The sequence below is a fragment of the Arthrobacter sp. V1I9 genome, assembly GCF_030817075.1.
GTDB lineage: Bacteria > Actinomycetota > Actinomycetes > Actinomycetales > Micrococcaceae > Arthrobacter.
In genome coordinates this window covers 3146264-3259391 of record NZ_JAUSYU010000001.1, presented here as the reverse complement: position 1 = coordinate 3259391, position 113128 = coordinate 3146264, and the positions used below count along the sequence as shown (strand labels likewise).

93 protein-coding genes, 1 tRNA gene, 1 other RNA gene and 5 pseudogenes (2 of these 100 cut by a window edge) are annotated in these 113128 nt (G+C 66.0%); 42 read left to right on the top strand and 58 right to left on the bottom strand.

Going from position 1 to position 113128, the window contains the following annotated elements:
• Positions 1 to 148: the end of a CoA-binding protein gene (locus tag QFZ70_RS15145; RefSeq protein ID WP_307096772.1), read on the top strand. The gene continues 278 nt to the left of window position 1, outside the view; only the last 148 of its 426 coding nucleotides appear in the window; its start codon lies beyond the left edge, outside the window; its stop codon occupies positions 146 to 148.
• Positions 149 to 160: 12 nt separating this feature from the next.
• On the opposite strand, the gene QFZ70_RS15140 is transcribed toward QFZ70_RS15145, so the two are convergent.
• Positions 161 to 1189 (bottom strand): isopenicillin N synthase family oxygenase, encoded by a 1029-nt coding sequence (locus QFZ70_RS15140; RefSeq protein ID WP_307096770.1) that lies wholly within the window; start codon positions 1187 to 1189, stop codon positions 161 to 163.
• A 45-nt stretch (positions 1190 to 1234) separates the two neighbouring features.
• On the opposite strand from QFZ70_RS15140, the gene QFZ70_RS15135 reads away from it, so the two are divergent.
• The 5 genes from QFZ70_RS15135 to QFZ70_RS15115 all read left to right on the top strand — a co-directional run bounded on the left by QFZ70_RS15135 (position 1235) and on the right by QFZ70_RS15115 (position 3941).
• The gene (locus QFZ70_RS15135; RefSeq protein ID WP_307096769.1) at positions 1235 to 1651 is read left to right on the top strand and encodes an MmcQ/YjbR family DNA-binding protein; all 417 of its coding nucleotides are present in this window, start codon (positions 1235 to 1237) and stop codon (positions 1649 to 1651) included.
• 11 nt (positions 1652 to 1662) lie between these two features.
• Positions 1663 to 2202 (top strand): DUF1990 family protein, encoded by a 540-nt coding sequence (locus tag QFZ70_RS15130; RefSeq protein ID WP_307096768.1) that lies wholly within the window; start codon positions 1663 to 1665, stop codon positions 2200 to 2202.
• Complete coding sequence (locus tag QFZ70_RS15125; protein ID WP_307096765.1) at positions 2199 to 2516, top strand: putative quinol monooxygenase; 318 nt, start codon at positions 2199 to 2201, stop codon at positions 2514 to 2516. The genes QFZ70_RS15130 and QFZ70_RS15125 overlap by 4 nt, the downstream gene beginning before the upstream one ends.
• 74 nt (positions 2517 to 2590) lie before the next feature.
• Positions 2591 to 2884: a DUF503 domain-containing protein gene (locus QFZ70_RS15120; RefSeq protein WP_307096763.1), complete on the top strand. Its 294-nt coding sequence runs from the start codon at positions 2591 to 2593 to the stop codon at positions 2882 to 2884.
• 118 nt (positions 2885 to 3002) lie between these two features.
• Positions 3003 to 3941: a hypothetical protein gene (locus QFZ70_RS15115; RefSeq protein WP_307096762.1), complete on the top strand. Its 939-nt coding sequence runs from the start codon at positions 3003 to 3005 to the stop codon at positions 3939 to 3941.
• Positions 3942 to 4075: 134 nt separating this feature from the next.
• On the opposite strand, the gene purL is transcribed toward QFZ70_RS15115, so the two are convergent.
• Genes purL through purS form a run of 3 tightly spaced genes read right to left on the bottom strand, consistent with a single transcriptional unit; the run spans position 4076 to position 7420 of the window.
• Complete coding sequence (gene purL, locus QFZ70_RS15110; RefSeq protein WP_307096760.1) at positions 4076 to 6385, bottom strand: phosphoribosylformylglycinamidine synthase subunit PurL; 2310 nt, start codon at positions 6383 to 6385, stop codon at positions 4076 to 4078.
• On the bottom strand, positions 6382 to 7167 hold the full coding sequence (purQ, locus tag QFZ70_RS15105; protein WP_307096758.1) for a phosphoribosylformylglycinamidine synthase subunit PurQ: 786 nt from the start codon (positions 7165 to 7167) through the stop codon (positions 6382 to 6384). Before purQ ends, purL begins: the two co-directional genes overlap by 4 nt.
• Position 7168: 1 nt before the next feature.
• Positions 7169 to 7420 carry a phosphoribosylformylglycinamidine synthase subunit PurS gene (gene purS, locus QFZ70_RS15100; protein ID WP_307096757.1) on the bottom strand — a complete coding sequence of 84 codons (252 nt, stop codon included), beginning with the start codon at positions 7418 to 7420 and terminating at the stop codon, positions 7169 to 7171.
• A 269-nt stretch (positions 7421 to 7689) separates the two neighbouring features.
• On the opposite strand from purS, the gene QFZ70_RS15095 reads away from it, so the two are divergent.
• Together QFZ70_RS15095 and QFZ70_RS15090 are read left to right on the top strand one after the other, a co-directional pair.
• Complete coding sequence (locus tag QFZ70_RS15095) at positions 7690 to 7872, top strand: hypothetical protein (RefSeq protein WP_307096755.1); 183 nt, start codon at positions 7690 to 7692, stop codon at positions 7870 to 7872.
• Positions 7873 to 8220: 348 nt separating this feature from the next.
• Positions 8221 to 11259, top strand: a complete 3039-nt coding sequence (locus QFZ70_RS15090) for a S8 family serine peptidase (RefSeq protein WP_373461684.1) — start codon at positions 8221 to 8223, stop codon at positions 11257 to 11259.
• A 91-nt stretch (positions 11260 to 11350) separates the two neighbouring features.
• Here the strand turns inward: QFZ70_RS15090 and QFZ70_RS15085 are convergent, their stop codons facing one another.
• Genes QFZ70_RS15085 through QFZ70_RS15070 form a run of 4 tightly spaced genes read right to left on the bottom strand, consistent with a single transcriptional unit; the run spans position 11351 to position 13829 of the window.
• Positions 11351 to 11698, bottom strand: a complete 348-nt coding sequence (locus tag QFZ70_RS15085; protein ID WP_307096751.1) for a serine protease inhibitor — start codon at positions 11696 to 11698, stop codon at positions 11351 to 11353.
• Positions 11695 to 12636 carry a 3-methyladenine DNA glycosylase gene (locus tag QFZ70_RS15080; protein WP_307096749.1) on the bottom strand — a complete coding sequence of 314 codons (942 nt, stop codon included), beginning with the start codon at positions 12634 to 12636 and terminating at the stop codon, positions 11695 to 11697. The genes QFZ70_RS15085 and QFZ70_RS15080 overlap by 4 nt, the downstream gene beginning before the upstream one ends.
• A complete protein-coding gene (locus QFZ70_RS15075; protein WP_307096748.1) occupies positions 12605 to 13291 on the bottom strand; it encodes an SSI family serine proteinase inhibitor in 687 nt (228 codons plus the stop codon). The genes QFZ70_RS15080 and QFZ70_RS15075 overlap by 32 nt, the downstream gene beginning before the upstream one ends.
• A 34-nt stretch (positions 13292 to 13325) precedes the next feature.
• A complete protein-coding gene (locus tag QFZ70_RS15070) occupies positions 13326 to 13829 on the bottom strand; it encodes a MarR family winged helix-turn-helix transcriptional regulator (RefSeq protein ID WP_307096746.1) in 504 nt (167 codons plus the stop codon).
• 79 nt (positions 13830 to 13908) lie between these two features.
• Here QFZ70_RS15070 and QFZ70_RS15065 point away from each other — a divergent pair, with 79 nt between their 5' ends.
• Together QFZ70_RS15065 and QFZ70_RS15060 are read left to right on the top strand one after the other, a co-directional pair.
• Positions 13909 to 14151: a hypothetical protein gene (locus QFZ70_RS15065; protein WP_307096744.1), complete on the top strand. Its 243-nt coding sequence runs from the start codon at positions 13909 to 13911 to the stop codon at positions 14149 to 14151.
• A gap of 148 nt (positions 14152 to 14299) precedes the next feature.
• Positions 14300 to 14488 (top strand): hypothetical protein, encoded by a 189-nt coding sequence (locus tag QFZ70_RS15060; RefSeq protein WP_373461598.1) that lies wholly within the window; start codon positions 14300 to 14302, stop codon positions 14486 to 14488.
• A 116-nt stretch (positions 14489 to 14604) separates the two neighbouring features.
• Here QFZ70_RS15060 and QFZ70_RS15055 read toward each other — a convergent pair whose 3' ends face one another.
• Positions 14605 to 15963 carry an aspartate kinase gene (locus tag QFZ70_RS15055; protein ID WP_307096742.1) on the bottom strand — a complete coding sequence of 453 codons (1359 nt, stop codon included), beginning with the start codon at positions 15961 to 15963 and terminating at the stop codon, positions 14605 to 14607.
• Between the two features lie 243 nt (positions 15964 to 16206).
• Here QFZ70_RS15055 and QFZ70_RS15050 point away from each other — a divergent pair, with 243 nt between their 5' ends.
• Positions 16207 to 17172, top strand: coding sequence for an ABC transporter ATP-binding protein (locus QFZ70_RS15050; RefSeq protein ID WP_307096741.1), 966 nt, complete (start codon positions 16207 to 16209; stop codon positions 17170 to 17172).
• Positions 17169 to 18302: an ABC transporter permease gene (locus tag QFZ70_RS15045; RefSeq protein WP_307096740.1), complete on the top strand. Its 1134-nt coding sequence runs from the start codon at positions 17169 to 17171 to the stop codon at positions 18300 to 18302. The genes QFZ70_RS15050 and QFZ70_RS15045 overlap by 4 nt, the downstream gene beginning before the upstream one ends.
• A 41-nt stretch (positions 18303 to 18343) precedes the next feature.
• Here QFZ70_RS15045 and QFZ70_RS15040 read toward each other — a convergent pair whose 3' ends face one another.
• From QFZ70_RS15040 to QFZ70_RS15020, 5 genes are all read right to left on the bottom strand, one after another.
• On the bottom strand, positions 18344 to 18739 hold the full coding sequence (locus tag QFZ70_RS15040; RefSeq protein ID WP_307097896.1) for a GNAT family N-acetyltransferase: 396 nt from the start codon (positions 18737 to 18739) through the stop codon (positions 18344 to 18346).
• Between the two features lie 9 nt (positions 18740 to 18748).
• Positions 18749 to 19348 (bottom strand): recombination mediator RecR, encoded by a 600-nt coding sequence (gene recR, locus QFZ70_RS15035; protein WP_256249526.1) that lies wholly within the window; start codon positions 19346 to 19348, stop codon positions 18749 to 18751.
• Positions 19349 to 19385: 37 nt separating this feature from the next.
• Entirely contained in the window at positions 19386 to 22865 is a 3480-nt protein-coding gene (locus QFZ70_RS15030; protein WP_307096739.1) for a DNA polymerase III subunit gamma and tau, read from the bottom strand.
• 51 nt (positions 22866 to 22916) lie between these two features.
• An RNA gene (gene ffs, locus QFZ70_RS15025) (signal recognition particle sRNA small type) lies at positions 22917 to 23013 on the bottom strand.
• Positions 23014 to 23031: 18 nt separating this feature from the next.
• Positions 23032 to 23382 carry a hypothetical protein gene (locus QFZ70_RS15020; protein ID WP_307096737.1) on the bottom strand — a complete coding sequence of 117 codons (351 nt, stop codon included), beginning with the start codon at positions 23380 to 23382 and terminating at the stop codon, positions 23032 to 23034.
• Between the two features lie 325 nt (positions 23383 to 23707).
• On the opposite strand from QFZ70_RS15020, the gene QFZ70_RS15015 reads away from it, so the two are divergent.
• Positions 23708 to 23792: transfer RNA gene (locus tag QFZ70_RS15015), tRNA-Ser, on the top strand.
• 46 nt (positions 23793 to 23838) lie between these two features.
• Here the strand turns inward: QFZ70_RS15015 and QFZ70_RS15010 are convergent.
• On the bottom strand, positions 23839 to 24780 hold the full coding sequence (locus QFZ70_RS15010; protein WP_307096735.1) for an oxygenase MpaB family protein: 942 nt from the start codon (positions 24778 to 24780) through the stop codon (positions 23839 to 23841).
• A gap of 258 nt (positions 24781 to 25038) precedes the next feature.
• Between QFZ70_RS15010 and QFZ70_RS15005 the strand changes: the two genes are divergently transcribed.
• Both QFZ70_RS15005 and QFZ70_RS15000 read left to right on the top strand, forming a co-directional pair.
• A complete protein-coding gene (locus QFZ70_RS15005) occupies positions 25039 to 26445 on the top strand; it encodes a M23 family metallopeptidase (protein WP_307096733.1) in 1407 nt (468 codons plus the stop codon).
• A 241-nt stretch (positions 26446 to 26686) separates the two neighbouring features.
• Positions 26687 to 27616: a phosphodiesterase gene (locus QFZ70_RS15000; protein ID WP_307096731.1), complete on the top strand. Its 930-nt coding sequence runs from the start codon at positions 26687 to 26689 to the stop codon at positions 27614 to 27616.
• A 10-nt stretch (positions 27617 to 27626) separates the two neighbouring features.
• Here the strand turns inward: QFZ70_RS15000 and QFZ70_RS14995 are convergent, their stop codons facing one another.
• Together QFZ70_RS14995 and QFZ70_RS14990 are read right to left on the bottom strand one after the other, a co-directional pair.
• A complete protein-coding gene (locus tag QFZ70_RS14995) occupies positions 27627 to 29264 on the bottom strand; it encodes a stealth family protein (protein ID WP_307096729.1) in 1638 nt (545 codons plus the stop codon).
• Positions 29265 to 29324: 60 nt separating this feature from the next.
• The gene (locus QFZ70_RS14990; protein WP_307096728.1) at positions 29325 to 30254 is read right to left on the bottom strand and encodes a hypothetical protein; all 930 of its coding nucleotides are present in this window, start codon (positions 30252 to 30254) and stop codon (positions 29325 to 29327) included.
• Positions 30255 to 30401: 147 nt separating this feature from the next.
• On the opposite strand from QFZ70_RS14990, the gene QFZ70_RS14985 reads away from it, so the two are divergent.
• Positions 30402 to 30701 (top strand): type II toxin-antitoxin system VapB family antitoxin, encoded by a 300-nt coding sequence (locus tag QFZ70_RS14985; protein WP_170850843.1) that lies wholly within the window; start codon positions 30402 to 30404, stop codon positions 30699 to 30701.
• On the top strand, positions 30694 to 31368 hold the full coding sequence (locus QFZ70_RS14980; protein WP_307096727.1) for a LytR C-terminal domain-containing protein: 675 nt from the start codon (positions 30694 to 30696) through the stop codon (positions 31366 to 31368). Before QFZ70_RS14985 ends, QFZ70_RS14980 begins: the two co-directional genes overlap by 8 nt.
• 73 nt (positions 31369 to 31441) lie before the next feature.
• On the opposite strand, the gene QFZ70_RS14975 is transcribed toward QFZ70_RS14980, so the two are convergent.
• Complete coding sequence (locus QFZ70_RS14975; RefSeq protein ID WP_307096725.1) at positions 31442 to 32092, bottom strand: TetR/AcrR family transcriptional regulator; 651 nt, start codon at positions 32090 to 32092, stop codon at positions 31442 to 31444.
• A gap of 49 nt (positions 32093 to 32141) precedes the next feature.
• Positions 32142 to 32840: a DsbA family oxidoreductase gene (locus QFZ70_RS14970; protein WP_307096724.1), complete on the bottom strand. Its 699-nt coding sequence runs from the start codon at positions 32838 to 32840 to the stop codon at positions 32142 to 32144.
• A 224-nt stretch (positions 32841 to 33064) separates the two neighbouring features.
• Between QFZ70_RS14970 and QFZ70_RS14965 the strand changes: the two genes are divergently transcribed.
• Together QFZ70_RS14965 and QFZ70_RS14960 are read left to right on the top strand one after the other, a co-directional pair.
• Complete coding sequence (locus tag QFZ70_RS14965) at positions 33065 to 34126, top strand: glycosyltransferase family 4 protein (protein ID WP_307096722.1); 1062 nt, start codon at positions 33065 to 33067, stop codon at positions 34124 to 34126.
• Between the two features lie 61 nt (positions 34127 to 34187).
• Positions 34188 to 36347 (top strand): glycogen debranching N-terminal domain-containing protein, encoded by a 2160-nt coding sequence (locus QFZ70_RS14960; protein ID WP_307096721.1) that lies wholly within the window; start codon positions 34188 to 34190, stop codon positions 36345 to 36347.
• Here the strand turns inward: QFZ70_RS14960 and QFZ70_RS14955 are convergent.
• Genes QFZ70_RS14955 through QFZ70_RS14935 form a run of 5 tightly spaced genes read right to left on the bottom strand, consistent with a single transcriptional unit; the run spans position 36344 to position 40994 of the window.
• Positions 36344 to 36877 (bottom strand): GNAT family N-acetyltransferase, encoded by a 534-nt coding sequence (locus QFZ70_RS14955; protein WP_307096719.1) that lies wholly within the window; start codon positions 36875 to 36877, stop codon positions 36344 to 36346. The genes QFZ70_RS14960 and QFZ70_RS14955 overlap by 4 nt on opposite strands.
• 17 nt (positions 36878 to 36894) lie before the next feature.
• Entirely contained in the window at positions 36895 to 37890 is a 996-nt protein-coding gene (locus QFZ70_RS14950; protein ID WP_307096717.1) for a sugar phosphate isomerase/epimerase, read from the bottom strand.
• 1 nt (position 37891) lies between these two features.
• Entirely contained in the window at positions 37892 to 39034 is a 1143-nt protein-coding gene (locus tag QFZ70_RS14945) for a Gfo/Idh/MocA family protein (protein ID WP_307097895.1), read from the bottom strand.
• Between the two features lie 38 nt (positions 39035 to 39072).
• Positions 39073 to 40236: a Gfo/Idh/MocA family protein gene (locus tag QFZ70_RS14940; protein ID WP_307096716.1), complete on the bottom strand. Its 1164-nt coding sequence runs from the start codon at positions 40234 to 40236 to the stop codon at positions 39073 to 39075.
• A complete protein-coding gene (locus QFZ70_RS14935) occupies positions 40233 to 40994 on the bottom strand; it encodes a sugar phosphate isomerase/epimerase (RefSeq protein ID WP_307096715.1) in 762 nt (253 codons plus the stop codon). The genes QFZ70_RS14940 and QFZ70_RS14935 overlap by 4 nt, the downstream gene beginning before the upstream one ends.
• Before the next feature lie 155 nt (positions 40995 to 41149).
• Between QFZ70_RS14935 and QFZ70_RS14930 the strand changes: the two genes are divergently transcribed.
• The gene (locus QFZ70_RS14930) at positions 41150 to 42361 is read left to right on the top strand and encodes an ROK family transcriptional regulator (protein WP_307096714.1); all 1212 of its coding nucleotides are present in this window, start codon (positions 41150 to 41152) and stop codon (positions 42359 to 42361) included.
• A 64-nt stretch (positions 42362 to 42425) separates the two neighbouring features.
• On the opposite strand, the gene QFZ70_RS14925 is transcribed toward QFZ70_RS14930, so the two are convergent.
• A complete protein-coding gene (locus QFZ70_RS14925; protein ID WP_307096713.1) occupies positions 42426 to 43385 on the bottom strand; it encodes a D-2-hydroxyacid dehydrogenase family protein in 960 nt (319 codons plus the stop codon).
• Positions 43386 to 43525: 140 nt separating this feature from the next.
• On the opposite strand from QFZ70_RS14925, the gene QFZ70_RS14920 reads away from it, so the two are divergent.
• Positions 43526 to 44722, top strand: a complete 1197-nt coding sequence (locus tag QFZ70_RS14920) for a CynX/NimT family MFS transporter (protein WP_307096710.1) — start codon at positions 43526 to 43528, stop codon at positions 44720 to 44722.
• A 251-nt stretch (positions 44723 to 44973) separates the two neighbouring features.
• Here the strand turns inward: QFZ70_RS14920 and aceB are convergent, their stop codons facing one another.
• The gene (gene aceB / locus QFZ70_RS14915) at positions 44974 to 46626 is read right to left on the bottom strand and encodes a malate synthase A (RefSeq protein ID WP_307096709.1); all 1653 of its coding nucleotides are present in this window, start codon (positions 46624 to 46626) and stop codon (positions 44974 to 44976) included.
• A gap of 226 nt (positions 46627 to 46852) precedes the next feature.
• Positions 46853 to 48182 (bottom strand): annotated as a pseudogene (gene aceA / locus QFZ70_RS14910) (isocitrate lyase).
• A gap of 155 nt (positions 48183 to 48337) precedes the next feature.
• On the opposite strand from aceA, the gene QFZ70_RS14905 reads away from it, so the two are divergent.
• Positions 48338 to 49852 carry a helix-turn-helix transcriptional regulator gene (locus QFZ70_RS14905; RefSeq protein ID WP_307096708.1) on the top strand — a complete coding sequence of 505 codons (1515 nt, stop codon included), beginning with the start codon at positions 48338 to 48340 and terminating at the stop codon, positions 49850 to 49852.
• A gap of 194 nt (positions 49853 to 50046) precedes the next feature.
• Here QFZ70_RS14905 and QFZ70_RS14900 read toward each other — a convergent pair whose 3' ends face one another.
• The 3 genes and pseudogenes from QFZ70_RS14900 to QFZ70_RS14890 form a co-directional block, all read right to left on the bottom strand.
• Complete coding sequence (locus QFZ70_RS14900) at positions 50047 to 51063, bottom strand: TAXI family TRAP transporter solute-binding subunit (protein WP_307096707.1); 1017 nt, start codon at positions 51061 to 51063, stop codon at positions 50047 to 50049.
• Positions 51056 to 52505, bottom strand: a pseudogene (locus QFZ70_RS14895) (ATP-binding protein). Before QFZ70_RS14895 ends, QFZ70_RS14900 begins: the two are co-directional and overlap by 8 nt.
• Positions 52502 to 53170: a response regulator transcription factor gene (locus QFZ70_RS14890; protein WP_307096705.1), complete on the bottom strand. Its 669-nt coding sequence runs from the start codon at positions 53168 to 53170 to the stop codon at positions 52502 to 52504. The pseudogene QFZ70_RS14895 and the gene QFZ70_RS14890 overlap by 4 nt, the downstream one beginning before the upstream one ends.
• Before the next feature lie 300 nt (positions 53171 to 53470).
• Between QFZ70_RS14890 and QFZ70_RS14885 the strand changes: the two genes are divergently transcribed.
• Positions 53471 to 54865, top strand: a complete 1395-nt coding sequence (locus QFZ70_RS14885) for an MFS transporter (RefSeq protein ID WP_307096703.1) — start codon at positions 53471 to 53473, stop codon at positions 54863 to 54865.
• Between the two features lie 248 nt (positions 54866 to 55113).
• Positions 55114 to 56334 carry a serpin family protein gene (locus QFZ70_RS14880; RefSeq protein WP_307097894.1) on the top strand — a complete coding sequence of 407 codons (1221 nt, stop codon included), beginning with the start codon at positions 55114 to 55116 and terminating at the stop codon, positions 56332 to 56334.
• Positions 56335 to 56347: 13 nt separating this feature from the next.
• On the opposite strand, the gene QFZ70_RS14875 is transcribed toward QFZ70_RS14880, so the two are convergent.
• Positions 56348 to 57205, bottom strand: a complete 858-nt coding sequence (locus QFZ70_RS14875) for a hydroxymethylpyrimidine/phosphomethylpyrimidine kinase (protein ID WP_307096702.1) — start codon at positions 57203 to 57205, stop codon at positions 56348 to 56350.
• A 145-nt stretch (positions 57206 to 57350) separates the two neighbouring features.
• On the opposite strand from QFZ70_RS14875, the gene QFZ70_RS14870 reads away from it, so the two are divergent.
• Positions 57351 to 58085, top strand: a complete 735-nt coding sequence (locus tag QFZ70_RS14870; protein ID WP_307096701.1) for a queuosine precursor transporter — start codon at positions 57351 to 57353, stop codon at positions 58083 to 58085.
• A 104-nt stretch (positions 58086 to 58189) separates the two neighbouring features.
• Here QFZ70_RS14870 and QFZ70_RS14865 read toward each other — a convergent pair whose 3' ends face one another.
• From QFZ70_RS14865 to QFZ70_RS14840, 6 genes and pseudogenes are all read right to left on the bottom strand, one after another.
• Positions 58190 to 59128 (bottom strand): type IV toxin-antitoxin system AbiEi family antitoxin domain-containing protein, encoded by a 939-nt coding sequence (locus QFZ70_RS14865; RefSeq protein ID WP_307096699.1) that lies wholly within the window; start codon positions 59126 to 59128, stop codon positions 58190 to 58192.
• 193 nt (positions 59129 to 59321) lie between these two features.
• Positions 59322 to 60611: a tRNA guanosine(34) transglycosylase Tgt gene (tgt, locus tag QFZ70_RS14860; protein WP_307097893.1), complete on the bottom strand. Its 1290-nt coding sequence runs from the start codon at positions 60609 to 60611 to the stop codon at positions 59322 to 59324.
• Between the two features lie 104 nt (positions 60612 to 60715).
• Positions 60716 to 61442 (bottom strand): annotated as a pseudogene (locus QFZ70_RS14855) (SRPBCC domain-containing protein).
• Positions 61443 to 61490: 48 nt separating this feature from the next.
• Positions 61491 to 62489, bottom strand: a complete 999-nt coding sequence (locus QFZ70_RS14850) for a DUF6707 family protein (protein ID WP_307096698.1) — start codon at positions 62487 to 62489, stop codon at positions 61491 to 61493.
• 87 nt (positions 62490 to 62576) lie between these two features.
• Positions 62577 to 63116, bottom strand: coding sequence for an NUDIX hydrolase family protein (locus QFZ70_RS14845; RefSeq protein ID WP_307096696.1), 540 nt, complete (start codon positions 63114 to 63116; stop codon positions 62577 to 62579).
• 9 nt (positions 63117 to 63125) lie between these two features.
• Entirely contained in the window at positions 63126 to 63860 is a 735-nt protein-coding gene (locus QFZ70_RS14840) for a VOC family protein (protein WP_307096694.1), read from the bottom strand.
• A 104-nt stretch (positions 63861 to 63964) separates the two neighbouring features.
• Here QFZ70_RS14840 and QFZ70_RS14835 point away from each other — a divergent pair, with 104 nt between their 5' ends.
• Complete coding sequence (locus tag QFZ70_RS14835) at positions 63965 to 64570, top strand: YdeI family protein (RefSeq protein WP_307096692.1); 606 nt, start codon at positions 63965 to 63967, stop codon at positions 64568 to 64570.
• Here QFZ70_RS14835 and QFZ70_RS14830 read toward each other — a convergent pair.
• On the bottom strand, positions 64562 to 65797 hold the full coding sequence (locus QFZ70_RS14830) for a glycoside hydrolase family 76 protein (RefSeq protein WP_307096691.1): 1236 nt from the start codon (positions 65795 to 65797) through the stop codon (positions 64562 to 64564). The genes QFZ70_RS14835 and QFZ70_RS14830 overlap by 9 nt on opposite strands.
• A gap of 128 nt (positions 65798 to 65925) precedes the next feature.
• On the opposite strand from QFZ70_RS14830, the gene QFZ70_RS14825 reads away from it, so the two are divergent.
• Positions 65926 to 66828: an SDR family NAD(P)-dependent oxidoreductase gene (locus QFZ70_RS14825; RefSeq protein ID WP_307096690.1), complete on the top strand. Its 903-nt coding sequence runs from the start codon at positions 65926 to 65928 to the stop codon at positions 66826 to 66828.
• Positions 66825 to 68048: an acyl-CoA dehydrogenase family protein gene (locus tag QFZ70_RS14820; protein WP_307096688.1), complete on the top strand. Its 1224-nt coding sequence runs from the start codon at positions 66825 to 66827 to the stop codon at positions 68046 to 68048. Before QFZ70_RS14825 ends, QFZ70_RS14820 begins: the two co-directional genes overlap by 4 nt.
• Here the strand turns inward: QFZ70_RS14820 and QFZ70_RS14815 are convergent.
• Complete coding sequence (locus QFZ70_RS14815; RefSeq protein ID WP_307096687.1) at positions 68045 to 68872, bottom strand: DUF1684 domain-containing protein; 828 nt, start codon at positions 68870 to 68872, stop codon at positions 68045 to 68047. The two genes, QFZ70_RS14820 and QFZ70_RS14815, sit on opposite strands and share 4 nt — an antisense overlap.
• Positions 68873 to 68964: 92 nt before the next feature.
• On the opposite strand from QFZ70_RS14815, the gene QFZ70_RS14810 reads away from it, so the two are divergent.
• The 3 genes from QFZ70_RS14810 (at position 68965) to QFZ70_RS14800 (ending at position 72899) form a co-directional block, all read left to right on the top strand.
• Positions 68965 to 69510, top strand: coding sequence for a hypothetical protein (locus QFZ70_RS14810; protein WP_307096686.1), 546 nt, complete (start codon positions 68965 to 68967; stop codon positions 69508 to 69510).
• Positions 69511 to 69623: 113 nt separating this feature from the next.
• On the top strand, positions 69624 to 72446 hold the full coding sequence (gene ppc, locus QFZ70_RS14805; protein ID WP_307096684.1) for a phosphoenolpyruvate carboxylase: 2823 nt from the start codon (positions 69624 to 69626) through the stop codon (positions 72444 to 72446).
• A 147-nt stretch (positions 72447 to 72593) separates the two neighbouring features.
• Positions 72594 to 72899, top strand: a complete 306-nt coding sequence (locus QFZ70_RS14800; RefSeq protein WP_307096683.1) for a hypothetical protein — start codon at positions 72594 to 72596, stop codon at positions 72897 to 72899.
• A 297-nt stretch (positions 72900 to 73196) separates the two neighbouring features.
• Here QFZ70_RS14800 and QFZ70_RS14795 read toward each other — a convergent pair whose 3' ends face one another.
• Positions 73197 to 73328, bottom strand: a complete 132-nt coding sequence (locus QFZ70_RS14795; protein WP_307096682.1) for a hypothetical protein — start codon at positions 73326 to 73328, stop codon at positions 73197 to 73199.
• Between the two features lie 36 nt (positions 73329 to 73364).
• On the opposite strand from QFZ70_RS14795, the gene QFZ70_RS14790 reads away from it, so the two are divergent.
• Positions 73365 to 75185 carry a S8 family peptidase gene (locus QFZ70_RS14790; protein WP_307096680.1) on the top strand — a complete coding sequence of 607 codons (1821 nt, stop codon included), beginning with the start codon at positions 73365 to 73367 and terminating at the stop codon, positions 75183 to 75185.
• Positions 75186 to 75282: 97 nt separating this feature from the next.
• Here the strand turns inward: QFZ70_RS14790 and QFZ70_RS14785 are convergent, their stop codons facing one another.
• The 3 genes from QFZ70_RS14785 to QFZ70_RS14775 all read right to left on the bottom strand — a co-directional run bounded on the left by QFZ70_RS14785 (position 75283) and on the right by QFZ70_RS14775 (position 77043).
• Entirely contained in the window at positions 75283 to 75903 is a 621-nt protein-coding gene (locus QFZ70_RS14785) for a DedA family protein (protein WP_307096678.1), read from the bottom strand.
• A gap of 33 nt (positions 75904 to 75936) precedes the next feature.
• Positions 75937 to 76407, bottom strand: a complete 471-nt coding sequence (locus QFZ70_RS14780) for a bacterial transcriptional activator domain-containing protein (protein ID WP_307096676.1) — start codon at positions 76405 to 76407, stop codon at positions 75937 to 75939.
• Positions 76408 to 76839: 432 nt separating this feature from the next.
• Entirely contained in the window at positions 76840 to 77043 is a 204-nt protein-coding gene (locus tag QFZ70_RS14775) for a hypothetical protein (protein ID WP_307096675.1), read from the bottom strand.
• A 224-nt stretch (positions 77044 to 77267) separates the two neighbouring features.
• On the opposite strand from QFZ70_RS14775, the gene QFZ70_RS14770 reads away from it, so the two are divergent.
• The 3 genes from QFZ70_RS14770 to QFZ70_RS14760 all read left to right on the top strand — a co-directional run bounded on the left by QFZ70_RS14770 (position 77268) and on the right by QFZ70_RS14760 (position 79636).
• Positions 77268 to 77471: a hypothetical protein gene (locus QFZ70_RS14770; protein ID WP_307096673.1), complete on the top strand. Its 204-nt coding sequence runs from the start codon at positions 77268 to 77270 to the stop codon at positions 77469 to 77471.
• A 61-nt stretch (positions 77472 to 77532) separates the two neighbouring features.
• The gene (locus tag QFZ70_RS14765) at positions 77533 to 77733 is read left to right on the top strand and encodes a hypothetical protein (RefSeq protein ID WP_307096671.1); all 201 of its coding nucleotides are present in this window, start codon (positions 77533 to 77535) and stop codon (positions 77731 to 77733) included.
• 79 nt (positions 77734 to 77812) lie between these two features.
• Complete coding sequence (locus QFZ70_RS14760) at positions 77813 to 79636, top strand: hypothetical protein (protein WP_307096669.1); 1824 nt, start codon at positions 77813 to 77815, stop codon at positions 79634 to 79636.
• A 578-nt stretch (positions 79637 to 80214) separates the two neighbouring features.
• Here the strand turns inward: QFZ70_RS14760 and QFZ70_RS14755 are convergent.
• Both QFZ70_RS14755 and QFZ70_RS14750 read right to left on the bottom strand, forming a co-directional pair.
• A complete protein-coding gene (locus QFZ70_RS14755; RefSeq protein WP_307097892.1) occupies positions 80215 to 81189 on the bottom strand; it encodes an RluA family pseudouridine synthase in 975 nt (324 codons plus the stop codon).
• Positions 81190 to 81213: 24 nt separating this feature from the next.
• The gene (locus QFZ70_RS14750) at positions 81214 to 81777 is read right to left on the bottom strand and encodes a TetR/AcrR family transcriptional regulator (RefSeq protein WP_307096667.1); all 564 of its coding nucleotides are present in this window, start codon (positions 81775 to 81777) and stop codon (positions 81214 to 81216) included.
• 78 nt (positions 81778 to 81855) lie between these two features.
• On the opposite strand from QFZ70_RS14750, the pseudogene QFZ70_RS19010 reads away from it, so the two are divergent.
• Positions 81856 to 81906 (top strand): annotated as a pseudogene (locus tag QFZ70_RS19010) (DUF4188 domain-containing protein); the annotation flags it as partial.
• Between the two features lie 141 nt (positions 81907 to 82047).
• Here the strand turns inward: QFZ70_RS19010 and QFZ70_RS14740 are convergent.
• Positions 82048 to 83583, bottom strand: coding sequence for a PLP-dependent aminotransferase family protein (locus QFZ70_RS14740; protein WP_307096666.1), 1536 nt, complete (start codon positions 83581 to 83583; stop codon positions 82048 to 82050).
• Positions 83584 to 83644: 61 nt separating this feature from the next.
• On the opposite strand from QFZ70_RS14740, the gene QFZ70_RS14735 reads away from it, so the two are divergent.
• Entirely contained in the window at positions 83645 to 84298 is a 654-nt protein-coding gene (locus QFZ70_RS14735) for a YitT family protein (protein WP_307096665.1), read from the top strand.
• A gap of 24 nt (positions 84299 to 84322) precedes the next feature.
• On the opposite strand, the gene QFZ70_RS14730 is transcribed toward QFZ70_RS14735, so the two are convergent.
• From QFZ70_RS14730 to QFZ70_RS14720, 3 genes are read right to left on the bottom strand one after another with little or no spacing between them, the layout of a single operon-like run.
• Positions 84323 to 85153 (bottom strand): Fpg/Nei family DNA glycosylase, encoded by an 831-nt coding sequence (locus tag QFZ70_RS14730; protein ID WP_307096664.1) that lies wholly within the window; start codon positions 85151 to 85153, stop codon positions 84323 to 84325.
• Entirely contained in the window at positions 85146 to 90263 is a 5118-nt protein-coding gene (locus tag QFZ70_RS14725; RefSeq protein WP_307096663.1) for a DEAD/DEAH box helicase, read from the bottom strand. The genes QFZ70_RS14730 and QFZ70_RS14725 overlap by 8 nt, the downstream gene beginning before the upstream one ends.
• A gap of 56 nt (positions 90264 to 90319) precedes the next feature.
• Entirely contained in the window at positions 90320 to 91846 is a 1527-nt protein-coding gene (locus QFZ70_RS14720; protein WP_307096662.1) for an FAD-dependent oxidoreductase, read from the bottom strand.
• Between the two features lie 190 nt (positions 91847 to 92036).
• On the opposite strand from QFZ70_RS14720, the gene QFZ70_RS14715 reads away from it, so the two are divergent.
• Complete coding sequence (locus tag QFZ70_RS14715) at positions 92037 to 92498, top strand: DUF4383 domain-containing protein (RefSeq protein ID WP_307096661.1); 462 nt, start codon at positions 92037 to 92039, stop codon at positions 92496 to 92498.
• Between the two features lie 151 nt (positions 92499 to 92649).
• On the opposite strand, the gene QFZ70_RS14710 is transcribed toward QFZ70_RS14715, so the two are convergent.
• From QFZ70_RS14710 to QFZ70_RS14695, 4 genes are all read right to left on the bottom strand, one after another.
• Complete coding sequence (locus QFZ70_RS14710; RefSeq protein WP_307096660.1) at positions 92650 to 93318, bottom strand: DUF4232 domain-containing protein; 669 nt, start codon at positions 93316 to 93318, stop codon at positions 92650 to 92652.
• 104 nt (positions 93319 to 93422) lie between these two features.
• Complete coding sequence (locus QFZ70_RS14705; protein ID WP_307096659.1) at positions 93423 to 94175, bottom strand: YcnI family protein; 753 nt, start codon at positions 94173 to 94175, stop codon at positions 93423 to 93425.
• A gap of 95 nt (positions 94176 to 94270) precedes the next feature.
• A complete protein-coding gene (locus QFZ70_RS14700) occupies positions 94271 to 94897 on the bottom strand; it encodes a hypothetical protein (RefSeq protein ID WP_307096656.1) in 627 nt (208 codons plus the stop codon).
• A gap of 131 nt (positions 94898 to 95028) precedes the next feature.
• Entirely contained in the window at positions 95029 to 96102 is a 1074-nt protein-coding gene (locus QFZ70_RS14695; RefSeq protein WP_307096655.1) for a nitronate monooxygenase family protein, read from the bottom strand.
• A 115-nt stretch (positions 96103 to 96217) separates the two neighbouring features.
• On the opposite strand from QFZ70_RS14695, the gene QFZ70_RS14690 reads away from it, so the two are divergent.
• Positions 96218 to 96562 carry a hypothetical protein gene (locus QFZ70_RS14690; RefSeq protein WP_307096654.1) on the top strand — a complete coding sequence of 115 codons (345 nt, stop codon included), beginning with the start codon at positions 96218 to 96220 and terminating at the stop codon, positions 96560 to 96562.
• 166 nt (positions 96563 to 96728) lie between these two features.
• Here QFZ70_RS14690 and QFZ70_RS14685 read toward each other — a convergent pair.
• Positions 96729 to 97007 (bottom strand): annotated as a pseudogene (locus QFZ70_RS14685) (substrate-binding domain-containing protein); the annotation flags it as partial.
• A gap of 122 nt (positions 97008 to 97129) precedes the next feature.
• Between QFZ70_RS14685 and QFZ70_RS14680 the strand changes: the two are divergent.
• Positions 97130 to 97258: a hypothetical protein gene (locus QFZ70_RS14680; RefSeq protein ID WP_307096652.1), complete on the top strand. Its 129-nt coding sequence runs from the start codon at positions 97130 to 97132 to the stop codon at positions 97256 to 97258.
• A 21-nt stretch (positions 97259 to 97279) separates the two neighbouring features.
• On the opposite strand, the gene QFZ70_RS14675 is transcribed toward QFZ70_RS14680, so the two are convergent.
• From QFZ70_RS14675 to QFZ70_RS14660, 4 genes are all read right to left on the bottom strand, one after another.
• Complete coding sequence (locus QFZ70_RS14675) at positions 97280 to 99265, bottom strand: serine/threonine-protein kinase (RefSeq protein ID WP_307096651.1); 1986 nt, start codon at positions 99263 to 99265, stop codon at positions 97280 to 97282.
• Positions 99266 to 99350: 85 nt separating this feature from the next.
• Positions 99351 to 103670 (bottom strand): FtsK/SpoIIIE domain-containing protein, encoded by a 4320-nt coding sequence (locus QFZ70_RS14670; RefSeq protein ID WP_307096649.1) that lies wholly within the window; start codon positions 103668 to 103670, stop codon positions 99351 to 99353.
• Between the two features lie 61 nt (positions 103671 to 103731).
• A complete protein-coding gene (locus QFZ70_RS14665; RefSeq protein WP_307096647.1) occupies positions 103732 to 105075 on the bottom strand; it encodes an ABC transporter substrate-binding protein in 1344 nt (447 codons plus the stop codon).
• Positions 105072 to 107888, bottom strand: coding sequence for a hypothetical protein (locus tag QFZ70_RS14660; RefSeq protein WP_307096645.1), 2817 nt, complete (start codon positions 107886 to 107888; stop codon positions 105072 to 105074). The genes QFZ70_RS14665 and QFZ70_RS14660 overlap by 4 nt, the downstream gene beginning before the upstream one ends.
• Positions 107889 to 108160: 272 nt before the next feature.
• On the opposite strand from QFZ70_RS14660, the gene QFZ70_RS14655 reads away from it, so the two are divergent.
• On the top strand, positions 108161 to 108442 hold the full coding sequence (locus QFZ70_RS14655) for a hypothetical protein (RefSeq protein WP_003803594.1): 282 nt from the start codon (positions 108161 to 108163) through the stop codon (positions 108440 to 108442).
• Between the two features lie 251 nt (positions 108443 to 108693).
• Positions 108694 to 113128 carry the 5' portion of a DUF6531 domain-containing protein gene (locus QFZ70_RS14650; RefSeq protein WP_307096644.1) on the top strand. The gene runs 1187 nt beyond the window's last position, so the window shows 4435 of its 5622 coding nt (coding positions 1-4435); it begins with the start codon at positions 108694 to 108696; the stop codon falls past the right edge of the window.

Below are 113128 nucleotides of genomic sequence, written 5' to 3'. Positions count from 1 at the left end.
GGATCAGGCGATCGCCGTCGGGGCGAAAGCGGTGTGGCTCCAGCTGGGGGTCATCGACGAGGCTGCGGCCGAGCGGGCCAAGGCCGCCGGGCTGGACGTCGTGATGGACACCTGCCCCGCCCAGCAGGCCTGGAAATACAACCTCTGACTGGCCCGCGCTTCAGCGCTGCAGCAGCTCCGGATAGTGCCGCTCCGTGACGTCGGGGTGTGCGCGCATCCTGCCCTTGAGCATATTCATCCCGAACGAGGCCAACAGCGGGTTGGCGGGGTCGTCGGAAATTCCCCGTGCTTCAGCCTTCAGCTCGGGCGGCAGGGGGACGGGATCGATCACGGCATCAAGCCGGGGAGACCAGAAAAACGGGACGGAGTACCTGTCCACACCAGGGGGCGGCGCCTGCACCCGGTGGATGGTGGCCACCAGATAGCCTTCGGTGGCTACCTCCAGCATCTCGCCCAGGTTCACCACCAGGGCTCCCGGGATTGGCTCCACAGGCGCCCACCCGGTGGCCCCGGGCGGCAGGACCTCAAGCCCGCCTACATCGTCCTGCAGCAGGAGCGTAACGAAACCGTAGTCCGCATGCGAGCCCACACCCTGGTCACCTGCGGCCTCCACTACTCCGCCAACGTAGTGGACCAGCTTGCCCATCCAGGCCGGAGAACCCTGGAACGGCTCATCGAAATAGTTCTCCGGCAGCTTCAACGAGACGGCGATGGCGCGGAGCAGCTCCATGCCAACAGCGGACATCAGTTCCGCCCATTCCATGGCCGCCGGTTTGAGCTCCGGGAAGGAGTCCCCGGGCCAGAGGTTGGGGCCCTGGAGCAGCCAGTATGGCTTGTCCGCCGGATAGTCCGTGACCGGTTCCCGCTCGGGGGAATAGTCGATCTGCTCGCGGGCATCCGCCCGCCCCTGGGTCACCTCAGTACCCATCCTGGTGTAGCCGCGGAAATGGGGTGAAAGCCGGTTGTCCAGCTTCATTCTCTCGTTTAGCGGCAGGGCAAAAAACCGCCTGATAAGGTCCAGCAGGCGTTCAGGCTGGCCGGGCGCGGCGCCGTAGCCGGTGATCTGGAAGAAGCCCACATTGTGGGTGGCGTACCGAAGCTGCTCAATAAAGTGCGGGCTGAATGAACCGTCGTCCTGCCGTGCCCTGCCCAGGTCCAGAACAGGTATGGCCCCCTGATCGCGTGACATCCTCGCAGACTAGCACCGCAAGAGCAGGCTTTGTAGGCTTCCTGCATGGACCCTGCTGCACTGAGGAAAATCTGCCTCTCGTTTCCCGGCGCGTACGAGGATTACCCGTTCGGGCCGGAGACGGCCGTATACAAGGTCCGGGCAGATGTTGCCGGCGGTGCGCGGCATGAGGCCAAGCTCTTTGCCTTGTCCTCGATGGACTCCCAGGACTTTTACGTGAACCTCAAGTGTGAGCCCACCCTGGCTGCCCAGCTGCGCACGGTACACCCCGAAATTACCGGAGCGTGGCATATGAACAAGACGCATTGGAACGGCGTCCGCCTGGATGGCGGGCTGCCGGATGACATGGTCCGGGACATGGTGGAGGACTCCTACGACCTGGTGGTGGCAGGCCTCAGCCGGAAGCAGCAGGAGCAGCTTGGCTGGGCCCGCCTGGCAGGGGCAAGGGGAGAAAATCTGTGAGGACCAGGCGCATGGCAGATGGTGATTTGAACTACCCCGGCATCGGGGGCACGGAGCACGGTGCGGCGCCGGCGGGCTACGCGACTGTGCTGGAGGAGGTTCACCTCGGCAGCGGCATGAGCGCTTACCAGCAGGTGGCCGCCGGCATCCTTTCATGGGAGCTGCAGCGGCGTGCAGGCCTTCGGGTCCGCACTGATTCGCCGCGCGTGGTGCCCGGGGCGAGGGTGGTGAGCGGCTTCTGCGTCGGGCCCTTCCGGCTGGACGCGCCCTGCCAGGTGGTGTGGGCCCGCGAACCCCTGCCGGCGGGCATGCCTCAATCGGCCGGATTCGGGTACGGAGCGTTGCCCGGGCATCCGGCCCGGGGCGAAGAATCCTTCGAGGTGGAGATCAACGGAGGTGCCGAAGTTCTCCTTCGAATCCGGGCATTCAGCAAACCGGGCAGCTGGTTTTACGCCGCCGGCGGAGTGGTCACGCGGGCAGCGCAGCGCCACGTCACTTCCCGGTACATTGAAGGGGCACGCCAACTCGCCGCGGAAGGAAAATCCCCGTGATCTTTATCGTCGTTAAGTTCAAGGTCAAGCCCGAATGGTCGGAGCGCTGGCCTGCCTTGGTGGCCGACTTCACCCAGGCCACCCGGCAGGAGCCGGGCAACCTGTGGTTTGACTGGTCCCGCAGCCTGGAGGACCCGAACGAGTACGTCCTGGTGGAAGCGTTCAAGGACGACGCCGCAGGCGACCACGTCAACAGCGCACACTTTAAGCAGGCCATGGCGGACATGCCCCAGGCCCTCGCTGAGACTCCCCGGATCATCAGCCGCCAGCTCGACGGCGAGGGCTGGGACCAAATGGGCGAGCTCACCATCTAGCTCCATCGACTGCTCCGTGGAGGTCCTTTTGAGCCTCAGAACGGCAGTTACGGAGCAATGGATACGATAGGCGCATGTGGATCGGCTGGATCGAATTCGACATCCTCCTGGGCGACGTCCAAAGCCTTAAGGAGAAACGCTCCGTCATCAGGCCCCTGCTCGCTGACATCAAGCGCCGCTACGACGTCTCCGTCGCTGAGGTAGGGGACCACGACCAGTACCGGCGCTCACAGGTCGGCGCCGGCCTCGTGGCAGCGGACCGGGCGCACCTCGTGGAGGTGCTCGACGCCGTCGAACGCTTTGTGGCCGGACGGCCCGAAATCGAGCTCCTCAGCGCGAGGCAGCGGGACCACCACAGCGAGGACTAATTCCATCGATTGCTCCACAACGGCCCTTTTGACCTCCCAAAACGGCGGTTATGGAGCACTCGATGAGGGGTGTGGATAACTTCTGCGGCACCTGACGCAATTCTGTTCTGATGGTGCGATGAAGACAGCACGCCCCCTTCCGGAGGATCTCCAGGGCCGCCCGTTCACTGTTGCTGCAGCGGAACGCGCGGGAGTATCACCAAAACGATTGCGGCACCGGTCCCTGACCCGCCTCGGCAAGAGTATCCGGGTGCAGGGCCCGACGGCGATGCTTCCGTTGACCGTCAGGGTGCAGCCTTTCATCGAGGTTAACGAGCGATGCGCCGCATCACACCTCACCGCTGCTGAGCTCCTATCGCTCCCGCGGGTGCGAAAGCAAACAGCCGACATGCACCACATCATCCGCCCGGAAGGTGAAGCGCACCTGAACAGACCCCACGTGGTTGTGCACCGTATGAAACTCTACGAAGACGAGGTGACCACAAAGGACGGGGTCCCTGTGACCACTCCGGAGCGCACATGGCTTGATATGGCGGAATTGCTCTCTGTTGATGACCTTGTCGCCATGGGGGACAGTTGTGTCCGCGTTCCGCGCGCTGCTCTTGAAGGCAGGGGCATGCCTCTCTGCAGCCTTGCCGATCTTCAGCTAATGATCGACCGGCACAAGGGAAAACGTGGTTTGCGCAGGGCCAAGGAAGCCATCAAGCTCATCCGGGTGGGAAGCGATTCGCCACAGGAGACGCTCCTCCGGCTCGCTATCGTTCGCGCCGGGCTGCCAGAACCGGAGCTGAACGTGCCGATCATCACCGAGGACGGCACCAGGCATCACGAGCCGGACCTGTCCTATCGGAAGTATCGGATCGGGATCGAGTACGAGGGTGAACACCACGGCGAGGAGGGGCAAATTGTCCGGGACATCGCGCGATCGGAACGTTACTTAGCCTTGGGATGGACCGAAGTCCGGATCTCCAAGCGACACATGGTCAACGACGCGAAGCCGGCCGCGGCCAAAGTCCAGGTTGCGCTGGTCCAGGCCGGCTGGCGGCTGCGGCGATGAGCATCGATTGCTCCCCACCGGCTCCCGGCCTTCGCAAGCTCAGGCCGGGCCCCTCGCCGGTGTGGGCTCCGTAACTGCCGTTGTGTTGCGTCGAAAGGGCAGTTACGGAGCAATCGGTGGGTTTGCTCCGGTCCTTAGCCGAAGTACTTCGGCAGCGTCGCCTCGTGGGCTTCACGGAGGGCGTCCAGGGACAGGCCCGCCACACCGTTGATCTCCAGGGTGCCGCTGGCGGCGTCCACCACACCAATACGGGTGTGGGCGAAGCCGCGGGCGGTGCACATGTCCGTGAAGCGGACTTCCTCCGAGCGGGGGACGCCCACCACGGCACGGCCCTGGGACTCGGAGAAGAGTGCCGTGAACAGGTCCACGCCGTCCCGGTCCAGGATGTCCTGCAGGGCGATCCGGGCACCCACGCCGTAGCGCAGCGAGGACTCCACCAGGGCAGCCGCGAGGCCGCCCTCGGAAAGGTCGTGTGCGGAGTCGATCATGCCGTCGCGCGAGGCGTTGATCAGGATCTCGCCCAGTGCGCGCTCGGCGTCGAGGTCGACCTTGGGCGGCTGCCCGCCCAGGTGGCCGCGCATGTTGGCCCATTCGGAACCGTCCAGCTCTGCGGCGGTGGTGCCCAGCAGGTAGATGGCCTGCCCGTCCTCGCGCCAGCCCGACGGCGTGCGGCGGGCGACGTCGTCGAGCTTGCCCAGCACCGCCACCACGGGGGAGGGGTGGATCGGCGTGGTGCCGGTCTGGTTGTACAGGGAGACGTTGCCGCCGGTGACCGGAATGCCCAGCACCATGCAGGCGTCGGACAGGCCGCGGATGGCTTCGGCAAGCTGCCACATAACGTCCGGGTCCTCTGGGGAGCCGAAGTTCAGGCAGTCGCTGACGGCCATGGGGACGGCGCCGGAGGTGGCAACGTTCCGGTAGGCCTCGGCCAGCGCCAGCTGCGCACCGTGGTATGGATCGAGGTAGGTGTAGCGGCCGTTGGCGTCGGTAGCCAGGGCCACGCCCAAGCCGCTTTCCTCGTCAACGCGGACCACGCCGGCGTCATCGGGGAACGCCATGGAGGTGTTGCCGCCTACGTAGCGGTCGTACTGGTTGGTGATCCAGGACTTGGAGCACATGTTCGGTGATGCCACCAGTTCGGTGACGGCCTTGGCCAGTTCGGCCGGAGCGGAGGGGCGGCCTGCGTCCTGCACGGAGCCCGTGAAGGAGTCTGCTTGCACGGCGTCCTGCCACTCGGGACGGGCGAACGGGCGGTCGTAGACCGGGCCGTCGTGCGCCACGGTGCGGGGATCGACGTCGACAATCACCTCGCCTTCCCACGTGATGATAAGGCGGCCGCTGTCCGTCACCTCGCCCAGCCAGGCGTACTCGACTGCCCACTTGTCCATGACCGCCTCGAACGCTTCCACGTTCCCGGGCGTGACCACAGCCATCATGCGTTCCTGCGACTCGGACATCAGGATTTCGCCCGGGGTCAGCGTGGGGTCGCGCAGCAGCACGGAAGTCAGCTCAACCGCCATGCCGCCGTCGCCGTTGGATGCCAGTTCCGAGGTGGCGCAGGAGATGCCTGCGGCGCCCAGGTCCTGGATGCCTTCAACCAGTGAGCCCTTGAACAGTTCCAGGCAGCACTCGATCAGGACCTTCTCGGCGAACGGGTCGCCCACCTGGACGGCTGGACGCTTCGAAGGCTTGGTGTCGTCGAAGGACTCGGAAGCCAGCACCGAGGCGCCGCCGATGCCGTCACCGCCGGTGCGGGCACCGAACAGGACCACCTTGTTGCCCTTGCCGGAGGCGTTGGCCAGGCGGATGTCCTCGTGGCGCATGACGCCAACAGCGAGGGCGTTCACCAGCGGGTTGCCCTGGTACACGGCGTCGAACACCATTTCGCCGCCGATGTTCGGCAGGCCCAGGGAGTTGCCGTAGCCGCCGATGCCGGCAACGGCACCGTGCATCACGCGTGCGGTGTCCGGGTGGTCGATGGCGCCGAAGCGCAGCGGATCCATCACGGCCACCGGGCGGGCTCCCATGGAGATGATGTCGCGGACAATGCCGCCGATGCCGGTCGCGGCGCCCTGGTACGGCTCAACGAACGACGGCGAGTTGTGCGACTCGATCTTGAAGGTCACGGCCCAGCCGTCCCCCAGGTTGGTGACGCCGGCATTCTCGCCGATGCCCACCAGCATGTCCTTCTTCATCTCCGGCGTCACTTTTTCGCCGAACTGGCGCAGGTGGTTCTTGGAGGACTTGTAGGAGCAGTGCTCGCTCCACATCACGGAGTACATGGCGAGCTCGGCGCCGGTGGGGCGGCGGCCCAGGACCTTGACGATCTCGTCGAACTCGTTGCGCTTCAGGCCCAGTTCGGCCCAGGGCAGCTCGGTGTCCGGTGTCTTCGCGGCGTTTTCAACAGTGTCGATGTTGAACTTCTTGGTGGTGTCGATGCTCACTTGTCGCCTCCCACAATCTTGGTCAAAACGGAGGTGAAGAAACCCAGCCCGTCGGTGTCGGACCCGCCGACGCCGTCAAGCGATTCCGGGCCGAATCCGGCCTCCACGGCGTGTTCGGGGTGAGGCATGAGGCCTACAACGTTGCCGGCAGCGTTGGAGATGCCTGCGATGTCGCGGCGGGAGCCGTTGGGGTTGAACCCTACATAGCGGAACACCACGCGGCCCTCAGCCTCGAGCGCGTCCAGGGTCTTGTCGTCCGCGAGGTACTGGCCGTCCTGGTTCTTCAGCGGCACAGTGATTTCCTGGCCTGCCTGGTAGTCCAGGGTCCATGCAGTATTGCTGTTCTCGACGCGCAGGACCTGGTCGCGGCACATGAACTTCAGGTGGTCGTTCTTGATCATCGAACCGGGCAGCAGGTGCGACTCCGTGAGGATCTGGAAGCCGTTGCAGATGCCCAGCACGGGAAGCCTGGCCTCGCTGTTGGCGGCGTCGATGATCCTGGACATCAGCGGTGCGAAACGCGCGATGGCGCCGGCACGCAGGTAGTCGCCGTAGGAGAAACCGCCGGGAATCACGACGGCGTCCACGTCACCGAGCTCGGTGTCGGCATGCCAGAGCTCGACGGCGGTGCCGCCGGCCAGGCGGACGGCGCGGGAAGCGTCACGGTCATCGAGGGTCCCGGGAAAGGTGACCACGCCGATCCGTGCACCGGCGAGGCGGCGAGCACCTGGAGCGTCTGCGGCGACGGCGTTGGCCTCGCCGATCAGGGGAATTTCAGTCATCCTAGGCCTCGACGACCTCGACGTTGACGACGTCCTCGATCACGGGGTTGGACAGGAGGGTCTCTGCGGCATCGCGGGCCTGGGTCAGGATCTCCTCGGTCACCTCGCCGTCGACCGTCAGTTCAAAACGCTTGCCCTGGCGGACAGAGCTAAAGCTGGTGAAGCCCAGCCGGGGGAGGGCGCCGACGATAGCCTTCCCCTGCGGGTCCAGAATTTCGGGCTTGGGCATAACGTCAACAACGATCCGGGGCATCCGGTAACTCCTGTGCGTGAGCTTGGGTAAGGGCGCAGCGGAGAAGTGCCGTCTCACGCCGTACCGAAGGTGTTGGGACACACTTTGTTGAACCTTGTGGACGGGCGCTCCGCGAGCTTGCTAGTCCATTCTACCGGCCGGAGCGCCCCTCCCTGTATTCGGCGGATTCCGGCCACATGATGCACACACGGTCCCGGGCTTCAAAGGTGGCCGCAGGGAGTTGCGACGGGGTTCTGGAGTTGAGCCGTTGGTATCACTAGGATTGCTGAATGGCTGAGAAATCAAGATCCGTGCTGTTGCCCATGGTTGCCGCCGCAGTGTTCGCGGGGCTGGGGCGCATGGTGCTCCAGAAGATCAAAGCCGACCGGTTTGCCCGGGACAACCGGGTTGCGGGACCACTGGATGAAAAGACCAGGCAGTGGATCAGCGACGTGGTGCGCACCCCACGGTAGCAGCGCACGCGCGCACCCAATCCCAGCGTGCCAGGGCGCCCTGCGGGGCGCCCTTTTCCATGCCATCCTGCCCTGAGCGGGGCAGCGTGTGACTGGCAAATAATTCACGAATGTGCTCTATGTCATATTCAGCTATCAGTCTGTACTCTATGAATCGGCTGGTCTCACGGAATGACAAAACCTGTCATTCCGCGGTCCCAAGCCTATAGTTTCTGGCCCCCCATCTGGCTGGGCCGGTACATCGTGAAAGGGTTGCGCGTGAAATCAACTGGAAAGAGCCCTCTGCGGGCCGCGGGATTCCGGAAGGCCGCGGCGCTGGCCGTTGGTTTACCTCTTCTCCTCACCTCGATGGTCATGAGCCCCGCTACCGCGGCGCCGGCCGGACAAGGCCTGGCAATAGCTGCCAAAAAGGCCGCCTCTGCTGACTTCAAGGACGGCCGTTACATCGTTGTCCTGGCAGGCGCGGCGGCCGCGGGTTACGAAGGAGAAACCCCGGGCCTTGGCGCAACCAAGCCGCAGAACGGCCGGAAGCTCGATGCCGGAAGCCCCAATTACAAGGCCTACGACGCGCATCTCCGGAAGCGGCAAAGCGAGGTCGCCGCCAGCCAGGGCGTCACCCCCCGAAAACAGTTCACCGCTGCCCTCAACGGCTTCAGTGCCGAGCTGACAGCGGCGCAGGCGATGGAGCTGTCCAGGGACGACCGTGTCCTGGTGGTCGCGCCGGACACGGAGAACGCCCCGGACTACACCACCACTGACTTCCTCAAGCTGACCGGCCCCGACGGTGTCTGGGCGAAGCAATTCGGCGGCGAAGCCAACGCGGGCAAAGGGGTCGTGGTGGGGGTCATCGATTCCGGTTACGCCCCGGACAACCCGTTCCTGCAGGGCGGGCCTGTCCAGCCGCTGCGCGGTCCCGCGCAGGTCGGCGTGCCGTACCGGACCGCCGAGGGCCGCATCGCCATGCTCAAGGCCGACGGCACCACCTTCGTGGGCGAATGCCAAAAAGGGCAAGGGACGGGCGCCGCATTCGACGGCTCCCTGTGCAACTCGAAAGTCATTGGCGCCAGGTACTTTGCCGATTCCTTCCTGCAGTCCGTAGCCCCCGGAAACCGGGCGCCCCAAGAGCTCATCTCACCGGTCGACGTCGGAAGCCATGGCACGCACACCGCCACCACCGCGGCGGGCAACGCGAACGTTGAGCAGACGATCGACGGCTCCGGTTTCGGCAAGAGCTCCGGCGTTGCTCCCGCCGCAAAGGTCTCCGTCTATAAGGTCTGCTGGGAGGACACCAACCCGGATACCGGGGGCTGCTACTCTTCCGCTTCGGTGGACGCCGTGGAAGCCGCGATCAAGGACGGCGTGGATGTCCTGAACTACTCGATTTCGGGCAACAACAACAGCACCACCGATCCCGTGGCGCTGGCCTTCCTCAATGCTGCGGCGGCTGGTGTCTTTGTTTCTGCTTCCGCCGGCAACTCCGGCCCTGCCGTCTCCACGGTCAACCACGCCTCGCCGTGGCTGACCACGGTCGCTGCCTCCACCTTCCCGAGCGATTTGCTCGGCACCGTGAAGGTTTCCGATGGTTCCCTGTACCGCGGAGCTTCGATCATGAAGTCTGAAGTGGTTAACAAGCCGGTCGTTGTCGCCGCTGCTGCGGCAGCGGCGGGCGCTGCCAACCCGAACCTCTGCGGCCCGGGTTCCCTCGATGCGGCGAAGGTGGCAGGCAAGGTAGTGGTCTGCGACCGCGGCGTTGTGGACAGGACGGCCAAGAGCCAGGAAGTCCAGGACAAGGGCGGCGTCGGAATGATCCTGGTGAACCTTACCAACAGCTCCGAAGACGCGGACAACCACGTGCTCCCCACGGTCCACGTCAACGCCCCGAAGAGCCTGGAGCTGAAGTCCAAGCTGGAAGTCAATTCCGCTTTGACCGTCAGCCTGGTCAAGGGGGACCTCACCGGCGAGCCGCCGGCTCCGGCGCCGCAGGTCGCCGGTTTCTCCTCCCGGGGTCCAAGCCTTGCTTCCGGCGGCGACCTGCTGAAGCCTGACATCGCTGCACCGGGCGTGAATGTCCTCGCAGGTGTTTCCACCATCGGCAACAAAGGCGAGCAGTTCGGGTTCATGTCCGGGACATCGATGGCCGCACCGCACATCACCGGTTTCGGTGCGCTGGTGCTTAGCAAGCAGCCCAAGTGGACCCCTGCCATGGTCAAGTCGGCCATGATGACCACCGCCTACCTGCTGGTGCACGCTGATGGTTCAGCCAACACGGACCCCTTCCAGGGCGGCGCAGGCCACATTGACTCAACCCGCGTCCTGGATCCGGGCCTGGTCTACAACTCAGGCATCAAGGACTGGTTGGGCTTCCTCAACGGCCAGGGCGTTGACACGGGAGCTCCGCAGGCCGGCAGCATTGCTGCACGCGACCTGAACCTGCCGTCCATCGCACTGGGCAGCCTGGTGGGCGAAGTGCAGGTCAAGCGCCGGCTCACTGCCCTGGTACCCGGGATGTACCGTCCGGAAGTCAACATGCCGGGTTTCAACGTCCAGGTGGAGCCCAACGCGCTGAATTTCGCCAAGGCTGGCCAGACCCGAGAGGTCACCCTGACCATCCGGAACGAGAGCGCTCCGGTGGGCAAGTTCAGCACCGGCACCCTGACCTGGAAGGGCCCGCGCACTGTGAGCTCTCCCATCGCCATCCGGCCTGTTGATGCGCAGATCGCTCCGTCGTTCTCGTTCAGTTCGGCCACGGGCAGCGGCAGCGGAGTCATGGAGTTGGTGTCCGGCTCGGATAACCCCATCAAGGTAGGGGTGGAAGGCCTGGCGCCCTTGAGCCAGACAGCCATCACCAAAACTCCCGGTGAGTATGCACCGGCAAACGATGCGCACAACGCCCTGCTCCGCGTGACGGTGCCCACGGGCGCCTCATTCGCCCGGCTGGGTGTCCAGGCGCAATCGAACGACGTCGACTGGGACATGGTGGTTTACGCACCGAATGCTTCGGGTAGCCTGACGGCAACGCAGGTGGCCACAGCTTCCGCCAGTGAGTTCCTGGATCTGGAGGCGCCGCGGGCGGGCACGTACTACATTGTGGCCAACCTCTACTCCACGCCCGATAATGGGGCAGCCAGCGCGTCCGTGCAGGCGGTCACATTTGCAGGGGATGCAGGCAACCTCAAGGTGGAACCGAACCCGATTGTGGCTCCGAACGGCACCGCCACCTCGGCCACGCTGTCCTGGAGCGGCCTGTCCGAAGGTGCCTACCTTTCGCGCCTCAGCCTGGGCGAGAACGGCATCAGGACCTGGGTCAATGTCCAGGTGGGTGCCGCCTCTACTGCTCCTTCGGGGGCTCCGCAGGTGGCTCTCGCGGACGCAGTTCCCGCGGGCTAGCAGCCTCGCGTTCAGACAAACAGGATCCCCGGGCGGTTGAACCGCCCGGGGATCCTGTTTAACCCGGCTGCCTCGCCGGCAGGCGGTTGCGCTAAATGGCGCCGGAGGCTCCAGCAGCATTGCCCAGCAAAGGGGCCATGGTTTTCCAGCGCGAGATTTCACAGCCGTCTGTCCTCGTGAAGACCGCCTCAACTGCCCGCCCGTGGAAAGTTCCAGTCACCACGGCGACCTGTGGGCCGCCGTATTGCTGTGTGCACAGCTTCGGGGGCCCGGGCTTCGGGAAGAAGATGTCCTCGCCGTACCATTCCACCGCGGCCAGTGCCGCGGCGGGGTCCGGCAGTGTGCTTTCCGCCGAGGGGCCGTTGGCGTCAGCGACCAGGCGGAATTCGTGCTCGCCGGCCTCGGGGCTTTCCCGCAGCCTGATGGTCAGATCGATCATGCGGACACGCTCCCGGGCAGGGCGGCCAGTTCCTTGGCCAGCTTTTCACGGAGCCGGGCTGCCTCGGCTGCAAAGGACCGCTGCTGTTCAACGTAGGCGGCCTTGCCCTGGGGGGTTTCGATGCGGATGGCCGGGTAGCCCCACTCGGCCAGATCGTAGGGCGAGGCCTGCATATCCATGGTCCGGATCCGCCAGGACAGTTCAAAGCAATCCATGACCAGTTCGCTGGGCAGGGCAGGCAGGAGCTTGTACGCCCACTTATACAGATCCATGTTGGCGTGGAGGCAGCCCGGCTGTTCAAGGTGCCGCTGGGTGTCCCGGCTCGGCGCCAGTTCATTGAGGGGAATGGCATCCGGTGTGTAGAACCGGAAGGCGTCGAAGTGGCTGCAGCGTATCCGGTTGTCCTCCACCACCTTGTCCGTGCCTGCTGACCCGAGGCGCAGCTGCAGGTACTCGTGGCGCAGGTTGAACCGGTCCTGGTGGTAGACCATGGCCCACTCATGGAGGCCGAAGCAGCCAAACTGCGCAGGGCGGGCAGCAGTCCCGCGCAGGATGATCCCGGCGAAGGCGACGGCGTCCTTGCGGTCAGTGAGAAAGGCGTCCCGGTCCATCGTTACCGCCGTGCTGCCTGAAGGCAGCCCGAGGAAGGCAAGTTCGTCGTCGTCGAGCGTTCGGTAGTGCTTCCACCCGTAGCGGGCGGCAGCTTCCCGGCCTGCCAGGACGACGCCGGCGCCTGGGTGCCAGCGGCGGAGCTGGCCGGGTTTCTGGGTGTAGTAGGTGAAGAGGAAATCCTCCACCGGATGCTTGTGCCCTGCAGAGCGGCGCGCAAGGTAGGGATCCGCGTAGCGGCTGACGCGCTGCTGGTGGGCCTCCTCACGGGCCCGCCACTCGTCCGCCGCCAGGACCCTAAGCTGCTCCACCGGCTGCACCGAGGACATCCTTCGTGGCATCCCAGGCACTGATTTCGCAACCGTTGGTCCGGGCAAAGGCGGCATCAACAGGTACTCCATCCACCACGCCGGTGACGGTAGCTTCCTGGGGCCCGCCATACTGTTCGGTGCACACCTGGTCAGCTCGTTTCGGACCGGGACTCAGCAGTGCGGCGTTTTCCTTCAAGGCAGCGCAGGCGGCATCCGCAGTGGGATGGTTGCTTTCAGCCTCGGGCGCGCCATCGACGCAGACAAGGGTGTGATGGACCTCCGGCTCACCGGCCGAGGGTTTAATGGTGATGGCCAGTTCCGCGTTGCCCTGCCCAGGGCCGGATGACGGCGCGGCAGGCTCGGGTGCCGGTGCCGGCACGGAAGACTCGGCGTCAGGGTCCAGGCTGCCAGTGGGGGCCGGAGTGGCGGGCGTGGCTGGCGGTACAGAGGCAGAAACGGAAGCCGTTGGCGGTGTGGAGGGATCGCCGGTAGGAGTCCCCCCGCCCTCGTTCGGCGTGCAGGCAGGCAACAGGACAGCCGCGAACAACAACGCCGCGATGCGGACATATGGTTGGCTCCTGGACCAACGTGGGCGCGGCAGGACTTCTGGGAGCGTCAGCTGCTCTATGCCCCCGGGATGCACACTGTGCCAGTGCCGTGGCCTGTCTGTCATGATGCCATTCTACTGCCGCCGCCCTGCTGGCCGGCTAAGCCTGCTGGGTCTGGGACGTGGCTGCGATGAGCCCCATCATGGCCGTATGCAGCTCGCTGACCTGGCTTCGCGTCAGGCCCAGGCGTTCCATCATGGTGCCCGGCACCTTGAGCGCCTCCTGCCGAAGGGCTGCTCCTGCGGGAGTGAGGCCGACGGCGAGGGCGCGCTCGTTGCCGTCCACCCGCCGTCGCGAAATCAGGCCGGACACTTCAAGGCGCCGCAGCAAAGGCGAGATGGTGGCCGGCTCCTGCGCCAGGGCATCGCTGATGTTCCGTACTGTGCGCGGGCTGGACTCCCAGAGGCACAGCATGACCAAATACTGCGGGTGGGTGAGGTTCAACTTCTCGAGCACAGGTTTGTACGCTCCCACCACGCTGCGGGAGGCAACAGTCAGGGCAAAGCAGAGCTGGTGCTCGAGCAGCAGGTCGTTGTCCTGCGGGCTGTCCCCGCCGCCGGGCGCGGTACCGGCTGCGGGGGAAGTGCTGGATGCAGTGGTCATCGGAGCCTCCAATTGTTAGTGCGCTAACTATTAGCGTACACTGTTGCTAGGAAAAGCGGTCTCTGGAAGGAGCCAGTTCATGGGTAGGGCCAGTTCAGAAGGCAAGGAAAACGCGTCGCAGCGGTTCATGCGGGCCACCGGCAAGCTGCGTGCCATTTTCGGTCCCGCAAACCGTTCCTCCCTCATTCACGACATGACAGAGGAAAACCGGCGGCTCCTGGCCCAGCGCGAAGCTGAAACCCAGCAATGGGAGACCATTACGCGGCCTGACGGCAGCACCTATGTGGTGCCCAGGAATCCGGAAGACAAATCCCTCCGCTGACATGTGGGCCGCGGAGCCTTTTCAGGCACGCAGGCGTAAAATAAGGGCACTTGCTCCACGAGGAGCAGTGGCCTTATTTGAACGGCTCTTCTTTCCCCTGAGTGCGGAAAGGGGGTGGAAAACAGTGGCACATGTACTCCGCGGGTTCATGAACGCGACCGACAGGCTCCGCTTCTTCTTTGGACCGGCCACCCGCCTGGACACCAGCTTGCCCGTGGTGCACAAGCATGACGAGTATGAGCAGGCCTCGGAGGAGGAACTTACGCATTTTGTGGTGGAAACCGACACGGCCGGCCACCACTACGCCGTACGCCGCGAAGACGTGAAAGAGACCTGACTTCGGCCAGGCTGGACGGGATTGCCGCGGCTACTCCCGAAAAACACCTAAAAAATGCACTGGCTGGGGAAAAGATTCCCTGGCCAGTGCATTCCTGTATGAATTGGGGGAGCGGGTCAGCGGCCGGTGCCGCCGTACACTGTGGCTTCGTTCTCGCTGTCCAGTTCGAAGGCCTGGTGGATGACCCGCACGGCCTCGTCCAGCAGATCCGCGTGGGTCACAACCGAAATGCGGATTTCCGATGTGGAGATCATGTTGATGTTGATCCCCGCGGCCGAGAGTGCTTTGAAGAAGGTTGCGGAGACGCCCGGGTGGGAGCGCATGCCGGCGCCGATCAGGGAGAGCTTGCCGATCTGCTCGTTGTATTCGATGGTCTCGAAACCGATCTGGTCCTGCGCTGCATGAAGGGCCGCAAGGGCGTCGGCACCTTCCACGATGGGCAGGGTGAAGGAAATGTCCGTCCGGCCCGTGCCGTGCGTGGAAACGTTCTGCACGATCATGTCGATGTTCGAGTGGGCATCGGCGATGACCTGGAAGATCGCAGCCGCCTTGCCGGGGATGTCCGGAACGCCAACAACGGTGACCTTGGCTTCGGAACGGTCGTGTGCGACGCCGGAGATGATTGGCTGCTCCAAGGCAACTCCCTCTTGTGTGGTGATCTTGTCTTCAGCACTCGGGATGACCCAGGTGCCTTCGTGCTGGCTGAATGAGGAGCGGACGTGCAGCGGAACACCGAACCTGCGCGCGTACTCAACGCAGCGAAGGTGCAGAATTTTGGCTCCCGAGGCTGCGAGTTCAAGCATTTCCTCGCTGGAGATCGTGTCGATCTTCTGGGCTGAGGGGACAACGCGCGGATCGGCCGTGTAGATCCCGTCCACGTCCGTGTAGATCTCGCAGACGTCGGCTTCGAGTGCCGCTGCCAGCGCTACGGCAGTGGTGTCCGAACCGCCGCGGCCCAGGGTGGTGATCTCGTTCGTGGCCCGGCTCATGCCCTGGAAGCCCGCCACGATGGCGATGTTGCCCTTATCCAGGGCGGTGCGGATGCGGTGGGGGTCGACGTCGATGATCCTGGCCTTGCCGTGGATGCCGTCGGTGATCATGCCGGCCTGGGAACCGGTGAAGGACTGGGCGGAGGCACCCAGTTTGTTGATGGCCATGGCCAGCAGTGCCATTGAGATGCGCTCGCCGGCGGACAGCAGCATATCCATTTCGCGGGCAGGGGCAGAGTCGGTTACCTGGCCTGCGAGGTCCAGGAGTTCATCGGTGGTGTCACCCATGGCCGAGACCACAACAACCACCTCGTTGCCCGCTATCTGGGCGTCCACCACGCGCTTGGCCACCCGCTTGATGCCGTCCGCGTCAGCTACGGAGGAACCGCCGAACTTCTGCACAATCAGCTGTTGGGTTACGGCACCGCCGACCGGCAGCTCCTGCGGCTGCGTTGCGTTGTGCACTTCGGTAGTGGGCGTACTCATGCGCGTACCTTCACTGAATCAATTGGAGCCCGGCCAGACAGCCGTAAAGCTGTGTTGGCCCTGACGCGGGAAACTAATGCCGCTGTTGGCGCGACTTCTGGTCCCAGTTTATCGCCGAGCATGGCCGGGCGTTGAATTGTGACCGAATCTCAGCCCCTGGGAGGACCTGCGGGGAAGCCCCTCGGGCGTACGCTCAAACTGTCAAAATGCATTAAGAGACTGTGGGGGACAGGTGCGCAATAGATGGCGATGATTTCTGAGTTACCGGAGGCTGCGGACGGGCCGGAACCCGACGACGGCATCACGGCGCGGTCCGTGAGCCGCAGCTTCGGCGCGGTGCACGCCGTCGAGCATATGGACTTCCATGCGCCCGCCGGGAAGGTGACCGCGCTGATCGGTCCGAACGGGGCAGGCAAAACAACCCTGCTTCTGATGCTGGCATCACTGCTGGCGCCGGATGAGGGCAGCATCAGCGTGGGCGGGCTTGACCCGCGGCGCCACCGGGCAGAGGTGCGCAGCCGGCTGGGCTGGATGCCGGACACCCTGGGAGTGTGGGAGTCGCTGACCGCCCGGGAAATCCTCACCCAGATGGCCCGCTTCTACCGGCTCCCGGCGCAGGGCATCGGGCAGAGGGTCTCGGAGATGCTCGAACGGGTGCGGCTGGACGATCTGGCGGACCAGCCGGCGCGGGTGCTGTCCCGCGGGCAGCAGCAGCGGCTCAGCCTGGCCCGGGCACTGATTCACGACCCGTCCGTCCTGCTGCTCGACGAGCCCGCCTCGGGATTGGACCCGGGCTCGCGCGTGGAGCTGCGGATCATGCTCCGGCAGCTCGCGGCCGAGGGTAAGGCCGTGGTGGTCTCGTCCCACGTACTCAGCGAACTGGACGAGATCGCCGACGCTGCGGTGTTCGTCAACAAGGGCCGCACGGTCCGGCATCAAACCACCGAAGAAGCTGCCGCCGCGGGCCGCAGGTACGCCATCAGCGCCGCTGACCCAGCGGCACTTGCGGCCAAGCTGACGGAGCTCGGTTTGGTATTCCGCCGCGAAGACGGGCGGCGTCCGTCAATCAGCCTGTTGCTGGCAAACGACGGCGACGCCGAGCGGCTGCTGCGCGACCTGGTGCTGGCCGGCGTCCGGGTAACGTCCTTTGCCCCGGCCTCCGGCGCCCTGGAAGAGACATACATGAGCCTCGAGGGGGAGCGGCAATGAGCCACACGACAGAAAACCGGCAGCACATCGTCGGCTCAACGGGAGCCGGCGGCTACCTGGCCGGAGTCAGGGACGTGGTGGTCCTGGAGCTCAAGCAACGGCTGCGGTCCCGCGGCTGGTACATCATGCTGGCCATTTGGTTTGTCCTCACAGGACTGGTGACCTGGCTGACCTGGGCCAGCTGGAACGCCTCGCAGGCGGCCCAACGGGAATTCCCGGGCTACGTCCAGCCGCCTGAGTCGGGGCCCGGCTCGATGATCTTTGAGGTGGTCCTGGCCTTTGTCCTGCTGTTTGCCTTGCTCGTTGCCCCGGCGCTCTCCGCCAACGCGGTGAACGGTGACCGCGCCGGCGGCACGCTGGCCATCCTCCAGGTGACGCTGCTGCAGCCCGGCCAGATCCTCTGGGGCAAGTTTTTCGCAGCATGGGCCGCAGCCCTCGCGTTCCTGGTGGCGAGCACCCCGTTCCTGGTGATCGGGGTGGCGCTGGGCGGAATGACTCCCGGCCATGTGCTGGTGGCCCTGCTGATGCTGGCGCTTGAGGTGGGTGTTGTGTGTGCCATCGGTGTTGGCATCTCAGCGCTAGCCGGCAGGCCGCTGTTCTCCATCGTGGTCACGTACCTGGCAGTGGCCGGGCTGGCAATCGGCACACTGATCGCCTTCGGGCTGGGCACGGGGCTTACCCAGGGCACAATCATGGCGAACCAGGCTCAGTACCGCTCGTTCGAGCCCCCCAGCAACGGGCCGGTGGAACCCGGATACACCTGCTCAGGGCCATTGCAGGAACAGAGTATTATGCGCACCGAACGGGTAGCCTGGCTGCTGGCAATGAACCCGTACGTGGTGGTGGCTGACGCCATCCCCTATCCCGACCGCACGGGTCAGGAGGGTTTCCGCTCTGTAGGGGCGATCGAAAGCATCAGTCAGGGAGCCCGGAACGCGCTTGCCGGTCCCGAAGGTACCTATCCGTGCGCCAACGGGGAGGTCAAGCCGCAGTATCTGGCGCAGTCCACGCCGCTGTGGCCGCTGGGCCTAGGCCTGCAACTCCTACTGGCAGCGCTGCTGATGTGGCTGGGCTGGCGTTCACTCCGCACGCCTGCCCACCGGCTGGCACGGGGAACGCGTATCGCCTAGTGATGACTCCGGACAGGCCCGGCCCGCTGGACAGGGCCGGGTCAGTCCTGCGGGCTGTCCAGCCGGAACATCAGTAGGGGGAAGCCCTTGCCGGCCGTGTCCTGGTCGGTAGGGACGCCGGGGTCCAGCCGGAACCCAAGGCTTTGCAGGAGCCGGATGGAGGGACTGTTGGGTTCGTAGACTGCGGCGATAACGGTGCTGACCCCGCACTGCGTGAAGAGCCACGCCACCAGCGCCGCCGCAGCCTCACGGCCGTACCCGTGGTGCTGGTGGTCGGGATGCAGGACATACGCCATCAAGGGGACCGTGCGAGAGGAACTGGGTGGCTCCAGGGTCGCCCCTGTACCTATGACTGGCGTCCTCGTCCCCACCATCAACCAGCCGCAGGACAAGCCGCTCGGTGACCAGAGGTGCGACCTCTCCCGCGGCCATCGAATGCCAAAATCTCAGGTCAGGGCGTTGCGGCGGCCCTCGAAAGCCCGCCCCAACGTGACCTCGTCTGCGTATTCGAGGTCGCCGCCCACGGGCAGCCCGGACGCCAGCCTGGTCACGGTGATCCCGATGGTCTTCAGCATGCGGGCCAGGTACGTGGCTGTCGCTTCACCCTCCAGGTTGGGGTCCGTGGCGATGATGACTTCCTGGATGGCGCCGTCGTTCAGCCGCGTGAGCAGTTCCCGGATCCGCAACTGCTCCGGGCCGATACCGGCGATGGGATTAATGGCCCCACCCAGCACGTGGTACCTGCCCCGGAACGAACGGGTGCGCTCCACGGCGAGGACGTCCTTCGATTCCTCCACCACGCAGATTACCGCCGGATCGCGCCGGGGATCACGGCAGATGTTGCATTGTTCCTGCTCAGTGACGTTGCCGCAGACGGTGCAGAACTTGACGCGTTCCTTGACGGAGGTGATGGCCTCCACCAGTCGCTTCATGTCCTGGGGGTCCGCTTCAAGGATGTGGAACGCCAGCCGCTGTGCGGATTTCGGGCCCACGCCGGGAAGGCGTCCGAGCTCGTCAATCAGCTCTTGGACAGCACCTTCGTACACGTTTTTCCTCTTTAGCTAGGGGTGGACAGTGGTTGGATCAATAGCGGGGTGTAACGGTGCTGCCGTCGAGGGAACGCTCTTCGATCAGCTTCCCGCCGAGGATACGTTCCACCGCTGCGCGACCGAACACCCCGGATTCCTCAATGGTCTCATCGTCGGCGCTGGGGATGTCCTGTACGTAGGTGGCCGCTGCAGGAACCGCGCGGGCAGGAGCCTTTGCCCGGCCCGCCTCGGCCTCCGGACTGTTGGACAGGCGCTGGTAGAGGCTCTGCCGGGTGTTCGCCGCCGCAGCCGAATCGGTAGAACCAGGCGAAGTTGCAGGGGAACTGTGGGCGGGCACCGCAGGAGCAGGGGGTGCCGCTACAGCAGCAGTGTGGGCAGCCGCCGCTGCAGGTGCGGCTGACGCCATGGCGTACTCGCGTGCCGGCACTCGAGCGGAACCTGAGGGAGTGGTCGCCGAGGGCGCTGCGCCAGCGGGAACCGTGCCGCCTGTTGGGACCGTGCAGCCCGCGGGAACGGGGCTTGGGGGGACAGGTTCCGCAACGGTGGCCCGAGTACTCGCCTTTGCAGGCGAGGCTGCAGTTGGAGCCAAACCCCATTCGGCGTCAATGGAAGAGCCGGCTTTTGTAACAGGGATGGAAGGCGGAACCTGGGAAGCAGCGGGTTCGTAGTGTGTGGCTGAGGGGGCCGCGACCGCTTCCTTCTCGGGCAACACGGCAGGTGCGTTCCTGCCCACGTTGCTGGATTCCCCAACAACCCAAACCCCAGGTGCCTGCTCAACGGCGCGGGTCCATGGGTCGGGAGCGTCCAGGCCTGGGGCAGCGGCAGTTGGAGTCGTGGCAACCGAGGTTCGGTTGGAGGCCGGGGTGCCGGGCTGTGTGCCCTGTTGGGCTGGGCCGGCTGCGGCGGTGGTGCCGCCCGCGGCGGTAGCCGGAGCGGAACGGTTGCCGGAGCGCGCGGAAGGGTCCCAGTCCATGGGAGGTTCCTCTTCCAGCGGGGGTGCGTCCTCGTCCCGGGGAGGTCCCCAGTCATCGTCCGAGTAGGAGTAGTCTGCTCCTGCGCCGCCGTAAGGGTCTCCCTGAGCCGAAGAAGCCGGCGAAGGGACCGGCGAAGGCGGAGCCTGGGAAGAGCCGCCGGCCGCCACCTGTAGGGCGGGAGACGGGTCAGCAGCGTGTTCGGGCCTAGTCTTGGCTGGGTCAGCGACGGGTGCAGGCCTCTCCTGGGCGGGGCCGCCTGCTACACCGGACCCAGTGTGGGAAGGACCGTTGCCGGCAGCGGGCTGACCAGGGCCGGCTGTGTGAGGCCCGGCAGAAGACGAGGCACTGCGCCTGTGCGGGAATTCGGCCTCCTCCGCTGTGCCCTGGGACTGGCCTTGGGCAGAACCGGCAGTAGCGGAAGGTTCGGGTGCATCCAGTGCCGGGGACGGCACAGCGGGTGCCAGTCCCCAGGCAACATCGGCTGAAGTGGCCGTGGCAGTTGACGTTGCCGGATTAGTGGCAGGTGCCGGGGCAGGCCGGCTAGCGGGTGCTTTTGGGTTTGGCTCAGAGCTCGTCCGGCCGGAGTTTCCGCCTGCCACCGCGTTGATCTGGCAGTCGATGCCCACAGTCTTATGGATCGCCTGGCGCAGGTTTTCGGAATGGTCTGCCCGACCAAAAGCGCCGGCGAGTCCGGATGTGGCGAACGAAAGCGTGACGGTCTGGCCGTCGAACGCACTGACCTGTGCATTCGGTTCAACGAGTGCCCAGGTGCTGCGCTTGATCTTGGACAGCGTCTGCAGGACATCCGGCCACGCCCGGCGCAGCACTTCCACATCACCCATGGCCGCAGGGGCTGCGGCAGGAGCGGATCCAGCGGCGGCCGGTTCGGGCCCGGCAGCAGCAGGGGCGGTCTGGGCAGCCGGAACCGGAGCCTGGCCGGTACCTGGTTTCGGCGTCCCGCCCAACGGGCTTGCTGTCGAGCCTTCCGCGGGACCTGGGGCGGGGCGGGCCAGGGCGGGACGGGAGTCCGCACGGGCGGCGCGGGAATCGGCGGAGGCCTCGACCGGCCAGTCGCTGGTGCTCACCCGGGGAGCGGTCAGGGGAGCACGACTGTCCGCCCCGGCCGTGCTGGCTGTTGCCGCAGGGGCCGGCGATTGCGCACGTGCCGGTTCCGGAGCGGCGGCAGCAGTTTCCTGGCTTGATGGCCGGGCGGCGGGGGACTGCGAGGCCGCTGGCGCCGGCTGTGCGGATTCGGCTGGTTCCGCAACCGCCCGCGCGGGTGTGGCCGGCTCAGGAGCTGCCTGCGTGATAGCAGGGTGCCCGGCTGATGCAGGTGGGGCTGCGGCGGCGGGAGCGCTGACGTCGTTCCCTGCGTAGTTCAGCCGCCGTTCTACACGGTCTATCCGTGCAGCCATGCCGCGCTCGTTCTGCTCCGAACTGGGGAGCAGAATCCGTGCGCAAAGGAGTTCCAGGTGCAGCCGCGGGGAAGTGGCGCCGGTCATCTCGGTAAGGGCAGTGTTGGTGACGTCGGCGGCGCGGGACAGCTCCGCGGCGCCGAGGTTGTGCGCCTGGTTCTTTAGCCGCGCAATCTGGTCAGCCGGCATGCCACGAAGAATGGTCTGGGCGCTTTCGGGCATGGCCTGGACGATGATGAGGTCGCGGAAACGCTCCAGCAGGTCCTCGACAAAGCGGCGCGGGTCATGGCCGGTCTGGATGACCCTGTCCACGGCGCGGAAAACGGTGGCGGAGTCCGACGCGGCGACGGCCTCAACAACATCGTCCAGCAATGACGCATGGGTGTAGCCGAGCAGCGCCACGGCCAGTTCGTAGTCCAGTCCGTTGGGGCCGGCACCCGCCATCAGCTGGTCCAGGACGGACAGCGAGTCGCGGACGGAGCCGCCCCCTGCGCGGATCACCAGTGACAGCACGCCGGGAGCAACCGGAACGTTCTCCTGGTTGCAGAGGAGTTCCAGGTAGGCCATCAGTGGCTCCGGCGGCACCAGCCGGAAAGGGTAATGGTGCGTCCGCGAGCGGATGGTGCCGATGACCTTGTCCGGCTCGGTGGTGGCGAAGATGAACTTGATGTGTTCCGGGGGTTCTTCGACGATTTTCAGCAGGGCGTTGAACCCGGCGGAGGTGACCATGTGGGCTTCATCGATGATGAAGATTTTGTAGCGGTCACGGACAGGGGCGTACGTGGCGCGCTCGCGCAGGTCCCGGGCATCGTCCACGCCGCCGTGGCTGGCGGCGTCAATTTCGATGACATCGAGGGATCCGGAGCCGCCGCGGGCGAGCTCGACGCAACTGGGGCAGGTGCCGCAAGGGGTGTCGGTAGGGCCCTGGGCGCAGTTCAGGCAACGGGCCAGAATTCGGGCGGAAGTGGTTTTGCCGCAGCCCCTGGGACCCGAAAAAAGGTAGGCGTGATTGACCCGGTTCTTCCGCAAAGCCGTCATAAGCGGCTCGGTGACATGTTCCTGCCCGATAACGTCAGCGAACGAGTCTGGACGGTATCTGCGGTAGAGGGCGGTAGTAACTGTCACAGAGAAAACCCTACCAATCCGGGCTGACAGTATGCCGCCCTGTGGGGGAATAGTAAAGACCCCCCATGCACCCGCCAGAGCCCATTTACCCTTGCTACCTTCCGGTCCTGGGGGAGTTCAACAGGATGACGCCACATGAGGGGCCGCGAGTTACTTTACCCGAAGTTCAGGCCTGACTCGAATCGGCCTCCGACTGCCTCCAGCCCTCAACCCGCCAGCTCATAAACGCCGGTTCCTCGTAAGGGTGGGCGGCCCGCAAGGCAGCCACCACTGCCGAAAGCGCGTGCCGTTCAACCACGCACTCAATCCTGTCCTCCGACACTTCCTCCGGTGCTCCCACCCGCCCACGGTAGGGAGTGGCGCCGTCGTGGGCAGTAAAGCGGCCAGTTCCAGGGGTGACAAACGAGCAGTGGGAGTAGTTGCCGATCCAGCCCGCCCCGGCGTCGCCGATGGCCTTCAGGACCGGTTCCGTGTGGGTCCGGGGAACGTAAACCACCAGGGCATGCAGCTCAGTCATGCTTCCCATCGTGCCGGAAGACCCCCTAATTGAATGCAAATCCATTGCTTATCCCCCTGCCACCCACGATCATGGGTATGTACACCGATTGGGGCAATCTCCAGATTGTGAGCTATGGGGCCTGGCTGAACGGAGCCGGACCCGGCAGCTCAACGGTGTACCGGTGGAATGGGCGCATTGGGGGCGTCCATTTCTGGGTTAAGGCCAAGCCGGGAACCGGTCCGCAGGGAGGCCGGAAAGCCTTCAGTGCCGGCGCCGGAGCCTCGATTGGGCGAAGCGGAAAAGTTCAGGTACTCTAGTATCTGCTTTTGATTCAGAAGCAGCTGGAGAATTCGCCTAGCGGCCTATGGCGCACGCCTGGAACGCGTGTTGGGTTAACGCCCTCGGGGGTTCAAATCCCCCATTCTCCGCCGGTAAGAACCCGGTCCCGGCAGCGCCGGGACCGGGTTCTTTCGTTTACCGCAGTTCCACCAGCCCGCGCCCGGCTGCCTCCACAAAGCCAAGCCGGCGGAGTCGTTCGCGTGCGGCCAGCTCGCTTGGACCGCGGCGCCCCAGGGCCAGGCGTACGACGACGAGCACCACCTTGGTGGCCAGCCTCACCGGCAGCGGGAACGGACCGAGCCGCGGTACGGACAGCCCGAGCATCCGGCGGTAGTTCGGATCGAGGCTGTGTACGGCTCCCGCGAAGAGGATACGGTAACCGGGCCGGAGCATGGGATGCAGGGGCGGATTGCGGATAAAGTCCACTGTTTCCGTTACGCGGCTGTCCACCCGCAGGTCACCATTGCGGAAAAACCGGTCCAGTCGCGCACGCATGTCCGCCTCGGAAATCGGCGGATCCGGCACGCCCATCAGCCTGCCGGCCTGGGCCCATTCACGGACGTACGCGTCCGGGCCGCCAGGGATGCGGCCGCCCCACAACTGATGGGCCGTGAGGAACGCGTCCGTGAAGGCAATGTGGATCCAACTGGCCAGCTCGGGATCGTTGGCGCTGTAGCCGCGCGGCGTTCCCTGGTTGTCCACGAAGCTGCCTTGTACCGGCTCGTGCAGGCGCCGCACCCGCCGGGAAGCCTCCTCAGCGGCTGCCTTCGAGCCGTAGGTAACAGTGAAAATCCAGCGGATGGTGGCAGCGAGCCGGGCCAGGGGATCCTCACGGAAGTTTGAGTGCTCGTGCACCCCTGCAAGGGCTCCGGGATGAAGGGACTGCATCAGCAGCGTGCGGATTCCGGCAACGATGGGCGACATGGAGCCGTGCACAGCCCATACTGCCGAACCCGGCAGATGGTACCCCGGATCGTCCCCCTCTGCCAGCTTCGGAACCCAGTCGGGAACCTCATCGGCCTTGCCTGTAAAGGTTTTCTTAAGTTCGTCCTGCCATTTCCCAAGGAAACTCCGCATATATCATTCTCGCCCCGCACGATCGGGCGCGCAGTGGGAACGTACGCAAGGTTTTCGCAAGTTGTTACCCGCACGATAGGACGGGGTTCACAGGCTACCGGCCCTGTGGTCCCATGGGAGATACCTTCAGGACGCGTTCGGGTGATTACGTTACGGAGACAGGCTTTGGGGACTTATCAAAAATCAGGTAAGCACACCGACGTGCGCCGTCCTAAGGTGTCGGTTCTGCGGGCACTGACTGCTACTGGTGCTGTTGCCATGTCCATTTGGTCCCTCAACCTGACCGGCAGCGCGGTGGAGCGGGAGGCGTCGGGTTCCGTGGCCGGGCTTGGTGCAGGGACAACTTCCACGTCCGACGGGCGCTCGGCCGAGCCGACATCGGACAGGGTTGGTGCCGGGATGCTGCAGGCTACGGCCTTCACGAACCCGCGTGCGCTCGTTAAGTTTCCCCACGCAGCCATAGGCGGCTACCGCGGGAAGAATTCCTCGCGGCTGACGGTGGGGACAACAGGATTTGGCAGACCGCCGGCCGGGTTCCTGATGGCGCCGCTGGCTCTGCTCAATGCCAGCTCGCCCTTCGGTTTCCGGGTGAGCCCGCTGTCCGGGGCCGCCGGCGACTTCCACCTGGGCCAGGACTACGCGGCCGCCTGCGGGACAAGCGTCTACGCTGCGGACTCAGGATTGGTGCGCGCCGCCGGCTGGCACCCCTGGGGTGGCGGCAACAGGGTGGAAATCGATCACGGCAACGGCCTCATCACCACGTACAACCACCTCGACGCCATTGCCGTCCGTACGGGCGACGAGATTCACGCCGGCCAGGTCCTCGGCGAGGTGGGCAGCACCGGATGGTCGACGGGATGCCACCTGCACTTCGAAACCATCCTCAACGGCCGCCACACGAGCCCGCTGAAGTGGGGCCTGATGCCCGCCCGGCCTGTGGGCGGCAGCGGATCCGAGGAGATGCGGAGCTACCTGCCCGGATTCGGTTCTCCCTCCCAAGGGACAATCAGTTGGGCGATGCCGCTGAGCCATGATCACGACGAAGACCATGAGGGTGGAGTCCAGGCAGGAACGCCCGCGACGCACGCCTCCCCATCTCTGCTGTGGCCCGCCATGGCGAGCCCTGCACCCACTCGGCTGACGCCGTCGGCCAGTGCGTCCCCGTCGGGCACACCGAGCGCGTCGTTCCCCACCTCACCAAGTCAGCCGACGACGCCGACAGCGCCCACGCCGTCGCCGGGTGCGCCGTCCGCGACGCCTACGCCTACCCCGACCCCGACGCCGACCCCCACGCCTACCCCGACCCCCACGCCTACCCCAACCCCCACGCCTACCCCAACCCCCACGCCTACCCCAACCCCGACGCCGACCCCGCCTGAAGTCACGCCGTTGCCTGTCGAACCGACGCCCTCGCCGTCCCCTGCTCCCACTGTGCCATCCCCGGCACCGACGCCGACCCCGGACCCCACGGAACCTGCGGTGACGCCTACGACAGCGCCCGCACCGACCTCTGCCTCCCCGGCGCCGGCGACCTGCCCCGCGGAGCCCACTCCGGAAACACTCACCCCGTCCCCGGATGCGCCGGCAACAAGTCCCACCGGTGAACCGCTTCCGGCGGACGCAGCCTGTACACCCCTTGTCCGCGATCCTGCTGACCCTGCATGACGGAACCGGGACAAACTCATGCAGGTTTGAAGGGAAAGTGGGCGGGGATCATCGGCACCGCCACAACAGCCTTGGGCTGAAACTCTGCGCTGCCCGAATTAATTCTGCGAAGGCGCAGTTCTTTTATCTTTTTCCACACGGGCTTCGGCGATTTACCCAAAGTTTGCCGAATGTCTGATTGGATAAACCTTACTGAAGGGTACAAGGGAAGCGCCGTTTCCCCCCAACCACAGAGGTAGCAATGGAGCACATCGAGGCCGAGCATCCCCGGCCACGCCACTTCCTACTCCACCTGAGCGATCCCCACTTGGTGGGCGGTCCGGACCCCCTGTACGGCGCGGTTGACTCCGAAGCTCGGCTCATCCAACTGTTCGAAGAGGTAAAGGCGTCCGGGGCGCGGCCAGAGGCTGTCATTTTTACCGGCGACCTGGCAGACAAGGGCGATCCGGAAGCCTATGTGAAACTGCGGGCCATCGTCGAGCCGGCGTGCTTGGAATTGGGTGCGGAAGTCATCTGGGCGATCGGAAACCACGACAACCGGGCCAACTTCCGGAAGGGCCTGCTGGATCAGCCCGGCAATGACGCCCCCGTGGACCACAGCTACTTCATCAACGGGTTGCGCGTCATCACCCTGGACACCTCCGTGCCCGGCTACCACCACGGCGAACTCAGCGACTCCCAGCTGGACTGGCTGGCGCAGGAACTGGAGACACCGGCGCCGGACGGCACCATCCTGGCGCTCCACCATCCGCCGGTCCCATCCGTCCTTGACCTCTCGGTCCTGGTTGAGCTGCGGGACCAGGCATCCCTCGCCGCGGCGGTCCACAATTCAGATGTCCGGACCATCCTGGCCGGTCATCTGCACTACTCCACCACAGCCACCTTCGCCGGGGTTCCCGTCTCCGTCGCCTCCGCCAGCTGCTACACGCAGGACCTGAACGTGGCGGTGGGCGGCACACGCGGACACGACGCCGGGCAGTCCTTCAACCTGGTGCATGTGTACGAGCACACCATCGTGCACTCGGTGGTCCCGCTGGGCAGTTCGACGACGGTGGGGGAGTACGTGCCGCCGGAAGAGACAGCCCGCCGGCTGGAGGCCGCAGGCATCCGTATCCCGGAGACCACCAAACAGCGGAGCAGCGCCCGGGCCGGACTGTCTTCCGGGCGCTGATCCATCTGCCTTACTTTTCCCAGGGCGCCTTGATGGGGAAGTACTTTTCCAGGAAGTCCGTGACCAGTTCGGCGCGCTCGTCGGCGTGCACCTCCGGGAAACTGCCGTCGTTCAGGCAGAAGAAGTCCATGTTCCGCTTGGACAGCAGCTTGGGCAGATAGTTCAGCCCGGCCCGCATGGTGGTGTCCACGTAGCGGACCTTGGCGGCTGTCTGGGTGACCGCGCGGCCCGTGAGCAGTGCGTAGTAATGGTAAAACGAGTTGGTGACGGAGATGTTGTCCGCTGCACGGAACCGGCTGGCTGCGGTCTTGCGGAACTCTTCCGGGAACTCGCGCTCCATCTTCGCCACCACACTGCGGCGCAGGGGCGCGGCGGTGTGCTCAAGGTGGCGCGTGGTGATCCGCCCGAACCGGTTCCACAGCAGCTTCCGGTTGACGCGGGCAGCATTTTCGAAGCCGCTGCGTTCCGCCGCGTTCTCGCCCAGGCCGATCCGGGTTTCCGCCTCGATGAACTTGGTGATGCCGCCGGGGGTAAAGAACAGGTCCGGACTGACCGGGCGGCCGAAGAACATGTCATCGTTCGAATACAGGAAGTGCTCGGACAGGCCGTCGATGTTGTGCAGCTGGCACTCCACCGCCTGCGAGTTGTGGGTGGGCAGCACGGAAGGATCGGAGAAGAACTCTTCGCTGCGGACAATGGTGACCGCGGGGTGGTCCGCCAGCCAGTCCGGAGCGGGGGAGTCCGTGGCGATGAAGATCCGGCGGATCCACGGCGCGAAAAGGTAGACGGACCGAAGTGCGTATTTGAGTTCGTTGATCTGGCGGAAGCGGGCTTCATGGTCGTCGCCTTCGCCCAGGACCACATCCTTCTGCTGGGCGCGCCGGGCCGCAATGTACTCAGGGGAGCTACCGTCCACCCAGGAGAACACCAGGTCTACATCGAAGCTGATGTCGCTCGCGTGGTCCGCGAACATGTTCTCGATGGTGGGCCAGGTGTGGCCGTACCGTTCCACAGTGCCCCGTACGGCGTCCTGCCGCAGCATGGTCCGGCGCGTCAGGGAGTTCTCGATCGGAAGGATCAGCTGCTCCCCTTCAAAGGACCACAGCTCGATCTGTACTCCGGCTGAGGCCCCGAATTCGAAGCCGCCCACGGGCTCGACACGGGGGCGGTACAGGCGGAAGATCCGTGCCTGGCGGTTGGAGGACAGCTCGCCGTCCGCCACCAGCACGGAGGTCTTCTTCTTGGCATCCACCGTCATGGAGTAGACCGGTTCGTCCCGGCACGCCTCCACCAGGGCAGCACGGAGCTTTTTGCGGTCCTTCCAGTCCAGGGCGATGACCGGCCGGTCGTTGTTGCCGCGGACCAGCAGGTATTGGAGGCCGGCGTCCGCCAGGACATTGCGCAGGAACAGCAGGTCCTCCACCATGGCCTGGTAGGGGGTCCTGTTGTAGTTGATCAGGGCATAGCGGCCCTTGTGCCTGATGACGTCCGGGCGGTGCCGAAGGCGCTGCTCCGCCGCCGCAGACGTGACCTCTGCGTGAAATTGTTCCTCTACGGACGCCTGGCTGCCGTAGTAGACCTCGTCCTGTACCGGTGCTTCTGTAATTGTCGTCTCCGTGCTAGTTAAAGTAAGCATCTTTACCTGCATGATAGCCGCGCGGTGGAAACAGCAGGTTTCGGGCAGGGCTCCGCGGGGTAGGGAACGGGGTTAGGCGCCCAGCGCCTCACGCCAGCTGCGCAGGAAGGCGCCGCCCGCGTCGTCGTGGATGACGGAGGACTCGAGCCCCAGGTCCTCTGCGGTCAGGACAGGGTACGGCCTGTCTGGAACTCCATCCGCAGGGCGGACATCCACATGCTTTACCGCGTGGTCGTTGTGGTGGAGCCAGTCAGCCATGGCGTAATCCGTGCGGGAATCGCCCACCGTCCGCCAGTCCTGCGGCGTGATGCCCTGGGCAGCGAGCAGTTCCACTGCCCTGCTGGCGCCCAGGTCCTTGCCCAGCCGCACCGACTCAATGTCCGTGGAAATGATGGTGGGATCCACCCGGTAGTCCACTTCGTCGTCGGAATTCGGGGCGTGGTGGTCCAGCCGGACCACGCCCAGCCCGTGGCGGGCCATGAGGTCCATGGCATCGGCGTCAAAGAGTTTCTGCTCGGCGAGGTATTCGGCGCTGGGCACCTCGATGTGCTGTTCCACGGACACCATGGCCCGCTTGGTCTCATCGAAGAACATGTGCGCCGAGTAGTCCTCGGCCACCATCCGCCGGACATCGTCACCATAGGCTGCGGGCACCGCGAGTTCCCGGTCCACATGGATGGGGCCGGGACCGGCAGCGGTGTAGCTGAACCAGACGGCCCCCTTTTCGCAGACGGCGTGGATGATGGTGCCGGCCGGGATGCCGGCAGCAATCATCGGTTCCATGACCTGCTCCCGGATGAAGGCATCGGAGCGGCCGGTGTTGAAGATGACAGGAATGCCGGCAGCGGCCAGCGCCACGAGATCAGAGATGATCTCGTGTTTAACGTCCCGCGTAACGGGGCTCGCCACCGGCCCGTCTACATCCAGCAGCAGCGCGAGGGGAGGCGTGGCCGGCTGGTGTCCGCCGGACGTGGAGGTGGCGAGGAACTCGGATGCTGTCATGGCACCATTCTGTCAGCAGCACTGCGAACTCCGGGCGCCAGGCGGCGAAGATCACCGCAGGTGACGGATGGTCACTGTTTGGCTACAACCTGCCTGACCGCGTGCCTGCTACTTTCGCTGGGACCTTTGGGTGCCTAGGGTGGCATGGTGATATTCAAAGCTGTGGGCGAGGGCCGCCCTTACCCTGACCATGGTTACAACACTCCCAAGGAATGGGCTGCGCTGCCCCCGCGCCCGGTCAGGCTGGACGAGCTGGTGACCACCAAGCGCACCCTGGACCTGGAGGCTCTCCTTGCCGAGGATTCCACCTTCTTCGGCGACCTTTTCCCGCACGTGGTGCAGTATCAGGGAACCCTTTACCTTGAGGACGGCCTGCACCGCGCCGTCCGGACCGCCCTGCACCAGCGCACGGCGATCCACGCCCGCGTGCTGGTCATCGATGGCTAGGAAGAAGCAGCAGGACCCAAGCGTCCTCCACGGCCATCGCGTTGTTACCGGCCCTGAGTTGCGGGCCACCTTTGAAGCGGAGCGCGACGCCGACGATACCTCGCGGGTGCGCCGCAGTGTGCTGCATGCGGTGGTGCTGGTGGTCCTCATCGGACTGATCGCTGCCGCCATTATCACCGCGCTGGCCATCATCAACGGACGCCTGAAGATTCCTGCCGCCGCGCCCGCGGAGGAGACGGTTTCCAGCTGCCCTGCGGCCACCTTCGACTACACGCCCCACGAAAAGATCAACCTCAACGTCTACAACTCCACGAGCAGGCCGGGGTTGGCGCGGTCGGTTGCGGACGAGTTCCTGGCCCGGAAGTTCGTGGTGGGGTCGGTCTCCAATGTCGACGCCAGCTACCGGGGGGTTGCCGCGGTGGTGTCCGGAGCAGCGGGCCAGTCCGCGGCATTCACTGTCCAGCGGAACCTGCCCGGGTCGGACTACTTCCAGGACGGGAGGGCAGACGGCAGCGTGGATGTGATCCTCGCCCAGGACTATAGTGCTCTCGCCCCGCCGGAGCTCGTTGACCAGACTCCGGGGACCCTCAGCTGCCCGCGTGAAAGCCGCCGGATCGCCGACGACGACAAGCGGCCGGTGGTCCCGTCCGCGGCGCCCGCTTCCTGAGACCGGCCCTGCAGGTGCGCCACCAGGCCAGGTTTTCAAACGGCTCAACAAGGGCCAAAAGTGATGGGGCAGCTCAGCCGGCCACGGCAGGAAGGGGCGCAACGCGGACCGGGCCGCCGGCGTCGTCGAACCTCGCTCCCGCGCCCAGCTGGATAAAGCGCACTGTCCTGGCCACCCTGGCTTCCAGCTCCGCGGGCTCGTCGCTGCCCCTGGCCGCGCTGGAGGACAGCGTGCCAAGGATCAGCTGCGCCTGCTGGCCGATGTCGGCCACCGGGAGGTAGCCCTGCTCCATCCCGTCGCGCAGGATGCCTTGCAGCAGGACGCTCAGCTCGCCCACGTGGTCGGCGAGCTTGGCGAAGGACGACGGCGACAGCACGGCTCCCATGGCCGGTCCCGGCGGCAGGTGGCGGCGGCTGAGGTCCACCACCTGGGCGCGGACGTACAGGGCCAGCCGCTCCACCGGGTTGTCCAGGCGCCCGAGAGCCTCCCGGAGCTCGGTCAGGAATTTTTCGGTCTCCTCCAGGGCATAGGAGATAAGCAGCTCTTCGATGTCCGCGTAATAGTTGTAGACGGCCGTCCGGCCCACCCCGGCATGGCGGGCCACGTCAGTCATGGTCAGCCCGGGAAGGCCGTGGGAAAAAAGGAGCTCGCCGAAGGCAGTAAGGATGCGGCGCTGCGTTTCCGCGCGCTGCTCGGCGTTGCTGGCCGCTGAAATCCTGGGCATGTAGACACTTTACCGCCAAGTGTCACCAAACCGTTGCCAGGCGGAAGCGTTAGATGGAGCAGCCGTCCGGGCCGCAGGCCTCGCCGTCGGTGGAGTTGACCAGCACCAGCGGGTTGGCGTCCTGCCAGGCCTGGGTGAGCGCGGCGGTGAACGTCCCGGCGGGCTGGGCGCCGGAGAGCCCGAACTTGCGGTCAATGACGAAGAAGGGCACCCCGCTAATGCCCAGGGCCCGGGCCTCCTCGAAATCCGAACGGACGTCGTCGGCGTACCTGTCCGTGGTAAAGAGTTCCTCCACCTCAGCTGCGCCGATGCCCAGATCCAGGGCGAGCGAGGTCAGGTACGCGCGGCTGCCGATGTCCTTGCCGTGCTCGAAATGGTCGCTGAGCAGGCGCTCCTTGGCTTCGTCCTGCTTGCCGTGGGCGGCTGCAAGATGGATCAGGCGGTGCGCCGTGAAGCTGTTCGCCACAACCACGGAATCGAACCGGTAGTCCAGGCCCTCGCCCTTGGCCTGCTGCTTGACGTGCTCGAACATTTGCGACACCTGCTGTGGGGCCAGGCCCTTTCGGGTGCTCAGGTACTCCAGCTCGGTCCCGTCATAGTGCTCGGGCAGGGTGGGGTCCAGTTGGTAGCTGCGCCACTTGACCTCCACCGAATCGCGGTGCTCGAAGTTGGCCAGTGCTGTTTCGAAGCGGCGCTTGCCGATGTAGCACCACGGGCAGGCAACGTCGGACCAGATTTCAATCTTCATGCTGTGGGCAACCCCGGGACCTCAGGAGGCATTCCTGCAGGCCTTTGTTAGATACCCCACAGTAGGGCTTGCCGTGTGGTTGATCCTGCGCAATAGTCGGAATGTCGGTCCAAGCAGGGGCCGGCCACACACTCCTCACACAACCGCGGACCGGAGCAGGTTGCGGGGATGGAACTGCCCGGCCAGCTGGGAGCCCGGCCTGTCATTCTCCTTGGAGGCCAGGGATGCGGATAGGACTGATTGCGGGACCGTGGATTCCCATTCCACCGGTGACTTACGGTGGCACCGAAAGGGTGGTGGACAGCCTGGCCCGCGGTTTCGCGGCCGCGGGGCATGACGTACTCCTGGCGGCGCCGACGGACAGCACGTGCCCGGTGCCGAGGGTTCCGGGCATGCGGGGCTCGGTTCCGGACGGCCTGAACCTGACACTCTCCGAACTCAGCCACGTGGCACGGGCCTACGAGGGCCTGGCAAGTGCGGACATCATTCACGACCACACGCTGGCCGGCCCCCTGTATCTGAACCGGCCGAAGCGGATACCGGTGGTGACCACCATCCACTGCCGGCTGGACCCTGAAGCGGCCGATATCTACAGAGCCATTGCGCGCAACGCAGCAGTCATCGCCATTTCCCGCAACCAAGGCTCCCACGCGCCGGACGTTCCAATCACCCAGGTGATCCACCACGGGATGGACGTCTCCTCGGTCCCCGTGGGATCGGGCAGCGGGGGCTACCTGTGCTTTGTGGGGAGGGCCTGCCCGGACAAGGGGCTGCTGGAGGCCGTCATGATTGCCCATCAGGCGGGCATGCCCTTGCGGATAGCGACGAAGATGCGCCAGCCGGATGAGGTCTGCTTCTTCCAGGAGGTGGTTCAACCGATGCTGGGGCCGGACGACGACGTCCTGGACGAAGTGGATGATGCCAGCAAGTACCGGCTGATGGGGGAAGCGGTGGCGTTCCTGAACCCTATCCAGTGGCCGGAGCCCTTCGGGTTGGTCATGATCGAGGCACTGGCCACCGGCACCCCGGTGATCGGGACCCCTGCTGGTTCGGCTCCCGAGATAGTTGAGCATGGACGGACCGGATACCTGGGGGACATCGGGCAGTTGGCCGGCTTCGTGGGGATGGCAGACGGCATCAGCCGCGCAGCGTGCCGACGGGCAGTGGAGGAGCGGTTCAGCGAGGAACGGATGGTGAACGAGCACCTTAGCCTGTACAGCAAACTGCTCGACGGGGCTGTACGCGGAGGGGTTCCGCATCCTGTCAGAGTGCACCAGAATCAGTAAGGGTGTTTAAGCCTGCTTCCGAATCCGCGGCAGCAGCAGCCCGCTGAGGAGGGAGTTGTTCGTGACCGCATGGAACGCCGATACAGAGGCAGCCGCATCCGAGTCGGGTTCGGTCACGGTGGTGGAAGGATCCTCATTCTGCATCTCATCCGGCGGCGGGGACATCAGTTCCGACGGTGGCACTAACGGTGCGTTCTTTCAGGACACCCGCATCATTTCCCATTGGGTGCTCCGGGTCAACGGTTCCCTGCGTGAGCCGCTGGTGGCCCAGCGGCCCCGGCCCTTCGAGGCCACCTTTGTGGGCCGGGCCAAGTGGCCGGACGGCAGGTTCGACAGCCCCCTGGTAGTCCGCCAGGTTCGCCACATCGGCCCGGGACTGCAGGACGACATCACGCTTGAAAATTACTCCGCGGAACCTGTGGACTGCGACATCGAGCTGCTGGTGGACGCCGACCAGGCCGACCTGTTCGACGTTAAGGGCGGACGGACGTCCCGCAGGGCAGAAGCCGTCCGCAGCGTCCGCGACGGCCAGCTTGTGATCGAAAGCGCCCACAACGGGCAGCAGCGCGGAACCGCCATCCATGCCCGGGGCGCCGTGGTGACCACGGACGGGCTTCGCTTCCGGGCTACCGTCCCGGCCCGCGGCAAATGGGCAACCAGCGTCATTGTGGTGCCGCTCATCAACGGGCAGTCCCCCGACGAACCCTTCAAAGAGGGCGGGCTTCCGCACCACCGGGAAGGGGCCCTCCGGCACCGCCACTGGGAGCAGAATGTGCCCCGGATCACCGTTGCGGACAGCAACCTGCAGGCAGTCCTGAACCGCAGCGAAAGCGACCTGGGCTCCCTGCGGATCTTTGACGAGCACCACCCGGAGCGGGCTGCCGTGGCTGCCGGGGCACCCTGGTTCATGGCGCTTTTTGGCCGCGACTCCATCCTGGCCTCCTACATGTGCCTCCTGGTGGACCCCAAACTGGCCGCCGGTACGCTGCAGACACTGGCGGGACTCCAGGGGTCGAAAGTGGACGTGGACTCGGAGGAGGAACCCGGGCGGATTCCGCATGAAGTGCGGTTCGGCGTCACAGCCGGCCTCGCCCTGGGCGGCACTGCATACTACGGAACAGCGGACGCCACACCGCTGTTCGCCGCCCTTGTTGGCGAGCTCAGCCGGTGGGGACTTTCACGGGACATCATCCAACCACTGCTTCCTCACGTGGACCGGGCGCTGGACTGGATCGAGCTGTACGGGGACCGCGACGGCGATGGGTTCGTGGAGTACCTCAGGCCTAACGACCACGGGCTGATCAACCAGGGCTGGAAGGACTCCTGGGACGGCATCAACTTCGCCGACGGCACCATGGCGGAGGCACCCATTGCCCTCTGCGAAGTCCAGGCTTACGTCTATTCCGCCTACATAGGCCGGTCCCTGCTGGCCCGCTGGAGCGGCGATGTTGCCCTCGAACAGCACTGGGCAGAACGCGCTGCGGCCCTGAAGACGGCCTTTAACGAGAAGTTCTGGCTGCCGGAGAAGGGCTACTTCGCGGTGGCCCTGGACAAGGACAAGCAGCCGGTGGATGCCTGCACCTCGAACATGGGCCATTGCCTCTGGCTGGGCATTGTGGATGAGGACAAGGCGCCGTCAGTGGTGGAACACCTGATGTCCCCGCAGATGTTCACCGGCTGGGGCATCCGCACACTGGCTTCCGACATGGGAGCCTACAACCCGGTGAGCTACCACAACGGCTCGGTCTGGCCGCATGACTCGGCCCTGGTGGCCACGGGCATGATGCGCTACGGCTTCGTGGACGAGGCCCGGCTGCTTGCTACCGGCATCATCGAGGCGGCGGAGCACTTTGACGGCCGGCTTCCGGAACTGTTTTGCGGCTTCGACCGTGGCGAGTTTCCCGGGCCGGTGCCTTATCCCACGGCTTGCTCGCCGCAGGCATGGGCGGCGGCAGCACCGGTGCAGCTGGCCCGGATCCTCCTCCGGCTCGACCCCGATTTCACCCGTGGCGTGGTGCACCTGGCCCCCATTCTTAACGAGCAGATGGGTGAGTTCAGCGCCGAGAACGTCCTGCTGGATACGTCCCGGGTGACCATCAGGGCCAAGGGTACCGACGGCAGCATCGAGGGCCTTCCGCCCGGACTGCGGCTGTTGGCCGAACCCCGCCCGCCCTTGGATTCCCTGCTGGATGACTTTGGCGGCGTTCACCACGGCAATTAAGGGACGGCGCGTTCCAGCACGAAGTCATGCTCCACGGTGCTGCCCAGCCGGAAAGACTTGGTGCCTACCCTGCTGAACCCTGATTTTTCATAGAAGCGGATGGCACGGGCGTTCTGGCTGTTGACGCCCAGCCAGACGCCCTGGCCGCCGGCTTCGGCAGCCGCCTGGAGGCTGGCGTGCATCAGCTCGGCAGCCGCGCCGAGCCCGTGGTGTTCCGGGTGCACGTAGCACTTGCTCAGTTCCACCGACGGCAGGATCTCCAGCGCGGACACGACGTCCGGGTCATCTGGCGGCCGGTTCACCAGCAGGCTGTAGCCCCGCAGGTTCCCGCCGTCGTCAATCACCAGGATGGTGACCGCGGGGTCGTCGAGGTAGCTCTGGAAGTGGCGTTCGCTGAGCGTGTTGGCAAGGTGCGCCGCGATGTCCTGGGGCGACGACGACGGCGGGCAGGCGAGGGGAAAGGTGACGGCCGCCAGGGCAGCCAGCGCGCCGGCGTCGTCCCCTGTTGCCTTACGGATGGAAGAGGTCATGCAGGGATTTTATGTCCCTACTGCTTGAAGGCGGCGTCGAAGGAGGTGCTCGACGGCGCGAAGTCGAACTTCTTGAGGGCGGCGAGGGCTTCCGGGGCGCCGTGGAGGCGGTCCATTCCGGCGTCTTCCCACTCAACGGAGATGGGCCCCTCGTAGCCGATGGCGGTGAGGGCGCGGAAGGACGCTTCCCAGGGGACGTCACCGCGGCCAGCGGAGACGAAGTCCCAGCCGCGGCGGGGGTCGCCCCAGGCGAGGTGGGAGCCCATCACGGTGTTCCGGCCGGTCTGGCGGACCTTGGTGTCCTTGCAGTCCACGTGGTAGATCCGGTCCTTGAAGTCCCAGATGAAGGAGACGGGGTCGATGCCCTGCCACATCATGTGGGACGGGTCCCAGTTCAGGCCGAAGGCTTCGCGGTGGCCGATCGCTTCGAGGGTGCGGACGGTGGTCCAGTAGTCGTAGGCGATTTCCGAGGGGTGGACCTCGTGCGCGAAGCGGACGCCGCACTCGTCAAAGACGTCCAGGATGGGGTTCCAGCGGTCGGCGAAGTCCTGGTAGCCGGCCTCGATGACCTTTTCCGGGACGGGCGGGAACATGGCGACGTACTGCCAGATGGAGGAGCCGGTGAAGCCCACGACGGTGTCCACGCTGAGTGCCTTGGCGAGCCGGGCGGTGTGCTTCATTTCCTCGGCGGCGCGCTGGCGGACGCCTTCGGGGTCACCGTCGCCCCATACCTTGGCGCCGACGATCGCTTCGTGGCGGAAGTCGATGGGGTTGTCGCAGACGGCCTGGCCCTTGAGGTGGTTGGAGATGGCCCAGACCTTCAGGTTGTACTTCTCCAGGACGGCGAGCTTGGACTCGACGTAACCGGGTTCGTCCCAGCGCCAGGCATCCAGGTGGTCGCCGGAGACGGCTATTTCCAGGCCGTCGTAGCCCCAGCCGGACGCCAGCTTCGCGACTTCCTCAAACGGTAGGTCGGCCCACTGGCCGGTGAACAGGGTGTAGGGGCGGGGCATGTCAGGCTCCTTCTGTCGTAGCTGCGGGGCGGGTTGCCGGGGTCAGCGGGATGGTTGAACTTTTTGCGGCGGCGGACTCCTCCACGGCGGCCAGGATGCGCTGGACTTCCAGTCCGTCCTCGAACGACGGCGACGGCTCGGTCCCGCTGCCGACGGCAAGCAGGAAGTCGCGGATTTCGTGCGTGAAGGTGTGCTCCCAGCCGATGATGTGGCCCTGCGGCCACCAGCCGTCCATGTACGGGTGGTCGGGTTCGCTCACAACGATCCGGCGGAAGCCCTGCTCGCGGGCGGGTGCTGTGGCGTCAAGGAACCTGAGTTCGTTGAGGTTTTCCAGGTCGAAGGTGATGGCACCTTTGTCGCCGTAGACCTCCAGCTGGAGGGAGTTCTTCCGGCCCGTAGCCACCCGGGAGGCCTCCACCGAGGCGACCGCCCCGGAGGCGAGGGTCAGCGTCGCCCAGGCAGCGTCGTCGACCGTTACCTCTTCAGGCCCCTCAGGTCCCGGCCTTTGGTTCACGAAAGTGTGCAGGCGGCCGGCAACTTCCGTGACCTGGTCGCCGAGCAGGAAGAGGACCTGGTCGATGGCATGGGAGGCGATGTCCCCGAGCGCCCCGGAGCCCGCAGTGTCCTTTGTCAGCCGCCAGGTCATGGGGGCTGACTCGTCGGCCAGCCAGTCCTGGAGGTAGGCCGCACGAACCTGGCGGACGGTACCGAGCCGGCCGGCGGCGATCATTTCCTTTGCAAGGGCCAGGGCGGGAACGCGGCGGTAGTTGAATCCCACCATCGACTGCACACCTCCGGCCCTGGCCGCCTGCGCTGCGGAGGTTATGGCCTCGGCCTCCGCCAGGGTGTTGGCCAGCGGCTTTTCCAGCAGCACATGCTTGCCGGCCTCGAGCGCGGCGATGGCAATCTCGGCGTGCAGCCAGCCGGGGGCGCAGATATCCACGATATGGATGTCGTCCCGGTCCAGCACTGCGCGCCAGTCCGTGGCCGTTTCGCTCCACCCGTACTTGGCGGCGGCGTCCGAGACTGCGGCGGCGTCCCTGCCCACGAGGATCTTCTGCTCGAACGCGGGGACGTCGAAGAAGCTTGCCACGTTCCGCCAGGCATTGGAATGCGCCTTGCCCATAAAGGCGTAGCCGATCATCGCCACGCCCAGCCGACCCTTGGGGCCTGGTTCGCGGCTCACCCGTTGCCGCCCAGAGTCAGCGTTTCCGGGGCCCAGTCCTCCGGGAGGGGAGCCGACGCCGGTGCGGAGCTTTCGACACTGACAAACGTGCCGGACTCCACGGACTCCGAGATGGAGACCATGCTGTCCAGGACGTGATAGGCAAGGTTGCCGGTGGCACGGTGGGGGACACCGGCACGGATGGACCGGGCCATGTCCAGGACTCCCATGCCGCGACCGTTCGCCGGACCGGTGGCCGCGATGGTGGTCCAGTCCTCGTCTCCTGCACGCCAAAGCCTGATGTCGCCGTCGAAGTAATTGGGGTCCGGCAGGGAGAGGGTGGCCTCGGTGCCCGTGATCTCCACGAAGCCCATCCGCTGGCGGGGGGACTCGAAGGAGAAAACGCTGTGCGAGGACGCCCCGCCTTCGAACTGGGCCATCGCGGACACGTGGGTGGGCACTTCCACCGTGAACTCTTCGCCGGCTTTGGGCCCGGAACCGATCACGCGCACATCCTTGGCCTTGGATCCGACGGCGGCCACCTTGCGGATCGGGCCGAAAGCCTGGACCAGGGTGGTGAGGTAGTAGGGGCCCATGTCGAACAAGGGGCCGGCGCCGTGCTGGAAGAGGAAGGCCGGGTTGGGGTGCCAGGATTCCGGGCCGGGGGTCTGGAATGTGGTCATTGCGCTCAGGGGAGTTCCAATGTCCCCCCGCTGGATTACGCGCAGTGCGGTTTGCAGGCCTGCGCCGAGGAACGTGTCCGGGGCGCAGCCGAGGCGGATTGCGGCGGCATCAGCGGTTTTGAGCAGGCCCAGGCCGGACTCGCGGTCCAGCGAGAAGGGCTTCTCGGTCCAGACGTGCTTGCCGGCGTTCACGGCGGCAGTGGCAACTTCCACGTGGGCGGCAGGGATGGTCAGATTGACGATAATTTCGACGTCGGGGTGGTTCAGTGCCTTCTCCACCCCGCCCCACTCGGGGATGCCATATTCCTTGGCCCGGGCTTCCGCCGCTTCCTCGAAGAGGTCGGCGATGACGTGGACTTTCAAATCCGGGAAGACGGTGAGGTTGTCCAGGTACTGCTTGCTGATGTTGCCGGCGCCGATGACACCAACGCCAACCGGGCCGCGGCCGGTCGCTGCGTTCAGCGGGTTTGTTCGGTTGAGCGGGGATGCGGCGCTCATGCTCCGGCTCCGGCTCCGGCTGCGGCGGTGCCGGACTCCTGCAGGAACGCCAGGCTCTGGGCAATGCCGTCGAAGATGTCCCCGTCGTAGTCATCAAATTCCACAACTCCCACTTCCATGGACTTCGCGGCGGCAATGACGTCCAGGACAGCCACCTTGCCCTTGCCCGCGGGCAGCTGGGCCTTGGTGTCGGTGGTCAGCGGCCCGTCCTTGATGTGGATGAACTTCACCCGGTCACCCAGCTTGCCCAGGAGGTCCACGGGGTCCTGTCCACCGACAGCGACCCAGTACGTGTCCACCTCCAGGACCAGTTCCGGGTCCAGGAGGTCCGCAAAGTACTCCAGGGCGGTCCGGCCCTCGATGGTGGACTCCAGCTCCCACTGGTGGTTGTGGTACCCCACCCGGATGCCGTAGCCGGCCCCCTTTTTGGCTGCTTCGTTCAGCTTGGCGGCCGTAGCCTGGACGTCCTCCGCGGACTGCCAGCGCTCGGCAGGAATGAACGGCTCGATCACGGTGGTGATCCCGAGTTCCTTTGCGGCGGCGAAGATTTCGTCCTGGTCCTGGCTCAGCAGCGGGGCGTGGCCGGACGGCGCGGTGACGCTATTCTCCCGCAGGGCCGCTCCAAGCTCGGTGGCAGTGGCAACGAAGTTGTACGGCTCCACCTTGGTGAAGCCGAGTTCCGCCACCCTTCTGATAGTGCCGGGAAGGTCTTCCTGGATCGCGTTGCGCAGCGTATAGAGCTGGAGCGAGTAGGACATCTGGTCTCCTGGGGGTCTGGGACTCGGTTTCGGGCTGCAGGTAAGTGGGCCCGGCCGAGCTTTTAGGTCTACTGCAAAGCTAGGTCTACTTTTGCTGTCCGTCAAGCAAAAGTTGTCAGCGTGACATGCAGAAGTGGGCGTGCTATCCATGTCCTATGACCAAGACCGCAGGCAGCAGCATCCCGGCGCCAGAACCTGCCGCCCTCCAGGGCGGGGCCGGTGTCCTGTTTCAGCTCCTCCGGGACGGCAAGGCGCGGACCCGGGCTGAGCTTGCGCTGACCACCGGCCTGGCAAGGTCCACCGTGGCGTCACGTATCGATGCCCTCATCGAGTCCGGATGGGTGGGCCCGGCCGGTGAGGCGACGTCCAGCGGCGGCAGGCCGCCGTCCCGCTTTGCCTTCAACCCTTCCGTGCGGGTTGTGCTCGCGGTGGACGTCGGGGCCACCCACGTCATCGTTGCCGCCACGGACCTCAACGGCCAGGTCCTGGCCGAACAACGCCTGGCGCAGGACGTGGCGGACGGGCCGGAAGCAGTGCTGGGCCGGGTGGTCAAGGAGGGTGTGTCACTGCTGGCCGCGGCTGGCCGCGGGATGGCGGACCTGGCGGGCGTGGGCATCGGTTTGCCGGGGCCGGTGGAGCACACCAGCGGGCGGCCGGTCAAGCCGCCCATCATGCCGGGCTGGGACGGGTTCGACGTCGTCTCTTACGTTCAGCGATCCCTGCCAGTGCCCGTGCTGGTGGACAACGATGTGAACATCATGGCGCTGGGGGAACAGACCGCCCACTGGCCCGGGGACGGAAACTTCCTGTTTATCAAGGTGGCCACCGGCATCGGCTCCGGAATTATCAGCAGCGGAACTCTGCAGCGAGGTGCCAACGGTACCGCCGGCGACCTGGGCCACGTGCGGGTCCCGCGCGGCGACGACGTGCAGTGCCGCTGCGGCAACTACGGCTGCCTGGAGGCCCTGGCGTCCGGTCCGGCGTTGGCCGCCGAACTGGACCGGCAGGGGGTTGCGGCCACGGATGGAAGTGACGTACTGCGGCTCGTGGCGCAGGGAAACCTGCAGGCCATCCAGGTACTGCGACAGGCGGGCCGGGACGTGGGCGACGTCCTGGCCACAGTGGTCAACCTGCTCAATCCGTCTGTTGTTGTGGTCGGTGGAAGCCTGGGCCAGGCCGGGGAGCACCTGATGGCTGGGGTGCGGGAAGTGGTGTACCGGCGCTCGCTTCCGCTGGCCACAGCCCACCTCCGCATTTCACTGTCCCTGGCCGGCGACCGCGCTGCCATTCTGGGCGCAAGCCAGATGGTGACGCAGCATGTGCTGTCTCCGGCATCCATCGAGGCAACGCTTCAGATACCCGGGTAACGGCCGGGACCCGTTAGCCCCGCGGGCGGCTCAGCCTGCCGCCCCCTACGCCTGCTCGGGGGCTTCAGCCGGAAATCACGCGCACGGGCGAGCCTGCCAGCCAGGCCTTGACGTTCTCCAGGGCCCCGCCGTAAAACTCCCGGTAGCTCTCGCGCGTGACATAGCCCAGGTGCGGGGAGAGCACCGTGTTGGGGGCACTGAGGAGCGGGTGGCCTGCCGGCAAGGGTTCGTGATCGAACACGTCCAGGGCGGCGCCGGCGATCCAGCCTTCGGACAGGGCCCGGACCAGGGCGTCCTGGTCAACCAACGGGCCCCGTGCGGTGTTCACCAGGACGCCGTCCGGCCCCAGCAGCCGTAACTCGGGCTCGCCCACTATGCCCTCCGAACGGGGAGACAGGCGCAGGTGGAGGGTGGCGACGTCGGAAGTCCTGAAGAGTTCCTCCTTGGACACTTTCCGCACCCCGGCCCCGGCTGCGGCCTCATCTGTCAGATTCTCGCTCCATGCCACGACCTCCATGCCGAAAGCCTGACCGTAGGCGGCAACCCTGCGGCCAATCTTGCCCAGGCCCACCACGCCCAGGGTCTTGCCGGCGAGTTCGAACCCCACCGTGTTCTGCCAGGCGCCCGACCGGAGCGAAGCATCCTCGGCGGGGATGTTGCGCGCCAGGGCCAGGAGCAGTGCCCAGGTCAGTTCCGGAGCGGCTGTGGGCGAACCGGGAGTGCCGCATACCGTCAATCCGAGCTCAGCTGCCGCCTCCACGTCGATGGACGCGTTTGCCATCCCGGTGGTGACCAGGAGCTGGAGGGCAGGGAGCTTTTCGAGCACTTCCCGCGGGAAAGCGGTCCGCTCCCGCATCGCAATGATGATGGTCACTCCTGCCAGGGCGGACACCAGCGCGTCCTGTGACGCGAACGGCTCCCGGTACGAGGTGACTCTGACGCCGTCGGGCTCCAGGGAGGACCAGTCCGCGAATCCATGCGCCACATCCTGGTAGTCATCAAGGATGGCAAGCCGGTGCTGCATGTGGTGTCCTTCGTCCGGAGTCAGCGGCAGTGATGTTCATCGTAAGGCAGGACGGGCCCGCCGCCGCCGGGACCTGCCGGGTTCGTCCCCGTGATAGCAATGGGGGTGATGAAAAAAGATCCAGCATCCAAGCCCTGCAGGTGAGCGGCCGCATCTTTGCCAGGATTCCTAAGACCTGGATCCTGCTGGCCTGCATCGGGCTGCTGGCGCTGAACCTTCGCGGGCCCTTCGTCGCCGTCGCCCCGGTGGTGGACGTGATGCAGGCCGACCTGGGCTTTTCCCCGGTAGTGCTGGGACTGCTGACCAGCATTCCGGTGTTGTGCTTTGCGCTCGCGTCACCCCTGGCGTCGATGGTGGCCCGCGGGTATGGCGCCGAGTTCGCCGTGACCCTCACCATCCTCGGGGTGCTGGCCGGCGTCATCATCCGGTCCTCTGGCGGTCCGGCACTGGTGCTGGCCGGCACAATAGTGATTGGCCTGGCCATTACCATCGGCAACATCGCTGCGCCCCTCATCATCCGCCGCGACTTTCCGCCGCTGCGGCAGGGAACCGCCATGGGCGTCTACACGGCCGCGCTGAACGTGGGGTCCTTTTTGACGTCGATGGTCACGGCGCCGCTGGCCGAACTGGCGGGCTGGCAGCTGGCGCTCGCCTCCGTCGGAGTCTTCGCCGTAGCGGCCATCGTGTGCTGGGCGCTCGCCGTCGGACTCCGCGCTGCTTTTGTGCCCTCAGGCGCTGTTGCACCGGACGGGCCGAGGGACGGAGCCGTTGCCGGCTCAGGGTGGACCACGGCCGGGCTCACGGCTGCGTTCGCCGGACAGGCCTTCTCCTATTACGCGGTTACGGCCTGGCTGCCGAGTTACCTGAACGACGAACTTGGCATGTCCGCTGCTGCGGCCGGAGCAGGCTCCTCGCTTTTCCAGGTGTTCGCCATTGTGGGTGGCCTCGGTGTGCCGTTCGCAGCGAAGTACTTCAAGACGACGGCGGTGGCCGTCACCCTGGGCTTGTTGTGGACTGCCGTGCCGGCCGGTCTCCTGCTGGCACCGGAACTCTGGTGGCTGTGGTCAATCTTTGGCGGCGTCGCCCAAGGCGGCGGCATCACGCTGATCTTCATCGCCATTATCAAGCTGGCGCGGGACCAGGTTTCCGCGGGCCGGATGTCCGCCACCGTCCAGGGGCTTGGCTACTGCTTCGGCGCGGTTGCACCTCCGCTGGTGGGATACGTGCACGTCGTTTCAGGATCCTGGACGCCTGCACTGCTCGTTATCCTGGCGTCGGTGCTGACGTTCTTCCTTGCCGCCACCCTCTCTTTGCGGCGGGTGCCCAAGGGGCGGTAAAGCGCGAGCCCAGCCCGCCGTCGTCGTTCGCTTTGCCGGCACGCCAACGCTCTCTCAGATAATGCAGCAAATACAAGGACGCTCTCTCACTTTCTTGAAGGAAGTGAGAGAGCGCCCCGGGTTTTTCTGCATCAAGTGAGAGAGCGTTCGAGGGGTGCTCCGTCGCCGGGCCGGCCCTCCGGATTTCGGAGGTGCCTGTTGCGGAGGGCGTGCCGGCCCGGCGGACGGAAGTTCTGGTGTCGTTCTGCTGGCTACGCCGCGGCCAGCTCCTCCACCGATGCCCGTTCCCGGGCTTCCGTGAGGTAGCGGGCGTAGGCGGGCAGGGTGAGGAAGGACGGGAAGTCCTGGGCGAGGGTGACTTCTTCGAAGATGTCGCGGGCGTCTTCGAAGCGGTCGCCGTCGAAGCGTTCCAGCCGTGCGAATTCCTCGTCGAGCAGTTCATCGATCCAGTGGTGGGTGATGATTTCGCCGTGGTCGGTAATCGCCCGGGCGTAGATCCACTGCCACAGCTGGGACCGGGAGATCTCGGCGGTGGCGGCGTCTTCCATGAGGTTGTGGATGGCGACGGCACCGTTGCCGCGCAGCCAGGATTCGATGTAGCGGATGCCGACTTCGATGTTGTTCCGGATGCCCTGTTCGGTGATGGTGCCGTGGAGTGAGGCGATGTTGATCAGGGCGCGGTCGTCCGGGGTGACGTCCTCGCGGAGCTTGTGCAGCTGGTTGGGCTTGGCGCCTAAAACGCCGTCGAAGACGTCGCGGCACACCGGCACCAGGTCGGGGTGGGCCACCCAGGAGCCGTCAAACCCGTCGTTGGCTTCGCGGGTTTTGTCGGCGCGGACCTTTTCGAGGGCGTTGGTGTTGGCTTCGGGGTCTTTGCGGTTGGGAACAGCTGCTGCCATGCCGCCGATGGCCATGGCGCCGCGCTTGTGGCAGGCCCGGACGAGTTGTTCGGTGTAGGCGCGCATGAAGGGGGCGGTCATGGTCACCTGGGCCCGGTCCGGGAGGACGAAGCGGGGGCCTCGGGTGCGGAAGTTCTTGATCAGGGAGAAGATGTAGTCCCAGCGGCCGGCGTTCAGGCCGGAGGCGTGGTCGCGCAGTTCGTAGAGGATTTCCTCCATTTCGAAGGCTGCGGTGATGGTTTCAATCAGCACGGTGGCGCGGATGGTGCCCTGCGGGATGTTCAGGAGGTCCTGGGCGAGGATGAAGATGTCGTTCCAGAGCCGGGCTTCCAGGTGGTTCTCGATCTTGGGCAGGTAGAAGTACGGGCCCTTGCCCTGGGCCAGGAGGCGGCGGGCGTTGTGGAAGAAGAACAGGCCGAAGTCCACGATCCCGCCGGCGATCGGGGTGCCGTCGATGAGCATGTGTTTTTCGGGCAGGTGCCAGCCGCGGGGGCGGACCACGATGGTGGGCAGGTCCGCGGCGGGGCGGAGTTTGTATTCCTTGCCCTCTTCGGTGGTGAAGTCGATCCGGCGTTCGAGGGCGTCGGTGAGGTTCAGCTGGCCCTTGATGACGTTGCGCCAGGTGGGGGTGGAGGAGTCTTCCATGTCCGCGAGCCAGACCTTGGCGCCGGAGTTCAGGGCGTTGATGGTCATCTTTTTGTCCACGGGTCCGGTGATTTCGACGCGGCGGTCCTCCAAGCCCGGGGCTGGGGGAGCGACGCGCCAGGACGGGTCGTTGCGGATGTGCTCGGTTTCCCGCAGGAACCGGGGATCAGCGCCCGCGGCGATCTCGGCCCGCCGTGCACGTCGGGCCTGCAGCAGTTCCTGCCGACGCTCAGCCGTGGCCCGGTGCAGTTTAGCCACGAACGCCAGAGCATCCGGAGTAAGAACCTCGTCCTGCCGGCAAACCGGCTGGGCGGTGAGGGTAATGCCATTGATAGTGAAGCTGTCGGTGAAGCTGTTCATTTCAAGTCTCCTTAAAGGCAAAAAGGGAAGTTCGACGGCGGCTGGCGGCACTTGGGTGACATAGGCACGAGGCCGAGGAGCCGGTGTCGCGGCAGCCTGCGTAAAAGGGGCCCCGCGTCCCGGTCCGTCCTCGCTCAGCGAGGTCGAAACCGGGACGGGGGGAATAGCAGGCCGAGCGATGCCGGTCCGAAAGCCGGAGGCGACAACCGCCGTCGAACGCTAAGCGTTAGTGGAACTGGCCTTCTTCGGTGGATCCCACCAAGGCGAGCGTGGAGGCGTTCGGGTTGAGCGCGGTGGAGATGGTGTCGAAGTAACCGGTGCCGACTTCGCGCTGGTGCTTGGTGGCGGTGTAGCCGCGGGATTCTGAGGCGAATTCCTTTTCCTGGAGTTCGACGTAGGCGCTCATGCCTTCCCGGGCGTAGCCGTGGGCGAGGTCGAACATCGAGTAGTTCAGGGCGTGGAAGCCGGCCAGGGTGATGAACTGGAACGTGAAGCCCATGGCACCGAGTTCGCGCTGGAACTTCGCGATGGTGGCGTCATCCAGGTGCTTGCGCCAGTTGAACGAGGGCGAGCAGTTGTAGGAGAGCATCTGGTCCGGGAAGTCGGCCTTGACGGCTTCAGCGAACTTACGGGCCAGTTCGAGGTCCGGGGTGCCGGTTTCCATCCAGATCAGGTCCGAGTAGGGGGCGTAGGCTTTGGCGCGGGCGATGCAGGGTTCGATGCCGTTGCGGACCTTGTAGAAGCCCTCGGCGGTGCGTTCACCTGTGATGAATTCCTGGTCGCGTTCGTCCACATCGGAGGTGATCAGGGTGGCTGCTTCGGCGTCGGTACGGGCGATGACCACCGACGGGGTGCCGGCGACGTCCGCGGCGAGCCGGGCGGCGTTCAGGGTGCGGACGTGCTGCTGCGTGGGGATCAGGACCTTCCCGCCGAGGTGCCCGCACTTCTTCTCCGAGGCGAGCTGGTCCTCCCAGTGCACGCCTGAGGCGCCGGCCTGGATCATGGATTTCATGAGCTCGTAGGCGTTCAGCGGCCCGCCGAAACCGGCTTCGGCGTCGGCGACGATCGGGACCATCCAGTCCTCAACGGTTTGGACGCCCTCGGAGAACTCGATCTGGTCCGCCCGGAGCAGGGCGTTGTTGATCCGGCGGACCACAGTGGGGACGGAGTTGGCCGGGTAGAGGGACTGGTCCGGGTAGGTGTGGCCGGAGTTGTTGGCGTCCGCAGCCACCTGCCAGCGCCGAAAGGTAGATGGCACGCAGGCCTGCCTTGACCTGCTGCACGGCCTGGTTCCCGGTCAGGGCACCCAGGGCGTTGGTGTACCCGCCGGTGCTGTGCTCTTCGGTGAGCTGCTTCCACAGCTTCTCCGCGCCGCGGCGGGCCAGCGTGTGCTCTTCGGAGACGCGGCCGCGGAGACGGACGACGTCGGAAGCTGAGTAATCCCGGGTCACACCTTCCCAGCGGGGATTGGCGGCCCACTCGAGCTCCAGGGCGGCGGCCTGCGATTCTGTGTCCTGGCCGGACGGCTGCTGGGTCGGCTCAAATGCTGCAGTCATCGTTGATCTCCTTGATTGAGCTCCGGCGATTTGCTGCCGGCCGGAACTGCTACCTTGCAGTCCCGGCCGGCGTCCCCGGTGCGGTGTTTCGTTTTCCGTGAACAACACTTTTCTGCATTTGCAGCAGCCTTTCTAGATAAAAAGTGTGGAAAGAAGTGCGTTTCTTCGCGTATCCTTCAGAAATGTCGCCTTCAAGCTGGAACAGGGAAGTTCTGCAACCGCCGCCGTCCGCCGCCACCGCGGAACTGGACGTGATCTCGCTGGGGCGCCGCGTACGTCATCTGCGCAAACAGGCTGGCTTGACGCTCGATGACCTGAGTGCCGCCGTCGGGACCGCGCCCAGCCAGCTGAGCCTGATCGAGAATGGCAAACGGGAACCCAAGCTCGGGCTGCTGCAGCACCTGGCAGCGGCCCTCAACGTGGGCATCGACCAGCTGCTCGGGGCCGAACCTCCCAGCCGCCGCGCGGCGTTGGAAATCGAGCTGGAACGGTACCAGCGCGGACCCCTCTACGAGTCCCTGAACCTGCCCAGAATCCGCATCAGTTCGCGGCTTCCACTGGACGTCCTTGAAGCGCAAGTGGGGCTGCTGCACGAGCTTGAACGCAAGATGAACGAGCAGGTGGCAACGCCGGAGGAAGCACGCCGCGCGAACGGTGAACTGCGTGCCATGATGCGTGAGCGGGGCAACTACTTTCCGGAGTACGAACTGGAGGCGCAGAAGGTCCTCAAGGAGGTGGGTTACACCACCGGGCCCCTAAGCCAACATGTGATCGCGGACATCGCTGCCCATCTCGGATTTACCCTCCACCACGTGGGTGACCTGCCGCATTCCACGCGCTCGGTAACAGATTTGAAGAACCGCAGAATTTACCTGACCCAAAGCCAGCGGCAGGACCACGACCCCCGGTCGGTGCTCCTCCAGGCCCTCGGACACTACGTGCTGGGACACGGAACGCCCCGGAACTATGGTGATTTCCTCGCCCAGCGGGTGGCGACCAACTATTTCGCCGCCGCTCTCCTCCTCCCTGAGCAGGCAACAGTGGAATTTTTGCAAAAAGCCAAGGCGGCGAAGGAAATTGCGGTCGAGGATATCCGGGACGCCTTCGCCGTGTCCTATGAGACCGCGGCCCACCGCTTTACCAACCTGGCCACGAAGCATTTGGGCATCACCACGCATTTCCAGAAGACGCACCAGAGTGGGATCATCTACAAGGCCTACGAGAACGACGGCGTGAACTTTCCGCAAGACCACACCGGCGCCATCGAGGGACAACCGTCGTGCAAGGCGTGGACATCGCGGGCTGTGTTCGACGTGCCGGACAAGTTCAGCGCCTACAGCCAGTACACGGACACAGCGTCCGGTACGTACTGGTGCACCGCCCGCACCGAACGCTCGGCGAGCGGTGAGTTTTCGCTGAGTATCGGCGTGCCGTACCAGCACGTGAAGTGGTTCCGCGGGCGGGAGACAACGGCGCGGGCTACTTCCAACTGCCCGGATCCCACCTGCTGCAAGCGCCCGCCTGAATCCTTGACGTCCGAGTGGGCCGGGAACGCATGGCCTTCGGCCCGGGCACATTCGCACCTGCTGGCCGCCATGCCCCCGGGCGCGTTCCCCGGCGTGGACGAGACCGAGGTGTACAGCTTCCTGCAGGCGCACTCGGGGAGCTGACCCAACGCCCTCCCACGTATGGCTGGTTTTCCCCGAACGCTCGCTCAGGTTTTGCCGATTTTCCCGGAACGCTCGCTCAGGAGGTGCGGGAAACTTTTCGGCTAGCTGGCGGAAGGTGATGAGCGGGCGTTCCCGGGATTGGTGTGTTAAGTGAGGGGGCGTTCCCGGGTTTGGTGCATCTAGTGCGCGGGCGTTCAGCCATGGAGCTGCCGGTAGGCGTCGGCGGCCGCCGGGTGCAACGGAATGCCCGCCGTGTTGATCAAGGTTTCCGGGCTGAGGAACTGGACACCCAGGCTGGACTGGGGAATAAGCTCCTCCGCGTGGCCCACCACCAGCTCAACTATCCTTTTGACAGTCGCGTCAGCCAGGTCGCTCCGGCATAGCAGCAGATTTGTCACACCGACGGTCCACACGGCGGGAACTGCTTCGTAGGCTCCCTCGGGTATCAGCACGCTGTCATAGAAAACGCCGTACTTTGCCCGCAGCGCCGGAAGCAGCGCGGAGAGTTCCAGGAAATTGAGCCCGACGTCGTTATGGGCAGCAGCGATGGCCGCTGTGGGAACACCGCCGGACCAGAACAAGGCGTCCACTGCTCCCTCCCGCAGCGCCGTCAGCCCGTCATTGAGGCCCAGATTCAAGACGGTGACGGCCTGTCCGGCAGGCACGGCAGAACCTGTGCCGGCAGCGACGGGACTGAGCCCGGCAGCGTCGATCAGGCGGGGAGTCGTCAGGGACGTCCCCGAGCCCGGCTCGCCCACTGCAACCGTCTTTCCGGCCAGCTCGGCAATAGTCCGAATGCCGCTGGCCCTTCGGACCACGCAGTGGACGTAGTTTTCGTAAACCCTTCCGAGGGCCGTGATTCCGGCGTCGGACGAGATGCTCCCCGTTTGGCTTTGGGCTGCGGCATCGGCGAGAGCGACGGCGATCGTGGCCTTCCCGTTCAGGAGCTGTTCGAGGTTGTCCAGGCTGCCGCCGGTGGTCAGCGCCGTGGCGTTCCGCGCCACACCATGGCGCTGCAGGGATGCCGCCAACAGGGTCGCGAACTCCAGGTAAAAGCCGCCCGCTTCGCCGCCGGCAACGGTGACGGAATCCGGCCGTTCGTGTGCAGTACAGGCGCCCAGCGCTGGCAGCAGCAGGCCGGCGAACCCGGCGGCAACCCCGGCTTTGAGGGCCCCGCGCCTCGACAGCAGATTCAAGGACGGGTCAGTCATGCGGCGCCCCCTCGGGGCCAGGGAAGGGGCCTTCGGGAGCACGCGGAAACTCCAGGGAAACGGCCAAACCGTGCGGCGGGGCCTCGCCAAGCAGCAGGCGCCCCCCGTTGGCGACGGCCAGCTTCTCCACAATGGTCATGCCCAGGCCGTTGCCGCTGATGTCCCGGTGCTGTGGCGAGCGCCAAAACCTATTGGTGGCAGCAGCCCTCTGGTCGGACGAAAGCCCAGGCCCGTCGTCGGACACTTCAATAACCACGGTGGCGCCTCGCACGCGGACAGCAACTGATATGCGCGCACGGCCCGCGTATTTGATGGCGTTGTTCAGCAGTTCTCCCACCATCTGTGCAAGGTGGTCCGGGTTGCAGGTGATGAGCGCGGACTGCCCGGGCGCGCTGCCGAGGAGGATGGACGCTCCGGCGCGCCGGGCGGCAGGTCCTGCCCGTTCCGCTTCTTCCTGCACGATGGCGAGGGGGTCAACAGTTGCCTTGTCCCCAGGGAAAAGCTGGGCGGCCGGGGTGCCGGCAGAACCCTCGAAAGCCTGGTGCTCGGCCGCGGCAAGTTTAAGTACCCCGTCAAGGATCCCTTCCACGCGCTCGAGCTCCGTCACGACGGCGGCTGCCGCACTCCGCTCCCGCGCAGTTTTGAGTTCGAGCTGCAGCAGATCAATCCGCAGCCGCAGAGCGCCAACGGGATTTCGCAGCTCATGTGACGTGTCGGCGATGAGCTGGCGCTGGGCTTCGATACTGTCGCTGACGCTTTGGGCCATCGCACTGAACGAGCGGCTCAATTCCCTCAATTCCGGGGGGCCCTTCCGCCGGCAGCCGGCTGCTGCGGCCGGTGGTTTCAAGTTCCGCGACGGCGGCGTTGAGGCGGTGGACCGGGCGCAGGACCCAGCGGGTCACCCGCGCAGCTCCGATGAGGAACACGGCGGTGACCGTGGCAGCGGCCAGTCCGACGGCGAGCCAGCGTTCCCGCAGTTTTTGTCGGGCGACGTCCGGGTTGACCTCCAATACTGCTGCGCCCAGCACCTGGCTGGCGCTGCCGAAGGAACGGGAAATGATTTGGGTTCCGGTGCCGAACGGTTGTAGCGGTGTCAGGGTGGTGTCACTGAGGCTCAGGTTCGCCCGGGCAAGGGCGTCCTTCACGTCCTCCCGGTCCTCGTTCAGGCCCCCGGAGCAGAGGACTCCCTGCTGGAGCCGGATCAGGACTCCTTCCCCATAGAGCTCGGAGTACCTGTCCATTTCGGCTTGAAGCTGCGCGGAACCGCCTCCGTCAGTCCCGGCGTCGAACGCAACCTGCGCAAGCCTGTTGAGGGCAGCGGCCCGGTTGATCTGGAGCTCCTGGGTGAGCTCCCGGCTGGCGGAGGCCAGGATGGTGTAGGAAGCAATGAGCACCAGGAGGACGGCCAGGATGCTCAGGACGCCGAGGACACGGAGCTTCACGCAGGATCCGCCTCGATGCGGTAGCCAACACCACGGACGTTGATGATGAAACCGGGCATCTGCAGCTTGGACCGGAGGCCGGTCAAATGCACGTCCAGCGACCGTGAGGAGGCCAGGAAGGCGTCACCCCACAGCGCGTCCAGGATCTGTTCCCGTGTTACCACTGAACCTGCGTGGGTGGCCAGGAGCGCAAGCAGGTCGAATTCCGTGGCCGTCAGGGGAACTGCCTTATCACCGAGGACGGCCACCCGGCGCTCGAGGTCCACTTGGAGTTCTCCCAGCACGATAGGCCTCTGCCTGGTGTCCTTCGCGCGGCCCGTCCGCCGAGTGACGGCTTCAATCCGTGCAAGGAGTTCAACCAGCTTTACCGGCTTGACGAGGTAATCGTCGGCGCCCGAGCGCAGGCCCAGCACCACGCTGCGTTCGTCGTCGCGGGCGGTGAGGATCAGGATGGGAACGGGGGTGACCTGGCGAAGCTTGCGGAGTACCTCCAGACCGTCCATGTCGGGAAGCCCCAGATCCAGCAGGATGACCTCGAACCGCCGGTGCTCGAGGAGTGCGTCGGCGCCGCGGGAGACCCTGCTGGACGTATGCCCGGCCGATACCACTGCCGCGCCAAGGGCGGACGCCATGGCGTCGTCGTCCTCGACGATGAGCACATCCATTGCCAGTTCCTGTCCCGTCTAAGCTGCTGCCTGCCTTTGGAGGTTACCTCTTCCGCCGGTTTTCAGTCCTGCCAGCACGTCCGCGCGGCCGGGCAGGGCAAGGGGAAAACCTAAGGAAGTGTTAGGAAAATCGCCTTCGGCTTGGGCTGTGCCTTGCATCACCAATAGTTTTGGTGAGGTCCTCAGGCATCCCGGGGACGGTCAATGTCGAGGAGGAACCGTGAGCAATGTTGCCATGGACAGCACAAAAGTAGGGCCGGAGCGGATACCGGGGGCTGCGCAGCCAAGGAAGGTTCAGCGATGAGCACCCAGCAAACCGCAGCAGCAGGCGAGGCAGCCCAGACGCGCCGCGCAGTGAGCAACATACTCAAGGGCTCGGCCGGCAACCTCGTCGAGTGGTATGACCTGTACGTTTATACGGTCTTTGCCGCCTACTTCCAGTCCCACTTTTTCAACTCCACGGACGATCTTCAGGCCGGCCTCGAGGCAATGGCGGTCTTCTCCACGTCGTTCCTGATGCGCCCCATCGGAGCCTGGTTCTTCGGGCGCTATGCCGACCGCAAGGGCCGCAAGGCAGCGCTGACCCTCAGTGTCACCCTGATGTCCGCCGGTTCCTTCGCCATCGCGATCCTGCCCACCACCCAGCAGGTGGGCGTCTGGGCACTGATCCTGCTGATCCTGATCCGCCTGGTCCAGGGCTTCTCGGTGGGCGGCGAGTACGGTACCAGCGCCACTTACATGTCCGAAGCCGCAACGTCCAAGCGCCGGGGCTTCTTCTCCAGCTTCCAGTACGTCACCCTGATCGGCGGCCAGATGCTGGCACTGCTGGTTCTGGTGATCCTGCAGAACGCCCTTGGCAAGGACGCCCTCACCGAGTGGGGCTGGCGGATTCCCTTCGCATTGGGCGGCGTCGCGGCGCTGGTGGTCCTCTGGCTGCGGCGTTCAATGGAGGAAACCGTTTCGGCGGAGCAGGTAGAGGCCGCCAAGACCCCGGCCGCAGCAGGCGTAGCCCAGCCCGGCACCATGAAGCTGCTGTTCACCCAGTACTGGAAGCCGCTGCTGATCTGCATCGGCGTCACGCTGGGCGGCACGGTGGCGTTCTACACCTACACAAACTTCATCCTGAAGTTCATGAATGACACGTCCGGCATCGCCAAGACCGAGACCTCCGTGATCAACTTCTGGGCACTGTTTATCTTTATGCTCCTGCAGCCTGTTTACGGCATGATTTCTGACAACGTGGGCCGCAAGCCCCTGCTGCTGTGGTTCGGCATCACGGGTGTCCTGTTCACGTGGCCCCTGCTCTCCACCCTCGCCGGCACCCAGGATCCGTTCACTGCCTTCCTGCTGATGCTGGGCGGCCTGCTGATCGTGGGCGGCTACACCTCCATCAACGCCCTGGTGAAGGCTGAACTGTTCCCGGCCTCCATCCGTGCCCTCGGCGTCGGCCTGGGTTACGCGATCGCCAACTCCCTGTTCGGCGGGACGGTCCCGCTCATTGGAGCCGCCTTCCAGAAGGCCGAGCGGGTGGACCTGTTCTTCACCTACGTCACGGTGGCCATTGCCATCTCGCTGGTGGTTTACATCTTCGCGCTGAAGAACAAGAAGGCAACCCACCTGGACCACGAACAGGGCCACGCCTGGGTGCAGGGCCGCAAGGACGAAGACAAGGACAAGGACCTCGTAGACGCTTAGCGTCCAAGGGTAGGAAAGAAGGAACGACGGCGGGTGCCCACCCGCCGTCGTTCCTCTTTTGTCGGGGCTCCAGGAAGCCGGCCAGGCTGGCATGCCGGCGAGACCCAAATGAGTGCAAAGCGTGACCCTACCGGCATCGCCTGATGCCGCCGTCGCTGGTTCACTGGGAGGAGGCGGATTCCCGCCGTGTGCCGGGGGAGGCGACAGAGGTGTTTCGTTTTCAGCGGATGATGGCGTTGGGCGCTGTGATGGGACTGGCAGCGTGTGCAGCCCCGGCAGCGCCGGAGCTGCTTACGGCCGACGGCGTCGAGCGGGCCGCGGCAGACCGCGCGGCTTACCCGGACGAACTGGCTTCGTTCCGGGATTCCGCTTTGAGGCTGGGCGACGCACTCCTGGCCAGCGAAGAGGGGAACGTCATCGCATCGCCGGGCAGCCTGCTGATTGCCCTGGCCATGCTGCGCGCCGGCGCGTCCGGGGAGGCCGCCGCCGAAATGGACGCCGTGCTGGGACTACCGGAAGCGGACCGGGACGAGGCCATGAATGCCCTGCTCGCATCCCTCGAAGAGTACGACGGCGACCCCGGCTCGGTGGACGAGGACAACCCGCCCGCCAAACCGCTGGTGCACACTGCCAACGGACTGTTTGTGGACAAGAACGTCCCCACCGGCCGGGGCTACCTGGAGGCGCTCACGAAGCATTACGGGACAGGCGTGCATCCAGTGGATTTCCGTGACGAGGCGGCCACCAAACCCGCCATCGATGCGTGGGTCAACCGAAACACCGGCGGCCGGATCGAGAAAGCGCCGGCTCCGTATGACCCGGACAATACCTTCAGCCTGCTCAACGCCGTCTACTTCGCTGCCGCCTGGGACGTTCCGTTTGACGCGGAGGGGACCTGGGATGAAGCGTTCGCCACGGCAGATGGCATGGTTGATGTCCCCATGTTGCACGGCCTGCAGGAAATGGCCTACGCCGAGGGCCCGGGCTGGCAGGCCGTCGACCTCCCGTATGGTGGGGGTTTTGTGATGCGGCTGGTGCTTCCCGCCGAGGATTCCGACGGCGGTGCCGGCGCCCTCAAAGCCGACCGGCTGGCGGAGGTGGCACTTGCCCTTGAGACGGCCGACCCGGAGGATATTGACCTGGCACTGCCCACGTGGGACCACAAGAGCCACTTTGACGTCCGGGCCATCCTCGAAAAGCTTGGACTGCGGAAGACCTTGAGCACCACCAGTGATTTCGACGCAATCCAGCCGGGGCTGATGATCACGCAGGCTGCCCAGGACGCCAACATCACCGTGGCGGAGAAAGGGACCGTGGCCGCCGCCGTCACACAGATCAACGGCATGGCCACGAGCGTCCAGCCCGAGCCGGCGCGGTCCATCAGTTTCGACCGGCCGTTCCACTACCAGGTTGTGCATGTGGGGACGGGCCTGCCGTTGTTTATGGGGAAGGTGGCGGCCCCGCGGTAAGCGCGAGGATCCGCTAGCGCGTGCCGCCCTGCCAAAGGGCGTCGAACGGAGCCCCGGAGGCCACCCGGTTGCGGATTCCGGCGCTGACGAAGTCTTTGGCTGCCCGGGCAGCTTCCAGCGGCGTGGCACCCTTGGCCAGTTCCGCCGTTACTGCCGCCGCGAGCGAGCAGCCGGCGCCGGACACCGCCACCTCGCCCACTTTGGGCGCGCTGAGGACTTCCAAGGTTTCGCCGTCGTAGTAGACGTCGACGGCGTCCGGGCCTGCCAGCCGCACCCCGCCCTTGGCCAGCACTGCGGCCCCGCTGAGCTCGTGGATGCGTACAGCAGCAGCCTTCAGGGACTCCACATCATTGATCTCCAGCCCGGAAAGGGACTCAGCTTCGAAGTGGTTCGGCGTGACGAAGGTGGCCAGGGGGAGGATCTGCGCCTTCAATGCCTGGTCCGTGTCCAGGGCATGCCCGGGCTCCTGGCCCTTGCAGATGAGCACGGGGTCCAGGACCACGTTGCGGAACTGCCCTGCCTTGAGGGCGCCGGCCACAGTGTTGATGGTGGCCGGGCTGCCCAGCATGCCGATCTTCACGGTTTCCAGCACCGACGTCGCGCCCGATTCCGGCCCGTAGGCCGCCGTCGTCGCCTCCAGCTGGTCTGCTATCACCTGCTGGTCCACCGGGACAAAGCGGTGGTTCCAGCTGTCGTTCGGGTTGAAGGACACGATGCAGGTGAGGTTGGCAATGCCAAAGACGCCGAGCTCCTGGAAGGTCTTCAGGTCGGCCTGGGCGCCGGCGCCGCCGGTGGCTTCAGAGCCTGCAATGGTCAGGACAACAGCGGGAGCGGCAGCGGGGGACTGGACGTCGGTGGGAACAGAAGTCATGGCACTATCCTGCCATCCGGCGTCGCCCGCCCGCTTTGTGTGCCTGAACAGCGTTCAATGGGAGAATTGGGCGGACAGTGCTAATACAGCCGGCGGCCGGCATCAACCCCGGACGCCCGAGCGAACCACTATGAATGGAATCCCCATGCCCTCAGGCTCAGGCCACAACGCCCTGCCCGAAACAACCCCGCCAGGCAGCGCAGCCAAGTTCGCCTCCATCGGTTCTCCCTACTTCGGGATCATGCTGGCGTCCATGGCGGTGGTACTGATCCTGTCCAACATCGGGGCGTCGAAGGGCGTAGCCATCGGGCCGATCATCACCGACGGCGGCTTCTTCCTCTTTCCGCTGGCGTACATCCTGGGCGACGTCATCAGCGAGGTCTACGGCTTCAGGGTGGCCCGCAAGGCCATTCTCACCACGTTCGCGCTGTCCGTCTTCGCGTCCCTCTGCTACTGGGTGATCATTGCCCTGCCCGGCTTTGACGACGAGTTTGGAACGTCAAAGCAGGCCGCCCTGGAAGGCGCATTGGGCCCGGTACCGCAGATTGTGCTGGCTTCGCTGCTTGCATTCCTTGCCGGGCAGACCATCAACTCGTGGATCCTCGTCAGGATGAAGGCCCGCTCGGGTGAGAAGTCACTGTGGGCGCGCCTTATGGGTTCTTCCGGTGCCGGCGAATTCGTGGACACCCTCATCTTCTGCAGCATCGCCGCTTCCGTCATCGGCATTACCGACTTCGGGACGTTCGTGAACTACGTGGTGGTGGGCTTCGTTTACAAGACTTTGGTGGAGTTCCTCTTCGTGCCAGTCACGTCGCTGGTCATCGGCTGGATCAAGAAGCGCGAGCCGAGCTACGGCGTGGTTCCCTCGCCCGCGGCCTGAGGCCCCGCCGCGCACGCCGTCGGCTGCTGCCCGATTCGACGGTTCCCTGCGCACTCGACGTTCGAGATCGTCGCGCCTGCAGGGAACCGTCGAAACGGCGGTGCTCAGCCGTGCTCCGAGCCCTGGGCCAACGCCCGCAGCACGCGGTACTTGAATTCGGCCTCGTTAAACAGGTCCTTCCACTCCACCCGGAGAAACGTCCAGCCTTCCTCCATCAGCGCTTTCTCGCGCCGGCGTTCCTCGAACAGGACCTCATTGGTGGGGCGGTACTCGAAGTACTTTGACTTGCCATCAAATTCAAGGGCAACCTTGCGTTCCGGCCAGGCGAAGTCCAGCCGGTGCCGTCCGAGTGGCGTGTGAACTTCGAACTGGGGGACAGGGACTTCTATTTTGAGCCTCACGAGCAGCTCCCTGGTGAGGCTCTCGCCGGCTGACTCTGAACGGGGGTCGGCAAGTTCAAGGGCCCGGCGCAGTGCCAGTACTCCGTTGCGGCCTGCCAACGCGGCGCAATGACCCCTCAGGAGTGGAAGATCTGCGCCCAGCCTGGCAGCGTGATCCACCAGGATCACGGACTGCCGGAGATTGAACATCAGGCAGCAGTCCACCACCGTGCGTTCCAACGAAGTGCACGGCAAGCCGTCCACAAACGAGAGGTCGCGGCTGATAAGACTCCTGGTGTGGGCAACGACCCCATGCCCGTGTGAGACCTTGGACGGGCGACCCGATTGGGTCAAGTGCACCAGGTCATCGACGTCCCACAGGTGAAGCCGCCGCAAGCTGGCACCCGAGGTGTGGCTGTAGACAAACCCGCCTGCCGACGTCGTTCTGGTTCCGTGCGCGTGGGCATGGATGATTTGGCGACGGCGTCCGGCGGCTTTCAAGCCTGTCCACCAGGCGCTGCGCGCATAACAGCCACGCCGCACCCGCAGCAGGGTTCCTTCGCGGACCAGTGCCGCAATGGCCCGGGAGTTCAGCCCCTGTTCGAGGAGTTCATCCGTCCGCCAGAGGTTCACCGACGGAGGAAGGGCGGCAAGTGTGGTCATGGCTCCACAATCGCCGGGCCGGCCTCGGCAGCCCAGGGCCGGACACCGCTATGTGCACAAGCCCGTTTCGACGGTTCCCTGCGCACTCGACGTTTGAAAGCGTCGCGCCTGCAGGGAACCGTCGAAACGGCGTCCGGGCACCATTCCGCCCGGCACCTTTGCGGGGGATTACGACGGCGGGACCAGCCGGAGCCTAGGAGTAGTACTGTCCCAGCGTCTCGGCCTTGAAATCGAAGAAGGTGCCGGCCTCGATGGCCAGGCGGGCGTCGTCCACCATCTTCACCACAAAGCGCTCGTTGTGGATGGAGATCAGCGTGGCGGACAGCATCTCCTTGCCCTTGAACAGGTGGTGGATGTACGCCCGGGAGTAATGGGTGCAGGTGTAGCAGTCGCAGCCGTCCTGGAGGGGGCCGAAGTCGCGCTTGTACTTCGCCCCGGAGAGGTTGAACCGGCCCTGGGGCGTGTAGAACGCGGAGTTCCGGGCCACCCGGGTGGGGGAGACGCAGTCGAAGGTGTCGGCGCCGTTCTCGATGGCGGTGAAGATGTCGTCCGGCTCGGAAATGCCCAGCAGGTGGCGCGGCTTGTCCTCCGGGAGTTCCTCGTTGCACCAGCGCACAATCGTTCCCAGGTTCTCCTTCTCCAGTGCCCCGCCGATGCCGAATCCGTCGAACGGCATGGCGCCCAGGTCCCGGCACGCCTTCCGCCGCAGGTCCTCGTACTGCGCGCCCTGGATCACGCCGAACAGGGCCTGGTACGGCTTGCCCACCCGCGAGGACGTCAGGCGGAAGTGCTCCTCAATGCAGCGCAGTGCCCACAGCCGGGTGCGCTCCAGCGACTCCTCCTGGTAGCCGCGCGAGTTCTGCAACGTGGTCAGTTCGTCGAAGGCGAACATGATGTCCGCGCCGATCTGGTGCTGGACCTGCATGGAGATTTCGGGGGAGAAGCGGTGCTTGTCGCCGTTCAAATGCGATTTGAACCAAACGCCGTCGTCGTCTATGTGGGCGAGGCGTTCCTTGCCGGGGGCAACGGCGTCATCCGGCCCGGACGCGTCCACGGATTTCATGTCGATGACCTTTTTGAACCCGGATCCCAGACTCATCACCTGGAATCCGCCGGAGTCCGTGAAGGTGGGCCCGGACCAGTTCATGAACGCGCCAAGGCCGCCTGCCTCGTCGAGGATGTCGGCGCCCGGCTGCAGGTACAGGTGGTAGGCGTTGGCCAGCAGGGCCTGGGCGCCGAGGTCTGCCATGGACTCGGGCAGCACGGCCTTGACCGTGGCTTTGGTCCCGACGGCGATGAACGCCGGCGTCCGGATCTCACCATGGGGAGTGGTGATGGTGCCGGTGCGTCCCAGGAACTGCCCGCCGTTGGATGCCACCTGGGCACCCGACGGCGGGCAGGTCTCGGCAAGGCGGGTGCCCACCCGGAACCCGAAATGAGACTGCCGCGCTGCTGCACCCGGCGCCGCCTCGCGGGGGGACACTGGCCGGTACGAAGGCCCGGTTTCCGTCAGGGCGGCAGAAGGGGAAGGAGCAGAAGCAGGGTTGGCTGGCACCGTACCAGTGTGCCAGCAATCGTGCAGGTCCCTCAGCTCACCGGTTCGGATGTGGGGTAGTTCTCAGCCCGCCAGGAGTCCCAGGACGCGCGGATCGCATCGAGCCTGGCGGCGCCCAGGCCGTACGTCGAGGCGATCACCAGGGACCCGCCGTCGGGCCGGACGTCGTCGATGGCAAGCTGGTTCGGCGACCACCAGGAGGCCGTCACCGTGGTCCGCGTAGCTGTGCACCGTCAATCCCACCTGGTGGTTGGTCCGGTACCAGACCTTCCCGGAAATCTCCTCGCCGGTGGCCAGGGTCAGTTCGTAGTTGTCACCGCGGGAGGGGAGCTCGGCCAGGCCGAGTTTGTCGATGGCGGAGCCGGGTCCGCCCGGTAGCTGCAGGAACAGCGTATGGCGCTTGCCGTGCGGGTGGCGTTCCAGTGTGAAGCGGAGCTGCTGCAGGAATGTGAGCCAGCCCTGGGTGATGTCCTCGTCCCAGGCCGCCCATTCGGAGTTGTGGTCCACGGCGGCCCGGGTCACGCTGACCAGCGTCCCCTGGGGAACCGGCCTCAGCTCGAAGATGTCCCCGCCGTGGACCGTCAGGCTGGTGTGGTCCGGCGCTTCCTCCACGTCGGAGGAGAAGTAGATTTCCTTGATCTCGGCGTCCAGGTCCTCGGCTTGCCAGCCGTGCCATTGAGCGACTTTGGACGGTTCGCGCAGCATTGTCCAGACCTGCGGCGCGTCAGCATTGATCACCACGCTCAAATTGTTAGTCATAGCCCCGAATGTACAACTCCGGCCGGGTGCCGGGTAGAGGGAATTTACTTAGGCGCGGACAGCCTCAAGTTCGTTGCTGATGCGGCGTTCAAGTTCGCCGGACCCGATGGTTTCAGAACCTCCGTGGGCACGGAGGAACAGCAGGGATTCGAGCCGCAGCAGCCGCCATTCCCGCTCGGCATCGTGGTTGGAGTTGTCGATGGACCGGAAAATTTCCTTGTCGTACAGGTTGGGCTCATTCAGGGACCGCTGCCGGACCTTGGCGGCCATCCTCGCCTTGAACGGATCGGTCTCCTGGTTTTCCGGGGTCCGGATCAGCCTCTCGTAGACCTCTGCCCGCTCCTTCTGGCCGTCCTGCCGGCAGATGTAGCTGGACAGCGCCAGGGACGCCTCCACCGAGGTCCACCGGCCGGGATTCCCGTCGTACGGCAGGACGTTCAGCAGGTCCGCGACCGCCAGGGAGCCGTCGGCGTCCTTGAGGGTGATGAAGAGTTCGTGGGCGAGGTCGCTGAGGTCCTTGAGGCAGCTGCCCGACTTAAAGTTCACGCCCTTCGCCAGCCGGTCGGCCAGCAGCAGCACGCCCATCGCGTCCGGGTGTGCCTCCGCTGCGGCTTCCACCACCGATTCCGGCGTGCCTTGCGGAGCCGGGATCAGGGCGAGCTCTTCCTCGCTGGGGCCGCTGGCCGCCGGCGGAACCGCGGGCAGCGGAGGTACGACGACGGCGGGAGCCACTGGTGCCGCAGCGGGGGTTTCGCCGGGCTGCTCCTGCCGGGCCTCCTCGAAAGGCTCCGCCGGCACGGGAAGCGGCGTTACGGCGTCGGACGCTCCCTCGGTTACCGTCACGGTGGTGGCCACGGCGATACGCAGAGTGCCGCCGCCGGCCAGGCTGGCGAGTACCAGCGCGGGGGCGCCGAAATCGTCCGGTTCCAGCTCCACCTGGTGGATCTCCGCCGTCCGTTCACCGCCGGGCAGGAGGATGTGGCTGCCGGGGGTCAGGGATCCAGCCTGCTGTTCACGATGGTGCCGGGCGGCTGGTGTTTCGGTCATGGGAGTCCTTAAGTTCTCTTGCGGTCCGCCCTACAGTCTACAAAGGACGGTGCCGGAAGTCGGGGACGCCGGGTGCGGCCGAGGGTGTCAGAACCCCACGCCCGCGAAGGCCAGGGCCTGCCGGATCAACCCGCCGCGCCCGCCCGTGAACTCCACCTGAACACCGGGACTGAGCACTTCCTCGGGGGTCATCCAGGTGAGTTCAAGGGCGTCCTGGCGGGGCTCGCATTCGCCCGTCACGGGGATCACGTAAGCCAGCGAGACGGCGTGTTGGCGCTCGTCGGTGAAGCCGGTCTGGGACGGGGCCGGGAAGTACTCCGCCACGGTGAAGGGGACCGGGCTGACGGGAAGCTGTGGGAACGCCAGCGGGCCAAGGTCCTTCTCCATGTGCCGGAGAAGGGCCGCGCGGATGGTCTCGCGGTAAATGACGCGGCCGGAAACGAGGGACCGGACCATGGTGCCGTCCTCGTCAGCCTGGAGGAGTGTTCCCACTTCGTTGACGAAGCCCAGCGGATCCAGCCGGACGGGCACTGCCTCGACGTAAACCATGGGCAGCCGCCCGCGCGCCTCAAAGAGGTCTTCTTCGGAAAGCCAGCCGGGATTCGGGTCAGGGGTGCGCACGTTCATGGTTAAGTTCTACCCCATGGGACGCCGCTCGGAGATCCATACCGTGGCCGGCACGTGGGGCGCGGCGGCGCCGGCATCCGGGTTGGGCACGTGGAGCGTGCTGCCAAATGCCTCCTCCGTAATGCCGGCTTCGAACCCTGCCGAGGCGAGGCGTTCCCGCAGCGGTTCCAAGCCGCCGTCGTACTCAAAGCCGAGCCCTGAGCGGGGCGTCCCCGTCGCCGGGCGCACCAGGAGGACTCCTCCGTTCTTCGCGGTGAAGTCGGCGGTTTCGTCAGCGTCCGGCACGGGACGCGGGCGGGCGCCGACGTGCCGCAGCGTCTGCGCAGCGGAGGCGGTGTCCTCCGTCAGCCAGACCCCGACGACGGCGAGGGCCGGGTCCCCGCCGCCACCCTGGGCGTCGAGGGCGGCCGGATCAGCCAGGAAACTGAAACCATCCGGCGCGGTGATTTTGCAGGCTTCGCCGTGGTCTGCCGTGATGATTTCCGCCGGCGCGGTTCCCTCATCCGCCGCCGAGAGATTGGTGCGGCGCGCAAACTCGGCCAGGTCTCCCACCTCCACCGCCAACGCGGTGGTTCCGTCCCCCGCTGTCCCTTCGGGCACGTCATGGAGGGCAAGGCGGCCCGAACCGGCGTCAAAAACGCGGAAACCGCCGTCGCCCTCGGTCAGGACCAGGCCCAGGGCGGTAAGGAGCCGGTCCCAGGACTCAATCTTGGATGTGAAGTGGAGGGGTCGGACGCGCAGCATGGCTTCTCCTTCGGTTAATCATGGGACTTTGGTGCCATCCTGCCACCTGGTTCGCCGGGTGTCGCCGCGCTTGTGCTGCCGGGTTGCAGGAGCAGAATAGGGCCATGGCCGTTGAACTTGAGGAACTGCTGGTTCCGGACGCCCCCGCCTGGCGCAGGTGGCTGGAGGAAAACCACAAAACCAGCCCCGGAGTATGGCTTGTCCTGCATAAAAAGGGCGGACAGGTCACCGAACTGGACTATGCGGCAGCGCTGGACGAAGCCCTGTGCTTCGGCTGGATCGACGGCCAGGCGAGGCGCCGGGACGGTGAAAGTTCCTTCCAGCGGATGACGCCCCGGGGACCCAAAAGCCCGTGGTCGGCACGGAACGTCACTTATGTGGCGCGGCTGGAGTCCGAGGGCCGGATGGCCGACGCCGGGTGGGCGGCGGTGAACGCTGCCAAGGAGGACGGCCGCTGGGACAAGGCCTACGAGGGACAGGCCAACGCCGAAGTCCCGGCGGACCTGGCAGCGGCAATAGCCGCGGTTCCGGCCGCCCAGGCAATGTTCGACGTCCTCACCAGGACCAACCGGTTCGCCCTGATCTACCGGACCAACTCGGTGAAGCAGGCCGCAACCCGGGAGCGGAAGATCGCCGGGTTTGTGGACATGCTGGCCCGCGGCGAGGCGCCGTATCCGCAGAAGAAGCGGCCGCCGGGAGTGTCAGAGTGATTGTTCGGCCATGGTGATCGAAGCGGCGGCCTCGATCACCATCCAGGCCTGCAGCTGCGTGGAGAGTTCGACGACGGATCCGGGCGGGTACGTGGCGTCCGCCGGGTCTGCGGCGTGCATCGAGAAGATGGGCCTTCCCGGCTGTCCCTTGCGGAGTGGTCCATCGCCGGGGCCGGCAGGCCGCTTTCCGTCCCACAACGCGACGGCAGTGTCAACCACCAGCCGGGCAGCGGTCGTCCGCGTCCGCTCATGAAGCCTGGCATCGGCTGCGGCGAGGGCCAGGTAACGGCACAGGATCCCGGTGAACAGGCCGCCGTCGCCAGTTCCGTCGCAGCGCAGGACCTTCCGGGGAGCCCCCTCGGTGTCAGGGGCTGCAGAAGCGTTCCGTACGGGAACCGTCAGCAGCCGGTCCACTCCTTCCACGAGTGCAGCCGCCCTGGCAAGGCTCGCTTCCCCGCCCACCTCAAGCAGCGCGCCCAGGACCGGGCCCTGGTTGTAGGTGTAGACCGCCCTGTCGATCAGCACATTCCCTTCGGAACTGAGCCGGGCGCCGTCGAGGTACAGGTTCTGGTCCGGATCAAAGAGGGTGGCGTCCAGCCAGTCGAGCAGTGCCTGCGCCTTTGCAGGGTGGCCCGTGCGGGCATAGTAGAGGGCAATGGGTGCAGTGGCGGGCGTGTTTTTGAAGTCCCGCTTTTTGCTCCAGAAGGCACCCCCGCCCATGTCACCGGTGCAGGCAGCGTCGAACTGCAGGGTGAGGGATGTGCGGACCCGTGCGTTGCGCCGCCGCCCCGCATTGCACGTTTCTTCTGCCAGAGTGTCGAGCCGGAGGACGGCAAGGGCGAGCCAGGCCATGTCGTCGTAGTAGTTGTTGACGTAGGTGAAGGCGTTGCGCAGCCACATTCCGGTCAGCAGCCGGGAGGCCAGCCGCCCGGCGCCGGGGTTGCTGGGGCCGTCGAATCCCGAAGCCGGGGTGGCGCGGTTCCCCAGTTCCCGCCGGCCCGCATCCACGAGGCAGTCGACGTAGTGGGCCTGCCACCAGTAGTGCCAGGGCTGGAGCAGTGTCCCCTTCAGGCCGAACCGCCAGGCAGGGGCCGGCCACTTCACCACGGCGAGGTGCGTGCCCGGAAGGAAGAACAGCTTCCTCCCAAAGAGGGCAGTCACTGAGCGGGCGGCGACGTTGGCCCTTTCCTGCCAGTCAATGGGAGAAGGAGCAGCCGCGGAAGTCATGGCTTCCACCCTAGCGGGGCAGCGGTGTGCCGAGGGCTCGTAGTGCGGACGCAGCAATTTCAGTTAACATTGCACTAACTAATGCTTCGCGGTTTCCTGCGGAAGCAGTCACGCATCAAGGAGGATGTATGGACGTCACTGGCAGCGTTGCGCTGGTTACCGGAGGCGCCTCGGGCCTGGGAGCCGCCACGGCCCGCAGGCTGTTCGACGACGGAGCAACAGTGGTGCTTGTTGACCTTCCGTCCTCGGCAGGGGCAGCGTTCGCGGAGGAGCTGAACAGCGGTGCGCTGAACAGTGCGGCTTTGAACAGTGCAGCTTTGAACAGTGCGGGTTTGAACAGTGCGGCTTTGAACAGTGCGGGTTTGAACAGCGGCGGCGGCAACGGCCGGGACGGCAGCCCGGGAAAATCGGCTGTCTTCGTGCCGGCGGACGTGACGAGCGAAGCCGGGGTACAGGCCGCCGTCGACGCCGCCACGGCACTGGGACCGTTGCGGATTGTGGTCAACTGCGCCGGCATCGCCACCCCCGGCAAGGTGCTGGGCCGGGACGGCGTGCTTCCACTGGAGGCGTTCAACCGGGTGATCCAGGTAAACCTGGTGGGGACCTTCAATGTGGTGCGGTTGGCAGCAGCGGCGATGGTCGCCAACGAACCGGCCACCACAAAGCTGGGTGGACCCGAACGGGGCGTCATCATCAACACCGCTTCCGTGGCCGCCTTCGAGGGGCAGATCGGCCAGCCTGCTTACGCAGCCTCCAAAGGCGCTGTGGCGGCCATGACCCTTCCCATCGCCCGGGAGCTCGCGCGCTCGCTGGTCCGGGTGGTGGCCATAGCTCCGGGGATCTTCGAAACGCCGATGATGGCGGGGCTGCCGCAGGAAGCGCAGGATTCCCTGGGCGCCCAGGTGCCGCACCCCTCCCGGCTGGGCAGGCCCGACGAATACGCCAGCCTGGTGGCGCACATTGTGGACAACGCCATGCTGAACGGTGAAACCATCCGGCTCGACGGCGCCATCCGGATGGGACCTAAATGACAAGCCCCTCCTACCCGGCCGCAGAAACCCTGTCCGGCCTGCCCTCGGCGGACTTCTTCGCCGTCGAGTCCCTGCTGAACCAGGCCGAGCGGGAAAAGCTGGCAGAACTGCGCGGGTTCCTGGCAACCGAAGTCGCACCTTACGCGGGGGACTGGTGGAACAAGGCCGAGTTTCCGGCGCACATCCTGCCCAAACTGGCCGCCCTGCAGCTCAGCACCCCGGCACAGCGCGGCTACAGCCATCTGTTCGCCGGGCTGGTGATCGCCGAGATGACGCGTGTGGACACCTCGATCGCCACTTTCTTCCTGGTCCATCACGACCTTTTTGTTGAATCGCTCTACGCCTTCGGCACCGCCGACCAGAGGCACCGGCTGCTGGAGGACGCCTCGAACCTGCGCATCACCGGTGCCTTCGCTCTGACCGAACCGAACCACGGCTCCGACGTTGCCGGGGGCATGGAGACGCGCGCCAAGAGGATCTCGTCCGCCACGGGAAAGCCCGACGACGGCGGGGACACCTGGGTGCTGAACGGGGCGAAGCGGTGGATCGGCAACGGGACGTTCTGTGACTACATGCTGGTGTGGGCGCGGGACGAGGCCGACAGGTCAGTGCGTGGCTTCATCGTGGACGCCACCCTCCCGGGGGTCAGCCGGTCCCGGATCGAAAACAAGATAGCCCTGCGCACCGTCCAGAACGCCGACATTGTTCTTGATAACGTCCGGGTAGCTGAAGCCGACCGCTTCGCCGCCATCAACAGCTTCGAGGACACCAACGAACTGCTGCGCGGCTCGCGCATCATGGTTGCCTGGCAGGCCGTGGGGCAGCAGTTGGCGGCGTTCGATGTTGCCCGGCAGTACGCCGTCGAACGCCGCCAATTCGGACGCCCGCTGGCGCAGTTCCAACTGGTCCAGCAACAGCTCGTGACCATGCTCGGCAACGCCGTGGCGAGCATGGGCATGATGGTTGGCCTTGCCAGGCTGCAGGACGAAGGCGCCGCTGACATGCCGCAGGTGGCCCTCGCCAAGTCCTACCTCAGCGCCCGGATGCGTGAGAGCGTGGCGCTGGGCCGGTCAATCCTGGGCGGAAACGGCATCGTGACCGATTACCGGATGGCGAAGATTTTCGCGGACGCCGAGGCCATCTACACCTATGAAGGATCGTTTGAAATCAATACCCTAATAGTGGGCCGCGCCGTCACGGGGGTGTCCGCCATCGTCTAGTCCCCGGCAGGATACGGCTGCAGCTCGCCCGCCTCGACCCGCACGTCCAGGGAGTTGTTCTTCACGGGCATCGGGCAGGTGCCGTAGGGGGTGAAGGCGCTGGGGTATTTAATGGCGCGGTTGAAATCGAGGACCACCGAGCCGTCCGGCCGGGGCCTCGGCAGGGCGAGTTTGCGCCAGTCATCGGTGGTATCGCCGTTGGTTTCGTCGTGGAACGTGACGGTCAGGGCGCCGAGCTTTTCCTCCTCCGCCTGCAGCCGGCATTCGCGGGGGCTGTCCGGAAGGCGGAACACCACCTCGCCCACCGTGCGGTGGATTCCGTCCACCAGGGGATTGGCCGTCGCGATGGGCACGTCCACCGGCTCTGGGTAGGGCTCGAACCTGCCGGCCACCTCCCAGCGGGGGTCATACCCGTAGGTGGGCACGCCGTCGAATTCGGTAAAAATGGGGGAGCCCTCGTCCCTGGTGCGGATGGCGTACCTGCCTCCGCGCATGGCCAGTTCAACCACCACCTGCGTCCCGTCCACGCCGCCGAACCGGACCCACATCAGCGACTCCTCATCGGCGAGCGCGGCGGATACCGTCCCACTGACCGGTTTGCCCGACTCCACCAGGGACAGCCCGTCCTCCGGCACCGCGGTGAGTGCCGCCGTCGTACCGTCCGTTGACCACAGCCCGGGCGCCAGCTCGACGGCGGCCGGGGAGTCCTCCAGCCACTGGAAGGAGGTGAGGGTCAGCCAGCCGTGGCGGGCGGCGAGGGCCTTGTTCCGGTTGTCACGGAAGCGCTGCCAGCGCTCCAGCTTGGCGGTGGGAATGGTGCTCATGGTTCCTTTCGCAGATCTTCTTGCCGGGCTATAACTGCCCGGGCCGGATGTTCATTCCGCGGTGACGGTGTACCCACTGTTGAATAGGCTGCGTGGATATTTTGGCAGGAGTAAGCGGTGAGTCGCTCAGGGCGCTGACCTGGATCAGTGCGGTTGTCTGTGGAGCGGCAGTGCTGGTGTGGCGGCGGCGCCGCCCGGACCAGGCGCTGCTGGCCGCCGTGATGGTGTTTATGGCCGCGAGCGTGGGCGCAGGCATCTATGTCCTGAACCATGTGAGCGACGGACGCTGGGGCGGTGACGCGCAGGCCAAGCTCAGTGCGCCGTCGTTGTCCGGGGCGCCGGTGGTGGGGGACTTTCTTAAGCCTTTGGAAGGGGCGCTGGGCGGCATGGCGGACGGCGTCAACGATTTCATAGACTTCCGGTCGGCCCTTCCGGTGGCTTTGGACTACTTTGCGGCGGCAGGCTGGGCATTGGCAGCGGCCGTACCGGTGGGACTGCTGGTCCTTGCGGCCAACGCCCGGGCCGCACGTCGGCGGAATGCCGCACTGGCCCGCTACAGTTCCGAGCTGGAAGCGCTCCGGGTGGAGCTGGAGGGCGTAAAGCGCCATGTCGGTTACCCCGGGAACGACATTATCTGAGACAAATTGCCCCGGGGCCCCGGACTGCGGGTAGCATCTTTAGCTAGTAACGTGGCTCACAGTATCCAGCGCAGTGTACGAGCCAAGTCCGAAACCCTCGAAAGATAGCTTCCATGGCTCACACTGCAGCACATCCCGAAACAGATCTTGCCTCCGAACTGAGGGCAGATGTCCGCCGCGTCTCCACCCTCCTGGGTGAATCCCTGGTCCGCCAGCACGGGCCGGAGCTCCTGGACCTCGTGGAGCAGGTCCGCCTCCTCACCAAGGAATCCAAGGAAGCGGCCCGCGGGGGTGCGGACGCCACCGGGCCGTGGAGTGCGCACGACGTCGTGGCCCAGGTCCGCGAACTCCTCGGCTCCCTGCCCATCGAGCAGGCCACCGACCTGGTCCGTGCTTTCGCCTTCTACTTCCACCTCGCCAACGCTGCTGAACAGGTCCACCGCGTACGGGGCCTGCGGACGCGGGCGGAGAAGGACGGCTGGCTCGCAAAAACCGTCGCCGAGATCGCGGAGCAGGCCGGGCCCGGCGTGCTGCAGGAAGTGGTGAACGGACTCGATGTCCGGCCGATATTCACCGCGCACCCCACTGAGGCCTCGCGCCGCTCCGTGCTGGACAAGATCCGCAAGCTCTCCGACGTGCTGGCCCAGCCCACCGCCGAGGGCACCACGGCCCGCCGCCGCCAGGACCGCCAGCTCGCCGAGATTATCGACCAGATGTGGCAGACGGATGAACTCCGCCAGGTCCGGCCCACCCCGGTGGACGAAGCCCGGAACGCGATCTACTACCTGGGCGGCATCCTCACGGACGCCATGCCCGAAATGCTGACAGAACTCGCCGAACTGCTGGGCGAACACGGTGTCAGCCTCGCGTCCCAGGACGCCCCTATCCGGTTCGGTTCCTGGATCGGCGGCGACCGTGACGGCAATCCCAATGTCACCGCGGCAGTAACCCGGGAAATCCTGCAGATCCAGAACCAGCACGCGGTGCGGATCAGCATCGGCATGATGGATGAACTGATCTCCATCCTCTCCAACTCCACCGCCCTCGCCGGCGCGGACCAGGCCTTGCTGGATTCCCTCGACGCCGACCTGAAGAAGCTGCCCGGGCTGGACCGGCGGGTCCTGGAGCTCAACGCCCAGGAGCCCTACCGGCTGAAGCTCACGTGCATCAAAGCCAAGCTGATCAACACCGGCAAGCGGGTAGCGGCAAACTCCAATCACGAGCATGGCCGGGACTACAGCGGAACCGACGAACTCCTGGCAGACCTCGAACTGCTGGAACTCTCACTCCGAAACCATTCGGCGTCGTTGGCTGCCGATGGCGCCCTTGCCCGGGTCCGCCGGGCCGTCGCGTCCTTCGGCCTGCACTTGGCCACGCTGGACATCCGCGAACACGCCGACCATCACCACGACGCCGTGGGCCAGCTGATGGACCGGATCGGCGGGCCGGGGCTGCGGTACGCCGAGCTGAGCCGCAAGGAACGCTTTGAGGTGCTGGGCTCCGAGCTTGCCTCACGCCGTCCGCTGTCCGGCCACCCGATCAAGCTTGACGGCGCCGCGGACGGCACGTACGACGTCTTCCGGGAGATCCGGCGCGCCCTGCGCATGTATGGCCCGGATGTCATCGAGACCTACATCATTTCCATGACCCGCGGTGCCGACGACGTACTGGCCGCTGCCGTCCTGGCGCGTGAGGCCGGCCTGGTGAACCTCTTCGGCGAGAAGCCCTACGCCAAGATCGGGTTCGCGCCATTGCTGGAGACAGTGGAGGAGCTTCGCGCCTCAGCGGAAATCGTGGACCAGCTGCTCTCCGATCCTTCCTACCGGGAGCTCGTGCGGCTCCGCGGGGATGTCCAGGAGATCATGCTGGGGTACTCGGACTCCAACAAGGAGTCCGGCGTGATGACCAGCCAGTGGGAGATCCACAAGACCCAGCGCAAGCTGCGGGATGTGGCCGCCAAGCACGGCGTGCGCGTGCGCCTGTTCCACGGCCGCGGCGGCTCCGTGGGCCGCGGCGGCGGGCCCACCTACGATGCCATCCTGGCCCAGCCCAACGGAGTCCTGGAAGGCGAAATCAAGTTCACCGAACAGGGCGAGGTCATCTCGGACAAGTACTCGTTGCCCGAGCTGGCCCGGGAAAACCTCGAGCTGTCCCTGGCTGCCGTGCTGCAGGGTTCGGCCCTGCACCGCGATCCGCGCACCTCCGCGGACCAGCGGGAACGGTACGGGCACGTGATGGAAACCATTTCCGACGCCGCCTTTGAGCAGTACCGGAACCTGATTGACGATCCCGACCTGCCCGCCTACTTCCTGGCGTCCACGCCCGTGGAACAGCTGGGCTCCCTGAACATCGGCTCCCGCCCGTCCAAGCGCCCGGATTCCGGCGCGGGGCTCGGCGGCCTGCGTGCCATCCCGTGGGTGTTCGGTTGGACCCAGTCCCGCCAGATCGTCCCAGGCTGGTTCGGCGTCGGGTCCGGCCTCAAAGCTGCCCGTGAGGCAGGGAACTCCGCGCAGCTGGTGGAGATGTGGGAAAACTGGCACTTCTTCCGGTCCGTGCTCTCCAACGTGGAGATGACCCTCGCCAAGACCGACATGGACATTGCCGGCTACTACGTGTCCACCCTGGTTCCGGAAAAACTGCACCACATCTTCCGGGCTATCCGCGAGGAATACGAGCTCACCGTGGCCGAGGTCCAGAACTTGACAGGCGAGAACCTCCTCCTGGACGCCCAGCCCACACTCAAGCGCTCTCTGGAGATCCGCGACCAGTACCTGGACCCCATCAGCTACCTGCAGGTGGAACTCCTCCGCCGCGTCCGCGCAGAAGCTGCGAACAAGGCTGATGGCATCAGCGGGGCCGAGATCGACGAACGCCTCCAGCGGGCCATGCTCATCACCGTCAACGGTGTGGCGGCCGGCCTCCGCAACACCGGGTAATCCCCAACGCCCGCTTCCATCCGGCGGCTTATTGGCGAACGCCCGCTCAACTGGTGAGCGGGCGTTCACGTTTTTCCTGCCAAAAGTGAGCGCGCGTTCGCGTTTTTCCTGCCAAGAGTGAGCGCGCGTCTGGGTAGGGTTGGGGGCATGCCTTCGTTCCAGACCCGCCTGAAAATCACTGGCCTGCGCCCCGGCAATCTGCCCGAAGCCGTTATGGAGGCAGCGGTGGAGGCACTGGAAACACGCCACCATGTGGAGTCGAACCAGCTGCAGATCGCCGGCGGGGTGCCCCAGCTGAACCTGCGCTTCCTCGTGGAGGCTACGGAATACAGCGGTGAGAACCAGCAGGCGCTGGAGTCGGCAGCCATGATGCGCGACGCCGTCGAACGCGTTGCGCTGACCGGCTCGCTGATGGTGCTGCGGCGCAGCCGTGGCCGCTGGGCGCCTGTCTAGAGCGGGCTAGGCCTAGTCCTCGTCCCGGCGCCCTACGCATTGGCCTGGTTGGCTGCCCGACCGGTTCAGTCCTGGCTGCAGTACCGCTATGCCTAAGGAAGGCGGAGGGGGGGGCGGCGCCGACAGTCGTCCCTCGCTGATGGCAGGTCCTGAGGTGGCTCCTCAACACGAGCCAAGGTTTGTCGCATAGAACGCACAGGATTTTCGTAGGAATCGGCGTCGTGAACCAAATCCCGTTCTTGCATCCAAGATCCGTGTCTACAGTTACTGGGGTCAGCGCGGCAAAAGAGGGCTTGCTTAATCGTTCAGCCATTTGTATCGCCGGTCTTTCGACTTGCCCTGGCGCAGGTTGAAGCCACCGATATAGCCCTTCATGACGACGCCACGCACACCGCCCGTGACCACAGCGAGACTGCGTCGCGTGTTCATAAGGCCTTTACTCCAAGATCTCCGAACGGAAATTGCATGAAAAAGTTTTCGTCCTATGCACCTTTAGCTGTTATTTCCGTTTTAGTTGGATCGATAGCTCTATCTATAACCCCTGCTGTTGCTCATGCTGATCTCACGGTTGATGATCGGCTCGCCCAAACTCCTTTCCATACCGCTGCCCTACCTGAAGGGGAGAATAGGTATATTGTGAAATACGTCAATGATGTGAATGCGGAAGCAGAGTCGGACTCGCTGGGACTAAAAGGGATCGAAGTAAAAGGTACTCTTTCCCACGCAATGAAAGCTTCAGTAGTTATCGCAACACCTAAGGAATTGGAGTCCCTGGAAAACTCAAAAGACGTAACCTCAATCGAACTTGACAGTCGTGCTTCGATTTCAAGTTCTACTTCTATCTGGGGGCTTGACCGAGTAGATCAACGATCTGGAAGAGACGGACAGTACAGCATCGGTGATGAAGGCGCCGGGGTGAATGTCTACGTTGTTGATACGGGGTTGTACCTTTCCCATTCAGAATTTTCCGGCAGGGTTCCTGCAATGTGGAACGGAATCAATGATGGCAAAGGGGTTAACGACTGCAACGGTCATGGAACACATGTCGCCGGAAGCGCCGCCGGAACAACTTATGGCGTTGCCAAGAAAGCGAACATCATCCCCGTCCGAACGCTTGAGTGCGACGGGAGTGGATGGTCTTCAACCGTCATGGCGGGGATTGACTGGGCGATTTCACACCATGTTACTGGCCAGCCAGCCGTGATGAACCTAAGCGTTGGCGGTTTTACCAATGCTTCATTTGAAGAGGCCGTTCAAAGCGCCGTAAATGATGGAATTACAGTAGTAGCAGCAGCAGGCAACTCCGGTGTAGATGCCTGCGCCACTTTCCCCTCCCGAGTTCCATCCGCCATTACTGTCGCAGCAACGAATATCAACGATGCTCAAGCTTCATGGTCCAACTACGGTTCTTGCGTTGATATTCAGGCTCCCGGAGTGTCCGTTAGGTCTGCGTGGAACAACTCTCCTACCGGATACAACACTTTGGATGGCACCTCAATGGCTACTCCTCACGTTTCTGGGGCAGCCGCAATTCTGCTTTCCCGTCACCGTTCGCTGTCTCCAGCAGAAGTTCAACAGACAATAATCAATAACGCTACTACGGGTTTAGTCAGTAGCAACAAGGGTGCAACTCCTAACAGGTTGCTATTTGTACCGTCTCCCACTCCTAACCTTCCCTCCTGCTCACCTCTGAAACTCGGCGATGCATGGGCCGGAGTAGGGACACATTGTGGGCTGCAAGGAACAGCACCTTCTGTTCTCTCTACCGCGGAAGCGACTGCAGCTGTAACTGAATCACCTGCCCCCGTCGTAACTGCCGTTGAATCTCCTGCTCCTGTTTCTGCTGCCAATCTCACTCCCCATGCTACTGAGGCGGCGCCTGCCCCTGCCCCTGCTGATGAGACCTCTCATCAGGTTGCATCCACTTTCGCCCCATCCTCATCCCATGCTGGCAACGCGGAGCAGGAAGTGTCGATGGTTGAACCGGAAGTGCTTGCACCTCCGGCGGCAGCGGACCGGGTCAGTAACGAACCCGAAACGGCACCTTCGGCAACAGCGGCTGCAGCTTCTGCTCCATCACCACGTGGTGCTTCAGCTGTCGCTTCCGTCGGGGGCGCATTAGCAGACCCCACGGAGGGTAAGGACGTCACTCAGGATCACAACCCGATTTGGGCAGCCGCTGTCGGATCGGTTCTTTGTGGAGCGGCTATTACATATGGATTCAGGAGACTTAGATTCACTAAAGGGCCGCTGACAATGCGACAGCGCCCTCCCTCTCAATGCTAACGGTGGGCCAGATTGCGATCTGTCCCGCGAAGCACAAACAATCCGCTCCGCCGTATACACAACATCAAATTGTCTACAACGTCCCTAGGAGTTACACCTAGGCCAGTGGGGGCTCCGGCTCCTCAACCGGCGATCTGCTGCCGCGCCGCCGCGTCACAATGATGCCGACGACGACGCCGATCACCAGTCCCATCGCCACGCCGATCAGCGAGCTGGCCCAGAACGGCAGGCCGGTTGCTGAGCCGGTGAAGTAGCCCAGCCCCACCAGCCAGCAGGCCCAGAGCATCGCGCCGAGCCCTGCGCACAGGCTGAAGCCGCGGACCGAGACGTTGGCGATCCCGGCAGTGGCGGACGTGGCCAGCCGTCCGCCCGGAATGAACCTGGCTCCGATGATGGTTCCGTACGTGGACGAGCGCCCGGCCCTGGCAATCGCCTCGTGGATTCCGGAATGCACGTGCCGACCCCAGGTCCAGCGGTCCAGGATGTGGCTCAGCCGCCGCCTGAACAGTTGGAACACCACAACGTCCCCGAGCCAGGAAGCCAGAGCGGACAGGGCCAACACCAGGAACACGTTGGCCCGGCCGTCAGCGGAAAGTGCCCCGCCGGTAATCACCACCATCTCGGACGGGACGGGCGGAAAGATGGCGTCGCCGAGCACGATGGGGATGATCCAGAAATAGATGGCCGTGCCCCAGCTGTCTGCGCTGCCGAAATCCATTGCCACAACGTACCGCAGATCCAGGTAACTGGCTCAGCGCCGGACGAAGTCGGACACGAGGTCGCTGAGCTGGTCAGAAGGCGGAACTCTAAGTTCGTCGTAGAGCCGGCCAGCAAACATCGTGTAGGCGCGGACCGCCGCAGCCCTGTTTCCGGCGCCAAGGTGAGCTTGGACCAGCAGCAGGTGGGCAGATTCCCTCAGGGGTTCGATGCCTGCCGCAGCCAAAGCGGCATCCACGGCCCTTGCGGGATCACCCGCCGCAAGATGCTGCCGGGCCAGGAACTCCAGGGCGCCCAGACGCAACTGCCGGAACCGCTCCTGCTCGAAGACTACCCAGTCGTCGTACCAGCCAGGGAGCAGGTCGGCCCGGCCGAGGCTCTCCACGTAGGTGTCCGGGATTTGAGCTTGCGGCTGTGTTTGTATCGTGGCCACCTGCCGTTGCAATGCCCTGGTGTCCACGCGGACGGATTCGTCGAGTTCCAGTGTGTCAGCTCCTGTGTTCACCAGGTGCGGGAAGGTGTGGGAGATGCACCAGACGGTGGTCCGCAGATTCCCCGCAGCCTGCGCTTCAGTGCTTTTCGGCCACAGAAGCCCGGCCAGGAAGCTTCGGTGGCGGCACCCGAATAATCCCAGGCATGCGAGGAGCCGTTGCTCCCGACTGGCCACGGTCACGGCAGTACTGCCTCGGCGCAACCGCCAAGCCCCCAGCAGACTTAAGTGCCACTCCTGTCCGAGAGTCACCGTCATGCCAATCCCTCTCAAAAGACCGGATAACACCGATCCCCCCGAGTACCATGGTGGCACCCAGCCGAGACATGTCAAGTCATTTTAGTAACAGCGGTTTCAGGAGCTTACATACCGGGACCGTCGTCCAAATAATGGTACGGATGGATAGGCCCAAGGGCTTATGAATCGGCCTGGGTGGGGGCGGGACGGTCACGTGCCGGGAGTGCCCTCCGGCGCCTGCAGGCGGTCGAGCCAGCGGCGGACAGCAAGCAGGACCGCGTCCGTATCGGCTGCTGTCTCCACAAATTCTGTCTCTTGGCCTGGCTGGCTGGAGATCAGGCGCGCCCGCAGCGGGTGGTCGTGAGCGGGTTCGACCCACGCCCGGATTACCATCGTGCCTTCAATTTCCGCCATAAAGGAGGCGCCTGCTTTCCTTGTCTGTAACTTCGAACCGCATTTTCCGGTATTCAAGTCTTATTACTGCCCGGTTTGACCATCCTAGGCACAGAATATTCGCCACCCAAGTCAAGCCTGTCACAGCGGCGTTACTGGATAACAAAATCATGATGCTGCAGTAACGTGACCGCCACGGCCCCCCGCGTTGACTGTTCGGGAGACGTCGAGAGGGGGTGATTGACATGATGAAGGAACTCACTATCCAGGAACTGGAAGGCGAGCAGGTGGAGTTGCTGCCTTCGCGGGAGACCCTGTACTTCGGAGGTGACAGCGTTAACCTGGCAAGCGTGTACGCGACCAACACGTCCGTGGCGTTGAACGCGGGCTCACTGTTCTCGGAGGCATACAGCGCTGCAGTCCAGAACATCGCTGTCGTCCAGCACTAGCTGAGTCAATCCTTTTCCATGTCCGGACCTGGGAATGCCCGGGGGAGAGAGGTGGGGTGCTATGACAGCATCTACCGCGCTAACACCGGTGGATCTTGACGCTGAGGTTGTGGAGCTGCTTCCGATGAAGGAAACGCTTTACTTCAATATCAACGTCTCTCCCGTGATCGCTGTGAACCTGTCGATGGCCGTAAACGCGGCCTCGATCGGTTCCATCGCAAACTCGGCGGCGTTGCAGGACATCCTGGTCCTGCAAGAGTAGGTTCATCGGTTTCCAACGCGGTGGGCATGCCTTTTTGGGGCATGCCCACCGTCCTACTCGCTCAACCAGTGGGGGGAAAGTGGCAACTGCATCCGATTCGGCCGTGCTGCGGCGGTGGCTCCCCTCGCCGGGCGTTGTATTCCTCGGTCAGGTGGAAGGCTCAGGGCTCAAGAACAGCAGCTATTTGCTGCAGCGCGGGGACGGGCAGGTCGTCCAGCTTTCGGAGCTGCTCCATGTGGTGATGCTCTCCCTTTCCCAGAACAAGTCCGCCGGGGAAGTAGCGCAGGAAGTCAGCAAGGCCTACGGGCGTGAGCTGGACGTCAACGGGCTCCTCCACCTTGTGGATAACAGGTTGGCCCCGATGGGCCTGGTTGTGGAGGCCGGAGGCGACGCCGGCGCACTACCGGGATCCGGCCCCTTACCGACGGCTAACCCATTGCTGGCCCTGCGGCTGCGCGGCACACTCCTTCCGGGGAATGCCGTCAACGCCTTGGCGAGGATCCTTGCTCCCCTCTATTGGGGACCGGTGGTTGCCGCAGTCCTGGCTGTCCTGGTCGTGGTCGATGTCCTGCTGCTGGCCAGGGGCGATCTAATGGCTTCCCTGCAGCAGGTCCTGGTCACTCCTGCGCTCCTCCTGGGCGTCGGCGCACTGCTGACAGCCGGGTCCGTGATCCACGAGATCGGCCACGCGGCGGCATGCCGGTACGGGGGCGCCAAACCCGGAAGGATCGGCGTCGGCGTGTACCTGGTTTTTCCCGCCTTCTTCACCGACGTCACCGACTCATACCGCTTGGGCCGGGCGGGCAGGATCCGTACGGACCTGGGCGGGCTGTACTTCAACTGCCTTTGCCTGATCGGGCTGGGCGGCGCCTACCTGCTGACCGGGCACGGGTTTTTCCTGCTCGCGGCGGTGCTGATGCACTTTGAGATGATCCAGCAACTGGTGCCCACGCTTCGCTTCGACGGCTACTTCGTGCTCGCCGATATAGCCGGCGTGCCGGACCTCTTCAACCGGATCCGCCCGGTGCTGCTGAGTCTGATACCGGGCCGGCCGGTAGACCCGCGGGTCGCCGAACTCCGCCCGTACGCCCGGCGCATCGTGACAGCCTGGGTTGTCACGGTGGTGCCGCTCCTCTTCCTGGCGCTCGGGTGGATGCTGCTGAACCTGCCCATGATCATCCAGCAGACCGTCGCAGCCATCCGGCAGCACGCGCTCGCCACTGGTAACGCCATCGCCGCCGGAGACGCCGCCGCTACCGTGCTTTCAATGTCCTCCATCTTTATGTTGTCCCTGCCGCTCATCGGTTTGGGCATCCTGCTGTACCGGCTGCTGTTGGGACTTCTCTCCCTCCTCCTGCGCCTGGCAAAGCACGCGGGTGGGCCAGTAGCGGGGCGTGCGGCGGTGAAGCCCGAGCGTGTTGGGACGCCCGCGAAATCCGGGCGGTCAGACAAAGCCGTGCCCTTCCAAAAACCCGTGCCGTCCCAGAAAGGAGAGCCAGCCATGGCTATCGCAGTCACCCCCGCGGCTACAGCCGACGACGGCGTCCCCAACCTCCAGAATTTCCTCGCCGAGCGGCCGACGCCGCCCGCGGTGCTGGCCGAGGAAGGCTGGCAGGGTGCGCTCCGCCGGCTCACCCGGCAGCTCCATCAACCCGGCTCCCGGCCGCCGCGAACGCGTTCACTTGGAGGCCGTCGACGACGTGCAGCGCCGGTTGGACGGACCCCGGACGGTGGTGGTGGTCAACCCCAAGGGCGGTGCCCACAAAACCACCGCCACCCTGCTCCTTGCCGCCACACTGGGCATCCACCGCGGCGGCTACACACTGGCATGGGACAACAACGAAACCCGCGGCACCCTCGGCTGGCGCGCCCCGCTGGCCGGGCACCCCCGGACGGCCGTTGACCTGCTCCAGGAGGTGGACCGTTTTGAAGACCCCGTCCTGGGAAGGATCGGCGATCTTGACCGGTACGTGCGCTACCAGGGTTCCACGCAGTTCGACGTGCTCGCCTCGGACGAGGACGCGGCAGGTGCGGCGACCATCGGCAGCCGGGAGTTTGACCGGCTGCATACCGCGCTCCGCCGTTTCTACCGCCTCATCATGGTGGACACCGGCAACAACATGCGGTCCTCGAACTGGGAAGCCGCCGTGGCCGCTGCGGACGAGCTGGTCATCATCTCCACCCTGCGGGAAGACACCGTAGCCAGCGCCGTGTGGCTGATCGACGGCCTGCGCGAACGCGGCTTCCAGGCCAAGGTCAGCAACGCCGTGACGCTGCTGGCCGCACCCTCCCGGCAGACGGACCTCCAGCTGCGCGCCAGGACGCGCAGCCACTTCGCAAGCCTGACGAGAGAAGTCCTGGACGTTCCCTACGACAGGTCCCTGGTTTCAGGCGCTCGGCTGAACTACCAGGCGCTGCAGCCGGAAACCCGTGAGGCGTGGCTGCACGCTTCCGCGGCGGTGATGCGCGGGCTCTGAGCCGTCAGCGGGTAAGGAAGGAACCGGCGGCCTCGCTGAGCTGCAGCCGGCTGCGGTACTCCACCGGCTTCCCGGAAATGGGGTCCACGAACCGGATGCCGCGGGCCAGGAGCTGCAGCGGCCTGGTGTAGTCGTCCGGGGCCTTGTCCAGCAGCTCGGGGTAGAACGCGTCGTTGACGATCCCCAGCCCCAGGGACGCCATGTGAACCCGCAGCTGGTGGGTCTTGCCGGTGTGGGGTTCCAGCCGGTACAGCGCCCGCCGCGGGGGACTTCCGCAGCCCGCAGCGGCGGCGGAAGCACCGGCGTCGAACGTTTCCAGCCGCTCAATCCGCGTTTCCGCGTTTGGCTCGCCGTCAATCACTTCGGCCAACAGATAACTGCGGGACTTGGTCATGCGGTTGCGCACCACCACGGGAAATTCGACCGCGGGAAACCCATGGGCTGGCTCCGCGGCGGACACGCACTCGTAGTCCTTCTGAACCTGGCGTTTCTCAAAAAGCACCTGGTACTTGCCCCGGGTGTCAGGGTTCGTGGAGAGAAGCAGGACACCGGCCGTCATGCGGTCCAGCCGGTGCATCGGAATCAGGTCCGGGAGGTCCAGCTGGTTGCGCAGGCGCACCAGGGCCGATTCCTGGATGTAGGTCCCGCCCGGCGTGGTGGGCAGGAAGTGCGGCTTGTCCACCACCAGCAGGTGCTCGTCCTGGTGCAGGATGCCCAGCTCCACAGGAATGCGGGTCTCGGGCGGCAGCGTCCGGTAGTACCAAATGAACGTGTGGTCCTGCAGGGGAGTGGAGCGGCTGAGCGGTGCACCGCCCTCGCCGACGATCTCTCCGGCGTCGAACCTGTCCTCAATGCCCTGCGGATCGATATGCCCCCAGCGGTGCATCATGTAGTCCATTGCGGTGTCCCACGGGCCCTCCCCGGGAAGGCGCAGGCGGGTGGCGTTGACGCCGTCGCGCACGGGGAGGGGGGATTGCATCACCCTCCAATTCTACGGGTTGGGTCAGGCGGCCCAGCCACGCGCGACGGCGTCCAGCGCTGAGCTGTACGCGGCGGCCCAGTCCGCGTCCGGCGGCCCCACCTGCGCCAGTTCCAGGCTCATCAGTCCGTGCACCTGGCCCCAGATTGCGAAAGCGACCATTTCAACCGGCGCCGGCCGCAGGGCGCCCTCGGTGTGTGCGGCAGCCACGGCCTCCATGAGGGGTTCCATGGACCCGGCAGCCACCTCCGGGCTGGGCTGGCAGTCCACGTACGCCGCCAGCGCGCCCCCGAACATCAGCCGGTAGAGCGCCCGATGCTCCAGCGCCCACACTCTGTAGGCGACGCCGACCCCCCGTAATCCTCCCGTGGCAGCAGCACGCTGGGAGTCGCCGAAGGACCGGAATCCGTCATCCACCACCGCCGTCAAGAGCTGTGACTTCCCGCCGAAGAGGGAGTAAACGGCTGTGGTGGAAGTACCGGCCGCAGATGCCACATCCCGCAGCGTCACTCTGGCCGGCCCGTCCCGGTCCACGAGTTCGGCGGTGACACTCAGCAGTTGCTGCCGCAAGGAATCGTTGTGCACCATAGTCACCGTCTTCCTCATCGGCATGCGCGCAAACCGCTGGTGGAAGGCAGGTACGGTGGGCAAGGTCGCCGCCGCTTTATGAAGGAAACGGCCGGGAGTGGCGACGTCGGTGTCTGGCATGAGACCTATCAGGTGCCCGCGTCCGGAATCGAGGTCATTTACAACGGAATGCCCCTGTTTGGGCTGGCCAAAGCCACCGCCCATGTTCCTGTTGGGGCGGCACCAACACGGCAAAGCAGCGCTTGGGCAGGTCGGCCCGGCCATCATCCGTCACGCAATAGCAACGGCGGGGGCGTCCTTGAGGGTCCGCCGGAGCTGGGGTGCAGCGTTGAGCCGGTCTTGAGCCGATCGCAGGGCCAGCACCGCAGCCTCCAACGTCTCCGGCGGCAGCGTAAAAGGTACCCGGAGGTAGCGCTCGAAGGCTCCGCCAACCCCGAAGCGCGGCCCTGCAGCCAACCGGATCCCGAACTCGGGGGCGATGACCGTGAGTGCAGTGCTGATCGGGGCGGGCAGCCTGCACCAGGCGGACAGGCCGCCGGAGGGGTACGCCACCTCCCACTCCGGCAGGTGCCCTGCCAGCAAATCCAGCAGGGCAGCCCGGCTGTCACGGAGCGCCGTGAGGCGGGCCGGCAGCGGCTCATCCAAGGCGCGGACCAGGTGCGCCGCGGCCAGTTGCTCCATGACTGGTCCACCCAGGTCCAGGGACGTCCGCGCCGCCGCGAACCGCTGGATGAGATCTTCCGACGCCCGGATCCACCCCGTGCGGAGACCGCCCCAGTGGGACTTGCTGAGTGAGCCGATGGTCACCACTGCAGGACTGAAGGCCGCCGCCGGAATCGTCCCCACACCGTCGAGGTTCAGTTCCCGCAAGGTCTCATCCACCACCAGTGTTGTTCCGGCCGCAGTTGCCGCCCTGACCAGATGGCGCCGTTGGAAATCAGGCATTATGTGGCCGGTGGGATTGTGGAAGTCCGGCACCACGTACGCGAGCTTGGGCCGCTGCTGCATCAGGGCGGCCTGCAGTGCCTGCAGATCCCAGGCCGAAGCGGTGAACCGGCCGCGGGCACCGTCCGTACCGGCTCCGTGGTTGCCCGTGAACGCCACCGGGACGGCCCGGCAGCCCGCTGCGCGGATGGCATCGAGCGCGTTCGGGTAGCTCGGGTGCTCCACGAGGACCCGATCCTGCCGGCCCACCAGGGCGCGGAGGACGATGTTCAGCGCGTGCTGTGCCCCGGACGTCACCAGGATCTGGTCCGCAGTAGTGGGTGCCCCGGCTGCCGTGTACCGTGCCGCCACTGCCTCCCGCAGGGGGAGCAGTCCCACCGCGTCATAGCCGAATCCCGGAAGCAGGGCCGGAAGTTCCGTGAGGGCAGCCGCGAACGCGCGGTGCACCACCTCGCCGCTGGCGGGAAGTGACGCGTACGCGAGGTCGATCAGTCCCGCCGGCGCAGCCAGTCCGGGGGCCGCCAGTCCCGGCCCTGCAAGCGCGGGACCAGGCATTGGGCCAGTGAGTGCGGCGGTGCCGGCTGGCGTCGTGCGCGGAATCCGGGTCCGGCTCCTGCTGCCTTGGCTGCTGGTGAGGAACCCCTGGTCGCGCAGTAGGCCGTAGGCGGCCGTGACAGTGGTCCGGCTGACGCCAAGCGATTCCGACAGGGCACGCTCGCTGGGCAGGGCGGCATCCAGGGCCACCCGGCCGTCCAGCACCAGGAGCCGTACGACGTCGGCCAGCTCGCGGTAGGCGGGCGAAGCACCGACGTTCCACGTGCCGAGGAGGCGGGCAAGGGCGGGCGCGCCAAGGGAAGTCATAAGGCCAGTATTTCAAACTGGCTATGTATTTCAAGGCCAGTTTTCTGCGAAAGTTGTTCCCATGCTGACCCGCAGACTCCTCCAGCTATTCCTCGGCCTCGCTATGTACGGCATTTCCCTCGCCCTGTTTATCCGGGCCGGGCTGGGCCTTGACCCGTGGGATGTCTTTCACCAGGGCGTGGCCGGCAGGACCGGGCTCAGTATCGGCCTGGTGGTCATTATCGTGAGCTTCCTGGTGCTGCTTCTCTGGATCCCGCTGCGGCAGCGGCCCGGTTTCGGCACGCTGTGCAACGCCGTGCTGGTGGGCGTCTTCGCGGACATCGGCCTTGCCCTGATCCCCGCTCTTTCCCACCTGGGTGGCCAGATCGGCATGCTGGCCGGCGCCGTGCTGCTGAACGGCATTGCCTCCGCCTGCTATATCGGTGCCCGGTTTGGTCCTGGCGCCCGCGACGGACTGATGACAGGGCTGGCAAGGCGCACCGGCTGGTCCGTCCGGTTGTCGCGCACCCTCATTGAAGTGGTGGTCCTGGCTGTCGGCTGGGTCCTGGGCGGTTCGGTGGGAGTAGGTACCGTTGTGTACGCCCTCGCTATTGGGCCCCTTGTCCAGCTGCTGCTCCCGGTGTTTATGGTGCCGGCTGCGCTTCCGGCGGTACCTTACCGCCAGGAGCACAACGGCACTGCCGCCGCACCGGAACCATTGGCCAGTAACGGCTAGCGCAGGCTTTCCACGGCGGGGGCCTTAGGGCAGGAGCGGCTGGCACTGCGGACAGAAGTAGATATCCCGTTCTTCCTCGCCGTTCAACTTCCCCAGCAGGCCGCGCCGGATGGGTGTCCCGCATTTGAGGCAGGGCTGGTGCTCCCTGCGGTACACCCAGTAGCCGGGCCGTCCGGCCATTCTCCCTACCGGCAGGCCTTTGGCGTTGAGGATGGTCACGCGGCGGCCGGGGCCGAGGTTCACTTCCAGCAGCTGCTTGGCGTCAGTCATCATGGTCCGCACATCCTCGACGGCGGATACCGGGGACGCCGGGTGCACTCCGGACAGGAAGCACGCCTCGCAGCGGTAGATGTTGCCTATCCCGGCGAGGTTGCGCTGGTCCAGGAGGGCGACCCCTATGGGGACGTCCGGGGCAGCGCGCACCCGCCGCTCCGCTTCATCCAGGTCCCAGTCCGGGCCCAGGAGATCGGGGCCAAGGAACCCCACAATGGAGTCCTCATTGGCCGTGGCCACCACTTCAACGATTCCCAGCGAGAACCCGACGGCGTCCGCCACAGGTGTGCGCAGCACGCACCGGGCCGTGTAGCCCGGTTTCCGCCACCTGCCGCCCGGCGGATAAACCTGCCAGGTGCCCTCCATTTTCAGGTGCGAATGGATGGTAAGTTTTTTGTCCTCCGGACCCTCCACCCGCATGAGCAGGTGTTTGCCGCGGGCCAGGACTTCCGCCACCGTCCAGCCGGCCAGGTTCAGCGTGGCGAAGCGGGGCACTCGGAAATCGGATGCAACGAGCTTCTGCCCCGCCAGGGCCTGGTGCAGTTGGTTGGCGGCGCGCCAGACCGAGTCCCCCTCAGGCACGGATCCTCAGTCCCTTCGGCGTGGAGTAGGCGCCAGCAGAGCTGAGGGCTGCGGCAATAGGCGTGTCCAGGATTCCGTGCCCGTTGACCTTCTCCATGATCAGTTTGTCCACGGCGCCGCGGGTCACTACACCCACCAAAGCCGTACCTGCTGCGGCGAGGATGGCGTCGTCGTCGCTGAAGGCCAGCAGGGTTTTTCCGCCGCGCTCCACGTAGAGGACCAGTGACCCGTCCACCAGCACCACCAGTGCTCCCGCCTTCCGCCCCGGGCGGTGGCCGGTTCCGGCTTCGTCATGGAGGGCGGGCCAGGGGAGGGCGGCCCCGTAGGGGTTGGCGGGATCGGTGGCGGCCAGGGCGAGGGCGACAGGTTCGGGCTTGTCGAGCTGCGAGTCTTCTGAGTATGAACGCAGCCGGTCAACGGTGGCGGGGACGGCGAACTGGGCTGCTCCCAGGTGTTCGATGAAGTAGCCGCGGCGGCAGCGGCCGGCTTCCTCGAGCCTGGCCAGGACCTTGTACATCAGGCCGAATCCGCCCAGGATCTGTTCTGCCATCACCGAGCCGCGGGTGACCACACCGTAGCGGTCAAGCAGGAGTTCGGCCGTGGCCCGGGCATGGATGGTGGGATCCAGTTCGGGCTGCGGAAGGGCGGACCAGCGGCCTGCCGCCATGGGAGGGGTGGCCGTGCCTGCTGACGTGCCGTAGCGTCCGCTGCCCCCTCCAGCCGAGCCCAACAAGCCGGTTCCGTGGGAGCGGCCCAACCGGCTGAGGCGCGGAGTCCTTGCCCGGGGCGCGCGGGCAACCTGGCGGTGTGCGGTGTGCCCGCCGGCGATCAGTGCCCGGACGGGGGCAAAGGTGTCCCCGGTGATGCGGCCCGCCCACGCCAGGTCCCACAACCTGGTGACAACCTCCTGGTCACTAAGAACCGCGTCCATCCCGCCGGCCACCTCGGTCAGTTGCCGGAAAAAGTAGCCTCCGCCGTTGTTGCGAAGGTGGTCCAGGAGCCGCAGCTGGGCGTCGCCCGGTTCGTAGTCAATGGCCGGATTCAGCGTCAGTTCGGCGGAATCCGCCAGGTGCAGGCTGATCCAGCCGTCGTTTCCGGGCAGGGCTCCTGCTCCGGACCAAAGAACCTCGCCGGTGGCCATGAGTTCGTCGAGCATGGCCGGCTGGTAATTGGAGACGCGGCTTGCCAGGATCAGGGGCTCCCAGGCCGAAGCGGGAACCGGAACTCCGGAGAGCTGGTCGATGGCCGTGACGATGCCGTCCAGCCCGCGCAACGAGGGCTGGCCGCGGCCCGCGCCCGGCGTGCGGACGTGCTGCCAAGCGGGCAGGAAGCGGCCGTAGGCGGACGCATCCACAGGTTCCACCTCTGCCCGCAGCGCTGCCAGGGAGCGGCGCCGCAGCTTGCGGAGGACCTCAGCATCGCACCACTCACTGACCGTGGCGGGAGGCGGTGCTTCAGGTGCTGCAGGTTCCTCCGACGGCGCCTGTGCCGGCGATTCAACGCCAGCTTGAAGAGCGGTGTCGGCGGTGCTTCCGTTATCAGTGGCACTTGCATGGGGCCGGAACTCGCCTTCCACCACCCGCCCATCCGCGGCCAGGCGCTTCAGGGCTGTGCTGACCACTGCCACGCCCAGGCCAAGCCGGGCGGCTGCTTCGGCCGCGGTGAACGGCCCGTGGGTACGGGCATAGCGGGATACGAGGTCACCAAGGGGATCCGCCACGGGCTCGATAAACGCGAGCGGGACGCCCATGGGAAGGGGCACACCGATGGCATCGCGAAGCCGCGCGGCGTCCTCGACAGCCGCGTAACGTTCCACGCCGCCGATGTTGACTTTGATGGCGCGGTTGGCGCGCTGCAGCACCAGCAGGTGTCCGGTGGCGGTCTCAGTGCTGGCAGGCGGCAACTCGCGTGCCGGCGCCTGGCCAGCTGCGTCCGCCGCGAGCTCGGCGTCTGTAGGTTCCCCGACAGTCTCTTCCGTGGCCATCGGTGCTTCTACAGCCGGCACCTCTGCAGGGGGTGCAGCGGCCTGTAATTCCGGGGCCGCGGCTTCCTCGCTTTGGAGTCTTGCTGCCGCTTCCTCCGGCGCAAGCGGACCAAGGAGCCGGAGCAGGTCCGCGACGCCCTCCACCCCGCGCGCCCGCCGGTCCGGTGCCAGGCGCTGGAGCTCCCGTTCGGTGGCGTCGATGACCCTGGCGTCCAGCAGTTCGCGCAGCTCGACGCGGCCCAGCAGTTCGTTGAGGAGGGTGGAATCGAGGGCCAGGGCAGCGGCACGGCGCTCCGCGAGGGGAGAATCGCCCTCGTAAAGGAACTGTGCAACGTATCCGAACAGGAGTGACTTCGCGAACGGCGACGGCTGCGAGGTAGTGGTCTCCACGATCCGCAACTCCCGCCGCTCCACGGACGCGGCAATGTCCTTCAGCGCCGGGAGATCGTAAACGTCCTGCAGGCATTCCCGGACCGTTTCCAGCACGATGGGGAACGTGGGGTATTTCCGGGCCACGTCCAGCAGCTGGGCGGACCGCTGCCGCTGCTGCCACAGCGGCTGCCGCTTGCCGGGGGTCTGCCGGGGAAGCAGCAGGGCACGGGCGGCGCATTCACGGAAACGTGAGGCGAAGAGCGCGCTGCCGCCTACTTCCGCCGTGACGATCTGTTCCAGTTCCTCGGGATCGAACAGGAACAGTTCAGCCCCCGGCGGCTCGTCCTCCATCATGGGCACGCGCAGCACAATGCCGTCGTCGGCGGCCATGGCCGAGCCGTCCATCCCATACCGCTGGTGGAGCCGCTGGCCCACCGCAAGCGCCCAGGGCGCGTGCACGGGCATGCCGAAGGGGCTGTGCAGGATCACCCGCCAGTCGCCCAGTTCGTCGTGGAAACGCTCCACCACCAGGGTGGTGTCACTGGGCACAACCTCGGTGGACTGTTTCTGTTCACTGAGGTACTGGATCAGGTTGTTGGCGGCGAAGGCGTCCAGGCCGCTGGCCTGGCAGCGCTCGGTGGCGGGCCCGACGTCGGACGCAGACAGTTCCCGCACGAACGCACCGAGGGCGCGGCCCAGGTCCACGGGCCGGCCGAGCGAATCGCCTTTCCAGAACGGAAGCTTGCCGGGCTGGCCGAAAGCGGGGGAGACCAGCACGCGGTCATGGGTGATGTCCTCGATCTTCCAGCTGGTGGCGCCCAGGGCAAAGACGTCGCCCACTCGGGATTCGTACACCATTTCCTCGTCCAGTTCGCCCACCCGCCGGCCGCCCTTCGGGGCAGGCGAGGGCTTGCCGTCGGAGGAAGGCGAAGCCGATCCCTCCACCTCAGTGCCGATGATGTACACGCCGAAGAGCCCGCGGTCCGGAATAGTGCCACCTGAAGTGACTGCCAGGCGCTGGGCCCCGGGCCTGCCTTCGATGGTGCCCGCGTTGCGGTCCCAGACGATTCGAGGACGAAGCTCGGCGAACTCGTCGGATGGGTAGCGGCCGGCGAGCAGGTCCAGGGTCGCCTCGAATGCTGACCGGGGGAGGGACGCGAACGGGGCCGAGCGGCGGACAATGGCAAACCATTCCTCAACATCGATGCTGCCCAGTGCCGTGGCAGCTACGGTCTGCTGCGCCAGGATATCCAGGGGATTGGCCGGGATGCTGAGGCGCTCGATCTTCCCGCCCAGCATCCGTTCCACGGTGATGGCTGTGTGCACCAGGTCCGCCCGGTGCTTGGGGAAGAGGACGCCTTGGGAAACTTCCCCCACCTGGTGGCCGGCGCGGCCCACCCGCTGGAGGCCGCTGGCCACCGACGGCGGAGATTCCACCTGCACCACCAGGTCCACCGCGCCCATGTCGATGCCAAGTTCCAGTGATGACGTGGCTACAACGCAGCGTAGCCGGCCGGATTTGAGGTCGTCCTCAATCAGGGCGCGCTGGTCCTTTGAAACGGATCCGTGGTGGGCACGGGCCAGCACGGGATCTGCTCCGGCGGAGGTTCCCGCCTGGGCCATCATGTGCGCCGGCGTTGCTGTAGATACCGGCGTTCCGGCCGCTGCGTTGAACGCCGCCGGCCCGGCAGGGACAGGATCGTCCCAGCCCCCGCCTTCCGCCATCAGCTGCCGTTCCACGTAGATCTCGTTAAGGCGTGCCGTGAGCCGTTCGGACAAGCGGCGGGAGTTGGCAAAAACGATGGTGGACTGGTTGGCCAGCACCAGGTCAACGATCTTTTCCTCCACGTGCGGCCAGATCGACGCCTGTGGCTGCAGGCCGGAGGCCGGGCCGGAGTCGAACGCGCCCGCGGCGCCCTGGAGGTCCGACATGTCCTCCACCGGCACGGAGACGGTGAGGTCCCAGTTCTTTTTGGCCGGCGGGGCAACGATTTCCACGGGCGCGGCGCCCGCCAGGAACTGCGCCACCAGTTCCCTGGGTTCCACGGTGGCCGACAGCCCGATCCGCTGGGCCGGTTGATGCAGCAGGGCATCGAGCCGCTCCAGGGAGACGGCGAGATGGGCTCCGCGCTTGGTCCCGGCGACGGCGTGGACCTCATCGATGATGATGGTGTCCACCTCGGCGAGGGTCTCGCGGGCCTTGGAGGTGAGCATCAGGAAGAGCGATTCCGGCGTGGTGATCAGGATGTCAGGCGGGTTGGTCAGCAGCGCGCGGCGGTCCGCCGTGGTTGTGTCCCCGGACCGGACACCCACGGTGATCAACGGTGCCGGGAGCCCGAGCCGCTTCGCGGTCTGGGTGATGCCGATGAGGGGGGAGCGGAGGTTCCGCTCCACGTCCACGCCGAGGGCTTTCAGGGGTGAGATGTACAGGACGCGGGTCTTGCGTTTGGGTGCCCGGGCGCGCCTGCCTTTTGCAGGTGCCTCCGGCACCTGCGTCCCGGGGGCAGCCGTGGCGGAGGAAGCGAGCAGCCGGTCCAGCGCCCAGAGGAACGCGGCGAGGGTCTTGCCCGAGCCGGTGGGAGCCACCACCAGTGCGTGCGACCCCGAGGAGATCGCCTGCCAGGCGCCGCTCTGCGCCGGTGTCGGCTCTGAGAAGGCGCCGAGGAACCAGTCGCGTGTTGGCCTGCTGAACTGGGCCATGGGAGTCAGCACGCCGTTGTCCCGGCCTCCGGCGGTGGGCTGTTCCTGCTTCATGCCTCCATCATGCCCCAGGCCACCGACACTGGTGACGGCCTCCCCTTTGCCTTGGCTCAAGCCTTTCCTGCGGCCGGCAGGTCCTTGGTGGCCGGACCTTCAAGGCGCTTTCCGTCACTGTCGAAGCGGGAGCCGTGCAACGGGCAGTCCCACGACCGCTCACTGTCATTCCAGTGCAGGATTCCTCCCAGGTGCGTGCAGACGGCCGACAACTTGCAGGTGGTGCCGTCAACGGTCGAGATGGCGACCGGTTTTGATCCCTCGCGGTAGACCCTGCCCTCACCTTCGGGCGGAACCACCGGGGCTTGTGCGGGCACAGGCTCTTTCCCGTCCTTCCGCAGGCCCTCGGCGGCCACCTGCCCCCAGCCAGTAGCGAGCTTGGCTGCCACTCCGGCATTGAGCGCGACGGCGGAGAAGGCGCCGGAGGGTGAGGTGACCCGGTGGTGGATGGTGTTGGCCCACGGCACGTTCCCGCCCAGGATGTCAGCCGAAATGCCCACGGCGGCTGCCACGGCATTGGTCATGCCCCACTTGTTGTAGCCCGTGCCGAAGTAGATGTGGCCCTTGCCCCGCGGGAACTTGCCGAAGAAGGGCATGAGGTTGGTGGGCATGTAGTCCTGCGCTGACCAGGTGTGGGTGGCAACCGCGCCGGGGTAGTGCTGCACGGCCCAGTCCAGGAGACTGCCGAGATGGTGTTTCTCGGAACGTGCGCGGCCCACGTGGTGTCCGTGCCCGCCCACCAGGAGCAGCCGGCGGCCGTCCACCTCGTAGTCGCGCAGCGAATGTGTGGGCTGTTCAACCGAGAGGTACATACCAGGGGGAGGAGTCTGGTCCTCCTGCAGCTGCAGTGCCGCCGCATAGGAACGGCTGGGCTTCAGCTTGGCGAAGTAGAGTCCACGGTCCAGCACCGGAATGCCGGTGGCAAGTACCACTTCGTTGGCGGTGACGGTGCCCCGGTCTGTGTGGACAGTGGCCGGGCTGGCGCCAGTGACATCCTGCAGCCGTACGCCACCCACGATTGAGCCGCCACGGCCGCGGATGTCGGACACCAAGGTGTCCAGCACCTCCACGGGGTTGATCTGCGCCTGGTCCGCGAGGCGTACGGCGCCGTGGACGGGAAACGGCAGCCCGGGATCGCGCACGTATTCCATGTCCAGTCCTGCGGTGGTGCCGGCGCTGACCTCTTCTCGGAGCTTTTCCGTCCCCTGCGCGGACGCCGCGTATGTAAAAGCGTCCCGGGTCTGGAAGGGCACCCTGTGTTCTTCGAGGTACCGCAGCAGCCACGCCTGGCCCTCGCGGTTGGCATCCACGTACGCCTGCACCTGCTTCTGTGAGTACTGGCGGGCCAGTTGCGACAGGAAGGTGCCCTGCAGCAGTGTCACTTTGGCGGTGGTGTTTCCGGTGGTCACGGCACCGGGATGGCGGGCCTCGAGCACCAGGACGTTTTGCCCCGAGCGGGCCAGCAGGAGTGCGGTTACCAGGCCGGTGAGTCCGGCGCCGGCCACCACGGTGTCATAGCTGCTTCCGGGCTCGAACGGATCCGAAGTGAAGGTCTCCGCGCGGTCCAACCAAATCGACGTCATCCCTGCTCAGCCTGCCTTTTGGTCCATGCCCTTGCGGGCTATTTGTGATGGGTCTGTTATAGATCCTGATCTATGCGTGGCGTAGTTGCTAAGTATACTTATGATGTCGGTGTTTAAGTCTATGGTTCAGGCGCGACCCGGCAGCCAGATGTGAACGTTTACGACAACAGCAGGAGTAATCATGACAAGCATGAGTTCCGACGGTCGCACCGGAGGCCGGACAAACATCCAAAAAGCTGCCCTTGCCGTGGGCGCAGTGTTCCTCCTGGTGGGCGTCCTGGGCTTCATTCCGGGCATCACCTCCAACTACGAAACCATGGGCTTCGCGGGGCATGAATCAGAGGCCCTGCTCCTGGGTATCTTCCAGGTGTCGATTCTGCACAACATCGTCCACCTGCTGTTTGGCGCAGCCGGCATCGCCATGGCCCGCAGCGCTGCGCAGTCCAGGAACTACCTGCTGGTGGGCGGCGCCATCTATCTGGTCCTCTGGCTCTACGGCCTGCTGATCGGGCATGACACGCCGGCTAACTTCGTCCCGGTAAACGCCGCGGATAACTGGCTGCACTTTGTCCTGGGACTCGGCATGATCGGACTGGGCGTGGCCCTTTCCCGCGGCAATGCACGCGCGGGACGCACCACCACCGCACACTAACTACCTCAACAAACGCCTCCAAGGGGCGGAACCAACCGCAGGCGGCCCGGCACCTTGCCGGACCGCCTGCAGTTGTCTGTGCACTTATCCAGGCGCCGATGCGGCCGGGGAAATGCGGGAGGAAGCGGATGGGGCTCCAGCCGGAATGCCTCTACGCGGGCTGGAAAGCCCCAATGGTCAGCAGCGTGATATCAGCGTTGCTGCAGGCCTTCGTCGGCTGGGGAAGGAACAGGGAGGCTCTGTCCTCCGGTGGGTATATCCGGTAGCCGGCGGCATCCACCATGGTGCAGTCGGGGTAGTTCCCGGCCTGCGTGTAGCGCAGGACTGCCGAGCCTGTCTGGCCGGGTGCGAGCAGGACGTCGGCGGGTGCAGTGGCTTCGTCGCGGATGGCCGGCGCGCCAATGGGGGCGCCTGCAGCATCAGCGGCGAGGGATACTCCGGCAAAGCCCCGCAGGACACAGGCTTCAGAGCCCGTGTTGGTGAGGTTGAGCTTCATGTAGACGCTGCCCGCTGCTCCGCCGCCTGACGCGTCCGTTGCGGCCGAGAGGCCCGCCGCCTTGCAGAGGCCGGGGCCCCCAGTATTCGCCGTGGCCGGCGCCCCGCTCTTGGGCGTAGCCGGAGCCGCTGCAGATGGCGTTTCCGCCGGCGTCGCTGGCGCCGCCGGCGAGGCGGACGTCGCGTCGGGGCTGGCAGACCTGGTATCCGGCACCGTGGTCGCCTGCGTTTGCGGCTGGCTGGGGCCGCAACCGCTGAGCATCAGGGCAGCCGCAGCGGCCGCCGTCGTTATAACCAACCCGTGTGATATTCGCTGAGACCTCATGGCACCACCTTTGCGGCAGTGCGTGGCCGCGTCAATGCTGCCACGAGGCGGGCGGAGCTTTTTGATGCCCGGATCGTGATGATCCGGGCATCAAAGCCATTGTTCTACCTGTCGGATGACCTTGCCGCGTTGCGGCGCGCACCGCTGCGCAGGAAGGCCGCGCCACCGAGCACCAGGCCACCGACGCCCGCTGCCAGTCCGGCCCAGCTGCGGGCATCCGCCCCACTGTCCGTTGCGGACGCCTGCTCTGTGGCGGGGCTTTCGGTGGTGTGCGATGTTGCCGCGCTTTCGCCGTGTCCATCGGTGCTGGCTGCTGGGGTGATCGTGACCGACGGCGCAGGTGCCTCAAGCGAGTGCGGGTCCTGGCCGTCCCTGGCGATCTCGGACCAGTCCGTCTGCCCGGTTTCGCAGCTCTGGAGGGTGGGGAAGTACAACGTGGTGCCGGCTGCATCAGGAAGTTTTACGGAGAGCACCAGTGCATCCCGCAGTTCGTGGGCCAGTGGTGATTTGGCCGTGTAGACGATCTGGCTGGTCCGCTTGGTGATGGACGTTCCGTCGGCGAGTTTCTTCGGCTCGGGGAGCTGCTCGGTAACCTTCTCCACCGTCCAGTTGGGGTTGACGGTGGGCTGTGCATCGTTCAGTTCCTGCGGCAGCGTGATGGCAACCTTCGTGGTGCCGGAGGTGTCACAGCCGTGCGGAATGCCGAAGGTGAGCAGGGCGTAGGAGTTGGCGGCTGTTTTGTCCGGCGTCACACCGACATGTGCCGAGGCTCCGCCCGCGGCCGTGAGCAGCAGGGCAGCTGCGCCCCCGGTGACGGCGGCAGTTTGAAGGGTACGGCGAAGAGCTGAGGTGTTCATGGGTTTGCCTTTCTGGCGTGCTCACCTTTGTGGCCGGAGCTTGGCCGGGAGCACGAAAGTATTGGTGCCGCCGCTGCAGGAGGTGCGGTGGCGCTTCAGCTGGGAAGTGCGACGGCGGAAGGCGGGCCGCGCCGGCTGTCTTGCCGGAGGTTGCGCCAGGGACGCAGCGGGGCACTGAAGGTGCGGAAGGCAACCAGAGCCGGAGGGCCGTCGTCCGGCGACACCGCCTGGGGGAGGGCTGCCAGGGGCCGGAGCCAGGCGGCCAGCGCCCACAGGGCTGCTTCGCCCTTGGCCAGCAGGAGTGCGCAGCCCAGCGTCGCCAGGGCGTGCGCGGCCAGCATCAGGGGCCCGGACGCAGGGCCGGCTCCGTGGAGATGGGCCGCTGCGGGAGCCAGGATGTCGGCGCCCGGACGGTGGCCGTCATGGGAGGTGGCGGCGGCCGGTGCTGCCCCTGCGGCTACCGTGCCGAAAGCGGCAAACAGTTTGTGCAGGGCCAGTTGCCCGCCGCCCAGCAGGGCGGCCATGGCAGGAAACCCGAGCCGCAGGCGGGTGGCGGTGGTGCTGCCAAGGGCGGTCAGGGCCAGGACTGCCAGCAGGATGGCCGGGGCCGGGAGCTCTCCGCCGCCGGCAAGGTGTGCTCCGGCGGCGAGGGTCAAAATGACTGTGGCCACGGCGGACGAGCGGAGGAAGTGGAAGGGCGTCCGCGGACGGTGCGTGCGCACGGCCTCTCCCTTCCCGGTTACCGGACCGGCGCGGGCGTGCGGGGCCGGTCAGGTGTTAGTTGTTCAGATTCTAGCGGTGATCCCTTGGCGGCCCCGTGCCGGCGTTACGTAGACGGCGGGCGGCATGACAGTCAGTGGGTGCCCGCCAGCAACTCGGCAAGGACTTCCGCTGCGGTTTCGTGCCGCAGCAACGGCGCGGATTGCCCGGCCCACAGGGACATAAGTTCGGTGTTTTCCCTTTTGGCGGCCTCGGGCCGGAACCGGCCCGTCAGCCAGTTCTGTACCGGGAAGGGGGCTACTGTGCCGCCCTCTTCAAGCTCGGCAATGATGCGGTTGGGAATGCCGCGGGCCAGCCGGCCGCTCAGGGTCCGGGTCAGCACCGTCTGTGCTGCTGCGTTGCTGCGCAGGATGTTCCGGTAGGCGGGCACGGCGGCTGACTCCCTGGTGGCCAGGAACGCCGTTCCCACCTGCACAGCCTTGGCTCCCAGAGCCATTGCTGCCGCGAAGCCGCGGCGGTCTGCGATTCCACCGGCCGCGATCACGGGGATGGAAACGGCATCGGCCACCTGCGGGACCAGGGCGAACGCTCCGACGAGTGACTCCTCCGCGGGCTTCAGGAAGGACACCCGGTGGCCGCCGGACTCCATTCCGCTGGCTACCACGGCATCGACGCCGCCTGCCTCCAGCGCCACAGCTTCTGCAACGGTGGTGGCCGTGCCCACGACCTTGATCCCGCGGCGGTGTGCTTCTTCCACAACGGCCGGAGCAGGCACGCCGAAGACAAAGCTCACGACGGCGGGGCGCGCCTCCATCGCCGCTTCCACCTGTTCGCCGTAGTCGGGCATGTACCGCGCGGGCATGTCCGGCAGGGGAATGCCCAGTTCCTCGAAGTACGGCTTCAGGGCGGTCGCGTAGCGGTCGAACTCTTCCTGTGGCAGGGCTGGTGTTTCACTGCCATTGGGCACCCAGAGGTTCAGGGCGAAGGGCTTCGCTGTGGCGGCGTGAAGCTCGGCGGCGGTGTTGCGGATGGCGCCGCCGTCGTACCCGTACAGGCCGTAGGAACCCAGCCCGCCGCCGTCGCTCACTGCTGCGGTGAGCTGTACGGAGGAGACGCCGCCGAAGGGGCCAAGAACCACGGGAGCGTCGATCCCGAAGAGTGTCGTGACCCTGCCGGCGGAGGTGGAAGGGCGGGGGTGGGCGGTCATGGCAGCTCCCGGTGGGTCGTGTGGTTGGGCTCTAACCCAGTCTTGCACTATGTACCCTCCCGAAGGGGCGACGCTAGACTGCTGGCGTAGATGTCGGCGACCCAGAGGAGTAGTTATGGAATACACCCGCAACCAGCAGGAAAAGGCCGTCACCGCCGGTGACCTTGGCCGCAGCCATGTTGGCCAGACCATCAGCTTCCAGCCGAACGAATTCACCGTTGTCTTTGGCAAGATCGCTGGAATCGCCCGGACGGAGGCCATGGTCTACCTGTCCCTGGAAGGTGTGGGGAACGGCACCCACCTGAAGGATGAATACGACCTGCCGCTCACGCATGAGGTCTACCTGCCGGTGGATGTCCTCACCAACGCCGAATCCACCATCAAGGATTTGTTCGGCAAGGTCCAGGAGAACCTGCGCGGGTCCGGCCATAAGGGCGAGGACCAGACGGACCGGCTCTAGCGGAACCCGTCAATCGAAGCCCCAGCGGCAGTCGCCGCTGGGGCTTCTTTGTCCCGCCACCCTGAATCCCACGGAGGAATGGCAACGGATCACGGCGATCCTTGAAAACTCCGAAAATATGCGTCGGTTGCTCCATGAGTGCCCTTTTGGAGGCTGGAAAGGGCTGCTACGGAGCAACCGATGAGGTGGGTGCCGATGCAGTGGAACCCCTGACTGTGAGGTGCGTGGGCATGACCGAGCGGCTGCGGTTTCCGCCGCCGGCCAGGGGGTTGAGCTGGGCCAGGAGCACGGTCACTGCCACCCGCCCGGCCTGCTCGATGGGCGAGCTCAGCGTGGTGAGCGGGGTATTGCAGAAATCGGCACCGAAGATGTCGTCGCAGCCCACAATGCTCATGTCCTCCGGAACGCGGAGCCCGCGCTTACGCAGCCGCTGCAGCATGCCAATGATGGAATCACCTCAGCCGGCTGGGACGAGGCCATCCGCGAGTTCAATCGCGCGCGGCCCGGGTCCGGCGCACCGCCCGTGTATGGGGTGAGTCCTGGCACGTCTCGGGTCTGGCGCGCATATTGCGGAACCTGTTGTTCAAGAGCCGGAAGGACAACAACTTCCAGTACAACGACTGGCTGTACGGGCAGGACGGCGACGGCGTCTCCGCCATCACTCCGAAGCGGGTTGCGGAGGGGGCGGCCGCGTAACCCGCTGGGCAAGAAGGGATGTTATTCGTTGGAGTTCTCCCGCGAGGTGATGCCGAAGGCTGGGGACTGCAGCTCGGTGAAGTTTCCAACGCTGGCGCGCACGGTGCACTGTGGCGTAATTTGCAGGGCCGTCACGGTAAGGCCGGAACTGTCCACGGCCAGCGCCCCGCCGCACCCATCCGAGAACCGTAACCCTTTCTCACCGCCGGTCACTGCCGTGAGCATCTGTGAGGGTTTGCCGGAGGCGGGACTCATGTAAAGCGGATTCAGCTCATCAACGCCGCTGGCCCACACCGGCACCAGGGTGATCTTCAGGGGACTCGGCGTCACCACACGGGCCGGAGTTCGTATCTCCACCCCCTTCAGGCGCTGGACGGGGTAAGACGTGCTTTTGACTGCTGCGTCCTGGGTAGCGGCAGCCGTGGCCTCAGACCCGGCCCGCAGCCAGCCGTCCAGTGCTCTCTGGTCTGAGGGCGCCACCGGCACCTCGGCCGTCACCTGGACAGACCCTCCAGCCGGGACCTGCATCCCCGCGAGCTTCCACCCGCATTCGACGTCAAGGCCGGTAATGGAAGCCTGGTTGCGGCTTACCGACGTCCCCTCCCATGTGACGGCCGGGCAAGCGTCCCCCTCGGACAAGCCCGGGATCACCTCAAGGAACTCGCCGGACAACGGCGCCTTTTGCGCGGCATACGCGACCGTCAGGCGGACCAGGCCGGACGACGGGTCATAGGAGGCGCCCCGCGAGATCGTGAGGCCCGTGGGAAGCGGTGTGTCCTGCAACTGCGAGGACAGTTGGGAGCCGCCGCCACCGTGCGACGCCTGCTGGCTGGGTGGAGCAAGGACAACGAACCCCACGACCATGGCAACAAGGAGAAGTGCCGCGGTGCCGGCCAGCAGCAGTGCTTTGCGCGTGCGCCAGAACGGTGTGGCGTCCATCTCCTCGGGCCGGGCGTCCGCCTTCGAGCGCACGTCCCGGCGCGGGAGCGGACGCGCAATGGTGGCGCTGCCGGCCTCACCAAGGTTGGGAACCGCCACGTCCTCCTCCCCCGGCGGGGCGGACGCCAGGGCTGCGGGGTCAGAATCAGTAAACGCAGCCCCGCGGACCACTGTGGCGGGGCGTTCGACGTCGTCGAAGTCCTCCGGACCTTCCTCCCGGGGAAGCGGTGCGCTGCCGGCAACGCGGGGAACGAGGCGACGGAGGGTCGATGCTGCATCAGGGGCCGCCGGGCGCCGGGCCGGGTCTTTGGACAGCAGGACATCGAGAATGTTCCATACCGGGTCGTCCACAGGAATCCTCGGCGGGCGGGAGGAAACATGGCGGTAGGCGACGCTGAAGTCCGTCCCCGGCCCGGCAAAAGGTGTCCGCCCCGCAAGCAGTTCGTAGAGCAGGACTCCTGCGGAATACACATCGCCCTCCGGACCGGACCTGCCCTGGCTGATGAGCTCCGGAGGCATGTACTGCGGGGTACCGATGAGGCCTGTCGTCTGGCGTATTCTCTCGCCCACCACGTCGGAAACGCCGAAGTCGGAGACCCGGACGTCGCCTGGGCCGCAGTCTGGCCAGGGCCGGGCGAGGAGCACATTGTCCGGCTTGATGTCGCGATGCGTAACGCCCCGCGAGTGGGCGAAAGCGAGCGCATCGAACACTTCGGCGGCGAGGCTGAGCGCGTCCGCGGGACGCAGCGGGCCCGCCTCCTTCACTGCGTCACGCAGTGAGCCGCCGGCAACGTAGTCCATAACGATGGCCAGCCGCGGACCCTCCACCACCATGTCCCGCACCGTGACGATGCGCGGGTCCTGCAACCCCAGCAGCACGGAACGTTCCCGGACGAACCGTTCAACCAGCGAGGGATCGTCGGCGTGTTCCGGGCGCAGGACCTTCGCGGCCAATGTCCGGCCATCGGCTGACGTCACGGTCCACACTTCGCCGACGGCGCCGGAACCCACCCGCTCGCCGAAGCGGTAGGACGCGCCGAGCGCCTGGCCAGTTTGTGCGAATTGCATACCGTTCTCTCCAACGCAGTTGATCTGGTCTTTCACGGCGCCCCGCCGTCCACCTACTCCTGGCGCCCCCTCCGGCCGCCGGGGATCAGCTCTCGGCGCTGACCGACTGGATCAGCGCCATCTGTCCGCCGGCCCCGATGTAGCCGCGGCCGGTGGTCATCGCCACGGGTGCCTTGCGCGGGAGGACGACGCCGAGCAACTCCCCGTCGTAATTTACGTCCGGTTGAAGCAGCACGCCCAGGCGCGACTTGCGGATCGTCTTGGTCCAGTGACTGTACAGCCCGCGCAGGTCCGCAGCACGCCCCGCCGCGATGACGCACAGCCCCGGCTGCCCGGATGCCACCACCCCCGCAATCGATTGATCGGCGTCCTCGAAGCGCTCGGCGTCGTCGATCAGCAGGAACACCGTAGCGCGCTCCAGCCGCAGGGAGGCCAGCAGGGCCGGCACGTCGTCTGCGCCGACTGCCACGCGGTCGAGATCCGCGAGAGCCAGGGGCGAGCGGCGGTCGTAGATGCCCCATACCTGGGCCGGTCCCTGGGCAGTGGGCGCGCCGCGCAGGGCCGCGGCCAGGGCCAGCAGCAGTGTTGACTTCCCCGAACGGGCCGGCCCGGCGACCAGCGCGTGCTCACCCTCGTAAACTTCCAGGAACGCCGGGGAGAGGTCCGCCTCCTGCATGCCAACGGGGATAAGCCAGGGCTCTGCCTCCAGTTGGGGTTCCACGCCCAGGTCCAGCATGGTGACGTCGGAAGGCAGGCGCCGGATCGCGGCGGTCTTTCCCGGAACATGTGCCCAGCTCTGCCGCACCCGGTCCACCGCTGCCTCTAACCCGATACCGGGCGTGGCCACGTGCATCTGGAGCGAGGTGCGCGGATCCACGCAGCGTCCCGGAAGCGCGGCGGGAATTGCCCTGCCCCGGACGCCGAGCGAGGAATAGTCGTAGTTGTCGGCCAGCCGGAAAAGCCACCGCTGCAGCGTCACCTCATTCATGGCTGACGGCACAGCTTTGGCGCGTGTGGTGGAAACGGCGAAGGACAGGCCCAGAGCCGGGCCGTCAGCGTAGGCGCGGTACAGGAGGGCCAGCAGTTGCTGCCCTTCGAAGTCCTGGAACTCGTCCCGCAGGGAGGCAAGGCCGTCCAGCAGCACCACGGCGTGGCGGTGCTTGCCCGGTGCAGCGCGGCGGCTCTCCAGTTCGGTATGCAGGTGGCGCAGGAAGCGGGCCTGCTGCTCCTTGGCGCCGGCACCGGTCCCCACGTAGGCGACCGTGTGGGGCAGGCGTTCCAGCGCCTCAAGCTCACGCGAGCCCAGGTCGAGGATCATCAGGTCCAGCTCGGCCGGATCGGCGTCCCTCGCCAAGGTCAAGGCAATCGAGGCCAGCGTGGTGCTCGTTCCTGAGCCTGCCACGCCCATAAGCATCAGGTTTCCCGCGGACATATCCCACCCCGCGGCGAACTGGCGCTGCAGATCGGGTTCGTCCACGAGGGTCACAAGGACGGAGGAACCCCGGACGCCGCCCACCACCGGCAGGGGCAGTGCTGCAGGATCGGCGGCAGCATGGACCCGAGGCCCGGGGTGGCCGCTGTCCTGGGCCGGAAGGAAACCCTCCAGCTCCACCCGTTCGCCCAGGGCCTCTGGCCAAACCTGACGAGGAGCGGCGTACCCCTCCTCGTTGTTGGCGGCCACCACCGCGTCGATGAGGAGGTCCAGGTCGTTGTCATCCACAGCCTCAGGCCGCGGCGCAGCCACCGCGGGGGCGGGGACGCCGAACTGGATAATATCCCGCACCTCGACGGCGGCACCCCCGCCCGCCTGCGCCTGTCCGGTCACCAGGGCAGTCTGCACGGGCGTGATGTCGTCCTGGCCCAGTTTCACAAAGGCCCGGCCCATCTGGGCCCTGCCAATCGCCGATGCGGCAGGCACGCCGATGACGTTGTTGGAGTCCTCCCGGCTTTGCACACGGAGCGCCACCCGAAGGTTCGTGTTCGCGAGGATGTCGTCACTGACGACGCCCGCCGGCCGCTGCGTCGCCAGGATCATGTGCACCCCTAGCGTCCGGCCCACTGCGCCCACGCTCACCAGGGCCTTGAGGACGTCCGGGAAATCCTTTGCCAGCATGGCAAACTCGTCGATCACAAGCAGCAGCCGGGGCATGGGCTCGGCCGGGTTTGTGGCCAAATAGGCGTTCAGGTTGTCGATGCCTTCGCCGGCTCCTGCAAAAACCCGCTGGCGGCGCTCCATCTCTGCCTCCAGGGCGCGGAGGGCGCGATCGGCGAGTTGCTCGTCCAGGTTGGAGATCGTGCCGATGGTGTGCGGAAGGCGTTCGCACGCCTTGAACGCCGCCCCGCCTTTGAAGTCAACGAGGATGAAATTCAGGCGGGTGGGGTCGTTGCGCGCAGCGAGGCCGGCAACGAGCGAGCGGAGGAACTCGGACTTGCCGGAACCCGTTGTGCCGCCGACGAGGCCGTGTGGGCCGTCTTTGACCAGGTCCAGGGTCAGCGGCCCGTTTTCCCCTGTGCCGATAGGTGTGGAAACCCCCGTGGGGGACTGCCACAGGTGGCGGATGGTGGCTGAGTCAGGGCGTTCGTAGCCAAGGAGTTCGGGCAACCGTACGAGAGAGGGCAGCGAGGCGCCGGGCACGTTCAGCTCCGGATCATCGAAGCGCGCCAGGCGGAGGGCGCAGCGCAGGGCCTCGTCCTCATCAAGGCCTGCCAGGATGACATCCTCCACACGGGTCAGGTCCTGCGGCTGGTCCACCGTGGCCGCGGAATCCGCTCCCACCCTGATGATGGTGGTGCAGGAAGCGGGCAGCTGTTCTTCGGAGGCAGCGAGGACGATGCCTGCCACCCGTGCCGGGCGCTGCTGCGGGTTCAGATGGACCCCGGGCAAAGAGCGGCCCATCCCTAGCAACGCGCGCGCCGGGGCATCCCTGCCCTCGGTGAGCACTTCGGAGTCAAGGACCACCAGAAGCGCCGGAGTGGGCAGTTCCTGGACGGTGTCCTTGAGTGTGCGCAGCATGGCGAGGCTGGTCTCGCGGTGCGCGGACATCCATCGGTGGCCCGTGCTGCTGCCGGCTTGGCGCGTGTGCGGAAGCCACGAAGCCCACTCCCACTCGTCGGCGCGGCCCGCGTCGCAGAAAACGCCGATCGTCAGGTCCGCCGGGCCAACGTGCACCGCTGCCTGGGCAACAAGGGATCGCGCGAGGGCCAAGGCTCCCTCCCGGGGGCCCACCATTCCCACCACACCAGCATCAGTGAGGTCCACCAGCACGGGCGCAGCCTGCAGGCGCGCGGCCGCGAGGGAGTCCTTCACCTTTTCATCCAGCCGTGATCCTGCCGTGCGGTCCACCTCCGGCTTCCAGGGGACGTCGCCTGTGCCGGCATGCAGGGCAAGGAAGTCGTCCGCGTCGGCGCGGCGCTGCCACAGGGAGGTAGCGGGGAGGGCCGGACGGCGCACTACGGTGGCTGGGTCGGGAATGATCTGATGCCGCCGGGCGGTTTCCGCCTCGCCGGCCGTGCGCATTTGCTGTTCAAATTGCTCGAGCGCCGAGGCGAAGCGCTCGTCCTCTTCCTTGACGCCCCGAACATGACGCCGCTTTTGTTCAAACCACATGCCCACGGCCATCACCGGGCTGAGCATGGCGAACATCGCGAAGCGCATATCTCCGAGGATCAGCACCATGGCCACGGCCATAACGAGGGGCGCCAGCACAGTGATGTAGCTGAACTTGTTGGCCGGCGGAACGTCCTTGCGGCTTGGCGGGACCAGTGGGTCGCCTGCCGGGGCCCGGCCGGGACGGGGCGGCCGGTTAAAGGGCGCAGTTGCCGCCGGTGTCAGATTGTGCAGGCTGCCAGGGGCCGGGGCGGGCGTCTCATCCAGTGACGGGCGCAGGAGGAGCACGGTGCCGCCCGCCGTGATGGTGGCCGTTTCGGTGACCAGGATTCCGTCTTCTGCCACCAATTCGCCGTTGACGAGGGTGCCGTTCGTAGATCCGCCATCCAGCACGCGTACCCCGTCTTCCTCCCGGCGCAGGCGGAAATGGTCCCAGGACGCGCTCTCCGTGGGAAGGCTGAGATCGGCGTGGGGCGACCGGCCGATGAGCATCTCGCGTCCCCGCGGGACCTCAACGACGGTTCCGGCGCGATGGCCGCCGGCAAGGGTCACGCTCCAGCCCTGTACGCGGTGCGGCGTTTGCCACGGCGCCCGCGAGATGCGACTGCCTTCCAGGAGGACCAGCTCCGAGACAGGGGTTGAACCCCGTACCTCGGCCTCGTTCACGAACACCACCTCTTCGGACGCAAGGCGGGGCCCGCCGGCGGCCTCTAGTAAGTCCGTCAGCGTCGTGGCCGGTGCAGCGCGCGCCACCTCGCATTCAAGGCGGCTCCCGTCCAGGTCGATCAGCACACGCACCGAGGCGCTCCTTCATGGTGGAATGGCCCGGCCCTTCAGAGGACGGGCCGGGACGGGATGGTCAGGGGCCGGCCGGGGGCGCCGGCACCCAAACGAGCCGCGGAGCGTTCTCGTCCGCCGGGCGGAGGCCCAAGTCCTGGGATGAAGCATAGACCGGTACTGCCGCGGCCTTGAGTGCTGCAGAGCGGGAGAAGTCCAGGGCGGGCCCTGCGATTCCCTCGCCTGGGCCAAACGACATGGTGCCCAGCGCCGCCCCGACCCTGGCGGGATCGCCGGTTCCGGCCAGCGCCGCCGCCTTTACAAGGGCGACGACGGCGTCGTGGCTGCCTGTGTCCACTGCCCAGGCGTCAGCCGAGAAGGGAGCGTCGCCCGTCAGGTTAGTGATCTCGGAATTGCTGGACGCCAGGCGGACGGCGGACAGGAAAGCGGACATTCCGCGCCCCTGGGCGTCCTGCTGGAGCGCAGCGGCATCGCCCCCTGTAGGGGAATAGCTGACCAGCTGGCCGGAAGCGGTGCCGTCGACTTCGGCGAGAGTGGACGTGAAAGCGGGGGCGGTTGCCCCGTCCGGCAGGACCAGGGGAACAGACACATTGCGGGACTGCAGGGCTTGGACCAGCCGGGCCAGCCGCTGCGGGGTGGCGGCGGAGACGATCACGGCGTCGGCCGCTTCGGCGACCGTTGTGGACGCGGCGCCTGCGGGAGCGTCTTCGGCAGGCGGGCGCAGCTGGTCTCCCGTTTGGATTGCGGCTTCCCGGGCCAGGCCCATTACGTCTTCGAACGCTTTGCGGCTAATCGTTTGGGAGATCTGCACCGATGGGGTTTGGCCGCCGTCGTTGACGAGCAGCACCCGTTTCTTGCCCTCCAGCGTGGTTCGAAGGGCGGCCTCGACGGATGCCCGCGCCGGCCACATGGTCCAAGTGGCCGGCGCGGGCTCGGCCGGTTCGGCGTAGGGCAGGATCGCCGGGAGGCCCAGCTCTCCTGCGGTCTTGGCTGCGGCCCTGGCCTGCGGTCCCGTGCTCGCCACGATGACACCGGACGCTCCCTGTTCCGCCAGCGCTTGGACGGCGGCGCGGGCACCTTCCTCCGTACCACGGTCGTTTTGGGCCGAAAGGGCGACGGTAATGCCGCCCTGGGCGAAGCGTTCTGCGGCAACGACAGCACCCTGCGCCGCCCGGTTGTATTCGGAGCCGGGCTCGCCGGACTGGCCGAGCGTCAGGACGACGCCGATGGAGAAGTCCTTCGGCACGCCGTCAGCGGACAATGCCACGGGAACTGTGGCGGCCACGGGGTCGGGGCGGGGGGCCGCCGTGGGGCGAATCAACGTCATCGCCAGGGCGACCGCAGCCGCGACGACTACAGCCGCCCCCGCGGTGACCAGGATGAAGAGCCTGCTGCGGGGGATCATGCACGGCCGCCGATCTTCAAGGTGTACAGGGTCTGCGACGTCGCACCGGCCGGGACTTCGAGATGGAATGGCGGCAGTTCTGCGGCCGCGGCAAGTGAAGCCTTGAACTGTGCCTGGCGCAGCAGCAGCCCGGCCACATCGCGGGAGCGGATATTCGCATACCCTTCAGCGTTCTGCGAGGCCAGGGCCAACTGGTAGTCGGCAGTGTCAGCCTTGGCGGCGCTTGTGGCCATGGAGCCGAGCAACCCGGATCCGTTCACCGCGCGGTCGCCCAGGTCGAGCATCACTTTGCCAAGGCTTGAGGACAGCAGGGCGTTGGCGCCCTCGACGTCACGGGTGGAGCCGGAAGTGCTCGACGCGATGCTCGCCAGCGAGGACTGGGTGCTCTTGGCCAAGGACGCGGCCAGGGCGTCGCTCTCCCCGAGCAGTTCGTCGCGCTGCTTGTCCACTGTGCCGCCGGCGTCGTTCACCACTTCGTTAGACGTGGATTTCAAGCCGGAGATGGACCGGTTGAAGGCCGTAATGACTGCCTCGGAGCCCGCGTCGCCGATCTCGGCCACCTGGCGCACTTGGTCGTCCACGGTCTTGTAGACCTCAGCGGCGGTTTCAGCTGAGACTTCCCGGAGGGACTGCTTGACCTTGTCGCCCAGCCCGTCCTGCTGCTCCTTCAGCTTTACGAGCGTCGAACCGACACTGCCGGAGGAGTCGATCGCATCGCCGAGCTTGGCGTGCAGGGCTTCAAGACCGCGCTTGGTGCTGCTGACGCCGCCCGTTGCGGCGCCGTCGAGCTTTTTCGCGGTTTTGCTGATATCTGCCAGCTTGGCGTCGACGTCGTCGATCGTGGTTTCGAGGGTGGTGAACGCCTGGCCGATCGCCTCATCCGGGGCGGTGGTATCAGTGGCCGCAAGGACCGCGTCCCAGGCGCCCGCCTGGGCCTCCAGCCGGGCATCCAGGGGTTCCTTGAAGCCCAACGGCGGGTTCAGCTCCTGCGCCGGGTTTCCGCTTTCATCCGTGGGCTCGCACGGAGCGGACGTCAGGTAGGAGCGCAGCTGCTCGGCTTGCTTGGCGGACAGTCGGCCTTCGCGGGGGACGGCGCCGTCGGCGATCCTGCACAGCTCATCGGCGAGCCTCTGGGTTTGCTGGGTCATTGAGCCGTTAAGCAGCGAGCTGTCACCCAGCTCGCCCCGGGCGTTCGTCGCAGCCTTCTCGACGTCGAGCAGCTTCTGCCGGAGGCCGTCGATGCTGCTGCGGGCCAAAGCGGCCGCGTCCCGGGTTGCGGCGACGGAGGCCCGGGCGGACTTGATCGCTTCGTCCACGTTCGCGAGGGCAGTCTTGTAATCCTCGGTGGTCCCGGCGCCGTCGAGGACCGCGGCGAAATCTGCGCGCAGTTTCTCCAGTGTGGCGGCGGAGGCCTCGTGGTCCTTGATGGCGCCCTCGACCATCTGTGGCTGCAGGCCCGCCACGAGCTCGTCGCCCTTCTTAACCAGGCCCAGCAGCGCGCCGGTGACGGTCACGGCGGAGCCGTAAAGGGAGCAGGTCATGGACCCCTGCTCCGCGCACTCCTCGGCGGTGGGGTTCTCAGGGCCCATGGTGGCCTCAATGGCGCCCGCCACGGTGTCGCGGCAGCCCGCGCTCACCTTCGCGTAGGCGTCGAGCTGCGATGCCATGGTCAGGACACTGGAGTAGACGGTGGCAGATGTTGCCGACTTGGGAACCTCGGCGGCACAGCCCTCGCCGTTGATGGGGACTGCAGGGGGCACAGCCGAGGTGTCGCCGAGCATCGAGTCGACGGCGGAGACGGTCTGTTTGAGCTGGGACGCAGTAGTGGACTGTGTTGTCGTCGTTGCGGACTCCAGGTCGGCACCGAGCGCCCTTAGCTGTTCCTTCAGGCCCGACATGGTCGCGGCGAGCGCCTGGGAGTTGTCGCGTAATTCCCCTGCGGTCTTGACGCCCAGGGTCTGGGAGGTCGCCTGGAGGTTCCGTCGAACCTCGGTGATGGTGGATCCGGCCTTGGTCAGCACGGTGTTGACGTCGGAGACCAGCGAGATGGTGCGGCGCTGCAACTCCATTTCGGAGCCTGCACCGGAAGAGAAGGCACTGGCGATGACGCCATTGGCGCTGAGGTCGGTGTTGAGGCCGGGTTGGACCGCCACGTCGAAGTCGGGTACCTGGAAGTCCTCCACGTCGGCGACGAGACGAAGTGTGGTACTGGCGCCTGAACGCGGCGGAGCCAGCACTGTGGCCCATTGAACGACAGTGGCGCCGTCTTCCGAGTTACTCAGGACGCCGTTCGTACCCGATGCGCCGTCGGCGGCGCCCGGCGTGACGTCGTCTGCCCTTACGCCGGCGAGTTTGGCGGAAGCCGCGATGGTCAGGGGTGCACCGACGAGAGCGGTGTCAGCGCGGCTTTGGCCGGCGGCGTCGTACTCGACGACGCGGGGCCCGACTGTGAGGTTTTCAAGGGTTAGCCTGATTTCGACCGGCCCGGTGTGGCCTTCAAGCTCGGCGAGGTCGGCGCCCGACTTGTCCCCGGCCCGGTACTGCAGGCTCACCCGCACGGGCAGTTCCCCGACGACCTCTGCTACGTCGTACTTTGTTTCCTCGGCAGAGGATTCGCCGGCCGCGGATACCGAGATGGTGGTGCCTTCGACAGTCTCGACTCCGGCGGCGGGGGACAGGCCTACACGCACGCTTTGGAGGAGCTTCACGGGGTTGGACACCGGCTCCGGCTTGGGAGTCGGGGTGCACGACGTCGTCGCTATCAGCCCGAGGGCTAGAAGGAAGCCGCCCAGCGCGCCGTCCCGGCGTGACAAGGCGCCCCGTGGCGTGCTGGTAGGTATAAGTTCGTTTGGGCATGCGGTCCCCTTTTCCGTTCGCTGTGCCTTGAGCATGATACGGGGTTGCCCTCGCGAATGGACTAATCCTTTACGCCAAGATCATGCGCGTAACGCAGTTGTAAGACGAGCGCCACATTTATTTCTCTTTTTGTTGGATTTATTCGGCTGTGTTGGTAGCGTCAGGTTCGTCTGATCGCCGGGGTAAGGTGTTCGGCGGTAATTACGTTGTCTTTGGGGAGGAATTTTCTATGTCGCGTGTGTTGTCTACTGAGCAAGCGAAAGCTGCGATCGGGCAGGTGCAGTCGATCATCAACGGTGGGTTTACGGACCAGATCTCGGCGTTGGATGCGCAGGGGCGGGTCTTGTCGGACCCGAATGTTTGGGATGGTCCTTTGGCTGCCCAGTTCCGTGGTTCGACGTGGCCGGAGACCAAGGCTGCTTTGGATAAGGCCAAGGAAGAGTTGGAGCAGCTGCGGGGGCAGTTGCAGAAGATCTCGCAGGACATTTTCTCCGCCGGCGGCGGCGCCTAGCCTGTTTTTGCTGGCGTGAAGGCCGGGTGACCGCGCCGCTCGGGGGAGCGGCCGGTTGCCTGGCCGTTGCCTTGTTTTAATCTTTCCTCCGGTCCTGGGTTCCCCGGGCCGGTTTTTGGGGTTCCCTGCCCGGCTTGATGTTTCCTCCCGGGCGCGTCCTGCTTTTTGGTGGTTCTTTTCCCGTGCGGGCGCCTGTCCTGCGGGTTGGTGGTTGTTCTTGTTTCAGTTCTTGTTCATGGGGGGCTTTGGTTGTGACCGAATTCGTTGAGATGCCGTTGTTACCGGCGTCGGATGCTTCCAATGGCGGGCGGTTCAGCTACGCCGTGGCTGAGGTGGTGCAATCGGTGTTCGAATCCGCGGCCACCCGGGTTGAGGGGCAGGCGGGATCTCGGGCTTCCTACGTATCAGCGGCGAAAACGGACTTCAGGGGCCATTTTTCGGAGCTGTTTGCGGTAAACGCTGCAACGGCTGCCGGGGACGCGGAGGCGCTGGCGTCGGCCATGCGGACCGTTGCAGGCTACGTGGGGCAGATGATCGAGGCAGCGCACGAGGAAGATAACCGGCGCCGGTGGAACAACGAATGGGTCCGGGAGCACAACGACCGGAACGGGTTCGAACAAGTCAGGGACTGGTTTTTTGGCGAGGCAGAGCGGCCCAACGCGGATCCGGGCCCGGCCCCGACCTTTGCTCCGCCGTCCCCTCACCTGGGCTCCCGGGAAAATCCGGCGCCGGGTGGTGGGTACGGAGGAGGGACTTCCTCGGCCCGGCCGGCCGACCTTCGCTCCTTCGCGACCGGTTCACGCGACCTGGACGACAGCCTGGCTGCGGAACCGGGTTCTCTGGAGGGGCAGATGTCCTCGTTCGCGTCCGCCTGCGACTGGGGTTCCATCGACGCGTCCGGCGTGATCAGTGCTTACCGGCGGTATTTGCGGGCGAATGAAAACGACGCCGTCTGGGCGGTTACGGTAGCGGATGCCTTCGCAGCCGCGGGCGGCGAGGGTGCCGTCTCCAGCGTTTCGGACGCTGCGGTGAACGCTGCGTTGGCTGCGGCAGGGGTCAGCGCCATCCGGTCCTCACTCGCTATTGATCCGCCCACGGCGGCGGGTGCAATGCCCACCAGCGGTTACGCCAACGACCCGGTGAACACCGCGACGGGTAACTTCATTGAACCGGAAACGGATCTGGGGTTCGCCGGGGCTGCCTCGAACCTGGTGTTCTCGCGGATGTATAACTCGTTGGGTTCGGGCCTGGACCGGGACGGGGTTTTCGGGCCGGGGTGGGCGTCGGTCCTGGACCAGTCCCTGGTGCTTTCGGATGAGGGCTGCCGTTGGGTGATGGCTGATGGGCGGGCGGTGGATTTCCCTCGCGAGGGCACCGGTTGGGCCCGGGGGGTGGGGGAGAATTACTGGCTCACCAGCGAGCCGAGCACCGATGCTGTTTTCAAGGAGCTGGGCTCCGTGCCCGCGGGCACGGCGGAGCTCCTCGTGGTCCGTGACAACCAGGGGTCCTGGTGGGCCTACAGCCCCGCCGGTGTGTGGCTTGGTGCCGGTTCCGGTCCGGGGAGGACCGTGTCGGTCCTTCGGGAGGCACCGGCCGACGGCGGCAGCGCCGGTGTAGTCAGCCGGCTTGAACACGTGCGGGGCCGCTTCCTCGAGGTTGACTACGCAGCGGGCCGTGTCGCCGTCGTGCGCGCCTCCGACGGCCGCCGCGTCGAATACGGCTACGACGCCGCGGGCCGTTTGGTCAGCGTGGGCACTGAGGTGGGCACCCGGACGTATCGGTGGAACGAGGCCGGGCTGGTCGATGCCGTGTACTCCGCCGCGGGTGTTCTTGAAGCGGAAAACACTTACGACGAGCTCGGCCGGGTGGTCCTGCAGGTGACCCAGCACGGGCGCCGGGTCCGGTTCGCGTACCTGCCGGGCCGGGTCACGGTGGTCTCGGACGAGGACGGCACGCGCTCCAATTCGTGGATCGCCGATGCCAAGGGCCGCCTGGTGGGCGTGCTGGATTCCCATGATCAGCGGCAGTCGATGGCGTACGACACCCACGGGAACCTGGTGTCCTTCACCGAACGTGACGGGGCGGTCACGGTGCACGCGTACGACGAACGTGGCCGGAAGACCCGGACGGTGACTCCGGAGGGTGCGGACCTGACCTATGGCTGGGATGAGAAGGACCGGATCACCACCTTGGTGACCGCCTCCGGTGCGGTCGTGTCCTATGAGTACGCTGATGATCTCTCCCGGGACCCTGCCGTGGTCCGGGATGCGCTGGGCGGGCTTACCGAACTGCAATGGCGGGACGGGCTGCTGAACCGGGTGGTGGACCCGGCCGGGGTGGCCGTCGAGTTCGCCTACGACGGGTTTGGCGACCTTGTCGCTACCCGGAACGCCGCAGGCGATACGGCAAGGATCGTCCGCGACGACGCCGGCCGCCCCATGAGGGCTATCAGCCCGTCCGGGGCCGAGACGCGTTTTAGCTACGACGCCGCCGGGCTGCTGGTGCGCCGTGAGGATCCGGACGGCGCAGTGTGGACCTTCGAACACGATGCCGCGGGCAGGACCACGGCGTTCACCGCCCCGGACGGCGGCCGCACCGGAATGGAATACGCCGCCAACGGTGAACTGGTCCGCACTATAGACCCCCTGGGCCGGACTATTGAACGGGTCTTCGACGAACTCGGCAACGTCACCGCCGCGGTGCTGCCCGACGGTGCCCAGTGGGGATTCGCTCACGACACGCTCTCCCGGCTGATCGGTATCACGGATCCCGCCGGTCACGACTGGGCCCGGGAGTACGACAAGGTCGGAGCCCTGGCCGCCGTCGTCGACCCCACCGGGGTCCGCACGGACGCCACAACGGACCACAGAGCCGGCACGGCGACACTGACGGACGCATTCGCGTCATCGACGTACACTTTCGATGAGTTCGGGCGCCCCACCAAGGTCGAAGCCGCGGACGGGTCCGCGGAGCTGGTCAGCTATGACGCGGCCGGGAACCCGGTGGAGCTGGTCGACGGTGAAGGCAGGCTGACCGTGTTGGGCCGGGACGTGGCGGGAAAGATCATCTCGGTCACCTCACCTGCCGGCGCCCTCACGCGGTACGAGTACGACGGGTGCGGACGGCCCTGGCGCACCACCGACCCGCTCGGCGCGGTCACGGAACTGGCCTACGACGCCGACCAACGAGTCATTGCGCGGACGTTGCCGACGGGCGAGGTCGAGACGTTCGAGTACGACCCGTGCGGGCGCCTGATTGCCCGCCGCACCCCGGGCCAGGGACTCTCCCGGTACGGGTATGACCGGCGCGGGCGTCTGAGCTTTTCCCAGGACACCTGGTACGGGACCCGCCGGTTCAAATACAACACCGCCGGTGAACTGATCGAGACGGTCAACGGTGTGGGCGGGCGGACCCGGTTCGAGTACGACGTCCGCGGCCGGCTGGTCCGGATCACCGACCCGAACGGCGGGGTCACCACCCGGACCTACACGGCAACGGACCTCGTGGACTCGGTCACCGACCCGCTCGGGCGGGTCACCACCGCCACGTACGATCCTGCCGGGCGGCAGCTGTCCCAAACCGATCCGGACGGGCACACCACCACGTGGACGTACGACCGGGCCGGCCGCGAAGCCAGCACCACGGTGGACGGGAAGCGGATCACTTCGATCGAGCGGGACCTGCTCCGCCGCCGGGTGGTCATCACCGATCACACCGGCCCGGACGGGTTGGCCGTGGAACACGAACTCGGCTTTGACCGGTGCGGCCGGCTGACCTCGCGCACCCGTGGGGCGCAGGGCCTGTCCTGGGAATACGACCCGGACGGGAACCGGACCAGCTTCACCGACGCGCGCGGGACCACCACCACCTATACCCGCGACGCCGCGGGGCAGATCATCGCGGTGGCCAACCCCCTCCTGGGGGACGCGTCCTTTAGCTACGACGCCGCAGGGCGGATCACCGCCGCCACGGCCGGGGACCTCGTCCAGGAATGGGCCTACCGCAACGGCGCCCTCGCTGAGCACACTCGGGTTGACCGGGCCGGTTCCGGTGCGACCGACGTGACGCTGATCGGCCGCAATGACGACGGCAGGATCACCGGGCTGGCCCGGTCCGGTGCAGTCACCCGGTACGGATATGACGGCGCCGGGCAAATGGTTACCGCCACCACCACAGGTTCCGACGAGCCCGGGGCCACGGCTGTGGTGTTGGGGTGGGAGTACGACGCCGGCGGGCGGCTTCTGCGTGAGGCGCTCCCGGACGGGTCCAGGGTTTACGGTTACGACGCTGCCGGGCAGCTCCTGTCCGTCACGGAACCCGACGGGTCCCGGACAGAGTATGTCCACGATGGTTTGGGCCGCCGCACCCGGTTGATCGGACCGGACGGATCCTGGACCGAATACGCGTGGGGTCCCACCGGACTTCTGGGCGGTTCCGTGGTGCGGGACCGTGACGGGGCTGAGGTGTCCCGGCACTCGCTGTGGGTTGACGCGCTAGGTGAGCTTGCCGCCGTCGACCGTTCAGAACTCTGGTGGGACACCGCCAACCCCGTCCCCACCCTGGCCGGTATTGGTGGCGGGCAGGTCCTTTCCCTGCCCGGCGGTGTTACAGGTGTGGGGGAGGCCTGGACTGCGCCGGGCTGGCGCGCAGCCCGGCCCACCGACCCAGCTGATCCCTGGGCTGTTG

What these genes read in the sequence shown, in the direction of transcription:
- QFZ70_RS15140 (WP_307096770.1), bottom strand. Translation starts at nt 1,189, where the DNA reads ATGTCACGCGATCAGGGGGCCATACCTGTTCTGGACCTGGGCAGGGCA.
- QFZ70_RS15135 (WP_307096769.1), top strand. Translation starts at nt 1,235, where the DNA reads ATGGACCCTGCTGCACTGAGGAAAATCTGCCTCTCGTTTCCCGGCGCG.
- QFZ70_RS15130 (WP_307096768.1), top strand. Translation starts at nt 1,663, where the DNA reads ATGGCAGATGGTGATTTGAACTACCCCGGCATCGGGGGCACGGAGCAC.
- QFZ70_RS15120 (WP_307096763.1), top strand. Translation starts at nt 2,591, where the DNA reads ATGTGGATCGGCTGGATCGAATTCGACATCCTCCTGGGCGACGTCCAA.
- QFZ70_RS15115 (WP_307096762.1), top strand. Translation starts at nt 3,003, where the DNA reads ATGAAGACAGCACGCCCCCTTCCGGAGGATCTCCAGGGCCGCCCGTTC.
- purQ (WP_307096758.1), bottom strand. Translation starts at nt 7,167, where the DNA reads ATGACTGAAATTCCCCTGATCGGCGAGGCCAACGCCGTCGCCGCAGAC.
- purS (WP_307096757.1), bottom strand. Translation starts at nt 7,420, where the DNA reads ATGCCCCGGATCGTTGTTGACGTTATGCCCAAGCCCGAAATTCTGGAC.
- QFZ70_RS15095 (WP_307096755.1), top strand. Translation starts at nt 7,690, where the DNA reads ATGGCTGAGAAATCAAGATCCGTGCTGTTGCCCATGGTTGCCGCCGCA.
- QFZ70_RS15090 (WP_373461684.1), top strand. Translation starts at nt 8,221, where the DNA reads ATGGTCATGAGCCCCGCTACCGCGGCGCCGGCCGGACAAGGCCTGGCA.
- QFZ70_RS15085 (WP_307096751.1), bottom strand. Translation starts at nt 11,698, where the DNA reads ATGATCGATCTGACCATCAGGCTGCGGGAAAGCCCCGAGGCCGGCGAG.
- QFZ70_RS15080 (WP_307096749.1), bottom strand. Translation starts at nt 12,636, where the DNA reads ATGTCCTCGGTGCAGCCGGTGGAGCAGCTTAGGGTCCTGGCGGCGGAC.
- QFZ70_RS15075 (WP_307096748.1), bottom strand. Translation starts at nt 13,291, where the DNA reads ATGACAGACAGGCCACGGCACTGGCACAGTGTGCATCCCGGGGGCATA.
- QFZ70_RS15070 (WP_307096746.1), bottom strand. Translation starts at nt 13,829, where the DNA reads ATGACCACTGCATCCAGCACTTCCCCCGCAGCCGGTACCGCGCCCGGC.
- QFZ70_RS15065 (WP_307096744.1), top strand. Translation starts at nt 13,909, where the DNA reads ATGGGTAGGGCCAGTTCAGAAGGCAAGGAAAACGCGTCGCAGCGGTTC.
- QFZ70_RS15060 (WP_373461598.1), top strand. Translation starts at nt 14,300, where the DNA reads ATGAACGCGACCGACAGGCTCCGCTTCTTCTTTGGACCGGCCACCCGC.
- QFZ70_RS15055 (WP_307096742.1), bottom strand. Translation starts at nt 15,963, where the DNA reads ATGAGTACGCCCACTACCGAAGTGCACAACGCAACGCAGCCGCAGGAG.
- QFZ70_RS15050 (WP_307096741.1), top strand. Translation starts at nt 16,207, where the DNA reads ATGGCGATGATTTCTGAGTTACCGGAGGCTGCGGACGGGCCGGAACCC.
- QFZ70_RS15045 (WP_307096740.1), top strand. Translation starts at nt 17,169, where the DNA reads ATGAGCCACACGACAGAAAACCGGCAGCACATCGTCGGCTCAACGGGA.
- QFZ70_RS15020 (WP_307096737.1), bottom strand. Translation starts at nt 23,382, where the DNA reads ATGACTGAGCTGCATGCCCTGGTGGTTTACGTTCCCCGGACCCACACG.
- QFZ70_RS15010 (WP_307096735.1), bottom strand. Translation starts at nt 24,780, where the DNA reads ATGCGGAGTTTCCTTGGGAAATGGCAGGACGAACTTAAGAAAACCTTT.
- QFZ70_RS15005 (WP_307096733.1), top strand. Translation starts at nt 25,039, where the DNA reads ATGTCCATTTGGTCCCTCAACCTGACCGGCAGCGCGGTGGAGCGGGAG.
- QFZ70_RS15000 (WP_307096731.1), top strand. Translation starts at nt 26,687, where the DNA reads ATGGAGCACATCGAGGCCGAGCATCCCCGGCCACGCCACTTCCTACTC.
- QFZ70_RS14995 (WP_307096729.1), bottom strand. Translation starts at nt 29,264, where the DNA reads ATGCAGGTAAAGATGCTTACTTTAACTAGCACGGAGACGACAATTACA.
- QFZ70_RS14990 (WP_307096728.1), bottom strand. Translation starts at nt 30,254, where the DNA reads ATGACAGCATCCGAGTTCCTCGCCACCTCCACGTCCGGCGGACACCAG.
- QFZ70_RS14980 (WP_307096727.1), top strand. Translation starts at nt 30,694, where the DNA reads ATGGCTAGGAAGAAGCAGCAGGACCCAAGCGTCCTCCACGGCCATCGC.
- QFZ70_RS14975 (WP_307096725.1), bottom strand. Translation starts at nt 32,092, where the DNA reads ATGCCCAGGATTTCAGCGGCCAGCAACGCCGAGCAGCGCGCGGAAACG.
- QFZ70_RS14970 (WP_307096724.1), bottom strand. Translation starts at nt 32,840, where the DNA reads ATGAAGATTGAAATCTGGTCCGACGTTGCCTGCCCGTGGTGCTACATC.
- QFZ70_RS14965 (WP_307096722.1), top strand. Translation starts at nt 33,065, where the DNA reads ATGCGGATAGGACTGATTGCGGGACCGTGGATTCCCATTCCACCGGTG.
- QFZ70_RS14955 (WP_307096719.1), bottom strand. Translation starts at nt 36,877, where the DNA reads ATGACCTCTTCCATCCGTAAGGCAACAGGGGACGACGCCGGCGCGCTG.
- QFZ70_RS14950 (WP_307096717.1), bottom strand. Translation starts at nt 37,890, where the DNA reads ATGCCCCGCCCCTACACCCTGTTCACCGGCCAGTGGGCCGACCTACCG.
- QFZ70_RS14945 (WP_307097895.1), bottom strand. Translation starts at nt 39,034, where the DNA reads ATGATCGGCTACGCCTTTATGGGCAAGGCGCATTCCAATGCCTGGCGG.
- QFZ70_RS14940 (WP_307096716.1), bottom strand. Translation starts at nt 40,236, where the DNA reads ATGAGCGCCGCATCCCCGCTCAACCGAACAAACCCGCTGAACGCAGCG.
- QFZ70_RS14935 (WP_307096715.1), bottom strand. Translation starts at nt 40,994, where the DNA reads ATGTCCTACTCGCTCCAGCTCTATACGCTGCGCAACGCGATCCAGGAA.
- QFZ70_RS14930 (WP_307096714.1), top strand. Translation starts at nt 41,150, where the DNA reads ATGACCAAGACCGCAGGCAGCAGCATCCCGGCGCCAGAACCTGCCGCC.
- QFZ70_RS14925 (WP_307096713.1), bottom strand. Translation starts at nt 43,385, where the DNA reads ATGCAGCACCGGCTTGCCATCCTTGATGACTACCAGGATGTGGCGCAT.
- aceB (WP_307096709.1), bottom strand. Translation starts at nt 46,626, where the DNA reads ATGAACAGCTTCACCGACAGCTTCACTATCAATGGCATTACCCTCACC.
- QFZ70_RS14900 (WP_307096707.1), bottom strand. Translation starts at nt 51,063, where the DNA reads ATGACTGACCCGTCCTTGAATCTGCTGTCGAGGCGCGGGGCCCTCAAA.
- QFZ70_RS14890 (WP_307096705.1), bottom strand. Translation starts at nt 53,170, where the DNA reads ATGGATGTGCTCATCGTCGAGGACGACGACGCCATGGCGTCCGCCCTT.
- QFZ70_RS14885 (WP_307096703.1), top strand. Translation starts at nt 53,471, where the DNA reads ATGAGCACCCAGCAAACCGCAGCAGCAGGCGAGGCAGCCCAGACGCGC.
- QFZ70_RS14880 (WP_307097894.1), top strand. Translation starts at nt 55,114, where the DNA reads ATGGGACTGGCAGCGTGTGCAGCCCCGGCAGCGCCGGAGCTGCTTACG.
- QFZ70_RS14875 (WP_307096702.1), bottom strand. Translation starts at nt 57,205, where the DNA reads ATGACTTCTGTTCCCACCGACGTCCAGTCCCCCGCTGCCGCTCCCGCT.
- QFZ70_RS14870 (WP_307096701.1), top strand. Translation starts at nt 57,351, where the DNA reads ATGCCCTCAGGCTCAGGCCACAACGCCCTGCCCGAAACAACCCCGCCA.
- QFZ70_RS14865 (WP_307096699.1), bottom strand. Translation starts at nt 59,128, where the DNA reads ATGACCACACTTGCCGCCCTTCCTCCGTCGGTGAACCTCTGGCGGACG.
- QFZ70_RS14850 (WP_307096698.1), bottom strand. Translation starts at nt 62,489, where the DNA reads ATGACCGAAACACCAGCCGCCCGGCACCATCGTGAACAGCAGGCTGGA.
- QFZ70_RS14845 (WP_307096696.1), bottom strand. Translation starts at nt 63,116, where the DNA reads ATGAACGTGCGCACCCCTGACCCGAATCCCGGCTGGCTTTCCGAAGAA.
- QFZ70_RS14840 (WP_307096694.1), bottom strand. Translation starts at nt 63,860, where the DNA reads ATGCTGCGCGTCCGACCCCTCCACTTCACATCCAAGATTGAGTCCTGG.
- QFZ70_RS14835 (WP_307096692.1), top strand. Translation starts at nt 63,965, where the DNA reads ATGGCCGTTGAACTTGAGGAACTGCTGGTTCCGGACGCCCCCGCCTGG.
- QFZ70_RS14830 (WP_307096691.1), bottom strand. Translation starts at nt 65,797, where the DNA reads ATGACTTCCGCGGCTGCTCCTTCTCCCATTGACTGGCAGGAAAGGGCC.
- QFZ70_RS14825 (WP_307096690.1), top strand. Translation starts at nt 65,926, where the DNA reads ATGGACGTCACTGGCAGCGTTGCGCTGGTTACCGGAGGCGCCTCGGGC.
- QFZ70_RS14820 (WP_307096688.1), top strand. Translation starts at nt 66,825, where the DNA reads ATGACAAGCCCCTCCTACCCGGCCGCAGAAACCCTGTCCGGCCTGCCC.
- QFZ70_RS14815 (WP_307096687.1), bottom strand. Translation starts at nt 68,872, where the DNA reads ATGAGCACCATTCCCACCGCCAAGCTGGAGCGCTGGCAGCGCTTCCGT.
- ppc (WP_307096684.1), top strand. Translation starts at nt 69,624, where the DNA reads ATGGCTCACACTGCAGCACATCCCGAAACAGATCTTGCCTCCGAACTG.
- QFZ70_RS14800 (WP_307096683.1), top strand. Translation starts at nt 72,594, where the DNA reads ATGCCTTCGTTCCAGACCCGCCTGAAAATCACTGGCCTGCGCCCCGGC.
- QFZ70_RS14795 (WP_307096682.1), bottom strand. Translation starts at nt 73,328, where the DNA reads ATGAACACGCGACGCAGTCTCGCTGTGGTCACGGGCGGTGTGCGTGGC.
- QFZ70_RS14790 (WP_307096680.1), top strand. Translation starts at nt 73,365, where the DNA reads ATGAAAAAGTTTTCGTCCTATGCACCTTTAGCTGTTATTTCCGTTTTA.
- QFZ70_RS14785 (WP_307096678.1), bottom strand. Translation starts at nt 75,903, where the DNA reads ATGGATTTCGGCAGCGCAGACAGCTGGGGCACGGCCATCTATTTCTGG.
- QFZ70_RS14775 (WP_307096675.1), bottom strand. Translation starts at nt 77,043, where the DNA reads ATGGCGGAAATTGAAGGCACGATGGTAATCCGGGCGTGGGTCGAACCC.
- QFZ70_RS14770 (WP_307096673.1), top strand. Translation starts at nt 77,268, where the DNA reads ATGATGAAGGAACTCACTATCCAGGAACTGGAAGGCGAGCAGGTGGAG.
- QFZ70_RS14765 (WP_307096671.1), top strand. Translation starts at nt 77,533, where the DNA reads ATGACAGCATCTACCGCGCTAACACCGGTGGATCTTGACGCTGAGGTT.
- QFZ70_RS14755 (WP_307097892.1), bottom strand. Translation starts at nt 81,189, where the DNA reads ATGCAATCCCCCCTCCCCGTGCGCGACGGCGTCAACGCCACCCGCCTG.
- QFZ70_RS14750 (WP_307096667.1), bottom strand. Translation starts at nt 81,777, where the DNA reads ATGGTGCACAACGATTCCTTGCGGCAGCAACTGCTGAGTGTCACCGCC.
- QFZ70_RS14740 (WP_307096666.1), bottom strand. Translation starts at nt 83,583, where the DNA reads ATGACTTCCCTTGGCGCGCCCGCCCTTGCCCGCCTCCTCGGCACGTGG.
- QFZ70_RS14735 (WP_307096665.1), top strand. Translation starts at nt 83,645, where the DNA reads ATGCTGACCCGCAGACTCCTCCAGCTATTCCTCGGCCTCGCTATGTAC.
- QFZ70_RS14725 (WP_307096663.1), bottom strand. Translation starts at nt 90,263, where the DNA reads ATGAAGCAGGAACAGCCCACCGCCGGAGGCCGGGACAACGGCGTGCTG.
- QFZ70_RS14720 (WP_307096662.1), bottom strand. Translation starts at nt 91,846, where the DNA reads ATGACGTCGATTTGGTTGGACCGCGCGGAGACCTTCACTTCGGATCCG.
- QFZ70_RS14715 (WP_307096661.1), top strand. Translation starts at nt 92,037, where the DNA reads ATGAGTTCCGACGGTCGCACCGGAGGCCGGACAAACATCCAAAAAGCT.
- QFZ70_RS14710 (WP_307096660.1), bottom strand. Translation starts at nt 93,318, where the DNA reads ATGAGGTCTCAGCGAATATCACACGGGTTGGTTATAACGACGGCGGCC.
- QFZ70_RS14705 (WP_307096659.1), bottom strand. Translation starts at nt 94,175, where the DNA reads ATGAACACCTCAGCTCTTCGCCGTACCCTTCAAACTGCCGCCGTCACC.
- QFZ70_RS14695 (WP_307096655.1), bottom strand. Translation starts at nt 96,102, where the DNA reads ATGACCGCCCACCCCCGCCCTTCCACCTCCGCCGGCAGGGTCACGACA.
- QFZ70_RS14690 (WP_307096654.1), top strand. Translation starts at nt 96,218, where the DNA reads ATGGAATACACCCGCAACCAGCAGGAAAAGGCCGTCACCGCCGGTGAC.
- QFZ70_RS14675 (WP_307096651.1), bottom strand. Translation starts at nt 99,265, where the DNA reads ATGCAATTCGCACAAACTGGCCAGGCGCTCGGCGCGTCCTACCGCTTC.
- QFZ70_RS14665 (WP_307096647.1), bottom strand. Translation starts at nt 105,075, where the DNA reads ATGATCCCCCGCAGCAGGCTCTTCATCCTGGTCACCGCGGGGGCGGCT.
- QFZ70_RS14655 (WP_003803594.1), top strand. Translation starts at nt 108,161, where the DNA reads ATGTCGCGTGTGTTGTCTACTGAGCAAGCGAAAGCTGCGATCGGGCAG.